At 64.9% G+C, this 115,343-nt stretch carries 97 protein-coding genes and 1 pseudogene (2 of these 98 running past the window's edge); 34 read left to right on the forward strand and 64 right to left on the reverse strand.

Going from position 1 to position 115,343, the window contains the following annotated elements:
• A protein-coding gene (gene ptrR, locus R6G97_RS06780) for a putrescine utilization regulator PtrR (protein WP_043210773.1) crosses the window boundary here: on the reverse strand, nt 1-329 show its 5' portion. 538 nt of this gene lie to the left of the window's left edge; only the first 329 of its 867 coding nucleotides appear in the window; the start codon lies at nt 327-329; its stop codon lies off the left edge, out of view.
• A gap of 106 nt (nt 330-435) precedes the next feature.
• Between ptrR and R6G97_RS06785 the strand changes: the two genes are divergently transcribed.
• Nucleotides 436-1,821 (forward strand): aldehyde dehydrogenase family protein, encoded by a 1,386-nt coding sequence (locus R6G97_RS06785; protein WP_317847926.1) that lies wholly within the window; start codon nt 436-438, stop codon nt 1,819-1,821.
• A 30-nt stretch (nt 1,822-1,851) separates the two neighbouring features.
• Here R6G97_RS06785 and R6G97_RS06790 read toward each other — a convergent pair whose 3' ends face one another.
• The 3 genes from R6G97_RS06790 to R6G97_RS06800 are packed head-to-tail and all read right to left on the reverse strand — an operon-like array spanning nt 1,852 to nt 5,285.
• Nucleotides 1,852-2,673 (reverse strand): helix-turn-helix transcriptional regulator, encoded by an 822-nt coding sequence (locus R6G97_RS06790; RefSeq protein WP_102081689.1) that lies wholly within the window; start codon nt 2,671-2,673, stop codon nt 1,852-1,854.
• Between the two features lie 53 nt (nt 2,674-2,726).
• Nucleotides 2,727-4,145, reverse strand: coding sequence for an aminotransferase (locus R6G97_RS06795; RefSeq protein WP_102081690.1), 1,419 nt, complete (start codon nt 4,143-4,145; stop codon nt 2,727-2,729).
• 36 nt (nt 4,146-4,181) lie between these two features.
• Complete coding sequence (locus R6G97_RS06800) at nt 4,182-5,285, reverse strand: polyamine ABC transporter substrate-binding protein (RefSeq protein WP_182819017.1); 1,104 nt, start codon at nt 5,283-5,285, stop codon at nt 4,182-4,184.
• Between the two features lie 201 nt (nt 5,286-5,486).
• On the opposite strand from R6G97_RS06800, the gene R6G97_RS06805 reads away from it, so the two are divergent.
• Both R6G97_RS06805 and R6G97_RS06810 read left to right on the forward strand, forming a co-directional pair.
• Nucleotides 5,487-7,133: an MFS transporter gene (locus R6G97_RS06805; RefSeq protein ID WP_070573788.1), complete on the forward strand. Its 1,647-nt coding sequence runs from the start codon at nt 5,487-5,489 to the stop codon at nt 7,131-7,133.
• Nucleotides 7,133-8,260 (forward strand): HlyD family secretion protein, encoded by a 1,128-nt coding sequence (locus R6G97_RS06810; RefSeq protein ID WP_043210758.1) that lies wholly within the window; start codon nt 7,133-7,135, stop codon nt 8,258-8,260. Before R6G97_RS06805 ends, R6G97_RS06810 begins: the two co-directional genes overlap by 1 nt.
• A gap of 9 nt (nt 8,261-8,269) precedes the next feature.
• On the opposite strand, the gene R6G97_RS06815 is transcribed toward R6G97_RS06810, so the two are convergent.
• From R6G97_RS06815 to R6G97_RS06825, 3 genes are all read right to left on the reverse strand, one after another.
• Nucleotides 8,270-10,024: a SulP family inorganic anion transporter gene (locus tag R6G97_RS06815; protein WP_102081693.1), complete on the reverse strand. Its 1,755-nt coding sequence runs from the start codon at nt 10,022-10,024 to the stop codon at nt 8,270-8,272.
• Between the two features lie 12 nt (nt 10,025-10,036).
• Nucleotides 10,037-10,855: a polyphosphate kinase 2 gene (ppk2, locus tag R6G97_RS06820; RefSeq protein WP_070573793.1), complete on the reverse strand. Its 819-nt coding sequence runs from the start codon at nt 10,853-10,855 to the stop codon at nt 10,037-10,039.
• 141 nt (nt 10,856-10,996) lie between these two features.
• Nucleotides 10,997-11,872, reverse strand: a complete 876-nt coding sequence (locus R6G97_RS06825; RefSeq protein WP_070573796.1) for an AEC family transporter — start codon at nt 11,870-11,872, stop codon at nt 10,997-10,999.
• A gap of 274 nt (nt 11,873-12,146) precedes the next feature.
• Between R6G97_RS06825 and R6G97_RS06830 the strand changes: the two genes are divergently transcribed.
• Together R6G97_RS06830 and R6G97_RS06835 are read left to right on the forward strand one after the other, a co-directional pair.
• Nucleotides 12,147-13,451, forward strand: a complete 1,305-nt coding sequence (locus R6G97_RS06830; RefSeq protein WP_043210748.1) for an MFS transporter — start codon at nt 12,147-12,149, stop codon at nt 13,449-13,451.
• Nucleotides 13,452-13,596: 145 nt separating this feature from the next.
• Complete coding sequence (locus R6G97_RS06835; protein ID WP_070573800.1) at nt 13,597-13,917, forward strand: hypothetical protein; 321 nt, start codon at nt 13,597-13,599, stop codon at nt 13,915-13,917.
• A gap of 122 nt (nt 13,918-14,039) precedes the next feature.
• Here R6G97_RS06835 and R6G97_RS06840 read toward each other — a convergent pair whose 3' ends face one another.
• Nucleotides 14,040-14,969: a LysR family transcriptional regulator gene (locus R6G97_RS06840; protein WP_043213317.1), complete on the reverse strand. Its 930-nt coding sequence runs from the start codon at nt 14,967-14,969 to the stop codon at nt 14,040-14,042.
• Between the two features lie 120 nt (nt 14,970-15,089).
• On the opposite strand from R6G97_RS06840, the gene R6G97_RS06845 reads away from it, so the two are divergent.
• Nucleotides 15,090-15,359 (forward strand): DUF2790 domain-containing protein, encoded by a 270-nt coding sequence (locus R6G97_RS06845; protein WP_043213319.1) that lies wholly within the window; start codon nt 15,090-15,092, stop codon nt 15,357-15,359.
• Between the two features lie 6 nt (nt 15,360-15,365).
• Here R6G97_RS06845 and R6G97_RS06850 read toward each other — a convergent pair whose 3' ends face one another.
• Nucleotides 15,366-16,061 carry a tRNA (adenine(22)-N(1))-methyltransferase gene (locus R6G97_RS06850; RefSeq protein WP_317847927.1) on the reverse strand — a complete coding sequence of 232 codons (696 nt, stop codon included), beginning with the start codon at nt 16,059-16,061 and terminating at the stop codon, nt 15,366-15,368.
• Nucleotides 16,062-16,231: 170 nt separating this feature from the next.
• Here R6G97_RS06850 and R6G97_RS06855 point away from each other — a divergent pair, with 170 nt between their 5' ends.
• The 3 genes from R6G97_RS06855 (at nt 16,232) to R6G97_RS06865 (ending at nt 21,116) form a co-directional block, all read left to right on the forward strand.
• A complete protein-coding gene (locus R6G97_RS06855) occupies nt 16,232-16,612 on the forward strand; it encodes a RidA family protein (protein WP_182819011.1) in 381 nt (126 codons plus the stop codon).
• Between the two features lie 228 nt (nt 16,613-16,840).
• Nucleotides 16,841-18,841, forward strand: a complete 2,001-nt coding sequence (locus tag R6G97_RS06860) for a peptidase U32 family protein (protein WP_317847928.1) — start codon at nt 16,841-16,843, stop codon at nt 18,839-18,841.
• Between the two features lie 148 nt (nt 18,842-18,989).
• On the forward strand, nt 18,990-21,116 hold the full coding sequence (locus R6G97_RS06865; protein ID WP_317847929.1) for a TonB-dependent siderophore receptor: 2,127 nt from the start codon (nt 18,990-18,992) through the stop codon (nt 21,114-21,116).
• 99 nt (nt 21,117-21,215) lie between these two features.
• Here R6G97_RS06865 and R6G97_RS06870 read toward each other — a convergent pair whose 3' ends face one another.
• The 3 genes from R6G97_RS06870 to R6G97_RS06880 all read right to left on the reverse strand — a co-directional run bounded on the left by R6G97_RS06870 (nt 21,216) and on the right by R6G97_RS06880 (nt 25,028).
• Entirely contained in the window at nt 21,216-22,598 is a 1,383-nt protein-coding gene (locus R6G97_RS06870; RefSeq protein ID WP_317847930.1) for an aspartate aminotransferase family protein, read from the reverse strand.
• A 20-nt stretch (nt 22,599-22,618) separates the two neighbouring features.
• Entirely contained in the window at nt 22,619-24,109 is a 1,491-nt protein-coding gene (locus R6G97_RS06875; RefSeq protein WP_317847931.1) for an aldehyde dehydrogenase, read from the reverse strand.
• Between the two features lie 70 nt (nt 24,110-24,179).
• Nucleotides 24,180-25,028 carry a helix-turn-helix transcriptional regulator gene (locus R6G97_RS06880; protein WP_043213333.1) on the reverse strand — a complete coding sequence of 283 codons (849 nt, stop codon included), beginning with the start codon at nt 25,026-25,028 and terminating at the stop codon, nt 24,180-24,182.
• Between the two features lie 178 nt (nt 25,029-25,206).
• On the opposite strand from R6G97_RS06880, the gene R6G97_RS06885 reads away from it, so the two are divergent.
• Complete coding sequence (locus tag R6G97_RS06885; RefSeq protein ID WP_167358054.1) at nt 25,207-25,353, forward strand: hypothetical protein; 147 nt, start codon at nt 25,207-25,209, stop codon at nt 25,351-25,353.
• A 196-nt stretch (nt 25,354-25,549) separates the two neighbouring features.
• Nucleotides 25,550-25,717 (forward strand): hypothetical protein, encoded by a 168-nt coding sequence (locus R6G97_RS06890; RefSeq protein WP_167358052.1) that lies wholly within the window; start codon nt 25,550-25,552, stop codon nt 25,715-25,717.
• A gap of 72 nt (nt 25,718-25,789) precedes the next feature.
• Here R6G97_RS06890 and R6G97_RS06895 read toward each other — a convergent pair whose 3' ends face one another.
• From R6G97_RS06895 to R6G97_RS06905, 3 genes and pseudogenes are all read right to left on the reverse strand, one after another.
• On the reverse strand, nt 25,790-26,107 hold the full coding sequence (locus tag R6G97_RS06895) for a DUF6555 family protein (RefSeq protein WP_232092022.1): 318 nt from the start codon (nt 26,105-26,107) through the stop codon (nt 25,790-25,792).
• A gap of 112 nt (nt 26,108-26,219) precedes the next feature.
• On the reverse strand, nt 26,220-27,404 hold the full coding sequence (locus R6G97_RS06900; RefSeq protein ID WP_182940848.1) for a zinc-dependent alcohol dehydrogenase: 1,185 nt from the start codon (nt 27,402-27,404) through the stop codon (nt 26,220-26,222).
• 107 nt (nt 27,405-27,511) lie between these two features.
• Nucleotides 27,512-27,667, reverse strand: a pseudogene (locus R6G97_RS06905) (general stress protein); the annotation flags it as partial.
• 290 nt (nt 27,668-27,957) lie between these two features.
• Here R6G97_RS06905 and R6G97_RS06910 point away from each other — a divergent pair.
• The 3 genes from R6G97_RS06910 (at nt 27,958) to R6G97_RS06920 (ending at nt 32,913) form a co-directional block, all read left to right on the forward strand.
• Nucleotides 27,958-28,221, forward strand: a complete 264-nt coding sequence (locus R6G97_RS06910; protein ID WP_090342670.1) for a hypothetical protein — start codon at nt 27,958-27,960, stop codon at nt 28,219-28,221.
• An 80-nt stretch (nt 28,222-28,301) separates the two neighbouring features.
• Nucleotides 28,302-32,432 (forward strand): CheR family methyltransferase, encoded by a 4,131-nt coding sequence (locus tag R6G97_RS06915; protein ID WP_197852839.1) that lies wholly within the window; start codon nt 28,302-28,304, stop codon nt 32,430-32,432.
• Between the two features lie 82 nt (nt 32,433-32,514).
• A complete protein-coding gene (locus R6G97_RS06920; protein WP_043213342.1) occupies nt 32,515-32,913 on the forward strand; it encodes an NUDIX domain-containing protein in 399 nt (132 codons plus the stop codon).
• Nucleotides 32,914-32,978: 65 nt separating this feature from the next.
• On the opposite strand, the gene R6G97_RS06925 is transcribed toward R6G97_RS06920, so the two are convergent.
• From R6G97_RS06925 to R6G97_RS06940, 4 genes are all read right to left on the reverse strand, one after another.
• Nucleotides 32,979-33,530, reverse strand: coding sequence for an ATP-dependent Clp protease proteolytic subunit (locus tag R6G97_RS06925; RefSeq protein WP_043213344.1), 552 nt, complete (start codon nt 33,528-33,530; stop codon nt 32,979-32,981).
• A 48-nt stretch (nt 33,531-33,578) separates the two neighbouring features.
• Entirely contained in the window at nt 33,579-33,965 is a 387-nt protein-coding gene (locus tag R6G97_RS06930) for a low affinity iron permease family protein (protein ID WP_043213346.1), read from the reverse strand.
• A gap of 27 nt (nt 33,966-33,992) precedes the next feature.
• Nucleotides 33,993-34,127: a hypothetical protein gene (locus tag R6G97_RS06935; protein WP_256664376.1), complete on the reverse strand. Its 135-nt coding sequence runs from the start codon at nt 34,125-34,127 to the stop codon at nt 33,993-33,995.
• Between the two features lie 101 nt (nt 34,128-34,228).
• Entirely contained in the window at nt 34,229-36,472 is a 2,244-nt protein-coding gene (locus R6G97_RS06940; RefSeq protein ID WP_043213347.1) for a putative bifunctional diguanylate cyclase/phosphodiesterase, read from the reverse strand.
• 141 nt (nt 36,473-36,613) lie between these two features.
• Here R6G97_RS06940 and R6G97_RS06945 point away from each other — a divergent pair, with 141 nt between their 5' ends.
• The 3 genes from R6G97_RS06945 to R6G97_RS06955 all read left to right on the forward strand — a co-directional run bounded on the left by R6G97_RS06945 (nt 36,614) and on the right by R6G97_RS06955 (nt 40,064).
• Nucleotides 36,614-38,233: an NADP-dependent glyceraldehyde-3-phosphate dehydrogenase gene (locus R6G97_RS06945; RefSeq protein ID WP_043213350.1), complete on the forward strand. Its 1,620-nt coding sequence runs from the start codon at nt 36,614-36,616 to the stop codon at nt 38,231-38,233.
• A 111-nt stretch (nt 38,234-38,344) separates the two neighbouring features.
• On the forward strand, nt 38,345-38,812 hold the full coding sequence (locus R6G97_RS06950) for a VOC family protein (RefSeq protein WP_043213352.1): 468 nt from the start codon (nt 38,345-38,347) through the stop codon (nt 38,810-38,812).
• Between the two features lie 61 nt (nt 38,813-38,873).
• Nucleotides 38,874-40,064: a hypothetical protein gene (locus R6G97_RS06955; RefSeq protein ID WP_090342661.1), complete on the forward strand. Its 1,191-nt coding sequence runs from the start codon at nt 38,874-38,876 to the stop codon at nt 40,062-40,064.
• Nucleotides 40,065-40,192: 128 nt separating this feature from the next.
• Here the strand turns inward: R6G97_RS06955 and yiaY are convergent, their stop codons facing one another.
• Both yiaY and ilvA read right to left on the reverse strand, forming a co-directional pair.
• On the reverse strand, nt 40,193-41,341 hold the full coding sequence (yiaY, locus tag R6G97_RS06960; protein ID WP_317847932.1) for an L-threonine dehydrogenase: 1,149 nt from the start codon (nt 41,339-41,341) through the stop codon (nt 40,193-40,195).
• A 178-nt stretch (nt 41,342-41,519) separates the two neighbouring features.
• Nucleotides 41,520-43,082, reverse strand: a complete 1,563-nt coding sequence (ilvA, locus tag R6G97_RS06965) for a threonine ammonia-lyase, biosynthetic (RefSeq protein ID WP_102081704.1) — start codon at nt 43,080-43,082, stop codon at nt 41,520-41,522.
• 411 nt (nt 43,083-43,493) lie between these two features.
• On the opposite strand from ilvA, the gene R6G97_RS06970 reads away from it, so the two are divergent.
• Nucleotides 43,494-44,585 carry a GGDEF domain-containing protein gene (locus R6G97_RS06970; RefSeq protein ID WP_043213361.1) on the forward strand — a complete coding sequence of 364 codons (1,092 nt, stop codon included), beginning with the start codon at nt 43,494-43,496 and terminating at the stop codon, nt 44,583-44,585.
• Between the two features lie 69 nt (nt 44,586-44,654).
• On the opposite strand, the gene R6G97_RS06975 is transcribed toward R6G97_RS06970, so the two are convergent.
• Both R6G97_RS06975 and R6G97_RS06980 read right to left on the reverse strand, forming a co-directional pair.
• Nucleotides 44,655-45,953: an ATP-binding protein gene (locus R6G97_RS06975; RefSeq protein ID WP_043213362.1), complete on the reverse strand. Its 1,299-nt coding sequence runs from the start codon at nt 45,951-45,953 to the stop codon at nt 44,655-44,657.
• A gap of 6 nt (nt 45,954-45,959) precedes the next feature.
• Nucleotides 45,960-46,661 carry a response regulator transcription factor gene (locus tag R6G97_RS06980; protein WP_043213365.1) on the reverse strand — a complete coding sequence of 234 codons (702 nt, stop codon included), beginning with the start codon at nt 46,659-46,661 and terminating at the stop codon, nt 45,960-45,962.
• A gap of 170 nt (nt 46,662-46,831) precedes the next feature.
• On the opposite strand from R6G97_RS06980, the gene R6G97_RS06985 reads away from it, so the two are divergent.
• The 3 genes from R6G97_RS06985 (at nt 46,832) to mobA (ending at nt 51,778) form a co-directional block, all read left to right on the forward strand.
• On the forward strand, nt 46,832-48,007 hold the full coding sequence (locus tag R6G97_RS06985) for an efflux RND transporter periplasmic adaptor subunit (protein WP_317847933.1): 1,176 nt from the start codon (nt 46,832-46,834) through the stop codon (nt 48,005-48,007).
• A gap of 11 nt (nt 48,008-48,018) precedes the next feature.
• The gene (locus R6G97_RS06990; protein ID WP_317847934.1) at nt 48,019-51,141 is read left to right on the forward strand and encodes an efflux RND transporter permease subunit; all 3,123 of its coding nucleotides are present in this window, start codon (nt 48,019-48,021) and stop codon (nt 51,139-51,141) included.
• Nucleotides 51,142-51,202: 61 nt separating this feature from the next.
• The gene (gene mobA / locus R6G97_RS06995) at nt 51,203-51,778 is read left to right on the forward strand and encodes a molybdenum cofactor guanylyltransferase MobA (RefSeq protein WP_043215940.1); all 576 of its coding nucleotides are present in this window, start codon (nt 51,203-51,205) and stop codon (nt 51,776-51,778) included.
• Between the two features lie 673 nt (nt 51,779-52,451).
• Here mobA and R6G97_RS07000 read toward each other — a convergent pair.
• The 5 genes from R6G97_RS07000 to peaA all read right to left on the reverse strand — a co-directional run bounded on the left by R6G97_RS07000 (nt 52,452) and on the right by peaA (nt 58,731).
• Nucleotides 52,452-54,122 (reverse strand): fatty acid CoA ligase family protein, encoded by a 1,671-nt coding sequence (locus tag R6G97_RS07000; RefSeq protein WP_043214477.1) that lies wholly within the window; start codon nt 54,120-54,122, stop codon nt 52,452-52,454.
• A gap of 75 nt (nt 54,123-54,197) precedes the next feature.
• The gene (gene peaD / locus R6G97_RS07005; protein WP_090342651.1) at nt 54,198-55,319 is read right to left on the reverse strand and encodes a quinohemoprotein amine dehydrogenase subunit beta; all 1,122 of its coding nucleotides are present in this window, start codon (nt 55,317-55,319) and stop codon (nt 54,198-54,200) included.
• Between the two features lie 32 nt (nt 55,320-55,351).
• Entirely contained in the window at nt 55,352-55,675 is a 324-nt protein-coding gene (qhpC, locus tag R6G97_RS07010) for a quinohemoprotein amine dehydrogenase subunit gamma (protein ID WP_043214471.1), read from the reverse strand.
• Between the two features lies 1 nt (nt 55,676).
• Entirely contained in the window at nt 55,677-57,107 is a 1,431-nt protein-coding gene (peaB, locus tag R6G97_RS07015) for a quinohemoprotein amine dehydrogenase maturation protein (RefSeq protein WP_043214468.1), read from the reverse strand.
• A gap of 58 nt (nt 57,108-57,165) precedes the next feature.
• Nucleotides 57,166-58,731 carry a quinohemoprotein amine dehydrogenase subunit alpha gene (gene peaA, locus R6G97_RS07020; RefSeq protein ID WP_317847935.1) on the reverse strand — a complete coding sequence of 522 codons (1,566 nt, stop codon included), beginning with the start codon at nt 58,729-58,731 and terminating at the stop codon, nt 57,166-57,168.
• 435 nt (nt 58,732-59,166) lie between these two features.
• Between peaA and R6G97_RS07025 the strand changes: the two genes are divergently transcribed.
• Both R6G97_RS07025 and R6G97_RS07030 read left to right on the forward strand, forming a co-directional pair.
• A complete protein-coding gene (locus R6G97_RS07025) occupies nt 59,167-60,660 on the forward strand; it encodes an aldehyde dehydrogenase family protein (protein ID WP_253131906.1) in 1,494 nt (497 codons plus the stop codon).
• Nucleotides 60,661-60,777: 117 nt separating this feature from the next.
• A complete protein-coding gene (locus R6G97_RS07030; RefSeq protein ID WP_043214463.1) occupies nt 60,778-62,091 on the forward strand; it encodes a hypothetical protein in 1,314 nt (437 codons plus the stop codon).
• 58 nt (nt 62,092-62,149) lie between these two features.
• Here the strand turns inward: R6G97_RS07030 and qhpG are convergent, their stop codons facing one another.
• From qhpG to R6G97_RS07050, 4 genes are read right to left on the reverse strand one after another with little or no spacing between them, the layout of a single operon-like run.
• On the reverse strand, nt 62,150-63,448 hold the full coding sequence (qhpG, locus tag R6G97_RS07035; protein ID WP_317847936.1) for a flavin-dependent monooxygenase QhpG: 1,299 nt from the start codon (nt 63,446-63,448) through the stop codon (nt 62,150-62,152).
• Nucleotides 63,441-64,118, reverse strand: coding sequence for a subtilisin-like serine protease QhpE (gene qhpE / locus R6G97_RS07040; protein ID WP_043214459.1), 678 nt, complete (start codon nt 64,116-64,118; stop codon nt 63,441-63,443). Before qhpE ends, qhpG begins: the two co-directional genes overlap by 8 nt.
• The gene (locus tag R6G97_RS07045) at nt 64,108-65,841 is read right to left on the reverse strand and encodes an ABC transporter ATP-binding protein (protein ID WP_043214456.1); all 1,734 of its coding nucleotides are present in this window, start codon (nt 65,839-65,841) and stop codon (nt 64,108-64,110) included. The genes qhpE and R6G97_RS07045 overlap by 11 nt, the downstream gene beginning before the upstream one ends.
• Before the next feature lies 1 nt (nt 65,842).
• On the reverse strand, nt 65,843-67,756 hold the full coding sequence (locus R6G97_RS07050; protein WP_102081713.1) for a sigma-54-dependent Fis family transcriptional regulator: 1,914 nt from the start codon (nt 67,754-67,756) through the stop codon (nt 65,843-65,845).
• Nucleotides 67,757-68,167: 411 nt separating this feature from the next.
• On the opposite strand from R6G97_RS07050, the gene R6G97_RS07055 reads away from it, so the two are divergent.
• The 5 genes from R6G97_RS07055 (at nt 68,168) to alkB (ending at nt 74,632) form a co-directional block, all read left to right on the forward strand.
• Entirely contained in the window at nt 68,168-69,514 is a 1,347-nt protein-coding gene (locus R6G97_RS07055) for a hypothetical protein (RefSeq protein WP_317847937.1), read from the forward strand.
• A 32-nt stretch (nt 69,515-69,546) separates the two neighbouring features.
• Nucleotides 69,547-71,778 (forward strand): Ig-like domain-containing protein, encoded by a 2,232-nt coding sequence (locus tag R6G97_RS07060; protein ID WP_102081715.1) that lies wholly within the window; start codon nt 69,547-69,549, stop codon nt 71,776-71,778.
• A gap of 15 nt (nt 71,779-71,793) precedes the next feature.
• Nucleotides 71,794-72,276 (forward strand): curlin, encoded by a 483-nt coding sequence (locus R6G97_RS07065; RefSeq protein ID WP_070575871.1) that lies wholly within the window; start codon nt 71,794-71,796, stop codon nt 72,274-72,276.
• Nucleotides 72,277-72,292: 16 nt separating this feature from the next.
• Complete coding sequence (locus R6G97_RS07070; protein ID WP_102081716.1) at nt 72,293-73,738, forward strand: curlin; 1,446 nt, start codon at nt 72,293-72,295, stop codon at nt 73,736-73,738.
• A gap of 249 nt (nt 73,739-73,987) precedes the next feature.
• On the forward strand, nt 73,988-74,632 hold the full coding sequence (gene alkB, locus R6G97_RS07075) for a DNA oxidative demethylase AlkB (protein WP_043214478.1): 645 nt from the start codon (nt 73,988-73,990) through the stop codon (nt 74,630-74,632).
• A 120-nt stretch (nt 74,633-74,752) separates the two neighbouring features.
• Here the strand turns inward: alkB and R6G97_RS07080 are convergent, their stop codons facing one another.
• From R6G97_RS07080 to R6G97_RS07175, 20 genes are all read right to left on the reverse strand, one after another.
• Nucleotides 74,753-75,592 carry a CsgG/HfaB family protein gene (locus R6G97_RS07080; protein ID WP_043214446.1) on the reverse strand — a complete coding sequence of 280 codons (840 nt, stop codon included), beginning with the start codon at nt 75,590-75,592 and terminating at the stop codon, nt 74,753-74,755.
• Between the two features lie 29 nt (nt 75,593-75,621).
• Nucleotides 75,622-76,041: a curli assembly protein CsgF gene (locus R6G97_RS07085; RefSeq protein ID WP_043214444.1), complete on the reverse strand. Its 420-nt coding sequence runs from the start codon at nt 76,039-76,041 to the stop codon at nt 75,622-75,624.
• Nucleotides 76,038-76,439 (reverse strand): curli production assembly/transport protein CsgE, encoded by a 402-nt coding sequence (csgE, locus tag R6G97_RS07090; RefSeq protein ID WP_043214441.1) that lies wholly within the window; start codon nt 76,437-76,439, stop codon nt 76,038-76,040. Before csgE ends, R6G97_RS07085 begins: the two co-directional genes overlap by 4 nt.
• Nucleotides 76,436-76,963, reverse strand: a complete 528-nt coding sequence (locus R6G97_RS07095) for a type II secretion system protein (RefSeq protein ID WP_043214439.1) — start codon at nt 76,961-76,963, stop codon at nt 76,436-76,438. The genes csgE and R6G97_RS07095 overlap by 4 nt, the downstream gene beginning before the upstream one ends.
• The gene (locus tag R6G97_RS07100) at nt 76,938-77,312 is read right to left on the reverse strand and encodes a type II secretion system protein (protein WP_043214435.1); all 375 of its coding nucleotides are present in this window, start codon (nt 77,310-77,312) and stop codon (nt 76,938-76,940) included. Before R6G97_RS07100 ends, R6G97_RS07095 begins: the two co-directional genes overlap by 26 nt.
• A 5-nt stretch (nt 77,313-77,317) precedes the next feature.
• Nucleotides 77,318-77,791, reverse strand: coding sequence for a type II secretion system protein (locus R6G97_RS07105; protein ID WP_070575883.1), 474 nt, complete (start codon nt 77,789-77,791; stop codon nt 77,318-77,320).
• Nucleotides 77,788-79,644 carry a secretin N-terminal domain-containing protein gene (locus R6G97_RS07110; protein WP_090342629.1) on the reverse strand — a complete coding sequence of 619 codons (1,857 nt, stop codon included), beginning with the start codon at nt 79,642-79,644 and terminating at the stop codon, nt 77,788-77,790. The genes R6G97_RS07105 and R6G97_RS07110 overlap by 4 nt, the downstream gene beginning before the upstream one ends.
• Nucleotides 79,641-80,150: a hypothetical protein gene (locus R6G97_RS07115; protein WP_043215023.1), complete on the reverse strand. Its 510-nt coding sequence runs from the start codon at nt 80,148-80,150 to the stop codon at nt 79,641-79,643. Before R6G97_RS07115 ends, R6G97_RS07110 begins: the two co-directional genes overlap by 4 nt.
• Nucleotides 80,150-80,701, reverse strand: coding sequence for a type 4a pilus biogenesis protein PilO (gene pilO / locus R6G97_RS07120; RefSeq protein WP_090342622.1), 552 nt, complete (start codon nt 80,699-80,701; stop codon nt 80,150-80,152). Before pilO ends, R6G97_RS07115 begins: the two co-directional genes overlap by 1 nt.
• On the reverse strand, nt 80,688-81,230 hold the full coding sequence (locus R6G97_RS07125; protein ID WP_253131912.1) for a PilN domain-containing protein: 543 nt from the start codon (nt 81,228-81,230) through the stop codon (nt 80,688-80,690). Before R6G97_RS07125 ends, pilO begins: the two co-directional genes overlap by 14 nt.
• A gap of 1 nt (nt 81,231) precedes the next feature.
• Complete coding sequence (locus R6G97_RS07130) at nt 81,232-82,014, reverse strand: hypothetical protein (protein WP_317847938.1); 783 nt, start codon at nt 82,012-82,014, stop codon at nt 81,232-81,234.
• Complete coding sequence (locus R6G97_RS07135; RefSeq protein ID WP_232095240.1) at nt 81,995-83,773, reverse strand: GspE/PulE family protein; 1,779 nt, start codon at nt 83,771-83,773, stop codon at nt 81,995-81,997. The genes R6G97_RS07130 and R6G97_RS07135 overlap by 20 nt, the downstream gene beginning before the upstream one ends.
• A 68-nt stretch (nt 83,774-83,841) precedes the next feature.
• The gene (locus R6G97_RS07140) at nt 83,842-84,372 is read right to left on the reverse strand and encodes a response regulator (RefSeq protein WP_043215034.1); all 531 of its coding nucleotides are present in this window, start codon (nt 84,370-84,372) and stop codon (nt 83,842-83,844) included.
• A 266-nt stretch (nt 84,373-84,638) separates the two neighbouring features.
• Nucleotides 84,639-85,280 (reverse strand): SurA N-terminal domain-containing protein, encoded by a 642-nt coding sequence (locus R6G97_RS07145; RefSeq protein WP_197852826.1) that lies wholly within the window; start codon nt 85,278-85,280, stop codon nt 84,639-84,641.
• A gap of 11 nt (nt 85,281-85,291) precedes the next feature.
• Nucleotides 85,292-86,815, reverse strand: coding sequence for an ABC transporter substrate-binding protein (locus R6G97_RS07150; RefSeq protein ID WP_317847939.1), 1,524 nt, complete (start codon nt 86,813-86,815; stop codon nt 85,292-85,294).
• 5 nt (nt 86,816-86,820) lie between these two features.
• Nucleotides 86,821-87,498 (reverse strand): SCO family protein, encoded by a 678-nt coding sequence (locus R6G97_RS07155; protein WP_317847940.1) that lies wholly within the window; start codon nt 87,496-87,498, stop codon nt 86,821-86,823.
• Nucleotides 87,495-88,160, reverse strand: a complete 666-nt coding sequence (locus R6G97_RS07160; protein ID WP_090342609.1) for an SCO family protein — start codon at nt 88,158-88,160, stop codon at nt 87,495-87,497. The genes R6G97_RS07155 and R6G97_RS07160 overlap by 4 nt, the downstream gene beginning before the upstream one ends.
• Nucleotides 88,157-90,133, reverse strand: coding sequence for a cytochrome D1 domain-containing protein (locus tag R6G97_RS07165; RefSeq protein ID WP_317847941.1), 1,977 nt, complete (start codon nt 90,131-90,133; stop codon nt 88,157-88,159). Before R6G97_RS07165 ends, R6G97_RS07160 begins: the two co-directional genes overlap by 4 nt.
• A 16-nt stretch (nt 90,134-90,149) precedes the next feature.
• Nucleotides 90,150-95,996, reverse strand: a complete 5,847-nt coding sequence (gene mnxG / locus R6G97_RS07170; protein ID WP_317847942.1) for a manganese-oxidizing multicopper oxidase MnxG — start codon at nt 95,994-95,996, stop codon at nt 90,150-90,152.
• Between the two features lie 268 nt (nt 95,997-96,264).
• Nucleotides 96,265-98,118 (reverse strand): sigma-54-dependent Fis family transcriptional regulator, encoded by a 1,854-nt coding sequence (locus tag R6G97_RS07175; RefSeq protein WP_090342603.1) that lies wholly within the window; start codon nt 98,116-98,118, stop codon nt 96,265-96,267.
• 277 nt (nt 98,119-98,395) lie between these two features.
• Here R6G97_RS07175 and R6G97_RS07180 point away from each other — a divergent pair, with 277 nt between their 5' ends.
• The 5 genes from R6G97_RS07180 to R6G97_RS07200 all read left to right on the forward strand — a co-directional run bounded on the left by R6G97_RS07180 (nt 98,396) and on the right by R6G97_RS07200 (nt 103,167).
• Nucleotides 98,396-99,451 (forward strand): ATP-NAD kinase family protein, encoded by a 1,056-nt coding sequence (locus tag R6G97_RS07180; RefSeq protein WP_317847943.1) that lies wholly within the window; start codon nt 98,396-98,398, stop codon nt 99,449-99,451.
• Nucleotides 99,452-99,473: 22 nt separating this feature from the next.
• Nucleotides 99,474-100,451 carry a thiamine pyrophosphate-dependent dehydrogenase E1 component subunit alpha gene (locus R6G97_RS07185; protein ID WP_043215900.1) on the forward strand — a complete coding sequence of 326 codons (978 nt, stop codon included), beginning with the start codon at nt 99,474-99,476 and terminating at the stop codon, nt 100,449-100,451.
• A gap of 33 nt (nt 100,452-100,484) precedes the next feature.
• A complete protein-coding gene (locus R6G97_RS07190) occupies nt 100,485-101,507 on the forward strand; it encodes an alpha-ketoacid dehydrogenase subunit beta (RefSeq protein WP_182818953.1) in 1,023 nt (340 codons plus the stop codon).
• Nucleotides 101,504-102,610: an acetoin dehydrogenase dihydrolipoyllysine-residue acetyltransferase subunit gene (locus tag R6G97_RS07195; RefSeq protein ID WP_182818951.1), complete on the forward strand. Its 1,107-nt coding sequence runs from the start codon at nt 101,504-101,506 to the stop codon at nt 102,608-102,610. Before R6G97_RS07190 ends, R6G97_RS07195 begins: the two co-directional genes overlap by 4 nt.
• A gap of 170 nt (nt 102,611-102,780) precedes the next feature.
• Nucleotides 102,781-103,167 (forward strand): VOC family protein, encoded by a 387-nt coding sequence (locus R6G97_RS07200; protein ID WP_043215929.1) that lies wholly within the window; start codon nt 102,781-102,783, stop codon nt 103,165-103,167.
• On the opposite strand, the gene R6G97_RS07205 is transcribed toward R6G97_RS07200, so the two are convergent.
• From R6G97_RS07205 to R6G97_RS07235, 7 genes are read right to left on the reverse strand one after another with little or no spacing between them, the layout of a single operon-like run.
• Nucleotides 103,161-104,534: a sensor histidine kinase gene (locus R6G97_RS07205; protein WP_253131926.1), complete on the reverse strand. Its 1,374-nt coding sequence runs from the start codon at nt 104,532-104,534 to the stop codon at nt 103,161-103,163. The genes R6G97_RS07200 and R6G97_RS07205 overlap by 7 nt on opposite strands.
• Nucleotides 104,531-105,193: a response regulator gene (locus R6G97_RS07210; protein ID WP_182818946.1), complete on the reverse strand. Its 663-nt coding sequence runs from the start codon at nt 105,191-105,193 to the stop codon at nt 104,531-104,533. The genes R6G97_RS07205 and R6G97_RS07210 overlap by 4 nt, the downstream gene beginning before the upstream one ends.
• 2 nt (nt 105,194-105,195) lie before the next feature.
• Nucleotides 105,196-105,837: a tetratricopeptide repeat protein gene (locus tag R6G97_RS07215; protein WP_102081727.1), complete on the reverse strand. Its 642-nt coding sequence runs from the start codon at nt 105,835-105,837 to the stop codon at nt 105,196-105,198.
• Complete coding sequence (locus R6G97_RS07220; protein ID WP_043214031.1) at nt 105,834-106,640, reverse strand: SDR family oxidoreductase; 807 nt, start codon at nt 106,638-106,640, stop codon at nt 105,834-105,836. The genes R6G97_RS07215 and R6G97_RS07220 overlap by 4 nt, the downstream gene beginning before the upstream one ends.
• The gene (locus tag R6G97_RS07225; protein WP_102081728.1) at nt 106,627-107,307 is read right to left on the reverse strand and encodes a TenA family transcriptional regulator; all 681 of its coding nucleotides are present in this window, start codon (nt 107,305-107,307) and stop codon (nt 106,627-106,629) included. The genes R6G97_RS07220 and R6G97_RS07225 overlap by 14 nt, the downstream gene beginning before the upstream one ends.
• 8 nt (nt 107,308-107,315) lie before the next feature.
• On the reverse strand, nt 107,316-108,782 hold the full coding sequence (locus R6G97_RS07230) for an AMP-binding protein (protein WP_090342576.1): 1,467 nt from the start codon (nt 108,780-108,782) through the stop codon (nt 107,316-107,318).
• Nucleotides 108,772-109,452, reverse strand: coding sequence for a thermostable hemolysin (locus tag R6G97_RS07235; protein ID WP_090342572.1), 681 nt, complete (start codon nt 109,450-109,452; stop codon nt 108,772-108,774). The genes R6G97_RS07230 and R6G97_RS07235 overlap by 11 nt, the downstream gene beginning before the upstream one ends.
• Before the next feature lie 132 nt (nt 109,453-109,584).
• Between R6G97_RS07235 and R6G97_RS07240 the strand changes: the two genes are divergently transcribed.
• Nucleotides 109,585-110,154 (forward strand): hypothetical protein, encoded by a 570-nt coding sequence (locus tag R6G97_RS07240; RefSeq protein WP_043214041.1) that lies wholly within the window; start codon nt 109,585-109,587, stop codon nt 110,152-110,154.
• Between the two features lie 39 nt (nt 110,155-110,193).
• On the opposite strand, the gene R6G97_RS07245 is transcribed toward R6G97_RS07240, so the two are convergent.
• From R6G97_RS07245 to R6G97_RS07265, 5 genes are all read right to left on the reverse strand, one after another.
• Nucleotides 110,194-111,870: an MFS transporter gene (locus R6G97_RS07245; RefSeq protein ID WP_317847944.1), complete on the reverse strand. Its 1,677-nt coding sequence runs from the start codon at nt 111,868-111,870 to the stop codon at nt 110,194-110,196.
• A gap of 190 nt (nt 111,871-112,060) precedes the next feature.
• Nucleotides 112,061-112,750, reverse strand: coding sequence for a phosphoribosyltransferase (locus R6G97_RS07250; RefSeq protein WP_090342568.1), 690 nt, complete (start codon nt 112,748-112,750; stop codon nt 112,061-112,063).
• A gap of 4 nt (nt 112,751-112,754) precedes the next feature.
• A complete protein-coding gene (locus R6G97_RS07255; RefSeq protein WP_317847945.1) occupies nt 112,755-114,080 on the reverse strand; it encodes an erythromycin esterase family protein in 1,326 nt (441 codons plus the stop codon).
• 63 nt (nt 114,081-114,143) lie between these two features.
• Entirely contained in the window at nt 114,144-114,809 is a 666-nt protein-coding gene (locus tag R6G97_RS07260) for a DUF2238 domain-containing protein (RefSeq protein ID WP_317847946.1), read from the reverse strand.
• Between the two features lie 125 nt (nt 114,810-114,934).
• Nucleotides 114,935-115,343 carry the 3' portion of a VOC family protein gene (locus R6G97_RS07265; RefSeq protein WP_043214049.1) on the reverse strand. Its footprint extends 2 nt past the window's final position, so the window shows 409 of its 411 coding nt (coding positions 3-411); its start codon straddles the right edge of the window (only 1 of its three bases is visible, at nt 115,343); its stop codon occupies nt 114,935-114,937.

Raw genomic sequence — 115,343 nt, forward strand, 5'->3', positions numbered from 1 at the left:
GCCGCCAGCAGCCCTGGAATGCGCACCGCCGCGGTGCTCTCCAGCGACCCGAGGGCAAAAGTGCCCTGGGGGTCCTCGCCAGCTACGGTCAGGCGCGCCTCATGTACCAGGTCGAGGATGCGCCGCGTGTATTCGAGAAAGTTCCAGCCCGCCGGCGACAGCCGCAACCGGCTTTTCTCACGGATGAACAGCTCCACGCCCAGGTCCTCCTCCAGCTGCTTGATGCGCGTGGTCAGGTTCGAGGGGACGCGATGGATCTGCTGCGCCGCAGCGCTGATGCTGCCGTGCTCGGCCACGGCCTTGAAGATTTCCAGTTGCACCAGGTCCACGGTCTTTCTCCATTCGTGAATGTTTCGCTCATTATTATTCAGTTTTCATTAAAACCACACACCACTAGTCTGGGCGCCAGTCGGATACAACAACGAGGAGCCCGCCATGAGCGAGATCAGCAGCCTGACCCATGCCATTTCCGTCGACCCGCACAGCGGTGAACGGATCGGCCATTACCCCTTCGACACCGACGCCGCACTGGAAGCGGCGCTGCAACGCGCCAAGAAAGGCTTTGGCCAGTGGCGCCAGGTGTCGCTGGGTCAGCGCAGCGAGTACCTGCTCGCCTTGGCAGATGCCCTGCAAGCCAATCATGAAGCCTTCGCTCACATGATCACCCGCGAGATCGGTAAGCCGATCACCCAAGCCCGCGGCGAAGTCACCAAGTGCATCGGCCTGTGCCAGTGGTACGCTGAACACGGTCCGGCCATGCTCGCGCCAGAACCCACCCAGATCGAAAAAGCCCGCATCGAATACCGTCCGATGGGCCCGATTCTGGCGGTGATGCCGTGGAACTTCCCGATCTGGCAGGTCCTGCGCGGCGCGGTGCCTGCGTTGCTGGCCGGCAATACCTATGTCCTCAAGCACGCGCCGAACGTGATGGGCAGTGCCTACCTGCTGCTCGACGCCTTCAAGCAGGCCGGGCTACCCGAGGGCGTGTTCGAAGTGGTCAACGTGACCCCAGAAGGCGTCACCCGAGCCATCAATGACCCGCGCATCGCCGCCGTCACCCTCACCGGCAGCGTACGTGCCGGTATGGCCATCGGTGCCCAGGCAGGTGCGGCGCTGAAAAAATGCGTGCTGGAACTGGGCGGATCGGACCCGTTCATCGTCCTGGCCGACGCCGACCTGGATGCGGCGGTCAAGGCGGCCGTGATCGGCCGTTACCAGAACACAGGGCAGGTCTGCGCTGCCGCCAAGCGTATGATCGTCGAACAAGGCGTCGTCGAGGCATTCACCCGCAAGTTCGTCGAGGCCACCCGGCAGCTGAAGATCGGCAACCCACAGGACGACGACACCTACATCGGCCCCATGGCCCGCTTCGACTTGCGCGACGAACTCGACGGCCAAGTCCAGGCGACCCTGGCCGAAGGCGCCACTTTGCTGCTCGGCGGCAACAAGATCGTAGGCGTGGGCAACTACTATGCACCCACTGTGTTCGGCGACGTTACCCCCGAGATGACCGCCTTCAAGCAGGAGCTGTTCGGCCCTGTCGCGGCGATCATCACCGCCAAGGATGCCGAGCATGCGGTAGAACTGGCCAACGACAGCGAGTTCGGCCTGGCCTCGACCATCTACACCGCCGACCTCGCCTTGGCCGAGCGCATGACGGCCGCCCTGGACACCGGCGGCGTGTTCATCAACGGCTACTGCGCCTCCGACCCCCGTGTAGCCTTTGGCGGTGTGAAGAAGAGCGGTTTCGGCCGCGAACTGTCGCACTTCGGCGTGCGCGAGTTCTGCAACGTGCAGACGGTGTGGCTGGATCGCAACTGATCCTCTGCCGTTCCCTTGGGTTGCGCCGGTTCAGCCCCGGCGCAACCAGTCGATGAAGCGGGCGAACAGCTCCGATTGGGAGTTGATCTCGAGTTTGAGGTAAAGGTTCTTGCGGTGCATGCGGACCGTTTCCGGCGAGATGCCCAACTCGATGGCCGTGGATTTCACCGAGTGCCCACGCAGGATCATGTGCGCCACCTCGCGCTCCCGGTCGGTGAGAACCTGGCAGCCAAAGCTGTCGAACGCTGCCTGCAAACCGCCCGGCTCGGCGGCATGCGGGGCTTCCAGCAGATGCGCGCGGGCATAGCGCCCCAGCAGCTCACGCACCATCGGCTCCACCGCCCGCAGCACGTCCAGCTGCGCATCGCTCAGGCGTGTGCCGCTGCAGCCTTGGAACAGGCTCAGCGAGACTTTGCGGTCCTCGGCGATATCGGCGATGAAGTAACTGTCTTCGCTGCAGCCGGTACCTAGGTAGTAGGCCTTGTAGTAGTCGCTGTCGAAGAAGTTGTCCGGCGCGATGTCTTCCAGGTGATAGAAGCCTTCAGCCAGCCCATTCTCCACCGCCAGGCAGAACGGGTCGAGCAGGTAGCCTGCGGCAAAATAGCGATTGAGCACCGCATCGCGATGGCATTCGGGAATACCCTGCTGGTACAGCAACCGCGGCGCCCGCCCCCGGCATTCCAGACTGATCATCATCGACTCCACGCAAACCAGTTGGCCGATGGCGGCGGCCAGGTGGGCCAGGGCATCGGGCGTGTCGCTGTGGGCGAAAGCGTGCTGCAAGGCTGCATGCCACTGCTGCAGGGCGCCGAAGGTCAGGGTGATGGGCGTGTCGGGGGTAGGCTGGGTCATGCCCGGCAGTCTAGCCTGCCGGACATGCTCGCGCACAGCCTGTCTCAGGTGGGTCATTGGCCGTGATACAGCCCTTCGCTGCGCAGCTCCTGGGCGGTGTCGAGTATGCATTGGCGCAGGATCTCGACGATCTCGTCGACCTGGGCATGGGTGATCACCAGCGGTGGCGACATCACGTTCAGGTGCATGATCGGCCGCACCAGCAGCCCCTTGGCCTGGGCTTTGCGGTGGATGCGCTCGCCGATGTTCACCGCGTCGTCGAACAGCGCCTTGCTGGCTTTGTCGGCCACGAACTCGACACAGGCCATCAGTTTCAGGCAGCGTACATCCCCCACCAACGGCAGGTCGCGCAGGCTAGCCAAGCGCTGCTCCAGGTAGCCACCCACGTCATTGACGTGGTCCAGCAGACGCTCGCGCTCGATGATCTCGATGTTCTTCAACGCTGCGGTACAGCACACCGGGTGGCCGCTGTAGGTGAAGCCGTGGGTGAAGCAGCGGCCTTTGCCTGGCTCGGCGATCACCTGCCAGATCCGCTCGGAGAAGATGCATGCCCCCAGCGGCAGGTAGGCCGAGGTCAGGCCCTTGGCGGTGGTGATGATGTCCGGTTGCACGCCGAACAGCTCCTCGCTGGCGAAGAAGGTGCCCAGGCGCCCGAAGGAGGTCACCACTTCGTCGGCGACGAACAGGATGTCGTAGGTCTGGCACAGTTGCCACATGCGCAGGAAGTAGCCTTCGGGCGGGATGATCACCCCGCCTGAGCCCATGATCGGCTCGGCGAAAAAGGCCGCGACGTTGTCCGGGCCCAGCGAGAGGATCTTGTCCTCGAACTCGGCCACCAGGAAGTCGAGAAACTCGGCCTGGTCCATGTCATCCGGGGCGCGGTAAGGGTTGGGGTTGGAGACATGGTGAATCAGCGGGTGTGCGTAATCGAACTCTGGCACCCGGTCGGCGGCCTTGTTGCCGATCGACATGGTCAGGGTGGTGGAGCCGTGGTAGGCGTTGTAGCGGGCGATGATGTGCTTCTTGTTCGGCTTGCCACGGCAGTTCTGGTAGTACTGGATCAGCCGGTAGGCGGTGTCCACCGCGGTCGAGCCGCCGGTGGTGAGAAACACATGGTTCAGGTCGCCGGGCGCCAGCTGGGCAAGCTTCTGGCTCAGCGCGATGGCCACATCGTTGGCCATGTCGGAGAACGGGTTGGAATAGGCCAGCTTGCGCACCTGGTCGGCGATGGCCAGGGCCATTTCCTCACGGCCCAGGCCGATGTTGGTGCACCACATGCCGCCCACGGCATCGAGGAAGCGGTTGCCCTCGGTGTCGCGGATATAGGCGCCCTCCCCGGCCACGATGTTCAACGCGCCTTGCTCACGGTGCTCGTCGAACATGTGATAGCCGTGCATGTAGTGGGCCTTGTCGGCCTCAACCAATGCGTCCTGGGCAGGTCTCGAAGCGAATGCTTTGCTGGGCATGGCCATAGGGCAGCTCCTTGGCAGAATACGAAGAAAAAGAACTCAGTAGCCGGTCTTGACCGTGCTCCACACCCGGGTGATGGCCCGCATGTCCCGAGGAGCTTGGGTCTTCTGGGCAAACAGCCGGCCACGGGTGGCGTCGTCGGGGTAGATGGCCGGGTTGTCGCGGATGTCCGCCTGCACCAAGGCCGTGGCGGCGCCATTGCTGTTGGCGTAGTGAATGTAATTGGTCACCTTGGCCATGGTCTGCGGCTGCAGCAGGAACTCGATGAAACGGTGCGCATTGGCCACGTGGGGCGCGTCCTTGGGCAGGTAGAGGTTGTCGAACCAGATCAGCGAGCCTTCCTTGGGAATGAAGAAATCCAAGGTGATGTTCTTTTTCGCCTCTTCGGCACGGGCCTGAGCGGTGGCGTAATCACCGGACCAGGTCAGGGCCATGCAGACATCCCCGTTGGGCAAACTGGTGAGGTAGTTCACCGAATCGAACTTCTTGATGTAGGGGCGGATGCCCATCAGCAGCTTCTCGGCGGCCTTCAGGTCAGCGGGTGCGGCGCTGTGCGGGTCCTTGCCCAGGTATTGCAGGGCCAGCGGTATGACTTCGCTGGGCGCGTCCATCAAGGTGACACCGCAATCGGCGAAGCGCGAGACGATCTTGGGATCGAACAGCATGGCCAGCGAGCCGATCGGCGCGTCGGGCATGCGTGCCTTGATCTTCTCGACGTTATAGGTCACCCCGGAGCTGCCCCAGGTGTAAGGCGCCGAGTACTTCAAGCCTGGGTCGTAGCCTTGCAGCTCATCGACCACCTTGGCGTCGAGGTTGTGCCAACTGGGCAATTGACGCTTGTCCAGAGGCTGGAACACCCCCGCCTGGATCAAGGGCGGCACCAGGGAGGCATTGAGCATGACCAGATCGTAGCCAGAGCGGCCGGTGAGCAACTTGGTCTGCACGGTCTCATAGCCATCGAAAGTGTCGTAGATCACTTTGATGCCTGTGGCCTTCTCGAAATCGGCCAGGGTGGTTTCGCCGATATAGTCGGTCCAGTTGTACAACCGCAGCGTCTTGCTGGTGTCCTCTTGCGCCGCTTGCGTGGCGGTAGCGGCGCACGTCAGCAACAGACTGCCAATCACCTTAAGTGCCTTGCCCATAGCAACTCCATCGTGTGACTGCTCGGGATGAGCCGGTGGACCTACTATCGGGACAATCGGCGAAGGGGAACATACCCCGAATGTGTGGGTCACCTGGATTCTGGGGGCGCTGCGCGGCCCATCGCAGGCGTGGCACCGGTATTTTCATTCCCACCGCGAGTCGCGTAGAGTTTTTCCAAGCGACCAAGGGCTGCATCACTCATGGACAAATACACGCCGCGCCAGTGGCTCCCCCACGAAAAGCCCAGCCTGCCAGGTTCACCCTCCACCCCCCTGCACGCACCCGGCAAACGCCTGGCCTATGGCGCGGTCGGTCTTTTGGTGGCGATCACCGGTGGCCTGGGCAATGCCCTGGTCACGGCCAATCTGTCCTTCCTACAAGGTGCCCTGGGCGCGACCAGCGCCGAGATGGCCTGGCTGCCCGCCGCGTTCGTGATGACCAACGTCTCGATGAACCTGCTGCTGGTGAAGTTTCGTCAGCAGTTCGGCCTGCGTGCCTTCACCGAAGTGTTCCTGGTGCTCTACGCCCTGGTCACCTTCGCCCATTTGTTCGTCAACGACCTGAACTCGGCGATCGCGGTGCGCGCCGCCCATGGCATGGTCGGTGCGGCCCTGAGCTCGTTGGGTCTTTACTACATGATCCAGGCCTTCCCCGCCCAATGGCGACTCAAGGCCATGGTGTTGGGCCTTGGCGCCTCGCAACTGGCGGTGCCCCTGGCCCGGGTGTTTTCCGAAGACCTGTTGCAAATCGCCGAGTGGCGGGGCCTCTACATGTTCGAACTCGGCCTGGCGCTGGCCGCGCTGGGTTGCGTGCTGCAGCTCAAATTGCCACCGGGCGATCGCTTCAAGACCTTCGAACCTTTGGATTTTCTGACCTTCTCGCTGATGGCCAGCGGCACCGCCCTGCTCTGCGCCGTGCTTTCGCTCGGGCGCATCGACTGGTGGCTTGAGGCGCCCTGGATCGGCGTGGCCCTGGCGTCTTCCATCGCCCTGGTGTGCTCGGGCCTTGCCATCGAGCACAACCGCACCAACCCGTTGTTGATGACGCGCTGGCTGGGCAGTGGCGCGGTGGTGCGACTGGCCTTGTGCGTGGTGCTGATCCGCATGGTTACGTCCGAGCAATCCACCGGCGCGGTGGGCTTTCTGCAGGCCCTGAACATGAGCAGCGAGCAGATGCGCAGCCTGTACTGGATCATGCTGCTGGGCGCAGCCACGGGCCTTGCCACCAGCGCCCTGACCATCAACCCAGCGCACCTGGTCACACCGCTGTTCATCTCGCTGGCGGCGATGGCCACCGGGGCCTTCATGGATTCGAGTTCCAGCAACCTGACCCGGCCCGAGCAGATGTACCTGAGCCAGTTCCTGCTGGCCTTCGGCAGCACGTTCTTCCTCGGCCCATCCATGGCCCTGGGCATCAGTCACGTACGGGCCAACCCGCGCAACCTGGTGAGCTTCTCGGTGATGTTCGGGATCTGCAACAACCTCGGCGGGCTAATCGGTGCAGCGTTGCTCGGCACCTTCCAGACCGCGCGGGAGAAGTTCCACTCCAGCAACCTGGTCGAGCGCCTGAGTGCGCTCGAACCGCTGGTCAATGCCAGGGTCCAGGGCGGCGGTGCCGGTTACGCCGGCCTGATTGCCGACCCCGCCTTGCGCACCGAAGTCGGCACGCGTCTGTTGGCCAGTGCGGCGACCCGCGAGGCCAATATCCTGGCCTACAACGATGTGTTCATGCTCATCGGCGCCATTGCCGTGGCGACGATGATCTGGATTCTGATTCGCAGCTACTGGCTGCGCCGCGCGGCGCAGCCGATAGCCTCCCCCGACACCTCCAGTGGCGCTTCGACCTGATGACCCAACCCACCCAGTCCACGACCACCACCGCCATCGCCGAAACCCCGGAGGGCACCGCCCCGCCCAGCGGGCCGGGCGATCAGACCCGCACGCGCCGTGTGCGCCTGCTTTCCTCACTCAGCTTCGCCTGCGTGGCGCTGGCCGGCATCCTACTGGTGCTCTATGCCTGGCGCTTGCCGCCGTTCAGCAGCGCCATCGAAAGCACCGAGAACGCCCTGGTCCGTGGCCAGGTGACGATCATCGGCCCACAACTGCCCGGCTATATCGTCGAGGTGCCGGTGCACGACTTCCAGTTCGTCAAACGCGGCGATTTGCTGGTGCGCCTGGATGATCGCATCTACACCCAGCGTCTGGCTCAAGCCATCGCTCAACTGCAACAGCAACAGGCGGCGCTGGCCAACAACCTGCAACAGCGCAAGAGCGCAGAGGCGGCCATCATCCAGCGCGAGGCCGCCATCCTCGATGCCACCGCCCAGGCCGACAAGGCCCAGGCGGACCTGCGCCGCAACCAGGCACTGGTCAGCGATGGCTCGGTGTCTCGCCGGGAACTGGACCTGAGCCGTGCCACCCACGCTGGCGCAGTCGCCAACCTGGAACAGGCCAAGGCGGCACTGGAAATCGCCCGGCAGGATAAAGAAACCGTGGTCGTCAACCGCGCAGCCCTGGAAGCGGCCGTGGCAAACGCCAAGGCCTCGGTGGAGCTGGCCCGCATCGACCTGGACAACACCCGCGTGACCGCGCCGCGCGACGGTCAGCTGGGGCAGATCGGTACGCGCCTGGGCGCCTATGTCAACTCAGGGGCACAGTTGATGGCGCTGGTGCCCGACACGCTGTGGGTCATCGCCAACATGAAGGAAACCCAGATGGCCCACGTGCGCATCGGTCAACCGGCCACCTTCACCGTCGATGCGCTCGACCACCTCGAGCTGCGGGGGCAAGTGCAACAGATCTCGCCGGCCACAGGCTCCGAGTTCGCCCTGTTGCAGGCCGACAACGCCACCGGCAACTTCGTGAAGATTGCCCAGCGCATTCCAGTGCGCATCACCGTCGATCCCGACCAGCCGGATGCCAAGCGGCTGCGGCCAGGGATGTCAGTGGTGGTGAGCATCGATACCCGCCAGTGATGCGCTTGCTCAAGGTGTCCAGTCCACAGCGTGGTCCTGCAAGTAGGTGTCCACCGCGGCGCCCACCGTGGGCTGGAAGATGTCGCTGCCGATGTGGCTCAGCACCTCGAGGCGCAGCAGCTTGTCCCTCACCGGGTCCTTGACCTCGGCAAAATGCAGCTCCACACCGGCCTCGCGCAGGGTCTGCTCAAGTTCCACGAGCATGTCGGCGGAGGTAACGTCCACGCTGGTCACCGGTTCCGCCGCGACCACCACCCGCCGCACCTCGCCGTCCGACCGGGCGACAGCTTCCAGCACGCAGCGCTGGAACAGCTCGGCATTGGCGAAGAACAGCGGCGCATCCCAGCGAAACAGCACCAGGCCCGGCACCCGGCGTGCATCGGGGTAGCGGGACACATCGTGGTAGCCGCGGATGCCATCGACCCGGCCCAGCACCGCATAGTGCGGCCGCCAGCCGTCCCAGAGAAACTCGATCACCGCGATGACCACCGCAAGGCCGATACCCGGCACCGCACCAAACACCGCCACCCCGACGAAGCAGGTGATGGACAGCCAGAACTCCCAACGTTGGATGCGGTAGATCCGCGCCAGGTCCTTGAACTCGAACAACCCGATAGCCGCGGCGATCACCACCGCCGCCAGGGCGCTTTGCGGCAGGTGGCGCAACAGATCAGGCGCAAACAACAGCAACGCCGCCACGCCCAGGGCGCCGAACACACCCGCCAGCTGACTGCGCGCCCCCGCTGCCTCGGCCACCGGCGTGCGGGACGAACTGCTGCTGATGGGAATGCCCTGGAAGAACCCCGACGCCAGATTGGCCAGCCCCAGCCCGACCATTTCCTGGTTCGGGTCGACCTGGGCGCGGGTCTTGGCGGCGTAGGTGCGCGACAGCACGCTGGTGTCGGCAAACGACACCAACGCCACCGCCGCGCCACCGATGGCCACGGTGGCCAGGTCGTTGAAACCGATCAATGGCAACGCGAACCCTGGAAGGCCCTGGGGTAATGACCCGACCACCTTAACCGCGTGGGCGGCTTCCAGGCCCATCAGCCCGCAGATCCCAGTCGCGGCCACTACGGCGATCAGGATGCCCGGCAAGCGCTCCCAGCGCTTGAGCAGCAGAATGATCACCAGCGTACCCGCCCCCAGGGCGAAGGCATGCCAGTTGGCCTTGCCGTCCAGCAGGGCGTTGACCAATTGCAGGCTATCGCGCAGCGGCCCGGCGCTCTGCCCAGAGATGCCGAACAACTTGGGCGCCTGGCTGACCAGCACCGCCAAGGCGATGCCGTTCATGTAGCCATAACGGATCGGTTTGGACAGCAGCTCGGTGATGAAGCCCAGGCGCAACAGGCCCGCGCCGATGCAGATCAGCCCCGATACCAGCGCCATGGCCGCTGCCAGGGTGACCGCCCGCCCCGGGTCGCCCGCCGCCAAGGGCAACACCACGGCCAGGATGATCGGCACCAGCGCCGAGTCTGGGCCCAGCACCAGGATGCGGCTGGGCCCGAACAGGGCGTAGGCCAGCAAGGGCACGATCGTCGCGTACAGGCCGTGGATGCCCGGTACGCCGGACGCCTGCGCGTAGGCGATGCCGACCGGCACCAGCATGGCGGTGAGCACCAGCCCTGCGACCAAGTCCTTGGGCAGCCATGCCATCGGGTACTGACGTACCACACGCAAGCCCGGTATCCAGCGCTGCAAGCCACGGTCGACCGGCTGCGCCGCATAGGCCAAGGGCTTTGGCGGTGGTGTCGAGGTGTCCATGCCCGCCTGGCCTCAGTATCGCTCGGAGACCATCTTGAACGGGTACGGCACCGCCTTGTACTTGCCGATCTTGCCGCGCTTGGGCAGGGCGATCTTCTGCTTGGCACTCAGGTCCTGGTAAGGGATCTGCTGCAGGAAGTGGCTGATGATGTTCAGTCGCGCCTTGCGCTTGTCTTCGGAGCGCGCCATGAACCACGGTGCCCAGGACGAATCGGAGGCTGCGAACATATCGTCGCGGGCGCGGGTGTAATCGTCCCATCGGGTGTAGGACTTGATGTCCATGGGCGAGAGCTTCCACAGCTTGCGGCCATCGTTGATGCGATCTTGCAAGCGGCGGGTCTGCTCCTCGGCGCTCACCTCCAGCCAGTATTTGATCAGGATGATCCCCGAGTCGACCATCATCCGCTCGAACAGCGGCACCACGGCGAGAAACTTGTGCGCCTGCTCTTCGGTGCAAAAGCCCATCACCCGTTCGACGCCGGCGCGGTTGTACCAACTGCGGTCGAAGATCACCACCTCGCCGGCTGCCGGCAAGTGGGTCAGGTAGCGCTGGGCATAGATCTGGGTTTTCTCGCGCTCGGTCGGCGCCGGTAGCGCCACCACACGAAAGACGCGAGGGCTGACCCGTTCAGTGAGTGCCTTGATCGTCCCGCCCTTGCCGGCGCCGTCGCGCCCCTCGAAGACCACGCACACCTTGAGCCCTTTGGCCACCACCCACTGCTGGAGTTTGACCAGTTCCACATGCAGGCGCTTGAGCTCTTGTTCGTAGGTTTTGCGTCCCAGTTTCTCCGGCAGCTCGTCCTTGTGCTTCTTGTTCACAGCCTTGGCCATCGCCTACTCCCCTCGCAAACCGTTGGTTGTCCCGGCAGCGCCGAGACGCCTGAGCCTGGCGCTTGAGTGCGGCAGGTCAGTGGAGTATGGATGAGCCATGGCACTTTGCCTGTGGGCAGGACAGGATGCCGCAGCCGGGGCTTATAGCCACCAGGCCAACACCGCTGGCAACCAGGCGAAAGACAGCACCGTCGAGCACATCACCAGGTTGGCTACCTGTTCGGGTGATCGATTGGCGCGCACCGCCAACAGATAGTTGAACACCGCCACCGGCATGGAAGACTGCACCACCAGCACCGCACGCTCCAACGATTCCAGCCCCAGCGCAGTACCCACGCCCCACCCCACTGCCGCCCCCAGCACGATGCGCAGACCACCCAGTAACAGGCCACTGCCCACGTGGTGCAGGCGGATGCTGGCCAGGGACACGCCCAAGGTGAGCAACATCAAGGGGATGGTCATGCCGCCGAGCAGGTCCGCGGTGTTGGCCAGCCAGCGCGGCAGCTCCAGGTCCAGGAAGATGATCGGCAGGGCCCCGGCCAGGCTGATCACGATCGGGTTGCGCAGCAGGGCCTTGAACGACGCGCTGGCCCCGGACATGGCGATGCCTAAGGTGAACTGGAAGATCGACAAGGTCAGAAAGAACGCCACCGCCAGCGCCAGGCCATGTTCGCCGAAGGCGTACAGGCTGATCGGCAAGCCCATGTTGCCGGTGTTGGGGAACATGAATGCCGGCATCAGCACGCGCCAATGCTGGCCCGAAGCGCGGCTGACGAGAAACCCGGCCAGCGCCATGCCCAACATGCACAGCACGCACGCGACGGCCATGCTGGTGAAGGCTGCGGGGTCCAGTTGCGTGCGGCTGAGGGTCGAGAGCACCAGTGATGGGGTGCCGACCGTCATGACGATGCGGGCGATGAATTCGGTGGGGTAGTCCAGACCACGGCGGGCCCAGCCATAGCCGATGCCGGCAACGATGAAGACAGGCGCCAGGACGGCGAACAGCGAAGCCAGCATGAAGCGGATCCCCCAGAAGTCGAAGCGACATTATGCGGTTTTCCTCCCAGAACGGTGAAAACGCGTTGGCCTATACCCGGTCCGGTGCGGCTTCTGGTCGCAGGGCCCGGCCACCGCCCAGGCTTTAGAATCGCGCCTCCTTTTCGCCCCCGGCCATGCCGTCATTGCAGACGGTTGAGCCGCACCTCGCTCGCACCGACAGCCAGGCATACCCGCGCAGCCCTTGCGCCCACCGAAAAGGCACACTTTCGGCGTTTTCCAACTAGAGGTAACTATGTCTCCGCGTTTGCTGGCCATGGCGCTGGCACCCCTGCTCGGGCTATTCATCATTGCCCTGGGCAACGGCTTCCTGTCCTCCCTCACCACGTTGCGCCTGGGCTCGGCCGGCGAATCGGCCACCATGATCGGCATCGTCTCGTCGGCCTACTTCATCGGCCTGACACTCGGGGCGATCTTCAACGACCGGTTGATCCTGCGCATTGGTCATATCCGTGCCTACACCAGCTTCGCCTCGCTGATCGCCGCGACCATCCTGCTGCAGGGCCTGTTCTACGACACCACCTGGTGGTTCGCTTTGCGCCTGATCAACGGCTGGGCTGCGGTCGGTGTGTTCCTGGTCATCGAGAGCTGGCTGCTGCTGGCCGGCGATCCAAAGATACGTGGCCGTCTGCTGGCGCTGTACATGATCGCCTTCTACGGCGCCGGGGTCCTGGCCCAGGCGACGCTAGGCGAAGTCACCGGCTGGGGCGAGACCGCACCGTTCATGGTCGCCGGCATGCTCGCCACCCTGTCGGTGCTGCCGATCGTGATTCTGCCGCGGGTCTCGCCACTGCTCGATCAGGTCGAACCGCTCAAACCGCGCCAGCTCCTGGGCATCGCCCCGACCGGCTTGGTCGGCTGCTTTGGCTCGGGCGTGGCCATCGCCGGGATCTACGCCCTGCTGCCGCTGTACCTGCAACGCATCGGCCTGGACGTAGGCGAGGTGGGCAACATGATGGCCTGGGTGATCCTCGGCGCCATGTTGCTGCAATATCCTGTTGGGCGTTGGTCGGACCGCAAGGACCGGCAAAGCGTGCTGGTCGCCCTGGCGGCGATGTGCACCGTGCTGTCGGTGGTGATCGTTCTGCTGCCGGCTGAGTCGCAGTGGTTGCCAGCGATGCTGTTCTTGCTCGGCGGCGGCGTATTCGCCTTGTACCCGGTGGCGGTCAGCAGCGCGGCCGACCGTGCCCCGGCCGATGCGCTGGTGCCCATGATCCAAGGCCTGCTGTTGATCAACTCGCTGGGCTCGTCGATGGCCCCGCTGGCGATCTCTCCGGTGATGAACGTCTACGGCGAGACGGGGCTGTTCTGGGCCTTTGCGGTGATCAACCTGGCGATGGTGGGTTTCTTCCTGTGGCGCCGCGGCAAGCGCCCGGCCCCGGAACATCCCGCGCCCTTCGCGCCGACGGCCACCTTTTCGCCCACCGGCGCCGAGCTGCGGGTGACCGAGGAGCTGATGCATGCGGCCCAGGAGCATCCGCCGATGGGCGAGACAGCGAACGGGGAGACCCCTTCGTCGCGCACAGAACCCTCCTCCTGATGGGCTGACCGGGCAAGGCCCTGTGGGAGTGTCAGGCCGACGCTCCCACTTATCTCTTCTCCCCTTACCATCCGTCGCCTGAAGGGCACCCTGCCCCGTCTCCCATGGCCGAACGCAGGACAATCATCCCGACAGGAGATTCGCCATGGTTCGTTTCCAGCCCCTGTTCCTCGCCCTGTGCCTGGGCCTGACCACCACTGCCAGCCTGGCCGCCACCGATATGAACGGCACCGACACCCACCCCAAGGCCGACCACTCCTCCGGTGAGCATTCCCAAGGCACCACCGGGAGCCAAGGCAACAGCGTCAACGACCCTGATAGCACCCGCGATAACGACAGCACCGATACCAACTCCAGCTCTGACGTGCCCGACGGCACTACCGGGGGCTCCAATAACACCGGCGAGGCCACCGGCACCGGTGCAGGCGCCTCGGGCGGTGCCGCCGAGGATCAGGACAGCCGCTGAGCAGACGTTGGATTGGCCTGGAATAGATGCGGGGCCAAACCCGAGGATGGCATGAGGTGCTGACCTGGATCGTGTGGGGGGTTCAACCGCCAAGAGGCCACCTCAGGGCCGCTCCGCAAGGGTCACCGCCAGTAGCGCGGGTCGTCCACCACCTGTTCATGGGCCTGGAACAACACCGGCAACTGCTCCTTGAGAAAATCCAGCCAGGTGCGGACCTTGGCGTCCAGGTAATGCCGCGACGGGTAGATCGCATAGATCTCCCGCTGACGCAGCCGATGGGGCGCGAGCAATCGGCACAGGCGGCCTTGCTCGATGGCCTGGGTAGCTGAGTAATACGGCAACAGGCCGATGCCCATGCCAAGCTCCGTCGCCTTGAGCATGGCGTCTGCCACATTGGTCAGGAAGGTGTCCTGGGGCACGATCACGCAAGGGTCTGCCCCTTCGAACGACCAGTCCTCCTCGAACAACGGGTCCACTGTGCGCAAGCACACATGTTGGTGCAGGTCTTCCGGGCGCTGAGGCACGCCATGACGTGCCAGGTAATCGGGCGAAGCGCAGAGAATGCTGTGGATGCTGCCCAGGGGGATGGCGATCAGTTGCGAGTCCGGCAGGCCCTGGCCGATGGCGATCACCACGTCCTGGCCGTCCGCCAGCGGGTCCGGGTTGCGCTGGGACAACGTGAGTTCCATGACCACTTCCGGGCAGGTAGCGTTGTAGCGGGCCACCAGCGGCATCATCAACAGCCCCAGACCATGAGTGCAATGCAGGCGCAATCGACCACGGGGGGTGAGGTGGGCTCCGCGTGCCTCGTCCATGGCTTCTTCGGTCAGCAGCATGATCTGCCGCGAGCGCTCGAGGAACCGCTCGCCCGCCTCGCTCATGCGCAGACGCCGGGTGGTGCGGTGCAGCAGGCGGGTCTGCAGCTGGTTTTCCAGTTCCGCGACGATCCTCGACACCTGGGCGGCAGAAATGTCCAGGGCGTTGGCGGCGGCGGCGAAACTGCCGCATTCCACAACCCGGGCGAAGGTTCGCATGGCGTGCAGCATGTCCATGATGTGTCTTTCCCTGTGACCTATTCGTGCATTCGAGGCAGGAATCTATCACGGATCAGAGTCTTTATTGGCGATACCCAAGAAACACATCATGAGTCAACGCCAAACGAGAACATCGCCATGAAACCTTCGATCGCCTTCTTCACCTTGTTCGCCGCTCTGGCTTCGTTCGGTGCCGTCGCCGATCCTGCGAACAGCCAGCCCGTAGCGGCCACCAGCGAGACCTATGAATACGGGATGCCCTTGGATGTGGCCAAGGTGATTTCCATCACCCCGGCGAGCAATGCGGCCGATTGCGCGGTGGGCACCGCCCATATGGTCTACATCGATCACCAGGGCCAGACCCACAAGGTCGACTACCGGGAAATGGGCAACTGCTCGCAGCTGTAACAGGAATTACGCCAGCAACTGCTCGATCCAGCGCACCTGTCGAGCCACTTCCTGGGCCTTTTGTGTCGGCACCGCCTGCCGGGCACGGGCGAAGTGGGCCATGACCCGCTGCTTGCGTTGCAGGTTCAGGCCCCATTTGGCCAGAAACGCAGGGCTGCGCTCCTGCATCAACAACGGCCCGAAATACAACTCCTCTGGGGAGTACGCTACCGCCTGACACGGTTCGGCCACGATGATCTCGTAGGTGAACTCGTTTTCCTCAAGCAACTCCTCGCAAACGATACGGTAGTCGTTTTCCATCAACCACTCGCGCAGGGTGCCTTCACGCACGTTCGGCTGCAGGATCAACCGCTCCTTGCCGCTCAGGCGATGCTTGCCCCGCTCGAGGATCTCGCGGATCTTCTCCCCGCCCATGCCACACAGGCTGATGGCGTCGATGCGATCCTGTGGCTCGATGGCTTCCAGACCGTCGGCCAGGCGCACGGTGATCGCCTGCTCCAGGCCGTTCTTGCGCACCTTGCGCTGGGCCGAGCGAAACGGCGTCATCGCCGCCTCGCCGGCCACGGCGGCTTCGATTCGGCCACGCAGCATCAGCGCCACCGGCAGGTAGCCGTGGTCTGAGCCGATATCGGCCAGGCGTGCCCCAGCCGGCACATGGTCGGCCACGCGCTCCAGGCGCATCGACAATGTCTGTTCGTTCAACCCTTGCCCCTTTTCGCATCAATCGACCGGCGCCAGTGGCCGGTTCGGGGCGCGATTCTGACGAGCAATGCCCGGCATTTCAAATACCGCCGACCAGAGCCACCGCTCGACCCGCTTGGGCCGCTCGCGTAGGCTTGCTGGTTTCCTTCCGTTGCAAGGCAAATACCCTCATGGCAAACGCAGACATCACCTTCATCCCGGACCCGGACCCGGAGTCCATTTCCTCCGACGTCGCGGATTTTCGCGGCCTGCTGGTCACCACCCAGATCCCGACCCGTGCCGACGGCAGCCTGGAGCTTGGCGGCATCGTCGAGCAGAGCGAATGCACACTCCGAGCGCTCAAGGACGCCCTGGAGCGCGCCGGCAGCTCCATGGACCGCGTACTGCACCTGACCATCTACCTGACCGACATGGCCGATCGCCCGGCGTTCAACGAGGTGTACCAGCGTTTCTTCGCCAAGCCTTGGCCTGTGCGCGCGGCGGTTGGCGTGGCGGCCCTGGCGGTCGAGGGGATGCGGGTGGAAGTCACGGCAATGGCAGCCAAGGCCTGAGCCGGTCCTCAAAGCTGGGCGTCATTAAAGCCCTGCCTCCCACACGGGTCGCGCCAGGCCCTGTGGGAGCGGGTTTACCCGCGAATGCGGTCGCGAAACCACCGACGCACCCGCGGATTGCCCAGCGCCCCACCACACGGGGCACGCCATCGGACAGCCGATGGATGCCCCCGGGCCATTTCACCGGTACAATGCGCGCCTTGACCGTGACAGCCCGACCCTAACGACATGTCCCTCCCAAAGAATCACCTGGAACTGCTCAGCCCCGCCCGTGACGTGGCCATCGCCCGCGAAGCGATCCTGCACGGCGCTGACGCCATCTATATCGGCGGCCCGAGCTTTGGCGCCCGCCACAACGCGTGCAACGAAGTCAGCGATATCGCCGAGCTGGTGGAGTTCGCCCACCGCTACCACGCGCGCGTCTTCACCACCATCAACACCATCCTGCATGACAACGAGCTCGAACCTGCCCGCCAGCTGATCCACCAGCTGTACGATGCAGGCGTCGATGCGCTGATCGTCCAGGATTTGGGGGTGATGGAGCTGGACATCCCACCGATCGAGCTGCACGCCAGCACCCAGACCGACATCCGCACCCTGGAGCGGGCCAAGTTCCTCGACCAGGCCGGCTTCTCCCAACTGGTCTTGGCACGCGAGCTGAACCTGCAGCAGATCCGCGCCATCGCCAGCGAAACCGACGCGGCCATCGAGTTCTTCATCCATGGCGCCCTGTGCGTGGCCTTCTCCGGCCAGTGCAACATCTCCCACGCCCAGACCGGGCGCAGCGCCAACCGTGGCGACTGCTCCCAGGCTTGCCGCCTGCCCTACACCCTCAAGGATGACCAGGGCCGCGTGGTAGCGTTCGAGAAGCACCTGCTATCGATGAAGGACAACAACCAGACCGCTAACCTGCGCGACTTGGTCGATGCCGGCGTGCGTTCGTTCAAGATCGAAGGCCGCTACAAGGACATGGGCTATGTGAAGAACATCACCGCCCACTATCGCAAGGAACTCGACGCCATCCTCGAGGACCGCCCGGACCTTGCCCGCGCCTCCAGCGGTCGCACCGAGCATTTCTTCGTGCCGGATCCGGACAAAACCTTCCACCGCGGCAGCACCGATTACTTCGTAACCGACCGCAAGATCGACATTGGCGCCTTCGACTCGCCCACCTTCACCGGCTTGCCGGTGGGCGTGGTGGAAAAAGTCGGCAAGCGCGACCTATACGTGGTCACCGAGGTGCCGCTGACCAACGGCGACGGCCTCAACGTGCTGGTCAAGCGTGAGGTGGTGGGCTTTCGTGCCAACATCGCAGAACCCAAAGGTGAATTCGAAGAGGACGGCCAGAAGCGCTATCGCTACCGCGTCGAGCCCAACGAAATGCCCGAAGGCCTGCACAAGCTGCGCCCGAACCATCCGCTCTCGCGCAACCTGGACCACAACTGGCAACAGGCGCTGCAACGCACCTCCGCCGAACGTCGTGTGGGCGTCGAGTGGCACGCCGTGCTGCGCGAACAGCGCCTGGCGCTGACCGTCACCAGCGAAGAAGGCGTCAACGTGCAGGTCGCCCTGGACGGCCCGTTCGGCGAAGCCAACAAGCCCCAGCAGGCCTTGGACCAATTGCATGATTTGCTCGGTCAACTGGGCACCACCCAGTACTACGCCCATGCCATCGAGCTGGACGCCCCGCAGGCGTACTTCATCCCCAACTCGCAGCTCAAGGCCCTGCGCCGCGAAGCCATCGAGGCGCTGACCGAGGCGCGGGTCAAGGCCCACCCCCGTGGCGGGCGCAAAGCCGAGACCACACCGCCACCGGTGTATCCGGAGGCGCATCTGTCGTTCTTGGCCAACGTCTACAACCAGAAGGCCCGCGACTTCTATCATCGTCATGGGGTCAAGCTGATCGATGCCGCCTTCGAGGCGCACGAAGAGCACGGCGAGGTGCCGGTGATGATCACCAAGCACTGCCTGCGCTTCTCCTTCAACCTGTGCCCCAAGCAGGCCAAGGGCGTCACCGGCGTACGCACCAAGGTCGCGCCGATGCAGCTGGTGCATGGCGATGAAGTGCTGACCCTGAAGTTCGACTGCAAGCCCTGCGAGATGCATGTGATCGGCAAGATGAAAGACCACATCATCGACCTGCCAAGCCCGGGCAGCGCCGTAGCCCAGGTGGTCGGACACATCAGCCCGGAAGACCTGCTCAAGACCATCCCGCGCGCACCGCACTGATGACGAAACCGGGGGCCCTGTGCCCCCTTTTTCGTGCCCGCTCACGACGCTTCGAAATTGGTACTGTGGTACACCAAATACCACTGTAAATGATAATACCTATCAGTTAAGATCCGCAGCTCCCGCCCTCCCTAGGATCGTGCTGTCGATGCGTCGTGCGTTCGTTTCTCTCTGCCTGATTCCCGCTATTTCTCCCGTTGCCCTGGCCGACTCGCAGGCCTCGCCTGCTCTTGAGTTGCAAGCGGTCAACATCGATGCCACCAGCGACCTGGAGCGCGCCGACGGTCCGGTGATCGGCTACATGGCTACGCGCTCAGCCAGTGCCACACGCACGGACACCGCGCTGCACGAGACGCCTCAATCGATCAGCGTGGTACCCAGCGATGTGCTGCAAGACACCGCCGCCACCCGCTTGCAGGATGGGCTGGACTATGCCGGTGGTGTGGGACGAGCCAACAACTTCGGCGGCCAGGGCCTGACCACCTTCACCGTGCGCGGCTTTACCACTGGCGAGTACTACCGCAATGGTTTCCCCATCAACCGCGGCTACCCCAACGCGCCGGATGCCAACACCGTCGAGCGTCTGGAGATCCTGCGCGGCCCGGCGACCAGCCTGTACGGCCGTGGCGATCCCGGTGGCACTTTCAACGTGGTCAGCAAGCAGCCGCTGGCCGACCCCAAAGTCACCTTGGGCAGCCAGTTCGATGACCAAGGGATGCACCGCGCCACCCTCGATGCCACCGGTCCGCTCGACGAGGAAGGCCGCCTGGCCTACCGCCTGAACGTACTCGGCGAAGGCGGCGAGACCTTCCGCGACGACGTGCAGACCGAGCGCTACGACGTCGCACCCGTGCTCAGCTGGCAGGTCAACGACACCACACGCATCGTCTTCGAAGGCGATTTCATGCGCAACAACCACCCTCTGGACCGCGGGCTGACACGCTTTGCCAATCAGCGCGACCGAGCTTCGCGCGATACCAACGTCTGGGAAAAAGGCTCCGACAACCTGCTGCACAACGACAACAACATGGCCCAGCTGCGCTTCGAGCATCAGCTCAACGAGGACTGGACCCTGGGCGGTGGCATGCAGTGGCTCGACGGCACGCTCAAGGGCAATGCGGTGGAAGCCAATGAACTGCAAGCCGATGGCCGTACCCTCGGGCGCAATTTCAGCTATCGGAAACTGCAATGGACCGATCGGGACTACCAGCTCAACCTGACCGGGCACTTTGAAACCGCAGGTTACGCCCATACCTTGCTGACCGGCATCGAATACGAAGACTACGACTACCAATCCATCATCCGGCGCTCGGCCAAAGGCAGCACGGCCTACCCGATCGACCTGTTCGATCCAGTCTTGGGCCAGCCACGCCCTGCCCTCACCCGCACCACTACCGACGACAAGGAAAACCTCAAGACCTGGGCAGCGTTCATCCAGGACCAGGTGGCCCTCACCGACCGCCTCAAGGCCCTGGCGGGCTTGCGTTTCGAGCGATTCGAACACCAGTACGACAACTACCTGCCGGGCGCTGCTGACTGGACCGCCGCCGATAACGCCGTCACCCCTCGTCTGGGTCTGATGTACGACCTGACCGACACGCTCGCCGTCTACGCCAACACCGCCCGCTCGTTCAAGCCCAATAGCGGTGCCAGCCGGCAAGGCCAGGGCTTCGACCCGGAAAAAGGCAAATCGTACGAGGTGGGTGTGAAGTGGGAGGCGTTGGATCGCCAGTTGAGCGTCGATGCGGCGATCTACCACATCGTCAAGGAAAACGTCCTGGCCAACGACCCGCTGGACCCCACCGGCACCTACAAGGTGGCCGCCGGCAAAGTACGCAGCCGCGGCCTGGACATCACCGTGGCCGGCAATCTCACCCCCGAGTGGCGGATGATCGGTGGCTATGCCTACGTCGATGCCGAAGTGACCAAGGACACCAGCCTGCCGACCGGCACCCGCCTGGCCAACATTCCGCGCAACAGCTTCAGCCTGCTCAACACCTATGAGTTCCAGGACGGTGGCCTCAAAGGGCTGGGCCTGGGCATGGGCGTGAAGTACGTGGACGACCGCGCCGGCCAGACCGCGCCGCAGACCTACACCATGGAGCAGTACACCGTGGTCGACCTGCTGAGCTTCTATCAGGTCAACGAGCACGTACGACTGAACCTGGACCTGAAGAACCTGTTCAACAAGGAATACGACGAAGGCGCCTTCAACAACTACGTCTACCCCGGTGCGCCACGTACCGTGCAGGCCGGCGTAAGCTACACCTTCTGATCGAGCGGTTCCCTCATCTGCAGTAGCGCACGTTATCGACAGGATCGGTTCGAGCCGCGAAGGGGCCGCGAAGCGGCCCCCCATCGCGCTGCCGACGGCTTACAGCAAGCCCAAACCCCGCGCCGTGCGGTCCACGGCACTCTTGGTCTTGGCCACCAGCTCATCGATATCGCCACGGCTGGCGACCAAGGCCGGGGCCATGATCATCCGGCCCAGGGTCGACCGGATGATGACGCCTTCCTCGAAACCATAGGTCCGGCACTGCCAGGCCAGGTCGTTCTCGTTGGCGTAGCGCTTGCGGGTGGCCTTGTCCTCGGCGAACTGCAACGCCGCGACCAGGCCGGCGCCCTGGATCTCGCCAATCAGCGGGTGATCACCGAACACCTCGCGCAAGCAACGCTGCAGGTACGGGCCGGTGTCGTCCTTGACCTGACGCACGATGCCTTCATCGCGCAGGGCCTTGAGGTTGGCGATGGCCACGGCCGCCGCCACCGGGTGACCGGAGTAGGTCAGGCCGTGGGCGAACACCCCGCCGCGCTCCACCAGCGCCTCGGCGATGCGCTTGCTCAGCACCAGGCCGCCCATGGGCACGTAGCCAGAGGTCAGGCCCTTGGCGATGGACAGGGTGTCCGGCTGGAAGCCGAAGTGCTGATGGGCGAACCACTCGCCGGTACGACCAAAGCCACCGATCACTTCGTCGGCGCACAGCAGCACGTCGTACTGGCGGCAAATGCGCTGGATTTCCGGCCAGTAGCTCTCTGGCGGGAAGATCATGCCGCCGGCGCCCTGGAACGGTTCGGCGATAAAACCTGCAACGTTCTCGGCGCCCAGTTCGAGGATCTTTTCCTCCAGTTGCAGGGCGCAGCGACGACCGAACTCGGCAGGGGTCAGATCGCCGCCTTCGGCGTACCAGTACGGCTCGTCGATGTGCGCGACATCCGGGATCAGCCCGCCCATCTCGTGCATGAACTTCATGCCGCCCAGGGCCGTGGCGCCCAGGGTCGAGCCGTGATAGCCGTTCCAGCGGCCGATCATGATCTTCTTCTCAGGCTTGCCCATCACCTGCCAGTAGCGGCGCACGGTGCGGATCAGCACTTCGTTGGATTCGGAGCCGGAGTTGGTGTAGATGGCATGGCTGTAGTGCCCCGGCAGCAGGCTGAACAGCAGTTCGGACAACTCGATCACCGCCGGATGGGTGGTGTGGAAGAACATGTTGTAGTACGGCAACTGGTCCATCTGTGCGGCGGCGGCAGCGGTCAGGTCCTTGCGGCCATAGCCCAGCTGGGTGCACCACAGGCCGGACATGCCGTCCAGGTAGCGCTTGCCGTCGTTGTCCCACAGGTGCAGACCTTCACCCCGCACGATGACCCGCGGGCCTTCGGCGTTCAGCGCCTTCTGGTCGAGGAAGGCATGGATGTGGTGGGCGGCATCGGCGTTCTGGTAGTCGCGGGTTTCGCGTTGTGGCTGGAAAGGTGCGTTCATTGTTGTTCTCCGTAGAAATATCAGCGCAGCTGGAACCAGGTGGTTTTCAGTTGGGTGTACTTGTCGAACGAATGCAGCGAGAGGTCGCGGCCGAAGCCGGACTGGCGGCCGCCACCGAACGGCACCACCACATCCAAGGCGTCGACGGTGTTGACCGACACGGTGCCTGCCTTCAGACGCCGGGCCACACGGTGGGCGCGGTTGAGGTCATCGCTCCATACCGAGGCGGCCAGGCCATAGATGCTGTCATTGGCCAGGCGCAGGGCCTGCTCTTCGTCCTCGAAGGTGCTGACCGCCAGCACCGGGCCGAAGACCTCCTCGCGGGCCAACGCCATGTCGGCGCTCACGCCGGTGAATATCGTCGGTGCGATGAAGTTGTCCGAGCCGTTGATGCTCAGGCGCTGGCCACCGCACAGTAGACGTGCGCCGTTGGCCTTGGCTTGGTCGATGGCTGCACTGATGCGTGCGCTTTGCCCGGCATCGACGATGGCCCCGGCGCGGCTGGCCGGATCCAAGGGGTCGCCCGGCATCCAGTCGCGGGCTTTGACCAGCAAGCGTTCGACGAACTCGTCGTGGATCGAGCGCTGCACGTAGAGGCGCGAGTTGGCCGAACAGACTTCGCCTTGGTTGAAGAAGATGCCGAAGGCTGCCTTGTCCGCCGCCAGGTCCAGGTCGCGGCAGTCCTCGAACACCAGGTTCGGGCTCTTGCCGCCACATTCGAGCCAGACCTGCTTGAGGTTCGATTGCGCCGAGTACTGCATGAAGTACTTGCCCACCTGCGTGGAGCCTGTGAACACCAGGCAGTCCACATCCGGGTGCAGGCCCAGGGCTTTACCGGCCTGCTCGCCAAGGCCTGTCACCACGTTGAGCACCCCTTCCGGCAGGCCGGCCTCCAAGGCCAGTTCAGCCAGGCGCAGGGCAGAGAACGGCGACTGCTCGGCGGGCTTCAACACCACGCTGTTGCCGGCCGCCAAGGCCGGCGCGACTTTCCAGGCGGCCATATCCAAGGGGAAGTTCCAGGGCACCACCGCCCCCACCACCCCAAGGGCTTCGCGGGTGACGGTCGCCAGCGCGTTGCCTGCGGTCGGCGCCACCTGGTCGTAAAGCTTGTCCAGGGCCTCGCCATACCACGCAAAGACGTGCGCCGCACCCGGTACATCGATGGTGTAGGCGTCCATGACCGGTTTGCCCATGTTCAGCGAATCGAGCAGGGCCAGTTCCTCGCGGTGGGCCAGCATCAACTCGGCCAAGCGCAGCAGGACGCGTTTGCGGGCCGTGGGCGCCATGCGGGCCCAAGGGCCTTGCTCGAAGGCCCGACGGGCAGAGCGCACCGCCTGATCGACCTCTAGCTCGCCACAGGCGGCAACCTTGGCCAATAGCTGGTTAGTGGCCGGGTTGATGGCCTCGAAGGTCGCGCCCGAGCAGGCAGCCACGCGGCGGCCGTCGATCAACGCGGTGTCGATGAAGCTTTGTTGCGCAGCGCGCTGCTGCCAATCGCTCAATGTATGCACGCAGGACTCCCTTGCGACCGCCTGGGCGGCCGCTGGTTATGGTTGTAGGTGGGGTGATGCGGTAGGCCGGTCAGCGCCTTCGCAGGTAACTTTCCAGCGGATCCTTGCTCAAGCCTTCCTGGGCCTGGGCCAACGAATCGATGAACAACGAGAACAGCTCGGACTGTTTGGCGATGTCCAGCTTGGTGTAGAGGTTCTTGCGGTGGGTCTTGACCGTGTCTTCGCTGATACCCAACCGTTCCGACAGCGAGCGGGTCGAGTGGCCGCGCAGCAAGTATTGGGCGACCCGGCATTCGCGCTCGGTCAGCAGGGAGGAACCGAAATTGTTCAGGGCGGCGTTGATCTGCCGGCCCAGGGCGCTTTCGAAGCGTCCGCCCAGGCTGTCGGCATCCAGCTGGCCCCAGTGCCGGCGCACGACCGCCACCACCCACGGGGCGATGCGTTTGAGGTCGGTGACCTGCGCCGCGCTCAGGCGCCGGGTGCTGCCCAGGGCCACGGCGATGGTCAGTTGCGCATCGAGCGGGACGATGTAGTTGAGTTCGTCCTCAAGGTGCGCGTGCTGGTAGAACGACAGGTAGTACTCGCTGCGCTTGAAGTGGTCCGGTGCCACGTCGCTCAGGCGATAGCAGCCAGGGGCCAGCCCTTCCATGCAGGCGCGGTAGAACGGGCACAGCAGGTAATAACCTTCGAGGTACTTCTGCACGTTGCCTTCAGGCAACCAAGGGCCCTCTTCGTCTTTCTCGAACAAGGCCGAAGGCAGACCTTTGCGTGGGTAGAGGAACACTGTGATGGCCTGGCATTGGGCCAGGCAGTTGAGCGCGCCGAACAGCGCTTCGACGAAGCCTGGCGTGCCGATGGCCTCGATGACACGGGCCATCTGCTCGTACCAGTCGGGCGATTTCAGCTGGTCTTTGCTCATGTCTCAGGTCCCCGCCAGGGTTGTTGTACGTGTTCGTGGCTGGCTGGGATTGTTTCACGCGCTGACCAGGGCGACCATCACCCTTCGGGGTGAGCTGCCGTTCGTACCGCCGCAGTGAACGCATCCCTCGGCCCACGAACCTAATGCCAGGCAAGCCAACCCGTCTCGGAGGCCAGTCATGGCAGATCCCAAGCAGCCCAATGATCCCGATCCCTATGTGGACAACATCCCTCACAATCCCGGAGAACCGGTGCCACCACCGGAGAAGGAGGCCCCCGACTGGCCGGAAGGCCAGGTCCCCCCAGAAGAGCAGTCCGATGGCTGAGCGCCGTATCGGCCCATTCGCGGGTAAACGGCCAAGCCCCACAGGACCGTTGGTCGCAGGTCCTGCACGAAAAACCGATCGCACTCGTCCCATCAAGGCTCTCAATCCATGAGAGGTGCGGCAACGGCTTCGCCTCCACTCCTGTGTTCGGCCCGCGTTTCTGGCGGGCCCTTTTTTCGAACCCGAGGAGGTCACCATGCACACCACATTGCAGATGGGCGGCGGCAACGTCCAGGACGACTGGCCAGAACTTAACCCTGATCAGCGCAACGACCGCGCCGATGATCCCGATACCGACCCGGACCTGGAAGACGACGGCAACCGCCCCGGCGTTCCAGCCAGCGACCCTGAATCGGGAGCCTGAACGTACACGGGGCAAGCCTGTGTCCCTGCAGGTGCAGGAATGCAGACTTGCCCCGCATGGATCAGCCGCAGGTCAGGCGGTCGCCGCGTCTTCCTGGGTTGAACCAACCTCAGGTTGTCCCTGGCCATCGCCTGGGCCCGACCGCGGTACGAAGGCCGGTCCGCTGCCCGAAAGTCGCCAGCTCACGTCACTCAGGCCATAGCGCTCGGCCATGGGCCGGCTTACCTTGCGGATCTTCTCTCGGCCGAACTTCGGAATGATCCCCACCCCAGCATCGCAGCTTGCCCAATGCCAGGCCTCGGCATTGTCCATGCGCTCCAGACGGATGATGAAACTGCGCGGCTGGCCATGCAGCCGGTAGTCGATGATGTACAGCTGTGGGGTTGGCATCGTAGGGGCCCTCCTCTTCTCCATGGATGACATCCAGATGGATCAAGGTTTTGCGCGAAGATTCAAAAGATTGTCGAACAATTCGAATGAGTGGCCCGATACCTGAATCTTGCTAGGCGCTCGGTGCGGCGCCAGGCACCAGAATGACCTTTCGGCAACGCTCCTGCTGCTCATCGAACATTTCGTAGCCGCGCACCGCCTCTTCCAACGCCAGGCGATGGGTGACGATGGCTGAAGGGTCGAGCCGCCCCGCTTCGATGTGCTCGAGCAGCTCAGGCAGATAGCGCTGCACGTGGGTCTGCCCCATGCGGAAGGTCAACCCCTTGTCGAAGGCATCGCCGAACAGAAAACCGTGGATGAAGCCGGCATAGACACCCGGTACGCTCACTACGCCCCCTCGACGCACCGCCGCCATGCTCTGGCGCAGCGCCTTGCCACTGCTGCCTTCGAGTTTCAGCGCGGTGAGCACGGTCTCGGTGGTGCTGCCCTTGGCCTCGAAGCCCACCGCGTCGATGACCCCATCCACGCCACGCATGCCCGCGGTCTGGCGGATGATAGTGTCGGCTGGGTCGTCATCGTGGGTGTAGTCGATCGGAATCACGCCATAGGCCTGGCGTGCGTACTCCAGCCGATAACCGCAGCCATCGACCATGAAGATCTGCTCGACGCCCAGCAGACGTGCGCAAGCCGCCGACAGCAGGCCCACCGGCCCCGCCCCGTAGATGGCCAGGGACGCGCCCTGCCCGACCTCGGCGTTGAGAACCGCCTGCCAGGCCGTCGGCAGGATGTCCGAAAGAAACAGCACCTTATCGTCCGCCAACTGCCCCGGCACCTTGAACGGCCCGACATTGGCCTTGGGCACCCGTACGTAGTCGGCCTGGCCACCGGCCACACCGCCATAGAGGTGGCTGTAGCCGAACAAGGCCGCCCCCGGTGGAATGCTCTTTTTGTTGAGGATGGCGCCGCGTCCGGTATTGGTGGTCTCGCAGGCCGCGAACAAATCATGCTGGCAGAAGAAGCAGCTGCCGCAGGCGATCACGAAGGGAATCACCACCCGGTCGCCGGGACGCACAGCGGTCACCTCGCTGCCGACCTCCTCGACAATGCCCATGAATTCGTGGCCCAGAATGTCACCGGACTCCATCGCCGGGACTTTGCCATGATAAAGGTGCAGGTCTGAGCCACAGATTGCCGTGGCGGTCACCCGCAGCACGATGTCGTCGCTCTGCTCGATGACCGGGTCCGGTACGGTGTCGACCCGAACGTCTCCGGCGCCGTGGTAAGTGAGTGCGCGCATGCTTCAATCTCCCATCAGAACAGGAACGACCCTGGGCAAGCGGCACGTGGCTACTTGCCCAGGGTCGGTGCCCGGCAGGTACTACACCGGGCTGGAGCGGGCGTGCATCACTGATTGCGACCGCCGCCGTGGCTGTGCTGGCCACCTTTGCGGCCGGCCTCGGAAGCGCGCTCCCGGTCGTTGGCAAAGTTGCCCCCGGAGTTCTGCCCGCCTTTGTGGCCTGCGCGGGAGGCTTTTTCGCGGTCGTTGGCGAAGTTGCCCGGGTTGGTTTCCTTGGTGCCGCCACGTTGTCCGCTGTTTTCTTGATCACGAGCCATGTCGTTTCTCCTTACAAGTGGATTAGCTGGGCACGGAATCGCACCGTGCAGTAGTTCCGAACCGGTCAGGGCAGGCTCTGCTCAATCGGTCTGTCGAGGCTCGGACGAGTGGCGCCAAACAATGCTTGAGCCAAACATTTGTACGCGAGTCTCTGAGTGGAGGATTTTTTGGCACTTTGAAAGTGGCGGCGCGGTCATACAGGGACGCCCATTATTCCTCGACCAGGAACCGTGCCATGATCCATGCCCACCCCGCCCACGCCTGCCGACAACTCGCCCTGGAACAGAACCGCCGTCTGCTCCAGCAGGCCTACCAACTCGACCACACTGCCTTCGCCTTGCTTGACCGCCCCGGGCTCGATGCCGGCCGCTTCGACCGCTACCAAACGTTGCGGCGAAAGGCGGCCGAACGCTATCAGGAGGCACTGGAACACCTGGCGCTGATCGAGCGAACGTTCGACGCGGGCAACGAGGCCCAAGAGCACTCGCCGCGCCGTTGAGAGCGGGCCTATAATCGCGCATCAACCGCCCGGCGATGCTTCGATGGGCCGAATCGTTAGGTCTGCAGAAGGCTGCACCCATGAAGTCATCCTCCAAGCCCGCCGTCGCCTCGCCTCAGAATCCGACGTTGAGCCCGAGCCACCTGGACTTTCCGGTGGTCGGCATCGGCGCTTCGGCAGGTGGGCTGGAGGCGATCTGCACTTTCTTCAAGCAAATGCCCGCCGATTGCGACATGGCCTTCGTGGTGGTGCTGCACCTGTCGGCGGACCACCAGAGCGTCGCCGACCGCATCATCCAGGAAACCACCGCCATGCCGGTGCGGCAGGTCAGCGAACCGGTGCCGATCGAGCGCAATCATGTCTACGTGATTTCACCGGCCAACCGCCTGTCCACCAACGATGGCTACCTGCGGGTCAGCCCGGCCAACCGTCGCCGGGGCGATCATGTGGCGATCGACCTGTTCTTCCGCGACCTGGCCGATGTGCACAAGGACCATGCGTTTTGCGTGGTCCTCTCCGGCACCGGCGCCGACGGAGCGGTAGGTTTGTCGCGGATCAAAGAACAGGGCGGCGTGACTCTGGTGCAGTCCCCCGATGATGCCCTCTACGACAGCATGCCGCGGGCGGCACTGGAGACGGGCATGGTCGATGCCGTGCTGCCGGTGGCCGAGATGCCGCAAAAGCTCATGGAGCTATGGCGCAACGCTCGCCAGGTGAGGCTGCCGACCATCGAGGACGACACCCTGCCCCCTGCCCTGGGCACCCGTAGCGGCGACCCCGCCCAGGCCGAGCCGCTGCTCGATGAAATCCTCCTGCTGCTGCGCACCAATACCGGCCATGACTTCCAGCACTACAAGCGTGCCACCGTACTGCGGCGCATCGAGCGGCGCCTGCACGTCACCGGGCAGCCGAACCTGGCTGCCTACCAGCGCTACCTCGAGCAGCACCCGGCCGAATCTGCCGAGCTACTGGCAGACATGCTGATCGGCGTGACCAACTTTTTCCGCGACCGCGAAGCGTTTGAATCCCTGGAGCGCCATGTCCTGCCGGAGCTGGTCAGCGATGGCGAAAGCGGTGAGGGACCAAGCGAGGTGCGTGTCTGGTCGGCCGGCTGCTCCACCGGTGAGGAGGCGTACAGCCTGGCCATGCTCGTATGCGAGCAACTGGCGCTGGAGCGGCGCGCAGCGAAGGTCCAGGTGTTCGCCACCGACCTGGATGAGCGTGCCATCGGCACCGCCCGTACCGGCCTCTATCCAGAGTCGATCGTCACCGATGTGCCGCCGGCCCGGCTGCGCCAGTTCTTCGTCAAGGAAGACCAGCATTACCGGGTGCGCAAGGAAATCCGCGAAAAAGTGCTGTTCGCCCGGCACAACCTGCTGTCCGATCCGCCGTTCTCGCAAATCGACCTGATCGTCTGCCGCAATTTACTGATCTACCTGGATCGCGAGGTGCAGCGCGACATTCTGCAGATGTTCCACTTCGCCCTGCGCCCGGGTGGGCACTTGTTCCTGGGCACGTCCGAATCGGTGGATGTGGCCAGCGAGCTGTTCATCCCGGTGGACAAGCGCAACCGTATCTTCCGCGCAAGCCCGGCCAGACCGGTCATTCGCTCTTCCGGCCGGCAGCTGCCGGGCGCCGAAGTATCCGTCGCCTTGCAGGACAGCCAGGCCAAGCTACGTCCCGGCCGGAAGATCTCCTATGCCGAGGTGCATCACCGCGCCCTGGCCAAGCGAACCCCGCCCAGCCTCATTCTCGATGGCGACGGCAATATCCTGCACATGAGCGATGGCGTCGGGCGCTTCCTGCACTTGGTCGGCGGCGAGCCCAGCCGCAACCTGATCAACCTGGTGCTGCCAGAACTGCGCCTGGCCCTGCGCAGCACTTTGTTCCAGGCTCGCCATGGCAACGAGGCGGTGACCTCGCGGCCGGTAGAACTGGGCCAGATGCAGGTGGAAATCGCCGTGCATCCGCACAAGGACGAACCCAGCGGCAGCGAATGCCTGCTGGTGGTGTTCGAGGAGCGCGTGCCCGACCCTTCCCTGCTGCCAACCAGCGCCATTCGCCAGACCGACAGCATGGTCCTGAACAACCTGGAGCGCGAGCTGCAACGCACCCGCCTTCAGTTGCAGGAAACCATCGAGCAATCGGAAATTTCCAGCGAAGAGCTGACCGCCTCCAATGAAGAAATGCAGGCGATCAACGAGGAGCTGCGTTCGGCCAGCGAGGAGCTGGAAACCAGCAAGGAAGAGCTGCAGTCGATCAACGAAGAACTGCTGACCGTCAACTATGAACTCAAGAACAAGGTCGAGGAGACCGACAAGGTCAACGACTACCTGAGCAACCTGATCGCCTCCACCGCCATCGCCACGGTGTTCGTCGACCGTAACCTGTGCATTCGCTGGTTCACCCCCCGCGCCGCCGACATCTTCAACATCCTGCCCGTGGATACCGGGCGCTCGTTGCTCGACATCACCCACCGGCTGGATTACCCCGAGTTGGCCGACGATGCCCGCGCCGTGGCCCAGGGCACCACGTCCATCGAGCGCGAAGTGTGCGGTGAAAACCAGCACTGGTACCTGGCCCGCCTGCTGCCTTATCGGGCCAACGAGCAGAAGATCGACGGTACGGTGCTCACGTTCATCGATATCAGCAAAGGCCGTGCCGCCGAGGAGCGCCTGCGCCTGGGTGAAGAACGCATGCGCCTGGTGGCTGAAAGCACCCATGACTTCGCCATCATCCTGCTCGATGAACACGGGGTGATCACCGACTGGAACACCGGCGCCACGCTGATCTTCGGCCACGCAAAAGACGAGGTGGTCGGCCGCCATTACGAGCTGATCTTCACCGAGGAGGACCGCGCCAACGGCGTGCCCAGCCGAGAGCTGCGCGGTGCCCGCCTCAACGGTCGTGGCCAGGACGAGCGCTGGCACGTGCGCAAGGACGGCAGCCGCTTCTTCTGCAGCGGCGAAGTTTCCCTGCTCAAAGGCACTAGCCTGCTTGGCTACGTCAAGATCGCCCGTGACCTGACCGGCCACAAGCGCCTGCACGAGGAGCAGAGCAAGCAACTGGCCGAATCCCAGAGCAGCAGCCACATGAAGGACGAGTTCTTCGCCATCATGTCCCATGAGCTCAAGCACCCGCTCAACCTGATCCAGCTCAATGCCGAAATCTTGCGCCGCCTGCCTTCGGTGAAGAACACCAGCGCCGCCAGCAAGGCCGTCGGCACCATCTGCGAAGCCGTCGCCAGCCAGGCGCGGATCATCGACGACCTGCTCGATGTGGCACGCATCCGCACCGGCAAGCTCAAGCTCAAGACCGAACCTGTGAACCTGTGCACCATCCTGCGTGACATCCATGCCGTGGTGCGTAGCGAGCAACACCCGTGCGACGTGGTGCTGGAGTTGCCGGCAGACGACAACGCCCTGTTCATAGAGGGGGACATCACCCGCCTGGAGCAGATCATCTGGAACCTGCTCAACAACGCGCTGAAGTTCAGCCCCGCCGGTAGCGAGATCCGCCTGGTGCTGTCCAACCACGGCGAACAGGCGCTGCTGCAGGTGATCGACCAGGGGCTGGGGCTGAGCGAGGAAAGCCTGGAGAACATCTTCGACCTGTTCACCCAGGCCACCCCGCAAGTCACCAGCCACAGCCGCGAAGGCCTGGGCATCGGCCTGTCGCTGGTACGCCAGCTGGCCCAAGCCCATGGCGGCAGCGTTCAGGCCAGCTCGCCGGGGCTGGGCAAAGGCTGCACCTTCACCGTCCGCCTGCCGCTGTGCCACTTCAGTCCGCAACCGCAGCACAACCCAGGCGAGCAGCAGATGGCCCCACGGCTGGACAATACCCGGGTGCTGTTGGTGGACGACTCACCGGATGTACTGGAAATCATGCAACAGCTGCTGGAGATGGAAGGGGCGCAGGTCCATGCCTTCACTGACCCGCGCGCGGCGCTGAAGGCCGCGGCCAACGGGCAGTACGACATCATTCTTTCGGACATCGGCATGCCAGTCATGGATGGCCATGCGCTGATCAAGGCATTGCGCGAGCACCCGCACCTGCATGACATACCCGCCATCGCCCTGACCGGCTATGGCGCCAGCGCTGACCAGTACAAATCACGCCAGTCAGGCTTCGACCGCCATTTGAACAAGCCGGTGGCCTACGACGAGCTCGTGGAAGCGATCGAGGCATTGAGCGGTTCGCAGCCTTACTGACCGCTCATCCTGGCGGGTACAACTTCCAGCTGGCACCCAAGGCCCAATTCAGTAGGAATACTGGATTTTGCCTGGAGTCTGCATGAAGCCCCTCAAGCATCGCGCTACCGTGATCTGCCGCCATGGCAGGAAAACCCGCAAGTGGTTATGGGTCAGAAAGCCCAAAGCCGCCTGGACATTGCCAGGCGGCAAGATCGAGCCAGGCGAGACCCCGGTGGAGGCGGCCGAACGCGAGCTGTTGGAGGAAACCGGGCTCAGGGCCCGGGAGCTGACCTTCCTGATGCGCTATGAGTCGCCCGCCCGGGTGCATTACGTCTTCGAAGCCGAATTCGCCGACGCCCCGCGGCCCACGGCCAGCCACGAGATCGCCGATTGCTGCTTCGCGCATCTGGATCAGGTGCCCGAACTCAAAGATGACATCAGGCTGCTGATCCAGTCGCTACTCGCCTGTGATCGTGGCCTGGCTGAATCCGTGCGTTGATACTTGACCGGTTTTCGGCGGTGCCCCTTCGCGGGTTTACCGCGAAAAGGGCACATCAGCCCGAATCACGCATGGACACTGTGCTGGCAGGCATCGGCCTCGATCGGCATTTCGTCGATGGCGTCGATCATGCCGCTGGCCAGAGCTTCCTTGGCGCCCAGGATGCGCGGATAAGCCATCAGGTAACGCGGCACATCGAGCACTTCGCTAGCCCCCTCGGTCCGTTCGGCCACGATCTGGGCATACAGGCGCAGGTCGTAGTCCAGGCTCATGGCGTATTCGGCCATCCGCGAGTGGTCCACCGAGCCGTGCAAGGTCCAGTGGAACGGATGGAACAGAAACTTGCTCAGCACGCATGCGGTGCGCCGCTCGCCCGCCAGGAACAGAATATTGCCCATGGATTCGACCGTACCCAGGTTGTGGGTATGCACCGGCACCGGCAACGAGCGCAGGAAGTTGTAGAGCGTGAAGCCGTAGCTGCACTCCCCGCCCATGGTCGCGATGTTGATTTGCAGAATATCCGCGCCCTGTTGCAGGGCGCGGGTGCAGGTGGTGATCAGGTTGCCGCAGGTGGATGAATTGATGGGGCCGGTGAAGTGAATGATGTGTCTGGCCATGCTTGCCTCCAAAGTTGGCGAAATCAGTCCAGTGAAGCGGGCAGACGGTCAGTCGGACTCGTCGGTGGCGGCCGGTGGCAAGTCGTCGCAGCCCTCGCCCATCTGCTGGTACTGCTTGCGCAGGGCGTGCAACTTGGCCGGATCCATGTGCTCCAGGTCCAGCAGCGCCTTGTGTGCCTTGTGCGTAGTACGCAGCAGTTCGTCGATCTTGATGTGCAAGACGTCGTTATCGCGGTTCTGGGTGTTCTGGATCAGGAACACCATCAGGAAGGTGATGATGGTGGTCGAGGTATTGATCACCAGTTGCCAGGTGTCGTTGAAGTCGAACAACGGCCCGCTCACGGCCCAGGCCAGGATCAACAGCAAGGCGATGGCGAAGGTCAGCGGTCGGCCGGCCCATTTGGCCAGCCATTGGGCGAAACGGTCGAATTTCATGCCGGCGGTCCTCCCTTGCTACCGGCATCAGCCCGGCAGCTTGTCCTCGCCTGGCAGGCCCTGCAAGTCAGGGTCGTCGGGCATGACCTCTGGATCGTCCTCGGGTCGCTCGCTGGCCTGAGGAAGCTGATTGAGTTCGTCGAATTCGGTATCGGTATTCATAGCGCCGCTCCTCTGACAATGCCGGGCGGACGAAATCGCCCCCGGCATCCGGTGGAATCGCCCAGCGCGGCAAAGTTCAAAAACGATGGCGCCAGAGCCGGTCAGAGGCCCAGCGAACGCCCCTTGGTTTGGTGGTCGGCCAGCCAACGCTCCAGCACTGACGCTGGCATCGGCCGCCCGAGCAAAAAGCCCTGGCCTTGGTCGCAGCCAACGTTGCGCAGGAATTCGTACTGCGCCTGGGTCTCGATCCCCTCGGCAGTGATCCGAAAGCCCAGGGCATGGCCCAGGTCGATGATGCCTCGGGCCACCGCTTCGGCGTCATCATCGCCTGGCAGGTCCTTGATGAACGCCCGATCGATCTTCAAGTGATCGATCGGCAGTGCCCGCAGATAGGCCAACGACGAATAGCCCGTGCCAAAGTCGTCCACCGCCGTGACCACGCCCATGGCCTGCAATTGCGCCAGCACCGCACAGGCCTGTTGCTGGCTTTCCATCAGCAGGCTTTCGGTGATCTCCACCTCCAGCAGGCTGGCCGGTAGTTCGTGGCGCGCCAGGGCCGTGGCCAAGCTGGCGACGTAGTCGCTGCGCTCGATCTGCAACGCCGCCACATTGATCGCCAGCGGCCCAGGCAGGCAGTCCGCCGCACGCCAGGCTGCCAGCTGGGCGCAGGCCAGTTCCAGCACCCGCTCACCGAGGGGGATGATGAGCCCGGTGCGCTCGGCCAAGGGGATGAACTCGCCCGGCGAGACCAGTCCATGGTCAGGATCGCGCCAGCGCAACAGGGCCTCGACCCCTTCAAGCCGACCGCTGAACAGGTCCACCTTGGGCTGGTACCACAGCTCGAACTCATCGCATTCCAATGCCCGGCGTAGGTTGCGCTCCAGTTCCAGGCGCTGTTGCAGGCGCTCGGTCATCTCCGCCTGGTAGGGGCGCCAGGCGTTACGCCCGCCCTCCTTGGCCGCGTACATCGCCGTGTCGGCGTGGCGCAGCAGGCTGTCGGCGTCCTCCCCATGCTGCGGGCACCGGGCCACGCCAATGCTGCCGGTGACCAACGCGGCATTGCCATTGAGGTCGAACGGCCGCTGCAGGCACCGCAACAAGGCTTGTATCTGGAGATTGACCTGGCCTTGGCTGCCCTGAAGCATGAACACAAACTCGTCACCGCCCAGACGGCAGAGCCGATCGGCGCTGTGCAGTTCCTGCAGAAAACGTGCAGTGGCTTGTTGCAACAGTAAATCGCCCATCGGATGACCGAGGCTGTCATTGACCTGCTTGAAGCCATCGATATCGAGCATCAGCACCGCCAGACCATGGCCTTGGGCAATCGCCTCGGCGAGTTGTCGTTGAAACAAGACACGGTTGGGCAAGCCAGTAATGGTGTCGTAATGGGCCAGGCGTTCGAGCTGAGCCTGGGACTGTCGCAGCTCGCGGTTACGCTGTTTCAGCAGGCGCTGGTTGCCGTTGAGCTGAGCGACGAACACGCTGAACAGCCCCGTGCAGGTCAAGGCAAACATGAACAGCGGCGACGTGAACAAGCCCAGCACTGGCCATCCGCCCTGTGGGGCGGCGACCATTTGCCAATGGCCGCCGGGCACCTCCACCACCTGGCTGAGCAGCGGCTCATCGAACAAATGCGGATCACCCCAGATCATCGCACCCTCGGCGCCTTTGCCGTCCGTACCGCGGACCGCCACCTGGAAGTCCATGTCCGGTCGCAGGCCCGCAGCCCACAGCAAGCGATCGATATCCGCGACGATCGATACATTGCCCCAGTAGAACCTCACCCCTCGCTTGCCCGTGACGAATACCGGCCGCCGATAGATCAGCGCCCGGCCGCCCTGGAACAGCTGGACCGGCCCGGCCAGCACCGCCTGGCGATGCTCACGGGCCGACTGCAGCATGGGGAACTGGTCGGGCAGGCGACGGTAATCCAACCCAATGATGGCGAGGTTACCTTCACGCGGGTAGACATCAGTGATCACATCATCCGGAGCCAGGGCGATGTGATGCATGTAGGGCACCGACTCGAGGGCATCGAAGGCCATGCCTTGAAAATGCGCCTCGCTGATGCGGCCATCGGTGGCGATCAGTTGCGCAATGCCCTCGGCCTCGCCGAAGGCTGCGCGCAACTGGGCCTCCAGGGCACCACGCACCCCAGACAAACGCGCCGAGATATTGGCGATCTGCTCGCTTTCCTCACGCTGATTGTCCAAGTGTCCAAGTACCACCGACAGGCCGATGCCGACCACGGCGAAACCGACCGGCAACAGGCGATGGAGCGTGCGCCGCAGCGCGCATTTTGCGGGCGGAGCCGGTTCATCGAGGGAGAGCTGAAGAGTGTTCATGGGCCACGGTCGAGTTCGATTGATCCTGTATCGGCGTGCGGGGAGCAAATTTGAGCCACACTGGTGTTTTTCTACGACAGGGTGCATGCTCACCAGCTGAAGCGTTTCACCAAGCCAAAAACAACGTGAGGTGCCGTACCCATGGATCCTTTGCTCGATTCGCTGTTTCCTGCTGCCGACGACATTCCCGAAGCCTGGCGCCTGGGCGCCCCGCTGGAGCAACGCGACTACCTGGTCGGCGGCCAACTGCGCCGCTGGGACGGCCCATTGGCCACGGTGCGCAGCCCGGTCTGGCTAAAGGAAGGCGACGAGGAACGCCAGGTGATCCTCGGCAGTGCGCCGCTGCTCGATGCCGACACCGCCCTCACCGCTCTGGACGCCGCCGTACAGGCCTACGATAAAGGGCGAGGCACCTGGCCGACCCTGCGCGTGGCCGAGCGTATCCAGCATGTCGAAGCCTTCCTGGCGCGCATGCGCGAGCAGCGCACGGCGGTGGTCAAGCTGCTGATGTGGGAGATCGGCAAGAACCTCAAGGATTCGGAAAAGGAATTCGACCGCACCTGTGACTACATCGTCGACACCATCAACGCCCTCAAAGACCTGGACCGGCGCTCCAGCCGCTTCGAGCTCGAGCAAGGCACCCTCGGCCAGATCCGCCGCGCACCGCTGGGCGTCGCGCTGTGCATGGGCCCCTACAACTACCCGCTCAACGAGACCTTCACCACGCTGATTCCGGCGTTGATCATGGGCAATACCGTCGTGTTCAAGCCGGCCAAGTTCGGCGTACTGCTGATCCGCCCACTGCTGGAGGCATTTCGCGACAGCTTCCCGCCGGGGGTGATCAACGTGATCTATGGCCGTGGCCGCGAGACGGTCAGCGCCCTGATGGCCAGCGGCAAGATCGACGTGTTCGCCTTCATCGGCACCCACAAAGCCGCCAGCGACCTCAAGAAGCTACACCCACGCCCGCATCGGCTGCGCGCAGCCCTGGGCCTTGACGCCAAGAACCCCGGCATCGTCCTGCCCCAGGTGGACTTGGACAACGCCGTCGAAGAGGCCGTGACCGGCGCCCTGTCGTTCAACGGCCAGCGCTGCACGGCCCTGAAGATCCTGTTCGTCCATGAAGACGTGGTCGAGCCGTTCCTGGACAAGTTCCAGCGCAAGCTCGCTGCGCTCAAGCCCGGCATGCCGTGGGAGCCAGGCGTGGCCCTCACGCCGCTGCCTGAGCCGGGCAAGATTGACTACCTGGACGGTCTAGTGGCCGATGCCACCGCCAAGGGTGCGCGGGTACTCAACGAAGGGGGTGGGCTCAGCCGCGGCTCGTTCTTCTACCCAGCCTTGCTCTACCCTGTCAGCGCCGACATGCGCGTCTACCATGAAGAACAGTTCGGCCCCCTGGTGCCCGTGGTGCCCTACCGCGACCTGCAAACGGTGATCGACTACGTGCTCGACTCCGACTACGGCCAGCAGCTGAGTCTGTTCGGCAACGACCCGCAGACCATCGGCATGCTGGTGGACACCTTCGCCAACCAGGTCGGGCGTATCAACCTCAACGCCCAATGCCAACGCGGGCCAGACACCTACCCGTTCAACGGCCGCAAGAACAGCGCCGAAGGCACCCTGTCGGTGCATGACGCACTGCGCGTGTTCTCGATCCGAACACTGGTGGCGACCAAGTTCCAGCAAGCCAACAAGGAGCTGATCAGCGAGATCATCCGCAACCGTCAGTCGAGTTTCCTGACCACCGATTACATCTTCTGACGCCGGCGCTTATAGAAAATCGATCTAACCGACCTGTCGATTTTCTCTGTGCGCAAACGACTCTAAGCAACAGGGCGCCAACCGGCGCCCTCACGCGAAGGAGAATCGAACATGGCAGTCAAACCCATTCCCGAAGGCCAGCACAGTATTACCCCATACCTGGCCATCAACGACGCCGCCAAGGCCATCGAGTTCTACAAAAAAGCCTTTGGCGCGGTCGAAATGTTCCGCCTGGACGCCCCCGGCGGACGCGTCGGCCATGCCGAGCTGAAGATCGGCGACTCCTCGCTGATGCTCGGCGATCCCTGCGATATGGAAGGCGGCCTGACCGCCAGCCAGAAGCTCGCCGGCGCCGGTGTCGGCCTGCATCTGTATGTGGAGGATTCGGACAAGGTCTTCGCCCAGGCCCTCGCTGCTGGCGCGACACAGCTGCACGCGGTGACGGACCAGTTCTACGGTGACCGCAGCGGCAGTCTGAAAGACCCGTTCGGCAACATCTGGTTCGTCTCCACCCACAAAGAAGACCTCACCCCCGACGAAATCCGCGCCCGCGCCGCGAAGATGTTCGGCGGCAACTGAGCACGGTTGAATGCGCGGCGCGTTTGCTTGAAGCTTGTCGCTCGTAGCTTGGAGCTGCTTCATGCGAATCATCGACAAAACCGCCGCGCAAGTGCGCAGCCTGACCCCGGCCGAAGAGGAACTGTTGGTCGGCTTTGCCACTGGCGCCCTCGCCGGCCCGCGCCTGCTGCAAGCCAACCAGTGGCTGATGAAAGTGCGCAGCGCCAACCAGTGGTTGGCCTGCGATTGCCGGCGCGATGCCCTGCCGGTGCTCAACATCACCCTCAACGGCAGTACCGGCACCTTGTTCCTGCGCAACAACCCTGACACCCCCGAGCACGCTCCGGGCTGCCCGTTCACGAAGGTCGAGCGCGAAGCCAGTGAGCGCACTGAGCAGGCCGCACAACCTGCCGCGTGGCTGGCGCCCGATACTCCACTGCGTCTGCTGGGCGACTTCCACGCTGCCAGCGAAGGTGGCCCAGCCAGCGCCGGAACCGCTACGGAACGTCGCGAACAGCAGCGTTTGCTCTCGGTGCTGCTGACCTGGATGGAAGCCAGCGGGCTCAACGTCTATGCCACGCATGTGAAGAAAGACCTCACCGCTCAGTTCGCCGACCTGCGCGGCGTGGCTGCCCGATACCCGCTGGTCGAGCGTGTACCGGCGAGCAACTACTTGGAAACCCGCCTGGACATGAAGCACATGATGATGCTCAAGTCCCGTCTGCGCGAAGCCAAGGCCTTCGGTAATCATCGCCGTCATGGGTTGTTGCTCGACTGTGTCGACCAGATCAAAGGACGCAAGGTCTTCAACGCCCGCACCGAGGACGGCTTCGACTTCCAGGGCCACCACCTGTATTGGGACGGCGGCAAGACGCGCGGGCCGTTGCTGGCACTGATGCTCTATTCACCGACCACCGCCGGCAGCCATTTCTACGAGCTGATCCACGTGGCGAGCGTCCCGGTGCTGTCACGTGGGCACCTGTTCCCGGTGTACCGCGACGAAGAGCGCGAGCCGCTCAAAGCCTTGGTGTCGTTGATCGACTGGATGGCGAGCAAGGGGGTCAAGGTGTTGATGCGCAGGCCGGTGATCGGCGGCCAGGTGATGGATGAGCTGGTGCTGACCTCGGATCAGGACCGGGTGCTGTCGGTGTCACTGCTCGAACAACCGATCGGACCTGAGCCAGACACCGAGAACTTCAAGCGCTACGCCGACTTCAAGAGCCTTGAGACCTTCCGCAAGTTCGTCGCCGGCTTCTTCATGCGCGAGCGCTGAAGCCTGCGCTGCCCTCTTCGCGGGTAAACCCGCTCCCACAGGTTCGCTGTTGCCCTGAAGCACAGCGCGGTGCCAGTGGGGGCGGGTTTACCCGCCAAAGCGTCAGTACAGACGCCCCAAGACTTGGCCTAGAACGCCGCCTTGAAGATCGCCTCGATCTGCGCCTGGCTCGCAGGGCGTGGGTTGGTCAGCCCGCAGGCATCCTTCAGGGCATTGGCCGCCAGCAGCGGCACATCCTCGACCTTCGCCCCCAACTCCGCCAGCCCCGCCGGGATCCCGATCGCCGCCGCCAGATGCTCGATGGCCGAAATCGCCGCGCCAGCGCCCTGCTCGGCATCCAGCGCACAGACCTTCACGCCCATGGCCTTGGCCACGTCACGCAGCCGTGCGGCGCTGACCTGGGCGTTGAAGCGCTGCACATGGGGCAGCAACACCGCATTGCACACGCCGTGAGGGAGGTCATAGAAACCGCCCAACTGGTGCGCCATGGCATGCACATACCCAAGCGAAGCGTTGTTGAACGCCATGCCGGCGAGGAACTGGGCGTAGGCCATGTTCTCCCGCGCCTTCAGGTCGCCACCATCGGCCACGGCCTGACGCAGGTTGTCGCTGATGAGGGTAATGGCCTTGAGTGCACAGGCGTCGGTAATCGGCGTTGCCGCCGTGGACACATAGGCCTCGATGGCATGGGTCAGGGCATCCATGCCGGTCGCGGCGGTGAGGCTCTGCGGCATGCCGACCATCAACGCCGGGTCGTTGACCGACAGGATCGGCGTCACGTTGCGGTCGACGATGGCCATTTTCACCTGCCGCGCCTCGTCGGTGATGATGCAGAACCGCGTCATCTCGCTGGCGGTGCCGGCGGTGGTATTGATCGCGATCAGCGGCAACTGCGGCTTGCTGGAACGGTCGACGCCCTCGTAATCACTGATGTGACCGCCATTGGTGGCGCACAGGGCGATGCCCTTGGCGCAGTCGTGGGGCGAACCACCGCCCAGGGAAACCACACAGTCGCACCGCGCCTGACGCAGCAAGGCCAGCCCCGCCTCGACGTTGGCGATGCTCGGATTGGGCTTGGCGCCATCGAACACCACCGAATCGATGTCGCGCATGGCCAGCATGCCGGCGATACGCTCGGCGACCCCGGCCTTGACCAACCCAGGGTCTGTGACGATCAGTGCCTTGCGCAGGCCGAAACCTGCGATGGCGACCATCGCCTCCTCCAGGCAGTCGATACCCATGATGTTGACGGCGGGAATGAAGAACGTGCTGCTCATGGCCGAACCCTCGCGAAAAGTCTGTTTGTCTTCGAGGATCTGCCTGATTGCAGTGAGGGGTGTTGATCCAGCGCAAGGCCACGCCTACAAACGCAGCGTGGCTGACACGCTGAAGGGCCGCAAAGCGGTCCCTGCGCGCTAGGTTCTGCACGAAATGTATCCGCGCTCGAGCGCTGCCCTAGCCCAGGAACAACCGATACGCCGGGTTGTCGGTTTCATCCCAATAGCGATAGCCCATGTCATCCAGGGCCTGGGGCAGGCCTGGCAGCTCATCGCCCGGGACCTCCAGCGCAGCGAACACCCGCGCCTCAGCCGCACCGTGGTTGCGGTAGTGGAACAGGCTGATGTTCCAGCGCTTGCCCAAGCGCTCGAGAAAGCCCAGCAATGCCCCGGGGCGCTCGGGGAACTCAAAGCGCAGCACCCGCTCATCCGCCCCTGGCGCAGCATGGCCGCCCACCGTATGGCGCACGTGCAGCTTGGCCAGTTCGTTGTCGGTCAGGTCCAGCACGTTGTAGCCCTGTTCGCGCAGGCTGGCCAGCAGGTGCTCGCGCGGGTCGTGCTGGGGGTGGGTTTGCACGCCCACGAACAGCCGCGCCTCCTTCCCAGGAAAATAGCGGTAGTTGAATTCGGTGATCTGGCGCTTGCCCAGCGCCTGGCAGAACGCCCGGAAGCTGCCGGGGCGCTCGGGGATGGTAACGGCGATGATCGCCTCGCGCTGCTCACCCAGTTCGGCGCGCTCGGCCACGTGACGCAGGCGGTCGAAATTGACGTTGGCGCCGGAATCGATCGCCACCAGGGTCTGGCCTTGGACGCCTTCGCGGGCCACGTACTTCTTGATCCCGGCCACCGCCAGGGCACCGGAGGGCTCGGTGATCGAGCGGGTGTCGTCGTAGATGTCCTTGATGGCCGCGCACAACTCGTCGCTGCTGACCGTCACCACCTCATCGACAAAATGGCGGCACAACTCGAAGCAATGGGCACCGACCTGCGCCACTGCCACGCCGTCGGCGAACGTACCGACCTGGGGCAGGATCACCCGCTCGCCCGCCGCCAGGGCAGCCTGCAGGCAATTGGAATCCTCTGGCTCCACCCCGATCACCTTGACCTGCGGGCGCAGGTACTTGACGTACGCCGCGATGCCCGCCACCAGGCCACCGCCCCCCACCGGCACAAAGATCGCGTCCAGGGCGCCGGGTTGCTGACGCAGGATTTCCATCGCCACGGTGCCTTGGCCGGCGATCACGTCCGGGTCATCGAACGGCGGCACGAAGGTCGCGCCGTCGCTGTCGGCCAGTTGCAGGGCATGGGCCAGGGCATGGGGGAAGCTTTCGCCATGCAGTACCACGTGCCCCCCACGCGAGCGCACTCCTTGCACCTTGAGTTCCGGGGTGGTGGTCGGCATGACGATGGTCGCCCGCATGCCCAGCCGCGAGGCGGCCAGCGCCACGCCTTGGGCATGGTTGCCCGCCGAAGCCGTGATCACGCCGCGCTCGCGCTGGGCCGGGGTCAGGCGCGACAAACGGGTATAGGCGCCGCGAATCTTGAAAGAAAACGTCGGTTGCAGGTCTTCGCGTTTGAGCAGCACTTGGTTGCCCAAGGTGGCCGACAGCGCGGGTGCCAGTTGCAGGGGTGTCTCGATGGCCAGGTCGTACACCGGGGCGCTAAGAATGCGGCGCACCTGCTCTGAAAGCAGCTGCGCGGGCGAGGCGGTGTTACGAGGGCTGACGCTGAGGTTGGTCATCGATGACTCCTGGTGTTTTCGAGGGCCCAGGAGTCGGAAAGAAAAAACCCGCCTCCAGGGCGGGTTCGGTGCACGTACGCGCTAGCCCGCCAATCCGATAATGGCGGTAATAATAATGGCGCGACGCTGCAGGTATGGGTTCATGGGTTGGGAAATTAGCTCGCCACCCCGTAGGAAGTCAACACCTCCTCTTTCAGGTAAATTCCCCGCCAGGCCTTTATGCGCGTCAATCTAGCGCTTGGCGAGCGGCAGTCGACGCCGCGGTAGCAGTAGCAGACGTTCGCCCGACGGGACGCCAGCACTTGGCTGGACCAGTTGAGCAGTCTGGGCTTGACTCTCTGAGGGCGGAGACATCCGCTGCAGCACAGCGCCAATCAAACACCAGAGAACTTCAAGGAGTTCCCGTCCAGCTTGTTCAAGACCATCGAAGACCAGTTGCGCAAGCAGGTGGCCCCCGCTGCGCTGCGCGCCGAATTCCGCCAGCACGAATTCGAGGCCATGCGCCGGTTCTGCCTGCTGATATTCAGCGTCAGCATCGTCATTTGGCTGATCTTCGACCTGATCGTCAGCTACCTGGGCGATCAGGAATTCACCTGGCGATCGATGGTGTTTCTCGCTGCACTGTGCGCCATCACGGTCGTGCTTGGGTTTATCCGCAAAAGCCAGCATTTCGACGTACTCAACCTGATGTTCATCGCGACCATCACCCTGGGCATGCGCCTGGTGATAGACGGCATTCCCATTGCCCTGCGCCCCGTGTGGCTGGTGTTGGGGGTGTCGACGGTGCTCTACAGCGTTTCGGTGCTGCCGGTACAGCGTTGGTCGTTCTTCTGTGCCATGGCCATCACTTGGCTGGTGCTCAATCCTTTCCAGCACACGCGTATCGAGTTTCTCGAACTCGAAGGTGCGATGTTGACGAGCTATGCGGTATTTCTTTGCGGGCTGGTGATCTACGCCTATTTGCGGATGCGCCAAGCCAAGCTGCACAACTTCTACCTATCCAAGGTCCTGATGGAGCAGGCCTACATCGATGCCCTGACTGAAATCCCAAACCGCCGGTCGTTCATGCTCAAGGCCGAACAGCAGTTGCAACAGGCCCCATCCGGGCAGTACCTGGCGATGATCGACATCGATAATTTCAAGCGGGTCAACGACCGCTTCGGCCATGACATCGGTGATGAGGTGCTCAAGCGTGTGGCCGCGCACATCAAGGCGAGCATGGCCAGCTATGCCTATGCACGCCTGGGCGGCGAAGAGTTCGCCATCTATTTCCAAGGGCTGGATCAGCAAGGTGCCGAGCGGCAAGTGGGAGCGCTGTGTCAGCGGGTGCGCGAAGACCTGAACGCGCACCCGGTGACCATCAGCATCGGCCTGACCCGCGTCGAGCAGGGTGACACCCTGAGCATGGCGCTGGTGCGGGCCGACCAGGCGCTGTACGAAGCCAAGCACAGTGGCAAGGACCGGTTCGTCTGCTGGTCGGCGCAACTGGCAAAAGGTGCCTAGTGGCTGGGTTGCGCACTCCGATTTACCCGCCAAGAACGCACCTTGGTGTCGGAACAACCTGGCCGTTCTCTAACCTGCCGGCAGACGAATCCTGAACTGCGCGCCACCAAGCGCCGACTGGGCCACGGTCAGTGTCCCGCCCTGCCCCTCGATGGCCCGCCGGCTGATGGCAAGCCCCAGCCCGAAACCACCGGTACTGCGGTCCCGGCTACGGTCCAGCCGGTAGAACGGCTGGAAGATCCGCTCGCGTTCCTCGGGAGGAATGCCGATGCCGTCGTCTTCCACGGTCACCAGGCACGCGCCGTCTTCTTCCGCGCGCAGGCGCAGCAGCAGGCTCTCGTCGCAATAGCGCATGGCATTGCGCACCAGGTTCTGCACGGCGCGCGCGGTCAGACGGGGGTCGAGCACGAAACGCGGCAACCGGGTCTCGGCCCGCACTTCCCACTGAATGCCCCGCCCGTCGAGCTCTTCGGCGAACCCGCCGAGCACGCTGTCGACCAGCTCCAGCAATGACACCTCGACCCGCTCGCGGGCCTGGTCGGCGTTCTGCAGGCGGCTGTAGGACAGCAGCTCCAGCACCAGCTCATCGAGTTCACGCACGTGCCCGACCAGTTCCAGCAGGCGCTTGCGGCATGGTGGTGGCACCTCATCGAACAACAGCACCAGGCCGAAATCCAGCCGAGTCAGCGGTGTGCGCAACTCGTGGGACACCGCATTGAGCAGCTCGCGCTGCTGATTGACATGCCGCTCCAGGTCGCTGGCCATGGTGTCGAACACCCCGGCCAGCTCGCCGATGTTCGAGCGTGGTGAAATATGTGTCCTTTCGGCCATCTGCCCCTGGCCCAGACGCCGGGCGGTTTCCTTCAGGCGTTCCAGGTCACGCCAGTGCGGCCACACCCACAGCAGCAGGCAACCGAGCATGGCGGCGCCGATCAGCACCGTGACTCCCCAGGACAACAGGTTGATGTCCAACGGGTCCGGTGGGGTGTACAGGCTCACCAGCCAGTCCTGGTCCAACGGCGCCAGGGCGGTGTCGTAGTAGCCCCAGTCGGCGATACGCACCACGTTCTGGCCTTGCGTCAGGCGCGCGCGCTCCGGCGCCGTCAGTTCGGCCTGGTCCATGCGCAGCAATTTGATTTCCAGTGGCGCGAAGCTCTGCGCCAATTGCCGCTCCACCTGCGGCCACTGCTCGCGCGGGGTTTGCTGGAACTGGCGCACCAGCAGCGATTGCACGCCCTTGGCCTGCTCCAGGTTGTAGGCCATGAAGCGGTCATGGAACAGGCCGACGATGGTGTCGGGGATGAACAGCAGGGCGCCGGCGTAGGCGGCGATGATCACCAGATACAGGCGCACCAGAATCTTCAGCATGGCGTGTCAGTACTCCCACTCGACCCGGCTGAACAGATAACCCTTGCCCCACACAGTCTTGATCTTGCGCGCCTCACCGGCGTGGTCATCGAACTTGCGCCGCAGCTTGGAGATGGCCACGTCCACCGAGCGGTCGGTGCCGTTGAACTCGATGCCGCGCAATTGCTGGAGAATGCGGTCGCGGCTGAGCACCTCGCCGGCATTGCGGGCCAGCACCACCAACAGGTTGTACTCGCTGCTGGACAGCTCCACCTCGTCGCCGCGCCAGGTGACGACACGCTCGGCCAGGTCGATGCGCAAGCCCCCGACCTGGATCAGGTCACTGTCCAGGCGAGGTTCGTTGACCGTGCTGCGACGCAGCAAAGTGCGTACCCGTGCCAGCAGCACGCGCGGCTCACACGGCTTGGTGACGTAATCGTCGGCGCCCATCTCCAGCCCCAACACCTGGTCGTGGCTGTCATCGCGGGCAGTGAGCATGAGGATCGGCAGGGATTGCGACTCCTGACGCAGCAAGCGGCATACCTGCAGGCCATCCAGACCCGGCAACATCAGGTCAAGCACCACCAGATCGGGCTTTTGCCGGCGGAACTCTTCCAGCACGTGGTCGCCTCGGGCAATCACCCGGACGTGAAAATCGTTTCGTTGCAAGTAGCTGGCGATCAGTTCGGACAAGGCACTGTCGTCTTCGACCAGGAGAATATTCGGCATAGGCGGTGAGAAGAACGGGTGAATGAAGAGGATTGACGCGCTGCAGGATATAGAATCCCATGGCCGTCAATGAGAATTCTTACACTTTTTCACATTCGCCCTACATAGCTTCACAGCCAACGCAGGAGCGGCTGCCTTAGCATAGGCTCGGTCATTTTCGGAAGATCCGCATGTCAATTTCTTTCCCTTTTCGTCTGCGCCCCCTGGCGCTTCTGGCGCTGCTGACCCTGTCGTTGGCCGGCTGCGACGACGCCGCCGAGCAGGACGCACAGACACCCCCGCCCCAGGTCCGGGTCGAAACCGTGCAGGTTCAGCCCCTGGCCATCAGCACTGAGCTCAGCGGTCGCATCCTCGCGCCACGCACCGCCGAGGTCCGCGCACGGGTCAGCGGCGTGGTGCTCAAGCGCGTGTACCGCGAAGGCAGCGACGTCAAACAGGGCGATGTCCTGTTCTTGATCGATCCTGCGCCGTTCGAGGCCGACCACGACGCCGCCCGCGCCACCCTGGCCAAAGCCGAGGCCAACCTGTACCAGGCGCGCCTGCAAGAGCAGCGTTACCGCGAGCTGGTGGACGACAAGGCAGTCAGCCGCCAGGAGTACGACAATGCCCGCGCCGCCTTCCTCCAGGCCGGCGCTGTCGTGGCCGAGGCCAAGGCAGCCCTGGAACGTGCCCGCCTGAACCTGGGCTACGCTACGGTCACCGCGCCGATTTCCGGACGCATCGGCCGGGCCCTGGTCACCGAGGGCGCATTGGTGGGCCAGAACGAAACCACACCGCTGGCGACCATCCAGCAGTTGGACCCGATCCACGCCGACGTCACCCAGTCGACCCGCGAGCTCAACACCCTTCGCCGGGCCATGCGCGCCGGCGAGTTGCAGCAGGTCGGCGAAGGCCAGGCCAGGGCGACCTTGATCCAGGACGACGGCACGGCCTATCCGCTGCCGGGCAAGCTGCTGTTCTCAGACATCAGCGTCGACCCGAGCACCAACCAGATCACCCTGCGCAGCGAGTTCCCCAACCCGGACCTCGACCTGCTGCCGGGTAGCTATGTGCGCGTGCGCCTGGACCAGGCCGTGCAACCGAAGGGCATCAGCGTGCCGCAGCGCGCGATCCTGCGCGACAGCGCCGGTGTGCCCAAGGTGCTGGTGGTCGATGAGCAGGCGCGCATCAGCGAACGCCAGGTGGTACTGGGCAACGCCCAGGGCGATCGCTGGATCGTCACCCAAGGGCTGGCCGCAGGCGAGCGCGTGGTGATCGAAGGCCTGCAACACGTCAAGGCAGGCGACCAGGTCCAGGTCGACACTGCCCCAGATGCCCTGCCCATCGTTCAGCACACTGGCCAGTGAGGGCCTGATTCATGCCGCAGTTCTTCATCGACCGCCCGGTGTTCGCCTGGGTGGTCGCGCTGTTCATCCTGCTTGCCGGCGCCCTGGCCCTGCCTCAGTTGCCGGTGGCCCAATACCCCAACGTGGCGCCGCCACAGGTGGAGATCTACGCGGTCTACCCGGGCGCCTCGGCGGCGACCATGGACGAAAGCGTGGTCAGCCTGATCGAGCAGGAGCTCAACGGCGCCGACAACCTGTTGTACTTCGAGTCCCAGAGCAGCCTGGGTAGCGCCACCATCACTGCCACCTTCGAGCCGGGCACCCACCCGGACCTGGCCCAGGTGGACGTGCAGAACCGCCTTAAGGTGGTCGAGTCACGCCTGCCACGCCCGGTGACGCAGCAGGGCCTGCAAGTGGAGAAGGTCTCCACGGGCTTTTTGCTGCTGGCCACCCTCACTTCCGAGGACGGCAGCCTCGATGAGACCGCCCTCTCCGATATCCTCGCGCGCAACGTGATGAACGAGATCCGCCGCCTCAAGGGCGTGGGCAAGGCCCAGCTGTATGGCTCGGAGCGAGCCATGCGGATCTGGATCGACCCGCAGAAGCTGATCGGTTTCAACCTCACGCCCAATGACGTGGCCGACGCCATTGCCGCGCAGAACGCCCAGGTCGCCCCCGGCAGCATCGGCGATCTGCCGGGGCGCGGCACTCAGGAAATCACCGCCAACGTGGTGGTCAAGGGCCAGTTGGGCACACCCGAGGAATTTGCCGCCATTGTCCTGCGCGCCAACCCCGACGGCTCCACGGTGACCATCGGCGATGTCGCCCGGGTGGAGATCGGCGCCCAGGAATACCAGTACGGCACACGCCTCAACGGCAAACCGTCCACCGCCTTCAGCGTCCAGCTCTCACCGGGCGCCAACGCCATGGAGACCGCGACCCTGGTGCGGGCCAAGATGGAAGAGCTGGCACGTTACTTCCCCGAGGGCGTGCGCTATGACATCCCCTACGACACCTCACCCTTCGTCAAGGTGTCGATCCAGCAAGTGATCAGCACCCTGTTCGAGGCCATGCTGCTGGTGTTCCTGGTGATGTTCCTGTTCCTGCAGAACATCCGCTACACGCTGATTCCGACCTTGGTGGTGCCCGTGGCGCTGATGGGAACCTTCGCCACGATGCTCGCAATGGGCTTTTCGGTGAACGTGCTGACGTTGTTCGGCATGGTCCTGGCCATCGGCATTCTGGTGGACGATGCCATCGTGGTGGTGGAGAACGTCGAACGGATCATGGCCGAGGAAGGCCTCTCGCCCAAGCAGGCCACGCGCAAGGCCATGGGCCAGATCAGCGGCGCCATCGTCGGCATCACCCTGGTGCTGGTGGCGGTGTTCCTGCCGATGGCCTTCATGAAGGGCTCGGTGGGGGTGATCTACCAGCAGTTCTCGGTGTCGATGGCGGTATCGATCCTGTTCTCGGCGTTCCTGGCCCTGAGCCTGACCCCGGCCCTGTGCGCGACCCTGCTCAAGCCCTTGGCCAAAGGCGAGCACCACGAGCGCAAGGGCTTCTTCGGCTGGTTCAACCGTCGCTTCGAACGCATGAGCGAAGGCTATCAACACTGGGTGATGCATGCCCTCAAGCGCAGCGGCCGCTACCTGTTGGTCTACGGCGTACTGCTGGCGGTGCTCGGCTATGGCTTCAGCCAACTGCCGAGCGCCTTCCTGCCAACCGAGGACCAGGGCTACACCATCACCGACATCCAGTTGCCGCCAGGTGCCAGTCGCATGCGCACCGAGCAGGTGGCCGCGCAGATCGAGGCGCACAACGCCGGCGAGCCTGGCGTGGGCAACACCACGCTGATCCTGGGCTTCAGCTTCTCGGGCAGCGGGCAGAACGCCGCACTGGCATTCACCACGCTCAAGGACTGGTCCGAGCGCGGTGCCAAGGACAGCGCCCAATCGATCGCCGACCGCGCAACCGAGGCCTTTGCCCAGCTCAAGGACGCGGTGGCGTATTCCGTGCTGCCACCACCCATCGACGGGCTGGGTGAGTCCACCGGCTTCGAGTTCCGCTTGCAGGACCGCGGCGGCATGGGCCACGAGGCGTTGATGGCAGCCCGAGACCAATTGCTGGACGAGGCCCGCAAGAGCAAAGTGCTGACCAACGTGCGCGAAGCCTCGCTGGCCGAGAGCCCGCAGGTCCAGCTGGAGATCGACCGACGCCAGGCCAACGTGTTGGGCGTGTCGTTCGCCGACATCGGCGCGGTGCTCGACACGGCCGTGGGCTCGAACTACGTCAACGACTTCCCCAACCAGGGCCGCATGCAGCGGGTGGTGGTGCAGGCCGAAGGCGATCAACGCAGTCAGGTGGAAGATCTGCTCAAGATTCACGTGCGCAACAGCAGCGGCAAGATGGTGCCTCTGGGGGCGTTCGTGCAGGCCAAGTGGGTCAGTGGCCCGGTGCAGTTGACCCGCTACAACGGCTACCCGGCGGTGTCCATCTCCGGTGAGCCCGCCGCTGGCTACAGCTCCGGCGAGGCCATGACCGAAATCCAGCGCCTGGTCGACCAGTTGCCGGCCGGCGCAGGCCTTGAGTGGACGGGCCTATCGCTGCAGGAGCGGTTGTCCGGCAGCCAGGCGCCGCTGCTGATGGCGTTGTCGCTGCTGGTGGTGTTCCTGTGCCTGGCGGCGCTGTACGAGAGCTGGTCGATCCCCACCGCAGTGTTGCTGGTGGTCCCGCTGGGCGTGCTCGGCGCCGTGCTGGCGGTGACCTTGCGCGGCATGCCCAACGATGTGTTCTTCAAGGTCGGCCTGATCACCCTGATCGGCCTGTCGGCGAAGAACGCCATCCTGATCATCGAGTTCGCCAAAAGCCTGGTGGACCAGGGCCAAGACCCGGTCAGCGCCGCGGTGCAGGCCGCGCGTCTGCGCTTGCGGCCAATCGTGATGACCTCGCTGGCGTTCATCCTCGGCGTGGTGCCCCTGGCCATCGCCACAGGCGCAAGTTCGGCGAGCCAACAAGCCATCGGCACCGGCGTGATCGGCGGCATGCTCAGCGCCACCCTGGCGGTGGTGTTCGTGCCGGTGTTCTTCGTGGTGGTGATGCGCCTGGCCGGGCGACGCCAGGCCAAGGACAGCCAGGCGCAGCCCCACGAAGCCTGACTGGACAACACCTGCGTGACATGGGAGGGTTCCGGGCAATGACTGCCTGGAACCCTTTTTCATGTCTGCTCCCCTGCCCCCTTGTTCCGTTCTCATTCTTGCCGGCGGCCGCGGCCAGCGCATGGGCGGCCGCGACAAAGGCCTGGTGCCCTGGCACGGCGAGCCGCTGGTGGCCCATGTGCAGCGGGTGGTACGGCCGCTGAGTGACGATGTGGTGATCTCGTGCAACCGCAACCACGAGGCATACCGGGCCTATGCCGATCAGTTGGTGTCCGACGCCGAGGCGGACTTCCCCGGCCCGCTGGCCGGCGTGATCGCCGGGCTCGCGGCAGCACGGCATGACTGGGTGGTGGTGCTGGCGTGCGATGCCCCACGCCTGGATCAAGCGTTGGTCACCGACCTGCTGCGCCTGGCAGTCGAGCACGACAGCCCGGCCATGGTGCGCCAAGGTGGGTTCTGGCAGCCGATGTTCAGTGTGTTGCCACGCAAGGTATTGCCGCTGCTGGAACAGGCCTGGAGCACTGGCGAACGGAGCTTGCAGAAGGCCCTGTTGCGCACGTCCGTGCAAGGGCTGGAATGTACCGAGACAGATAGTCGGCTGAGCAACTTCAACAGCCCCCAGTGGCTCGAACAGTGACCAAGGCCGCTGCGCGGCCCATAGCAGGCCTGGCCAGTACCCCCAGGCGCCATCCCCGACCGTACGGATACTTACTACACGCCAGCCCAGACACCACCAATCGCGACCTCAGAAGGCCAAGTGGAGGTGTCTGGAGGGGTTGGCGCGCAGCGCCCTTCGGCGCAGCCGAAGTCGCGAGATGGAGGCTTGCGCAGCAAGCCGGAGGCCGCGAAGCCCCGCAAGGCACCGGAGCGCAGGGAACCCCGGAGCGCAGCGCAGGGGCCGTATGGGGGAGCCAACGGCTTTGGTTACTTTGGCCAAGACCAAAGTAACCCGCCGTAAAGGCGGAAAGCGCCAGTGGCGCCACCACCAAAACAATGGATACAACCAAAACCCCAAAAACCCAACCTCCCCCCTCTCAACGCCTGCGAAACTTCTGCCCCCGTCTCCTCCCAAAAACAGACGCCATCCCCGACCGTACGCATACGTGCTACACGCCAGCCCAGGCACCACCAATCGCGACCTCAGAAGGCCAAGTGGAGGTGTCTGGAGGGGTTGGCGCGCAGCGCAGGGGCCGTATGGGGGAGCCAACGGCTTTGGTTACTTTGGCCAAGACCAAAGTAACCCGCAGTAAAGGCGGAAAGCGTCAGCCGTGCCACCACAAAAAAATGGACACAACCAAAAAAACCCAAACCTACCCTTTCAACGCCTCGATACTGATCTCCCGCATCCGAAACTTCTGCACCTTCCCCGTCACCGTCATCGGAAACTCCTCCACGAAGCGGAAGTAACGCGGCACCTTGAAGTGCGCGATGCGGGCCTTGGCCCACTCGCGCAGTTCCTCTTCGCTGGCGACATGCCCAGGATGCAAGCGAATCCAGGCCACGATCTCCTCGCCATACTTGCTGCACGGAATACCGATCACCTGCACATCGGCCACCGCCGGATGGGTGAAGAAGAACTCCTCCAACTCACGCGGATAAATGTTTTCGCCGCCACGAATGATCATGTCCTTGCTGCGCCCGACGATGCGCACATACCCATGCTCGTCCATTACCGCCAGGTCACCGGTGTGCATCCAGCCCTCGGCGTCGATGCTCTCGGCGGTGGCCTTGGGGTTGTTCCAGTAACCGAGCATCACGCTGTAGCCGCGGGTGCACAGCTCGCCGATCTGCCCTCGGGGCACGGTGGCACCTTCGGCGTCGATGATCTTGTTTTCCAGCCGAGGCTGGGTACGGCCCACCGTGGTCACGCGCAGTTCCAGCTCATCGTCCGGGCCGGTCTGCAGCGACACCGGGCTGGTCTCGGTCATGCCATAGGCGATCTGCACCTCGGCCATGTGCATCTCGTCGATCACCCGGCGCATCACCTCGATCGGGCAGGTGGCGCCCGCCATGATGCCGGTGCGCAGGCTGGAGAGGTCGAATTCACCGCGCTGAGGATGATCGAGCTCGGCGATGAACATCGTCGGCACCCCATAGAGCGCGGTGGCATGTTCCTCGGCCACCGCGCGCAGGGTGGCCAGCGGGTCGAAGGCGTCGTTGGGGTAGATCAGGGTGCTACCGTGGGTGAGGCAGCCCAGGTTGGCCATGACCATGCCGAAACAGTGATACAGCGGCACCGGCACCACCAGGCGGTCGTGCTCGGTCAGGCCCAGGCTTTCGCCGACCATGTAGCCGTTGTTGAGAATGTTCTGGTGGCTCAGGGTCGCCCCTTTGGGAAAACCGGTGGTGCCCGAGGTGTACTGGATGTTGATCGGATCGTTTGGCTGCAACTGCGCCTGGCGCTCGGCCAACGCCTGTGCGCTGACCTCATCGGCACGTGCCTGCAAATCATCCCAGGCGAGAAAGCCCGCCGGGGGTTCCTTGGCCAGGCTGATGACCCCGCGCAACTCAGGCAACCGTTCGCAGTGCAGCTCACCTGGGCGGCTGCCCTGCAGCCCCGGCACCAGGCTCAGCAGCATGGCGTGGTAGTCGGAGGTCTTGAAGGCACCTGCGCAGATCACCCAGCGGCAACCAGCCTGCCCCAGCGCATAGTCCAGTTCGCTGCTGCGATACGCCGGATTGATGTTGACCAGGATGGCCCCGACTTTGGCGCTGGCGAACTGGGTGATGCACCACTGGGCGCAGTTCGGTGCCCAGATGCCCAGACGATCGCCGGCCTGTACACCCAGGGCCATCAATGCACGAGCATGGCGGTCGACGGCCTCGGCCAGCTCGCGCCAGGTGTAGCGCAGCCCTTGGTGACGGACGATCAGGGCGTCGCGATCAGGGAAGCGCGCGACGGTGGCGTCGAAGGCATCGCCGATACAGTGAGTGAGCAAGGCCTTGTCCGGGCTGCCCTGGGAGTAGCTTGGCTCAGGCATGGGGGTTCTCTTGTTGTTCTGGCGTTTACCGATCGGCCTCCTCGCGGGTAAACCCGCGAAGAAGCCCACACCGACCTAGCGGACGAACACCTGGGTGGTGGTGATCGCCATGTCTCCGCCGGGCAGCTTGATGTTCTTCACCTTCTTCATCGTCTGCGGGTCGAACACCGCGATGTCGTTGAAGGTCCCGGCCAGGTACAGCTTGCTGCCAGCACGGTCGAACGCTACGCAATAGTAAGTGTGGTCCAAATTCGCAGCCTGGATCAGCTTGCGCTCCTTGATGTCATAGCGGGCCAGGCGATTGAGCACGCCGTACATCTGGTTGGGGTCCTTGGGCGAGCGCAGGCCGGTGAAGTACAGCTCGGTGAGGTCGGCGAACTCCTGGGTGTGGGTCTTGCCGGTTTTCAGGTCCACGCTCAGGTAGCCATACAGCAGCGCGGCCTCGTTCGGGTCCTGCTTGGCGTCCTTGAACTTGGCCACGGTGTAGAGCATCGAGAATTCGTGACGGCCAGTCTGGTGCGGCCAGAAGTACAGCACGTCCGGCGCGCTATAGCCTGGGCGGTTCCAGTTGCGCAGGGGCAAGGCCACTTCGTACTTGCCGGTGTTCACGTCCATCTTGTAGATGTCCGCCCCGGCCACGTACAGGCTGCCATCGTCCCCGGCGCGCATCAGGTAGACCTGGCGCGGCATGGGGAAGTGGCGAACCGGCTTGGCATTGAGCCCATCGGCAGTGCGGAACACCTCGAGGCGCGGCGGCTTGACCACGTAGTGATCGTTCAAGCGCTGGGTCGGGTTGACCGTGGCATACACTTCCTTGCCGTCGGGGCTGATGGCGAAGGAGAACATCGAACGCCCCACTTCCCCCGGCACATTGGACAGGTTGGCATGGAAGGTGGTGCCACAGGTGTCCAGGTCGATGCCGTAGATGTCGCCGAAATGGTTGTTCAGCACGTAGGCGGTGCGCTTGTCCGGCGCCATCATCGCCGTGCCGGGTCCGAAGGCGTCGGGCATGCGGCAGGTCTTGTAGAGCGTGTCGCTGGCCACGTCCACCACGTGCAGGTTGTTCGGGTAGTTGGTGGCGATCAGGTATTCGTGGCCGGCCTTGAGGGCGGGCCCGGTGTCGGCCGCCTGGGCCGTCCAGGCGCCGGCACAGACGGCGGCGGTGAGCGCGAGCTGTGCGCAGAATCCAGGTTTCATGCGGTTTCCCCTTGTTGTTCCTGTCTGGCCGGTCACTTGTCTTTCGGGAATACGGTGCCCAGGTTGCGCCAGTCTTCCATCGAGTTGGTGGCCTGGGCGTTCCAGTCCTGGTAGGTGCTCATCATGTCCGGCACCTGGGCAGGCCACCAGCACGGGTCGGAGCAGCCATACAGGTCCGCCTCCATCGGCTGGCAGAGGGAGCTGACGCCGCCAAAGGCGTCCACTTCCCAGCCCGGATCGGTGGTGGCGGTGCAGCCTGCCACCGCGCTCATGGCCACGACCTCTTCCACACGGTCTTCGGCGGCGGCCTGCTCAAGGATGCGGGCCTTGTTGTTCAGGGGCTTCAAGTGCTTCATGTCAGTGCGCCTTCCGCGGAGTGATGTAGCGATCGATGAAGGCCGGATTGGCGGCCATGATGCGGCTGTAGACCTCGATGCCGAAGTCCACCCAGTCGCGCATCAGTTCGCAGTAGTGATAGGTCGGGTGGGTGGGGTCGCCATAGCGCGCGTAGCTTTCGTGGTAGCAGCCACCGGAGCACAGGTTGCGGATACGGCAGCTGTCGCAACCGGTGCCGCTGCGGTCCAGGCGCTGGGACAGAAAATCATTGAGCTGCGCCTGCTTCACGCCTTGGTGCACATTGCCGAAGGTGGGCAGGCTGGAGCCGGTGAAGCGATGGCAGAGGTTGAGCTCGCCTTCGTGGTCCACGGCCAGCATTTTCAGCCCGGCACCGCACGGCAGGGCCTTCTTGTGGCCCTCGTGGATATCGGTGATCAGCTGATGCAGGTTGGAAAAACCGATGTTGCGATGCTCCAGTGCCGCCTCCAGGTAGCGCTGCCCAAGGGCTTTCATGTTGGCGAAGACTTGCACCAGCTCCTCGCCGGTCAGGTTGAAGCTGGCCATGTCGCCTGAGGTGACCGGGGCGAAACCGACTTCGGCGAACCCCAGCTCGTTGAACAGGTGGTTCCAGATGGTCTCCACATCGGTGATGCCACGGGTCAGGGTCACCCGCGCACCCACCGGCCGGCTGTGGTAGCGCGACAGCAGCATGTCGACCTTGCGCCGCACCACGTCATAGGTGCCCTGCCCGCCCACGGTGATGCGGTTGCGGTCGTGCACGGTCTTGGGTCCGTCGATGCTCACCGAGAGGCCAAAACGATGGGCGTTGAGCCAGTCGACGATCTCTTCGGTCAGCAGCGTGGCGTTGGTGGTCATGATGAACTCGACCTGCTTGCCCGCCTCGGCGAAACGCCGCTCGCAGTAGGCGACCATGTGCTCGATCAGCGGCCGGTTGGACAGCGGCTCGCCGCCGAAGAACACCACGCTGTAGCGCTGCTCGTCGGGCGATTCCTTGAGCAGCATCTCCACCGAGGCCTCGGCGGTGGCGGCGCTCATCTTCTTGCCGGCCGAGGGTTTGTCCAAGTCTTCCTTGTAGCAGTAGGTGCAGCTGAGGTTGCAGCCGGTATTGACGTTGAGCACCACAGTGTTGAGCGCCGTGCGCTCGACCTTGCGCAGGGCGATCTCCGGCGTCAGTGGCGAGCCGTCGCTGACCAGCTCCAAGGCGATCAGCTCGCGCAGCGTGTCTTCGACGTCCTGGCCGGCGAAGCGCTGGCCCAGGCGTTGTACCAGCTCCTCGGCCGAGCAGCCCTGTTGGCGCAGGGTGTCGATGATGTCGCCGGTCACCGCGTCGGCGGCGAACAGCGAACTGCTGGGGATATGAAAGAGCATGCGGTCGGCATCCACCCGCACCTCGTGCAGGTTGCGTTCGACCAGGTTCAATAGTGCGCCCATGGCGACCTCTCGATGATTCTTCAGCCCGTTCTTGGATGGCACGTGCGACAACCGGCCGTCATGGCAAGGGTGGGTTGTTCCAGCGCTGCACGGTGACGATCATGTGGCCTTCGCCCTTCTGGCCGCCGTCTTCGAGTTCGGCGATGACCTTCAGGTTGCCGGCGTTGTTGGTCATCATCTTGCGCTCGGGGTTGGGGCCGGCACCGGCCGGCATGAAGATGCCGTCAGGTTGCATCTGGCCTGCGAACTTCACATCCTCATCCTCCACGGCGCGCTCGTTGTACGGCTCGACCTTCCACTTGGCCGGCAGGTAGCCGATACGCAGTGGCTGGCCACTGGCGTCCTTGCCCCAGGCTTCGGCCTCGAAGCGGCCCTGGACCTTGGGCGTGGAGCCGCCGTTCTCACCGATACGGGCGATGGAGAAGGTCGGGACCACCTTGACCTCCTCGACCTTGTCGTACACCGCCAGATTCACGCCCTTGAGCGCGCCAATGGCCACCTCGCGCTGACCCGGCGCGGCATCGGCCGCAGCGCGTGCCTTGACCCGCACCTGCGTCGGCGTGGACTCCAGCACCTCGGTCACCTCGACCCCGGCGCCCAATGCCGGCTTGCCGGACAGGCCGCTGCCGACCAGGGTGATCTCGCTTTCGCTGCCAGCCTTGATGAACGCCGGCTGCACCGCCAGCAGGCGTGCCTTGCCCTCCTTCACCGCGCTGAAGTCCAGGCCACGCTCGTCGTGCTCGGCCTCGAACATGCGGCCTTTCATCTCGCCATCGAGTGCGGCGAACACCTGACGCAGGTTGCTGTCGCCGACCTTCACAGTGCCGCGCCACTCATAGCCGTTGTAGAGAATCGCCGAGCCGCTGCCGTTGAACGGCGTGCCGTCGGCGTAGGTGCCCTTGACCTCGACCTTGAAGGTGTCGTCCTTGTCGGCAGTCACGCTCATCACACCGCGCACATCGCCCTTGGCCAGCATGTGCCCGCTGAAGGCCCACTGGCCCGGCAAGGCATCGGCCTTGGGCCGGTTCTTGAGCCATTGGGTCCAGGCCGGGTTGTCGAGGGGGTAACGCTTGGCCAGGTCCGGGACCATCTGCTTGAGCGCGATGTCCAGCCAGTCGCGGTCGCGGGCCTGGGCCTGGTATTCGAGGGACGGCCACTGGCCGAGGTGGAAGTTGACCAGGTGTTCCCATTCCTGGGCCGGGCGACGCTGCAAGGCGACGCGGGCACCGGAGTGGCAACGGCCGCACATCTGGCTGGTCTGGTCGTCGAAATGCTCGACGGTATTGAGCCGGCGCTCCATAGCGTAACGCACGCCTTCGGTCTCGCTGGGTGCCAGGCCTTGCTTGTCCGCCAGGTACTTGACCAGGGTGCGACGGTCATCGTCGCTGATCTCCAGCCCATGCATCACCTGCATGCGCGCAATGCTCATCAGCCAGCCTTCGGGGGTCTTGCGCTGGTGACTGATGCGGCTGTAACTGTCGTTACCTTCGGGGATGTGGCACCCCATGCACTTCGATTGCAACAGGCTCGGGCCCTGCTCGGCCGCCATGGCCTGGGTGCTCAGCAGTGCGGCGGCGACCAGCGCCAGTTTGCCCGCATGCCGCCGGAGTCGAGTCGTCTTCAAGGTCAGACCTCCACGGTGTTGTTCTTATCGTTATCGCACGCTCTGATACCGCTGGTGCATGTGACGAGGGCTGATACAGAAAGTGTGCCAGCCTGCGCAAAAACCTTTGTTTTCAATAGATTGGGGGCTTTTCTCCGAGGATTTCATCTAGCCACCGGCAAACCGGAACGTCCCATTTCGCGACAGACTGTTTCAGTGTGAGACACAGCTCCGGCACCGGGCGCTTCGCGGCGCCAAACCCGCGAAGCACCCGGCCCGGCCCCACTGTTTCAGCACCGTCTCATCCCGTCTCAATGTGCAACAGCATAGCCCTTGGCAGTCGACCTCCACCCAGCACCAAACCCCTGTCGTTCAAGGCCATTGCCGCACCCGCCCGGCCTTGGCACGGCCATTGCGCAGGTGCCTTCACACTCCCATGACAAGAGGCACCGAACCATGCATTGCGAACTGCCCCTCCTCACTGCCACCCGTGCGTTTCTCGAGCGCAAGCTGAAAATGCGCATCGGCGCCGATTGGCAGGACGCCGCCAGCGGACGGACCATGAGTTTTCGCAACCCGGCCACTGGCGAGGTACTGGGGGAAGTGCCCTCGGCCGACCCGCAGGATGTGGACCGCGCAGTCAAAGCCGCGCGCCAGGCTTTCGACGACTCGCCCTGGAGCCGCCTGCGCCCACGGGAGCGGCAGAACCTGCTGTGGCGCCTGGCCGATTTGATGGAGCGCGACGCCCAGGTACTGGCCGAGCTCGAGTGCCTGAACAACGGCAAGAGCGCTGCCGTGGCCCAGGTGATGGACGTGCAGCTGGCCATCGATTTTCTGCGCTACATGGCCGGTTGGGCGACCAAGATCGAAGGCAGCACGGTCGAGCCGTCCCTGCCTTTGATGCCGAACGAGCAGTTCCATGGGTTTATCCGCCGCGAGGCGGTGGGCGTGGTCGGCGCCATCGTGGCCTGGAACTTCCCGCTGCTGCTGGCCTGCTGGAAGCTCGGCCCGGCCCTGGCGACCGGTTGCACCCTGGTGCTCAAGCCCGCCGACGAAACCCCGCTGACCGCGCTGAAGCTGGCCGAACTGGTGGAGGAAGCCGGCTATCCGGCCGGGGTCTTCAACGTGGTCACCGGCACCGGCCTTAACGCTGGCGCCGCCCTCAGCAGCCATCCTGGGGTGGACAAACTGACCTTTACCGGCTCCACCGAAGTCGGCAAACAGATCGGCAAGGCGGCCATGGACAACATGACCCGGGTCACCCTGGAGCTGGGCGGCAAATCGCCGACCATCGTCATGCCCGACGCCAACCTGCAGGAGGCCGCCGCCGGCGCCGCCACTGCGATCTTCTTCAACCAGGGCCAGGTGTGCTGCGCCGGCTCGCGTCTGTATGTGCACCGCAAGCATTTCGACAATGTGGTCGCCGACATCGCCGGCATTGCCAATGGCATGAAGCTGGGCAATGGCCTGGACCCGTCGGTGCAGATGGGCCCGCTGATTTCGGCCAAGCAACAGGATCGGGTTACCGGCTACATCGAGCTCGGCCGTGAGCTGGGCGCCACCATTGCCTGCGGCGGCGAGGGCTTCGGGCCAGGCTACTTCGTCAAGCCGACGGTGATCGTCGATGTCGACCAACGCCATCGCCTGGTGCAGGAGGAGATCTTCGGGCCCGTGCTGGTGGCCATGCCCTTCGACGACATCGACGAAGTGGTACGCCTGGCCAACGACAACCCCTACGGGCTGGGCGCGAGCATCTGGTCCAACGACCTGGGCGCGGTGCACCGGATGATTCCGCGTATCAAGTCCGGCTCGGTGTGGGTCAACTGCCACAGCGCTCTGGACCCATCCCTGCCCTTCGGCGGCTACAAGCTCTCTGGGGTCGGTCGCGAGATGGGGGCCAATGCCATCGAGCACTACACCGAGCTCAAATCGGTGCTGATCAAGCTCTGACGCGCACGCCGTTGCGGTCTGTTCGCGGGTAGACCCGCTCCCACGGGGTTTGTGTGAACCCCCGCGAACAGGCCGGAGCAGGCAACACACACAACAAAAACAAACATGGAGCACACCATGAGGCACACACTCGCCTGCACGTTGGCCCTGCTGGCCGCCGCCCCTCTGACCCAGGCCCACGAACTCTACAACCAGGAGGGCACCGTCCTGAACGCTGAGCTCGAGGCCCTGTTCGGCGCGTTCCACAGTGACGAGAGCTTCAACCTGGCCGGCAACCGCCGACCGGGCAGCAGTGACTGGCGCGAGGGCTACGTCAAGTATGGGCTTAGCGGTAGCCAGGCGCTGGCCGGCACCGGCACGCTGTATGGCGCCTTCAGCCTGCTCAGTTCCGCGACCTGGGGCGATGGCGATGCTGCCGGATTGTCCTTGGGCGATGAGCGCCGCACCGCCGTCGAGGACGCTTACCTGGGCTGGCGCTCGGGTACCCTGTTCCCGGCATTGGGCGAAGATGGCATCGATGTTTCCGGCGGACGCCAGGTGGTGACGTTGGGCGATGGTTTCCTGATCCAGGGCGACCCGGTCAATCTCGGCAACGTCGATCTGGGCGCCAACTTCGACCGAGGTGGCGCGTATTACCTGGCCGCACGCAAGGCCTTCGACCGTACCGCCGTGCTGCGCCTGGGTGGCAGCCAGGGCTGGCGAGGCGATCTGATGTGGCTCAAATCCGACAACCACTACCAGGCGGACACCTCCCTGGCCGTGACCAATCTGGAGCATGTCGCCGACGCAGGTACCCTTGGCGTGAGCTGGATCCGCGGGCTGGACGTCGACCGGCGCTATGCCCAGATCATGGGCCTGGAGCACCGCGACGGTATGGATACCTACAGCCTGCGCGGGCGCGGCAGCCTAGGAGTGAAAGACCTGGAACTGGCAGCGGAATACGTCACCCAGGACCGTACCGGCGGGCGCGAGGACGCCTGGTACCTGGAAGGTAACTGGACGTTCTCCGACGTGCCCTGGTCGCCGACGGCCACCTACCGCTACAGCCGCTTCTCCGAAGACTTCGACCCGCTGTTCTATGGCGCCAGCCGTGGCTATGGCACCTGGTTCCAGGGCGAGGTAGCGGCCAACTATGCCGGGCCATTCAACAGCAACACCCAGGTGCATCACGTGGGGCTCAAGGCAAAGCCAAGGGACAACCTGACCCTGGGCGCACTGTATTTCGACTTCGATACCCTCGAAACCGACCAAGGCAATCTGGGCGGGCGTGAACTGGACCTGTATGTGGAATGGATGGTCAATGACCACGTCTTGATCAGCCCTCTGGTGGGGTTCTACAAACCTGAGCGCAGCGCCAGTGACGGCGGCGTTCAGTTGGGTGGGCGGGATACCGGAACCTACCTGCAACTGCTGGTCGGGACCTTCTTCTAGCAACGCGCAGCTGCTGAGCGGCCCACCGCAGCTTCGCCTGCGATGGGCCTCAACGCTCTCACCGATACCCCTGCTCGGCTAACCACCGGCGCACCATCCCCTGCTGCTCCACAGCCATCCCGGCCAGTACCGACTGCAACGCCTCGCCCGCCTGCACGGCTCGCACCACCGGTGCCAGTTCGACCCCCTGCAGATGCCAGATCCCCAATGGCTGGTCCCGAGTCACGACCACCTCGGCCTCCTCCACCAGGCCGTCGCGCAGCACCGGTCGACGCGCCACCTGCACAGCCTGCCAGTGCGCCTCGGCGTGCATCGGCTGAGCGTCTGGCCACGCGCGGCGCCGGGCCCAGAACGTGTGCTCGGCACGGCCCTGCTCCTGGGCGTAGAAGTCCCGGCCGATGCGGGCAAAGCGCAGGAACAGTTGCTCGACCCGCGCTTGGTGGAACTGCCGCGCCAAGACCGCGCGCTCGGGCCGGCGCAACAAGGTATTGATCACCACCGGTGCCTGCAGCGCTGACGATAGCGACTGGAAGATGCCATTGCCCGACAGCGGGTCCACGGCCATGGCCGCATCGCCCACCCGGATCCAATCATTGCCCACACACTCGCCTGCCAGGATCGCTGTGCTGCTACGGGCATGCACCTGGCAAGGCAGCAACGCCTGCTCGTCGAATAGCTGTGCCACCAGCGTCGACTGCCGACGCCGCGCGGCACAGTACGCCGGCAGCGCGGCCTTGCCCGGCAGGCTTGCCGCACCGGCATCGAGCGTGATCTGCCAGTAGCACTGCCCATCAGCCAGGCGTGCCATCCAGGCCCAGCCGTCGTCCAGGCTCTGCACCGCCGATGCCGGTTCCCTGGGCGCACCCTGCCAGCGGTTGAGCAGGCTGACGGTTTCCGGACCGCGTGATCGGTCAGCCGCCAGCGGTGCCTGGCGGCCACGGGCTTCCACCAGAAAATCGGCCCGCAAAACCTGGCCATCTTCCAGCCGTACCTGGTGCCCGTCCTCGTGCAGGAGCTCGCGCACCCGGCCTTCGATCACGGTCACGCCTGCCCGCAGCAGATCGCCACGCAAGGCACGGTCGAACGCTGGGCGGTCGAGCAAGTATTCCTGATTCAGTTGCAGATGCTCGCCATTCCAGAGCACTTGGCGCTTCGCCAGGCTCACTGCCTCGCCCAGCGCCCTGCCCAGACCGGCATGGCGCAGCCCCTCCAGCACCCGCTCGGAGATCCCCTCGACCGCGGCGAAACGGCGCCAGTCCGAGACGACCGTGACGGCGTAGCCGAGGCGCCGCAGGCCCAGGGCCGTAGCCGCGCCCGCAGGGCCTGCGCCCAATACCAGGATGCGCGGGTCAGCCATTGTAGGCACCTCTGCGCTCAGGGCCGGTGAAGGCGGCCGCGTCGCGCAGGTGCGCCAGCAACTGCGGATGATCCATGTCCGGGTGTTGCGCCAGCAGACGCGCTATCTGCCCGCTCAAGGCCGCGCAGGCCAGGCTCGCACCGGCCATGCCCTGCCCGCCGACATACCCGCCGAGGTCGGCTTGGCCGCTGCCCAGCCAGGACCACTGCCCTGGCGCACAACGGGCATCGCCGGTGATACGCAGCACGCCAGGATAGCTGGCCGGATACACCGGCCCACCCCGGGCGGGGCTTGAGGCGCACAGCAGCACGCCAGCGGCCTGTGCCTCTGCGCAGGCCTGGCGCAGCACAGGTCGGTCCTGATGCAGGCCGAGGCTCAGGTTGACCAGGGTCGCGCCCTCTTCCACCAGCCAGAGCAATGCCCCGGCGACCTGCAGGGCGCTGGTGCTCCACTGTCGATCGAAGACCTGGGCCATCAGCGCCGGCAACTGGCCGGCCTCCGATTGCAGGCGGGCCAACACCGCACTGCCATGTCCCAGGTGGTCGGGCACCGGCTCCCCTTCGCACAGCACACCTTCTTCGAGCCGAAAGCGCCGAGCCGCCACCAACGTCGCGGCCTGCTCAGGCGAGCAGCCGCTGTCGATCACGCCGATGCGCAGTTCAGTGGCCATGGCCGGCAACCTCCCGGGGCCTGACCTTGAGTTGGCCATCCTGCACCTGCAGGTGCAGGTCGGCATCGGCAAGGGTCGAGGCACGGTGGCTGATGAGGATGCGAGTGCGGCCGGCGAACAGCTGGTCGATGGCCGCGATGACTTCACGTTCGGTGGCTTCGTCCACCGCCGAGGTGGCCTCGTCGAGCACCAGGATCGCAGGGTCCTGTAGCAGCGCGCGGGCAATGGCGATGCGTTGCTTCTGCCCGCCGGACAACTGTTGGCCACGCTCGCCGAGCAGGCCATCCAGGCCCAGCGGCAAGCTTTGCACCAGGCTCTGGAGCTGGGTCAGACGCACCACGCGCTCAAGATCGGCCAGGCTGGCCTCGGGCGTGCTGTAGGCCAGGTTCTGCGCCAAGGTGCCACGAAACAGCACGATGTCCTGGCTGACCACGGCGATACGTCGGCGCAGCGCCTGCAGGTCCAGCTCGCGCAGGTCCGTGCCGTCCAGCAGGATGCGCCCGGCATCGGGGTCGTAAAAGCGTTGCAGCAGGTCGATCAGGGTCGATTTGCCCACGCCCGAGGCGCCGCTGATGGCAACCTTCAGCCCGCCCGGTATGCACAGGTTCACGTCCTGCAGCACCGCGCCCTGGCGTCCTTCGTGGGCGAAAGCCACCTGCTCCAGACGCAGCTCGCCCGGACCATCGGGCATGGGCCTGGGCGTCTGGGCCTCATGCACCGCCAGCGGTTCCTGCTTGAGCTCCATCACCCTGCCCAGGCTCACCGCCATACGCTGCACCGCCACATAAAGGCCCAGCAGGCTCTGTACCGGCCCTACTGCCATCCCCAGGTAGGTGGAAAAGGCGATCAGGGCACCCAACTGCCAGGTGCCCTGGATCACCCACCAACCACCGACCAGAAACGCACAGGCGCGGCACAGGGAGGTCAGCGTCCCGGGCACCGCCTGGGTGAAGAACTCGGTGACCTGGACTTTGAGCAACTGGCCCATGTAGCCCTGACCGAGCTGCTCCAGGCGCCTGGCCTCGCGGGCCTGCTGCCCCGCCGCCTGGATGAACTTCATGGCCGGCAAGGTTTCGACCAGAAACGACGACACATCCGTCGAACGCTCGCGCAGGCTGCGCACCTCGCGCTCGACCTTGCGCCGCATCCAGCGCAGCCACAGCACTTCGATGGGAATCAACAGCGCCAGCAACAGCGACAATTGCCAGGAGAGCATCAGCATCAGTGCCAACGCGCCGAGCAAGCCGATCACGCTGGACACCGCCGAGAACAGCGAGTCCACGGCAAAGCGCTGGATCTCGGCGACATCGCCGTCGAGCCGGGAGAGGATGTCGCCGGTACGTCGACGCCCGTAGAACGTCGGCGAGAGCTGCTGCAAATGCCGATAGAGGTCATCGCGCAGGGCAAACAGGATGCGCCCCGACAAGCGCGTGTGCAGGTAGCGGTTGATGCCCGCCAGCAGCGTGCCGAACACGCCGGCCAGGATCATCACCGCAGCCATGTGCCAGAGGGTCGTGTAATCGCGTGCCAACAGGCCCTCGTCGATCAGGGTCTTGACCAGCCAAGGCTGGGCCAGGGCCAACAGCGAGGCGCATAGCGACAAGCCCAGGAGCATGGCGATGGCCCGCCGGTGCGGGCGCACGAAGCTGTACAACCAGGCCAGAGCCTGGCGCATCAGTTGCGGGTCACTGGTTTCCACCAGCCGTGCGAACAGCCCGCCCATGTCAGCTGCGCAGCTGCTTGAGCTTGCGGTACAGCGTGGCGCGGCTGATGCCCAGGGCCTCGGCGGCGGCCGAGACATTGCCTTGGTGCCGGGTCAAGGCCCCACGGATCAGTTCCAGTTCGTTTTCGCGCAGGCTGCCGGAGGGCGCCGCGCCGCTGGCCAGCTCGTCCAGCAGGCAGTCGGTGAGGTGCTCAAGGCTCAGCACCTGCTCATCGTCCTCGCGCATGGCCAGGGCGGTGCGCAGCACCATTTCCAGCTGGCGGATGTTGCCCGGCCAGTCGAAGCCCTCGAGCAGCTCGGCCAGGGGCGGGTCGAGGGTCACGCCCTTGGCGCCGAACTTGTCCAGCAGGCCTTCGATGATGCTCGCCAGATCGTCCCGCTCGCGCAGCGCCGGCAGGCGCAGGGAGACGCCATTGACCCGGTAGTACAGGTCCTCGCGAAAATGCTGTTCGGCCACCAGGCGTTTGAGGTCGCGGTGGGTGGCGCAAATCAATGCCACGTCGATCTCCTGCTCTTCGCCAGCCCCCAAGGGCGCCACGCGGCGTTCCTGCAACACACGCAGCAGACGGGCCTGCAAGGCCAGGGGCATGTCGCCGATTTCGTCGAGGAACAAGGTGCCGCCATGGGCCTGCATCAGGCGTCCGACCATGCCGCCGCGGCGCGAGCCGGTGAAGGCGCCCTCCCGGTAACCGAACAATTCGGACTCGATCAGGCCTTCGGGAATCGCCGCGCAGTTGACGGCAACGAAGGGTTTGTCCGCGCGCGGGCTGGCCTGGTGCAAGGCACGGGCGGCCACTTCCTTGCCGGTGCCTGTCTCGCCCAGCAGCAGCACGGGCAGGCCATTGACCAGGCCCTGCCGCGCCATGCGCAGGCCTCGGGACAGACGCGCATCGCCACCGGCCAGGGCTTGCAGGGCTGGGGATTGGTTCGAGGCAGACGCCCTGCCAGGCGCTACGTTGACGCTGAGGTTGCCGTGACGCGGCAGTTGCAAGGCGCGGAAGAAGAACTCGCCCTTGGCGGTCTGCACACTGCTCACACCGCCCTGCCACAAGCGGGCGATGAACGCCGGTGAGCGCTCGCCGAGCAGGTCGCTGCTGCGCCGACCGATCAGCGCCTGACGTGAGACCTGCAACAGTTGGCAGGCGTTGTCGTTGGCCGCCAGCACTTCGCCGTCCAGGCTCAGGGCCAACAGCCCCTGCCAGGCGCTGGTGAGGTATTGCGGACGGCTGTGCAATGCCAGCACCAGATGCTCGCGGTGGCACAGGCCGAACAGCCGGCTTTCGATGTTGCCGGCGGCGAGCATTAGCGTGGAGAGGTTGTCCTGGGGTTGCGTCATCACCCCTTCGCGGGTGATGTCCAGCACGCCGATCACCTCGCCATGCGGGTCACGCAGGGGGACCGAGGTGCACGAGAACGGGCTCAGGCGGTCCAGATAATGTTCGCCGCAGTTGATCAGGGTCGGTCGGCCTTCGACCACCGCCGTGCCGATGGCATTGGTGCCGCGCAGCGCCTCGCTCCAGCAACTGCCCGGGTGCAGATCACGCAGGCCCTCACGGCCGAGCACGTGGGTCTGCCCCTCGATGGCCAGGACGTTGGCCTGGGCGTCACCGAGGATGACGATGCCACTTTTGCCCTGGCGCTTGACCAGGTAATCGAGTTCCGGGGCGACCGCGTCGATCAGCAGCCGGTTGTGTTCGAGCAGCGAGCGCAGGTCGAGCCCCTGCTGGGTGCCCAGGCCCACCTGTTCGTCCTGCAGGCAGTCCAGGCCATGGCCGAGGCTGCGGCGCCAGGAAGCATCGATCTCCTCGCGCAGCATCCCGGAGGGCAGTTCGCCTTCGTTGGCCAGCTTGAGCCGGGCCTGGCGGGATTCCTGCAAAGGGTCAGAGGCGTTTGTTATTGGGTATTGTCGCGCCATCGTTTACTCCAGCTGTGCCCCCACAGGGGAAGGGCTCCGGGACTTGTTGCAGTGTGCGTCAGAATCCCCGGGCCGTCATCCGGTTGAGGTGGAGGTTGGCATAAAGCTTACGTTTACGTAAAGGCACTGACTGCCGGTGCGCGACCTTTCGCAGGTGTATCCGCGCTACCGGTCGGCGTGCCCCCTGAGGGAGCGGGCCTGACCGCCAAGACGACGCCCCACAAGTCGCGCCCCAATTCCCCAATGCTGGGGGACTCAGCCCACCACCGGCTGGCGAAAAAGCAACCTGCAGTGTGCCAGACGCCAAGTCCTGCAAGGCCTGCAGCGCAATATCAAAAAACTGGCACGGCTGTTGCCGATCCCTGTGCAGACGCCCCAACCCATGGGCCCGTTTGCAGGAGGGTTTGACTCATGCACCGACCGACACCCCACCCGCTGGCAGTGGCGATCTTCGCCAGCATGCTCCAGCTTCCGGCCCAGGCTGCGCTCAATGCAGTCGACCAGGGCACCTACACACCGGAGAACGGCGGCTTCGCCGCGTGGTATCAGGACACCCATGGCCGGGTATTGGACCTGTGCCTGACCAAAGCGGTCAGCTCACGGGTGCCAGGTGCTCCAGGCGCGCCGTCGTACATGTGCACGTTGCTGCCGACCCCGGGCGTGTTCGACGATACCCAGCCGATCGTCTTCCCCAGCAACTTCCCTGACGAGGCGTTCTGGTTCACCGCCGACGCGGCCATCAATGATGCCGCCCGCGGAGTCAACCTGGGCTATGTCTCGGCGATCGAGGCCGCGTTCGGCGGTGGCGACCCTCTCGAAGGCGACCAAGTCAGCTTCGCCCGGGTGCGCATCCGCGTCGATGTCCCCACTGCGGGGACCTACATCATCACCCACCCCTACGGCGTCGAGGTGTACGACGTGGCCACCCCGGGCCGTCGGGCCATCAACATGACCCGCGACATCGGCATCGGCTCGCCAGGCAACTTCACCGGTGCGCTCAAAGGTGACATCGGCCCGTTCCTGCGCAGTGTCAACGGCCCGTACACCGAAACCAATCCCAGCACCGGGGCCAGCGAGCAGTTCATCGGCGACCCCAACCTGAACGAAGCCGTGACCGGCAGCCCGTTCAATACCAACTTCGTACGCATCGAGGGCCCTAACGGCATCGACCTGCGTACCGAGCTGTTCGCCGTGTCCGGCAAACTGTCCACGGTCAACCTGCCGACGCCGTTGCTGCCTCAACGCAGCACCTACTCACGGCACACCGAAAATGGGGACCTGCGCGCCCAGCAGGATGTGTTCGCCTTGGCGCCGCCGCCACCGGCCACGGTCAGCCTGACCAGCCAGTCCCCCAACCTGCCGCTGACCGAAGCCAACAAGACCGGCACCTGGTACGGCCAGTCCACGCTCGACCCGACGCTGCCGGCCACCCTGACCCTCAGCGCCGACAACAGCCTGGCCATTCCCACCAGCACCGCCACCACCGCCAATCTACCGCTGACCGACCTGGTGACCATCACCCGCGCCGAATACAGCTTGTCCAGCGGTCAGCTGACCCTGGTCGCCAGCAGCAGCGACGAGACCTCCCCACCGCCCATGGTCGCGCGCACCGGCAATGGCGCGCTGATCGGCAGCCTCTCCGGCGACGGTGCGGTGAAGACGTTGAGCACAGGGCTTTCGCCGATTCCGCCCGCGAAGGTGCACGTCACCAGCGACAACGGCGGTAGCGACAGCGAAGACGTGGTGCTGGTGCCATGAACAGACAAAGGCTTCGCCTTCAAGGAGGCAGCATGAACACTTGGCCGCGCCGGGCGCTTTACGCCGCCGGGCTCTCCCTCTCTCTCAGCGGCGCGGTATCGGCTGCGCTCACCGAGGTCGATCCAGGCCCCTACACCCTGGCCACCGGCGGTTATCCGATGTGGTACAAGGACGCCAGCGAACTGTCGCTGGAGCTGTGCCAGTCGCGCGCCACCAGCTCACGGGCACCCGGCGCACCCGGAGCACCTGCGTACATGTGCACCTTGCTGCCAGAGCCGGGCGTGTATGACGACACACTGCCGCTGGTATTCCCGGATAACTGGCCGCCTGAGATGTTCTGGTTCCTGGCCGAAACGTCGATTCCTGCCGTGGGCAACAGCGGCTATGAACTGGAGGTGTACGTCGCCGGCATCGAAGCGGCGTTCGCCTCCGAGAACCCGGTGGACGGCGACCAGCAGAGTTTCGCCCGCATTCGTATCCGCGCCTCGGTGCCGACCGCTGGCACCTACCGCATCACCCACCCCTATGGCGTCGAAACCGTGGTGGTCAACACCCCCGGCCGGCGCGCGATCAACATCACCCGTGACATCGGCATCGGCGCCCCAGGTGACTTCAGCGGTGCACTCAAAGGCGACATCGGGCCGTTCCTGCGCAGCGCCACGGGCTTCTATACCGAGCTCAACCCGGACACCGGCGCCACCGATACCTTCATCGGCGACCCCAATATCACCGAGGCAGTGACCGGCAGCCCGTTCAATACTAACTTCGTGGCCATCGACGGCCCGGCCGGACACATCCAGACCGACGTGTTCACGCTCTCGGGCAAGGTCCTCGACCCGCGCGCGCAGACACCCGTGAACCTGGAGCGTGCCACCTATCAACGTAACGGCAACGGCACCCGCGTCGAGGTGTTCGCCAAGGCACCGAGCGATGCCAGCCTGTGCATGCGCTATGGCCTGGCCCTGGTCGGCACCCCGGGCTCGCCCTGCGAGTTCACCTTGTTGTCCGACAACAACGGGCTGTTCTTCAGCCAGCAGTTGAACCAAGCCGCACCGCCACCTGTGTTGGTAGTCACCGCCAGCAGCACCACAGGTGGCACTCGGCCAACAGCGTTGTCCAGCAAGCTCAGCGACGTGGTGAAGATTCGCACCGCGCATTTCGACTGGGCCAGCAAACGCCTGGTGATCGAGGCCAGCTCCAGTGACGAAGTGCTGATACCGGACCTGGTAGCCCAGGGCTATGGTCGCCTGTCCAAGTCCGGCACGTTGCAGACCTTGACCGTCACCGACCTGACCCAGCCACCTGCCACCGTCACGGTCAAGTCCGCCCGCGGCGGCAGTGACGTCGAACCGGTAACAGTGGTGGGCAACGCACCGGTCGTCGCCGAGAACCAGCCGCCGCTGGCTCAGGCCGATGTCGGTGGGACCAGTGTCGGCGTACCGCTGACCCTCAACTTGCTGACCAACGACACGGACCCCGACGGCGACATGCCGTTGACCATCACCGATCTCACCCAACCGGGTACCGGCCTGGGCTCGGTGGTTCTCAACGGCACCACCTCGGTGACCTATACCCCGCCTGTCGGTGCCACCACGGCCTTCCCGGCGATCTTCAGCTACCGCGCCCAGGACGCCAAAGGGCTGAAGTCCGAGCCTGCCACGGTGACCGTCAACGTCGTGCCCAACCGCGCACCGACCGCTGTCGCCGACAGTGTCGCGACCCTGGGTGTACCGCTGACCATCAACGTGCTGGCCAACGACACCGACCCTGAAGGCAACCTGCCGCTGGCCGTGGCCAGTGTCACTCAGCCACCGGTCGGTCGCGGCACGGTCAGCCACAACGGCACCACGGTCACCTACACGCCACCGGCCACCGTCACCGCGCCTTTCACCACCACGTTCACCTATGTGGTACGGGACTCGATCGGCGCGCTGTCCGGCAATGGCACCGTCACCGTGCAGGTCTCGCCCAAGCCGCCGACCGAGACCCTCACGGTCACCGCGGCGACGGTCACCGCACGCTCCAACAACCGTTACAACTGGGACATCAGCGGTACGTCCTCGGTGACCACCGGCAACACCGTCACGGTGCAGGTGACCACCCGTAACGGTCTGGTGACCCTGGGCAGCACTGCAGTACCACTGACCGGACGCTGGCGGGTGATCGTGAGCAACAGCACCACCCTGGTACCGACCGCCACGCCGTCAGCGACCATCCGTACCAGCCAAGGCACTGTTCGCACCGTGCCGGTCAGGCTGCAGTAAGCCCGGGAGGCTGCCATGAAACGCCTGAATCCACTGCTGCTCTGCCTGGCCCTGGCGGGCCAGGCCCTCCAGAGCGGCTGGGCCGACGACCTGATGGACAATGCCGACCTTGCGCTGGGCAACGACCTGGGAGAACCGGTGATCGTGCGCCTGATCCCCGCAGGTGCCGGCCAGATGGCGGTCATCGAGCAGCAAGGTTCGGGCAACCGCGCCGCCCTCGATCAGAACGGTCAGGCCCTGCTGGGCCGGATCGTCCAGGCCGGGGGGGCGCAGGAGGCGTACATCCTGCAGGAAGGCAGCGACCTGATGGCCTCGATCGTGCAACAGGGCCAGGGCAACAACGCTGCCATCCGCCAGAGCGGTAGCAACAACAGCGCCTCGATCGAGCAATTCGGCAACTACAACACCGCCAGCATCCAGCAAAGCGGCACGGGGCTCACCAGCGCCGTGACCCAGGCTGGCAATGGCCAACATGTTCAGATCACTCAATACCGTTAGACCTGGAGGCACCACCATGTTCAAGCTCGCTCCCTTAAGCGCCGCCGTTGTCCTGGCGATCGCCGGCCAGGTCATGGCCGATGACAGCCTTTCGACCCAGAGCCAGCAGGGCAAGGCGAACATCGCCGAAGTCCAGCAGACCGTCGCCCCCTACGCCTCGGCCACCCAGGACCAGAACGGCCAGGGCCACAACCACCTGGCCGTGCAGGACACCAGCACCAGCGATATCAGCCAGAGCGCTACCGGCTCCTTCAACGCCGGCTACGCCGACCAGATCCTGGAGAACGGCAGCAAGACCCTCCAGCGCTCCGGCGGCAGCCTGAACGACAACTTCTCCAGCCAGTCGCTGGGCCAGGACAACCAGGTGCTGCAGGTCCAGCAGGGCACCGGCAACATGTCCAGGGTGTTCCAGGAGTTCCAGACTGGAGCCCAGGCCACCACGCTGCAGCAAGGCAGTGCCAACGATGCCGTGGTCGAACAATTGATCGGCGGCACCAACAACCGCGCCCAGATCATGCAGGAGGGCACCGGCAACACCGCCGCCGCCGAGCACATCCTCCATGACAACGGCGACATCCGCATCGGGCAAAAGGGCCAGGCCAGCTGGGCCTATGGCGACCAGCGCAACGGCCTGGGCGGCACCATCGACATCCAGCAGGTCGGTAGCGGCCACTCTGTAGAGGTATGGCAGGACACCCAGATCGCCAGCCAGGCCAGTGTCTATCAGCAAGGCCAGCTCAACGAGGGCTACATCGACCAGAGCTTCGGCGAGGCCAACTCCGCCCATCTGTCCCAGAGCGGCCAGCGTAACGCCAGTTGGTCGGACCAGTTCGAGTCCACCCACTCGGTGGTCGACATCACCCAGAACGGCAAGGACAACCTGCACTTCACCTACCAGACCGGCGACAACCACAGCCTGACCATCGACACCACCGGCAACGGTAACAAGGTCCTGGCCAGCAACTGGAAGGGCGAAAAGTTCGGCGGCCAGTTCGGCAGCAGCCAGACAGCCCAGGTCAAGCAGAACGGCAACGGCAACAGCGTCAACTTCAACCAGGAAGGCATGAACCAGGTGGCCAAGCTCGAGCAGAACGGCAACCGCAACACCATGGAGACCAACCAGGTCGATGGCAACAACGAGCTGTACTTCGAGCAAAATGGCAGCGACAACCTGCTCATCGCCGCGCAACGCGACGGCGGCAACTACGCCGAGGGCTTGAGCGCCGGTAACGGCAACGTCATCAACCTCGACCAGTCCGGCCAGGGCAACCAAAGCTACACCTACCAACTGTATGGCAGTGGCAACACCGCCAACATCACCCAGACCGACGTCGCCAACGTCGCCTATGTCACCCAGGGCGGCACCGGCAACCTGGCGACCGTCACCCAGAGCAACATGAACCAGAACGCCGCCATTACCCAGTACGGCAGCACCAACACTGCCATCGTCACCCAGCAGTAGCGGGTCCCCCCTTGGACCGCGGTGTTCCCTCTCCCTGGCGCCGCGGTTCCTTTTTACTCCCCCTTCCTTGGCGGTAAACCCTCTCCCCTGTCACAGCGCTTGGCTTGAAGTCGCCGCTGCTCCTTCCCGGATACACCCGCAAAGGGGGCAGCGCTCACACCGCGCAGGCTGAGCGGTTCGTCGCTTCGACTGGCCCACGGACAGGCCGCCGGCATTACAATGCGTGCAGACTCAACCGACGCCAACCCCATGATCCAATCCGACCTCGACCTGTTCGGCCCGCAGCCGCAACGCCTGGCCAGCCACACGGTGCTGCTGCCAGGCTTCGCCCTGGCCGAAATCGAGGCTGTACTCGATGCCCTGCGCCCGGTATTGCGCGCCGCGCCCTTTCGCCATATGCGCACCCCGGGCGGCCTGCACATGGCCGTGGCACTGACCAACTGCGGCGCCCAGGGTTGGGTCAGCGACGAGCAAGGCTACCGCTACAGCCCCACCGACCCCAAGACCGGCCTGCCCTGGCCGGCCATGCCCCAGGTTCTGCTCGATCTTGCCGATCGCGCCGCCTGCGCTGCCGGTTTCGATGGCTTCGTCCCGGACGCCTGCCTGATCAACCACTACGTCCCCGGCACTCGCTTGACCTTGCACCAGGACCGTGACGAGCGCGATTTCGGCCAGCCGATCGTGTCGCTGTCCTTGGGATTACCAGCGGTGTTTCTCTTCGGTGGACTGCAGCGCTCGGACCGGACTCAACGGATACCCTTGAGCCACGGCGATGTGCTGGTATGGGGAGGCGAGGATCGACTGCGCTATCACGGGGTGATGCCGATCAAGCCTGGCGTGCACCCGAGAATGGGTGAGCGGCGGATCAACCTGACACTGCGCAAGGCGCGTTGACGATAGAAAGCGCTCTGACCTGTTCGCGGATGAACCCGCGCCCACCAGGATCGCACCGCATCGGGAGGCGACGCTGTACCTGTGGGAGCGGGTTCTCCCGCGAAGTGGCAGTTAAGCCAATCACTGCTGCTGGTTCTGGCTCAGGAATTTGTCCACCTGCCCGTTGCCCTCCCCTGCATCCGCCACCTGCCACAACCGGCGCTCGATGCCCTGGGCCAGCAGGTGTCCCACAGCCGCCTCGATCGCCGACAGCACGCACAGCTGGGCCGGTTCGTTGGTGGTATAGCCCACCTCGGCTTCGAGCAGTTTCTTGAACTCGATGAACTTGAACACCCCGGCGCTGCGACCGACCGAATAGATGGTCTTGCTGGTCATCACATTGGCCAGCACCTGGCCACTGCGCACATCCACCGCCCGCAGGTTCACGGTCACCTGATCGACGCGGTACTCACGGGATAGGTCGATGCCCAGATACCGAGCACCCTCCCCGCCACTGCGCACGTTGGTGTCGTAGGCGATGATGCCGCCTTCGAGCATCAGGTTGGCCGCCTGCAGTGGCGGCAACTCGCCCTGGATGTTCAAGGGCGCGTCGGGTTTCTTTTGCGAAGCGCGGATGATCTTGCGCTCGGTCAACAGGTTCTGCAGGCCCTCGCGCTCCAGGACCACGAACCAGCCGCTGGCGCTCAAGGCGTCCATCAACATGCTCGCCGCGCCTTGGGTGACGCTGGTGGAGAAGGAGCTTGCCGGGGTCGGCTTGTACTGCCCGGTCTGGTCACGGAAGCCGTACACCACTGCCATCAGCCTGCCCTTGGGCCGTGGCATGTTGATCAAGTCGTAGTAGGTCGAGGCGCGCGGGGTCAGGGTCGGGGTCTCCGTATCCTGTTCGGCGGGCATCGGCTCGCGCAGGCCGCAGCCTTGCAAGGTGGCGAGGATCAGCAGTGTGCTCAGCAAGCGTTTCATGGTCGTTCTCCCCTATTGGCCCGTCCCTCTCAGGGGTTCAGGCCGCTGACCTCGATGATCGAGACTTCCCCTGTCGCACGGTCGGTGACCTTGATGCTGAGGGCCCCGGAGTCGTCGATCACATCGATCAGGAACGAATCCGTAGAGAGGCTGCCGGTCTTGCCGTCGTTGATGTTGTCCAGCAACTGGGACAACAACCGCGACTCGAGCTGGTTGCTGAAGCGCTCCAAGGCCGAGGTGCCGGCGAAGGCCGAGGCGCGGTCCTTGAGGTCTGGGTCGTCATGGTCGTTCTGCGCCTGGGCGTTGTTCAAAAGCCAGGTGCCGTTGAGCGGGTTGCCGCCGAACGCCGGATTGACCGGGGTGTACACAAGCTCCGTGGCCTGGGTGTGACCGGCAAAGGCGCCGGCCAGCAGGCAGACGGCGACGCACCGGGAAATGTGGTTGCTCATAGCTCGTCCCTCTCCAGATCAGTGGTGTCCTGCAGCAGCCGTTGCAGCTTGCGCTGGATGATCTGCTGCTTGACCAGGTCCGCCGCCGCGACGGCCTCGTCTTTGAGTTGCGTGGTATTGGGCGGCAGGAAGCGCCGGTACAACACCTCGCGTTCGTACTCCACCGTCACCAGGCTGCCCCAACGGGCGTCGGGGCGTTCGCGCACCACCAGGTTGAAATCCAGGCGGCTCGTGGCGCGCAGGCGGTCGGTGAAGTCGTTGTAGAAGTCATGGCCGATATGCGAGATGGTGTTGTCGACGATGAACCCCTTCATCTCGTCCTCGGCGTCAGCACGGGCCGGGGTGCCAGGCAAGGCAAGCAGCAGGCACAGGCAGCACAGGGCAGCGAGCGGCTTCATGGCGTATCTCCTGGGCCGCTGTGGGTACGGGCTGCGCCGCTACCCTCGGCGAACGGCTGCTCGGCGACGAATTGCCAGTCGCTGTAGTGCTCGAGCCCCTCGAAACCGGACCACTGGGCATCGAACCCGCTGCGTTTGAGTGGCGTGGCATCCGAACGGCTGTGAATGCCGGTGATCCGCCCGTCCTCCGAACGCAGCAGGCCCCAATCTTCGCCGTTGGTGATCGGGTCGGGGTACAAGCGGCGGATGTGCCGCTGGGGCGATGGGAACCGGTTGTCCTCCAGCAGCTCTTCCAGCGCCTGCGGGTACTGGGCCAGGCCAGGCGATGCACGGTAGTAGCTGCGCAGCGCCTGGGCGTACTGGCCACCGATCCACAGCAGCTGGCGCTCGTGTTCGCGCTGGGCGGCCGTGGCCCACAGGGTGCCGGTGGCGGCCAGGGCCATGCTGCTGACCGCGATCAGAAACAGCACGCCCAAGTAGGTGAAGCCCGCGCAGGCCTTACCATTCGGCATAGAGGCTGCCATCACGCGCCCTCCCGGTTGCACCGCTTTTGATATCGGCCACCCCGCCCGTCACGCCCTCCGGCGGCGGCACCAGTTGCCAGGCATCGCTGCGCTCGGTGATCGGGTCCACCGGGGTGTTGCGCAGGTAGCGCTGCTCCACCAGTTGCTCCAAGGACTCGGGGTAATGGCCGGTGTCGCCGTAGTAATGGTCCAGGGCCTCGCGCAGCACGGCCAGGCTCTGGCGCAGCGTGGCCTCGCGGGAGGCCTCCAGGCTGTTGAAATAGCGCGGCAAGGCGATGGTCATCAGGGTGGCGATGATCGCCATGACCACCAGCAGTTCGATGAGGGTAAAGCCACGGTTGCGTTTCATGACCGTCACCATTGCCCGTAAGGGATGCCGTTCAGGCCAATGCCGCTGGCCTTGGAGTACACATCGAAGACGTCCTTGCCATCACGCGGATTGTCGGCGCTGCTGTCGTAGGCACGCAGCCCCCAGCCCCCTTCGTCCTCACGCTTGGCCGCCACCAACGGGTCATGGGGGATGCGCCGCAGGAAGTAGAACTTCGCCCCTTTGGCACTGCGCACGTCGCGCACCCCTTCGACCAGCACCTCCAGGCTCGGCGGGTAGCCACTGCTGTCCAGGCGCTTCTCGATGTAGCCGGCATCGAAGGCACGTTTGTAGGCGTCGATGGCGTCGCGAATCTGATACAGCGCTTCGCGCAGCTGTTGCTCCTTGCCCCGGCGCACCACGGTTTCGGTCAAGGGCGCGGCCATGCTGGCGAGCAACCCGAGCAGTGCCAGGGTCACCACTACTTCGATGAGGCTGAACCCCCGCTGCTGGCGTTTCATGGCCGTGGGCCCACTGGGGTGGTGATCGCGGCCGGGACGGTGGCGACCGTGCCCTGGGTCGGCTCGGCCTCAGGCTGCACGACAGGGGCCATCATCTGCTGACGGACCTGCAGGCTCGACTCGGTACCCGTGGCGAACTCCATGTCCGACGGACTCTGGTACGGCAGGTTGCGCACGATGCGCGGGGTGATCGCCAGCACCAGCTCGGATTTGCTCTTGTCGTCGCGGTTGCTGCCGAACAGCCGCCCCAGGCCGGGGATGTCACCCAGGCCGGGGATCTTGTTACCACTGGAGGTCAGGTCGTTGCGTACCAGGCCCGCCAGTACCTGAGTCTCGCCATCATGCAAGCGCAGGCTGGTCTGGGCGTTGCGGGTATCGACCTGGACCGGGATGGTGCCCTGGCGAGTCGGCTCCAGCGGGGTGGCGTTGCTCACTTCCAGGGCCACCTTGATCGCCACTTCGTTGTTCAGGTGCACGGTGGGCTGCACTTCGAGTTTCAGACCTACATCCAGGTAGGTGACACTTTCAGTGATCACCGGGCCTTGGGTCGACGGCACCGAAGTGGCGCTGATGATCGGCACCCGCTGGCCGATGTGGATGCGCGCTTGCTCACGGTTGCTGACGCGGATCACTGGGCTGGCCAAGGTGTTGATGTCCTTGTCGGCGGCGTTGATCTTGGCCTGGGGCGCCGGGGCGATGCTGATGCGGCTGGAGTCGATGCCGCGCAGCTGGTCGAGCACGCTGACCGGGTTGCCCTCGTCGTTGAGCACACCGAAGGTACTGGGCCACTGCAGGCCCAGGTCGAGGATGCGTGACCGGGCCACCTCCATCACTTCCACCTCCAGCACCACCTCCGGGTTGGACTGGTCCTGGGACTGCAAGAGCTTCTCGGCCATGCGGATGGCATCGGGTGTATCGCGCATGGTCAGGGTGTTCAGGCGTTCATCGACGAACACATCACGGGTCTTGAGCATGGTCTTGACCATGTTCAACGCGGTGTTGGCGTCGATGCTGGTCAGATAGAAGGTGCGCATGACCAGTTCCTGGTAGTCCTTGGTCTTCTGCGGGGAATCGGGGTAGATCAGCAAGGTGTTGTCGTTGACGATCTTCTGGTGCAGTTGGTTCTGCTCCAGCAGCAGGGCCACGGCGTCTTCGATGCGCACATCGCGCACGAAGATGGTGGCTTTCATGTCCGGGCGCAGGTCTTTGTCGAAGATGAAGTTGATCCCGGCGACCTGGGACAGCACCTCGAAGATGGTCTTGAGATTGGCGTCGCGGAACTCCAGGGTCACCGGCCGCTCCAGCTTGCTGCGCAACTGCGGGAACGGCTGCGCGGTGCGCGCCTGAACGTTTTCGATGTCGCTGCGCAGCGCAATGCCCTTCTGGTTCTGCGGATCCAGGCGCAGCACATCGCGCATGTAGCGTTCGGCACCGAATAGATCGCCCTGGCGCAGCGCGGCCTGGCCCATGGCCACACGTTCGTCGAGGTTGCGCACCAGCTCCAGTTGGCGAATGCCTTCCTGGGCGCGACGGTTGTTCGGCTCGATGGTCAGGACCCGGCCATAGCCCATGCGTGCACTGGCGAAGTCATGGCGGATGCGGTCGGCGTCGGACTGGGTCAGCAGCGCTTCGACAGCCTGCTGGCGGCCATGGGCCAGGGCGATGTTCAGCTCAGTGTCGCGCGGGTCTTCACGCAGCGCGTCTTCCAGCATGGCGATGCCCGCCTCGTACTGGCCCTCCTTCATCAGCTCGGCGCTGTCCTTGCGCGTACCGCTGGAGCCGCAGCCCGCCAGGGCCACGCACAAAGCCAGCATCATGAACGGAGCAGGCTTGCACAACTTCGAAGGCTTCATGGTGCGCTCCCGACAGACAATGTCTGTGACTGGTGCAAAGGCAGGTAGACCAGGTCCAGCTCGGTGGCCGAGATCCGGTCGAGGCGGTAGGTGTGTTCGATGACATCGCCCTGGCGCACGACATAGAGTTTCTCGCCGTTCTGCAGGAACACCTGCAGGTCGTCGCGATCCCCCAGGCGGCCTACGAACTGGAAAGGCAACACCGGGGCGGTGGGTGCGGCCTCCACCACCGGCGCCGGGGCAACGGGTTGCTCGGTGACGGTGGCCATGGTTTTTGGCGCGGTCCATTGCTGGGCCGGGAACAGGTCTGTCGAGGCCTTTGCTTTTCCTTTCGCGGGCAAATCCGCTGCCACAGGTGCTGTGCGGGCGCTGGTTGTCGTGGGCGCAGGCTTACCCGCGAAGGGCTCGACACCGTCTTGCTCGCCGAACCAGTGCCCTGGCGCCCAGGCCAGAGCGCCTGAAAGCCCGAGAAAGCCGACCCACATCACCGCGCGTTGAGTGTTCATCACGACCTCGACAGGTAAAGGGTCATGCGCAGACGACCGTTGAGCTCGCGCTCACCGATGCGTTTGCGCTGCAGCTCCAGGTCCTCGAGCACCAAGGTCGGTACCTGGCCGAGCAGCGCCTGGAGAAAACCGCGGATCTGCGGATAGCTGCCGCGCACTGGCAGCACGATCTGGTAGCGCGCCAGCTGGGTTTTCGGGTCGACGCCCAGGGCGTACTCGCCACGCGCCAGGCTGATGCGCTCGGCGCTGGCCAGGTGATACAGGCGCTCGATCAGCTCACTGGCCTGGGGTTGTCCAGGCAGTTGCTGACGCAGACTGTCCAGCGCCTGCTGCTCAGGCTGAAGCGCCACCTTGAGCTCGCCGCGCTTGACCCGTTGCACCTGCACCGCCGCGTCCGCCTCGCTGGCCCGCAGTTCCCGCACGGCCTGCCATTGCGGCAGCACCCAGGTGACCCCGACCAACAGCGCCAGGGTGCCGACGGCGACTGCGGCGCACCCGACACGGCCCAGGCGTGCAAGGCGCTCATGGAGAATCAGACTAGGGACGCGCATGGCCGGTCTCCCAGGTCGCGGTCAGGTTGAAGCGCACCGGATGCTCAGGCTGGCCGGTCACCACCTCATGGTTGAGCAGCGAGACATCGCGCAACTCCTCGCTGCGCTCCAGGCGCTGGTGGTACTGGAGCATGGCTTCCAGGTTGCGGGCTTCGGCAGCGATACGGACTTGGCCTTTGCGCGCATCGGGAGTCAGGCTCAGCAGTGCCACGTCTTCCTGGGGCATGCCCTCGAGCATGGCGAACAGTTGCTGCCAGGGCCGTTGCAGTTGCTGGGAGACGCTGCGCATCTGCGCCAGTTGTTCGGCCTGCTCGCGGCTGGCGGCGCTGTTCAGGGGGGCGGCGCTGACCGGGCGGCGCCCCAGCTGCTGCTCGAGCAGATGGACCCGGGCCTGAAGGTCCGCCTGTTCGTCCTGCAAGTGCTGCTCGATCAGCAGCATCGCTGCGAGTACGGCGCATCCCAGGGTCAACAGCGACCAGGCGATCGGGCTGCCGGGGGCTGGCTGGAATTCCAGATCGAGGCGGCGCATGTCAAGCCACCGCCCGCCACATGGCGCACAGCGGATCGCTGTCGCCTGCCGGCTGGCACAGTTGCACGGCGGCCAACCGCGGCACATCCCCTCGCCCCGGCGCATGCAGGTAGACCCTGGGCAGGTGCTCGCCGTACAGCTCACAGGTGCGCTCGATCAGCGCCTGCAGCGCCTGGTCGTTGTCGGCGCAGCCCTGGGCCAGTACCTGTTGCCAGGCCCCCCCAGCGGCCAGCAGCAGCACACTGCGCCGTGGCTCGCCGAGCACGAAAAGAAAATCGCCCTCCTCCAGTTGCGCCGAGCAGCGGTTATAGGCGGCCATCAGATAAGGCTGGACCGAGCGCAGGCTCAGGCGGCTTTCCCGGCCCAGTGCCTGCAGAGCCTGCAGCAGTGCTTCGGGCAAGGCCGTGGCGATGCGCGAAGCCCCTGCCGGCTCCGGCGAGAGCACGATGCGCCAGTCGTCCAGCGACTGACCGTAGAGGTTCTCGAAGCAGGCCCGGGCGTAGGCGTCCAGCTCACGCGGATGACCGATGGCGTCGCTCCAGGGCACCAGGCAGAAGCGGCTGTAGCGCGCCGACAGCAGCACCCGCAACTGGGCCCGCCGTGGCGCATGTTCGGCGAGCAATTCGCCCAGGGCCTCGAGTGCCGGTGCCCAGGCCGGTTGGGCGGGATCGCAGGTGAAGGCGCGGCTGCCCAGCCACTGATGTTGGTTGGCGTGCCAGCGACCCAGGCCGACACCCTCGGCGCCGAGCACGGCGCAATAGCGATCAAGCGATAAATGTGACACGGTTGATCTCCTCAAGCGTGGTACGGCCCTCGCGGACCAGGTCCAGGGCAGAGGCGCGCAGCAGACGCAGACCCCGCTGGCAAGCCAGCGACTTGATCTGCGACAGGGGCCGGCGCTCGACGATCATCTGCCGCAGGTCGTCATCCAGGTGGAGCAATTCGGCGATGGCGCTGCGTCCGCGGTAACCACTGCCACGGCACTGGCCGCAGCCCTGGGCGCGAACGAAGGTCCATCCAGCCACGCCTTCACGGGTGAGCCCCGAGGCGGCCAGGGTTTCGTCATCCGGCTCGGCGTGGACCGCGCAATGCGGGCAGGCCAGGCGAATCAGGCGCTGGGCCAGCACGGCGTTGAGCGCCGAGACGAAACTGTAGGGGTCGACCTGCATCTGGCTGAAGCGGCCGATCACATCGAAGACGTTGTTGGCGTGGATGGTGGTGAACACCAGGTGCCCGGTCAGGGCCGATTGCACGGCGATCTGGGCGGTGTCCGGGTCGCGGATCTCGCCGACCAGGATCTTGTCCGGGTCATGACGCAGGATCGAGCGCAGACCCCGGGCGAAGGTCAGCCCCTTCTTCTCGTTGACTGGAATCTGCAGCACACCCGGCAATTGATACTCGACTGGGTCTTCGATGGTGATGATCTTGTCCACGCCGTGGTTGATCTCGCTGATCATCGCGTAGAGCGTGGTGGTCTTGCCGCTGCCGGTGGGGCCGGTCACCAGGATCATGCCGTAGGGCTCGGCGGCCAGGCGGCGCAGGGCCACCAGGGTGTGGTCGGCAAAGCCCAGGGCCTGCAACTGCACCCCGCTGACCCGGTCGGACAGGTCCTGTTTGTCCAGTACCCGCAGCACGGCGTCTTCGCCGAAGATGCTCGGCATGATCGAGACGCGGAAGTCGATTTGACGCTCGCCCACCGCGACCTTGAAGCGGCCATCCTGGGGCACGCGCTTTTCGCCGATGTCCAGCTCGGCCATGACCTTGATACGCGAGATCACTTGGTCGGCGAAGGCACTGCCACTGGCTTTGCCGGCACCGTTGAGCACACCGTCGATGCGGTATTTGATGGTCAGCCCCTGGCCGGTCATGCTCAGGTGGATGTCGCTGGCATGCTGCTTGAGGGCGTCGTAGAGGGTCGAGTTGACCAGCTTGACCACCTTGCTCTGGTCCTCGCTGATGCTGGTCAGCGACAGACGCTGCAGCGGATCGGTCTCGGTGCCGGGCTCGGCATCGTGCTCCAGGGCGTCGACGGCATGGAAACTCTCCTCCTGGCGGGCCAGGAAGGCGGCGATGTCGGCGGCATGGGCCAGGTACAGCGGCGCGCCCTGCAGGCAATCGTCGATCCAGGCCAGGCGGGTATTGTCGAAGGGGTCGGCGAACACGCCGACGGCCTGGCCTTGGTGCTGGACCAGGATGAACTCGCGTTTGAGGCACTGTGCCAGGCTGACCTGCTCGAACAGCGGCGTGCTGGCGAACAGTGCCTGGCTGTCGAGTACGGGGTAATGGAGGGTGGCGCCCAGGCGTTGGGTGAAGGTGGCGGCGTCGTCGCCGGCAAGGCGCGCCAGGCAGCTGAGCAGGCGTTCGTCACCGGCTTGCAGGCGGGCCTGGGCCAGCAGTTCGCGGGGGTAGGCACCAATCCTTGGTGCATCGCCCACAGGCTCAGCGCGCGCCTGGAGGCAATGCAGATCCTGTGGGAGCGGGTCTACCCGCGAAGGACCCTGTACAGGCTGGGGTGCTTGGGCTGTATCGACGACGTCTGACATGGCCTGCGACTCCGCTCAGGGGCGCGTCGCAGGCTGGCTCGGGGTTGCCGGGGTGGCCGCGGGCGCCGCTATTCCCCGGTGAGCAGTTCGTCGTCAGGTGTGGGCGGTTTCACGCCGTTGCGTCGGCGGTCGGCCAGTACCCAGCTGCCATCGTACATCTGCAGGGGGAACGTCTGGTTCCTGTTCTGGCGTCGTTCGACGAACCCCTCGGCCTGTGTGTCCGCTGTCCGAGTCTGGTGCTGTGGGCCGGTCAGGTCGGCGACTGCGCGGGCCAGTTCCGCCAATGGGAACGGCTTGAACAGGACATGGGTGACACCGAGTGCCGCGGCCCGCTCACGGACTTCGGCGGTCGGGTGGGCGGTGATCAGCACGAAATGGCACTGCATGCTCCTGCGCACGGTCTCCAGGACCTCGAACCCCTCCATATCGGGCAAGCGGTAATCCAGTACGATCACATCCGGTGCCAGGACCTGTGCCTGGGCAATGCCACTGATACCGTCGTGGGCGACATGGACTTCCAGGCCTTGCGCTTGCAGGTAGGCCTGCAGGTTCTGCGCAAGGGTCTGTTCGTCATCGACTACCAATACTCTGTTCACCAAGGTCGACTCCCAAGAACTTCCCGGTCGCCCGGACTCTGGAGTTCGGCCTTGTACAGGCTTGAGCATCCTTCGTGCCAGGCGTGAATAGTCATGTCGCACCACTGTAAGTCGTTGATTTTGCGGTATCACCCAATCCAGGCGAGGACAGGCTCCCCCACTTGCGGGGAAGTTGATGGCACTTTGCCCGATCGCTTACCCCCAGCATTGGGGAAAACCCCCTGCCGGGCAAGCCCGTGGCAGCGCAATGTGCAAGCGGCCTCTCACATTCAGTCGGCAAGCTCGACCTTCGCACCTTCGCGCAAGCGCTTACGCACCGACTGGCGGGCCTGGGCCTGCATTTCGTCCACGAGCGCGAGCCTGGCCAAGGCCAGACCCTGCTCTCGTTCGACTAAGGTATTGGTACTTTGGTTCTGCATCCGTTGCAATCTTTCCCTGTTTGCCTGATAGAAGGCTTCGACCTGCTCTGGGGTGGGCTCATCGGTGGCGGTCATCTGGGCGTACAGTTGCTGCGCGGCCATCTCGTGACGAGTGTAGTCGGCGTACTCAGTCCTATCGAAGCCGGCCTCGGCAAGACGTTGCTCGAACACCGCAGCGCTGCCGAAGGCCCGCTCCAGCTCAGCGAGACGGGCCGATACGCTGTCCTCGCTGACGACCACGCCACGGCGCTGGGCCTCCTGCCACAGAAGCTCCTTGTCGATCAGCTCGTCCAGGGCCTGGTCGCGCAAGCGCTTGTACAGGCTCGGGCTGCGTATGCTGGCGACCGGTCGACCTTGATCCTGGAGGTATTCGGCAAAGTAGCGCTCAAGGCGCATGCTGCTGATCTCGACGCCATTGACCCTCGCCACGGCGACGTCCGCCTGACCCAACGGCGCGAACCCCAGCAGCAGACACAGCAACACGATGCGCATGACGACCTCCTTCAAGGGGTAAGCGACAGTGGCTTGTACGCAGCGACAGTCTGGAACTGCGGGCCAGGCAGCGTCACCGCCACCACGTGGGCACCGGCAAGGCCCTGACGCCGGCCGGGGCCGAATCCCAGCGCCGGCGTGAGGCCGGTGTCTAGGTCATGCAGCCCCTCCAGGGCTCGCACCAACTGCTCCCGGCTAGCGTCCCGCCCTACCTGTCTAAGGGCCTCGGCCATCAGCAGCAGCGCGCAGCGGGTGCTGACCTGCAACGCCGCCTGGCGACCATCGAGCCCTTGGCGCTGACGCAGCCCGTTGAGCGCGGCCCGCCCTTGCTCGGTCCAGTCCTGGGGCGTGAAGGGATAGGCCAGGAACAGCCGCTGCGACCAGTCGGCAGACAACCCCGCCAGGGCACCTGCGACCTGGCTCGAGGCCGCGAACAGGTAGGGTTTGCGGCCTGCGGCCTGCTGCGCCTGCGCCAACTCGCCGAACGCCTGGGCGCGCCCCAGGAAGACGACACCCTCGCCCTCCACCGCCTGCCCCGCGAAGACTTGCACCGGCCCCGGCGTCCAGCCGGCGGCGAGCAGTCGCTGGCGCAGCGCCTCGGCAGGTGCCGCCTGCTCGCTGCCGGCATAGATCACCCGCAGCCCGTCAGGCCCCAGGCCCAGGCGGTCACGGGCGAAACCGGCCAGGCTCTGCAATTGCTCGGGCAGGCTTGGCAACGGATCGAAGATCTGCGCACTGCCGACACTGCCAGGGGAGCTGCCGACCAGCGGCACGCCACGTTGTTCGAGTGCGCTGCCCAGACGCGCGTCGAGCATCGGCGCCAACGGCGCGATGAGGGCGAAGACCTGCGCGTCGTCGAGCAAACGCTCGAGGGCCTGTTCGGCGCTGGCGGGCGTATGACCCGGGTCTAGCACCACCAGCTCCAGCCGCCGACCGTGCAGCCCGCCCTGCTGGTTGAGTTGCGCCAGGCCGTCCTCCAGCACTGCGCGCACCACCCTGCCCGCCTCGGCCAGCGGCCCGCTGGCCGGCAGCAAGGTGCCCAGACGCAGGATGTGCTCTTCCACGCCTGGGTCGCGTTCCTGGCCCAGGCGCTTGAGGTAGGCGGTGAGGTTGCGCTGGTCGGACAGGGTCAGTTCGAAACGTGGCATGGCCGGGTCCAGGCGGTTGCCTGCAGGGTCGATGCCTTGCCCGACGGCACGCGCCAGCGTTGCTTCGGCATAGGCCGGGTAGCGTCGGCCATTGGCCTCACGCTCGCCCTGCCCCAACGCCAGGCGCTGCCAATCCAGGCTCGGCGGGCGTACCCCGCCTTCGGCGCGGCCACGGCCATCGTTGCCATGGCAACTGGCACACGGCAGCACACTGGCCGGCACACTGATGTCGCTGGCGCCCACCCGGGCCATCAACTGCGCGTCGCTGCTGGACACCCCTTCGCGGTACAAGCGCTTGCCCGCCTGCTCCTGCTCGGTCAGGTCCAAGGCCAGCGCCGTGTGGCTCGCGAACAGGCCGAGCCACACCACCAGGGGCAGAAGGCGCATGGCACTCACCGTCCCGCCAGGGGCTGGGCCAGCAGTTGCATGCGCTGGGCGATGGCAACGGGCGGTGCGTCGGGCCGGATCTTGCTCCAACGTTTGCCGGCCACGTCGCCGGCGATCAACTGGGTAGAGTGCTGCTCGGGGCTGGGCAGGAACTGCCCGAGACGCCCCAGCACCAGGTCGACATTGGCCTTGTCCCCAGTCAGGAACAGCCAGTTCGGTCCATCCACGCCTTGTTTCTGGGCAAAGGCCTTGAGCGCCTCGGGGGTGTCGTTGAGCGGATCGCTGCTGATGGACACGAAGGTGACCTGCCCGGCCAGCTCAGGGCCCATGGCTTCGCGTACCTCGCGCAGCTTGCGGGTGATCAGGGGGCAGGCGTCGTTGCAGTGGGTGAAGATGACGTTGAGCATCACCACCTTGTCCTTGAGCACATCGCTGTAGAAGCGCAGCTCACGCCCGTTCTGGTCCTTGAGCACGGTGTCGGTGAACCAGGTCTGCGCATCGCGGGTGCCGCCACCGCTGCTCATCGCTTGGGGCGCGGGCTGTGGCTGGGGCGCGCTCGGCGCTTGGCCGTCATGGCCGCCGTCATGGGCCACGGCCACCGAAGCGAGGATCCACAGGCAGCCGACCAGGGTCAGCCAATCCAGGCCCCGCATGCCGACGCGGCGAACCGTCGAGCTGCTCATGGCTGCACCTCCTGGCTGTCCGGCCCACCGGCGATGGCGGTGCTCTTGGCGTGCACACGGCGAGCGCTGAGGCGGTTGATTTCGCTGATCAGCACGGCCGGATCGGTAAAGCCGTAGTAGCGGGTCCAATGGCCGCTGCGCCCGTCACCGACCAGGATCAATGGTGGATGCTGGCTCAGGTCGGCACTGAAGCTGCCCAGGCCCTTGAGCGTCTCGGTGATGGCATAGGACGAGCCAGTCAACCAGCTCCACCCCGGGCCACGCTGGAATGCCTTGGCGTAGCCAAGCAAGCGCTTGGAATCATCGCGCTGGGGGTCGACGCTGATCGATACCAGCTGGATCTCCTCGCCCACACGTCCACCCAACTGCTGCTGGACCTTGGACATGATCGACGAGACCACCGGGCAGACCGTGGTGCAACGGGTGTAGATGAAACCCATGACCACCAGGCGGTCGCCCACCAGGTCCTTCTCCAGGCGCACCGGCATGCCGTTCTGGTCGAGCAACGACACGTCGGCAAAGCGCACGCTGGCCTTCTCCTGACGGGCTGCCGGCGGTTGCTCGGCATGGCCGCTGTGGTCATGCCCGGCGTGGGCCAGGACGTGCTCGCCTCCGAGCAGCAGGCTCAGGGCAAGCAGATTGCAGGCGAGCTTGGCGTTCATCTCACACTCCTGGGTTCCACGTGGGAAGCGGTAGGTACGGCGGCCGGCAGGACGCGCAGACTGGTGTAGTTCTCTTCGGCGAACTTGCGGCCCAAGGTCGGCGACTGCACGTGCAGGTACCAGGCGCCCGTCTCGGCCAGTTGCAGCGATCCTTGGTAAACACCATCCCCCATCTCTTGCAGCGGCAGGCTGCGCGGCATCGACGAAGGCGCCAGGAAGTAGCGCAGGCTCAGGTCACGCAGGCCCAGGCGTGGCTCACCGTCGTCCCCGAGGATGCGCACGCGGGCGATATAGGCAGTGTTTTGCAATGCAGGCTGCTCGTTACTCAGGAATTCGGCATGCACACCTTTGCGCTTGACCGCGTCCGGCGCTGCCGAGACCTGGGTGCTGAAGCAGTGGATGATCTGCGGCTGGTTGAGCAGGAACGCCACGTCGAAGGTGCCTGCCGCCGGCAGTTTCACCGTCGAGCCGTATACCCCCGGGGCGATTTCGCGCAGGCTGCGGTCGACCACGATCGCCGCGCGGGCCTGATGCCCACGGTTGTTGTAGCCCGACATCGGGGCGTTCATGCCCTCGGCGTAGAAGTACGTGGTGTTGTCCACCGGGTTGACCACGAATACCGAGTTGTCGTCGCGGGCCACGGTCAGCCCCTGTGCCAACGGCAAGTCGCCTGCCTGGCGTGGCGCGGCGGGGCCGGCCTCGAACCCCTGGATGATCGGCTCACGCCCGGCCCCCAGGCTGGCCAAGTTGATCATGCTGACTTTCGGCGAGGCCAGGCCGCGCACGTAGGCATAGCCCTTGGTGAAGGTCAGCTGGTACGGCTCGGCCGCGACCGGGAGGCGGTGAATCAATTGATCGTTGCTGGCGTCGATCACCAGGGCCTGGTTTTCCAGGGTGTTGAGCACGATGCCGTAGCGACCGTCCTCGCTGAAACGCATCGGCCCCAGGCCCTGCTCAGCCTTGACGGTGTTGCGCAGCTGGTGGCTGCGGGCGTCGATCACCCGCACCGTGCCTTCCTTGCCATCGGCCACGTACACCGCCTGGGACAGCGCCGAATAGGCCACCGACAGCGGATGGGGGCCCACCGGCAGGGTCTTGGCCAGGCGCATGTCGGCGATGTCGATGATGCTCAGGGTGCCGGCATCGCGGTTGCTGACGAAGGCGTAGCGTGAGTCGCTGCTAAAGGCGATCTCGTGATGCCCGGAGCCGGTGGCGAAGGTCTTGAGCATGGTGCGGCTGGGCACATCGATTACCGTCACCCCACCCTTGGCCGGATCGTCGCTGTTGTTGCCCACCCACAGCCGGCGTTGGTCCGGCTGCAAGGCCACCCGCAGCGGCTGCTCGCCCGCCTCAAGGGTGGCCACGCGGGTGAAGGTCTCGGTGTCGATCACCGCCACCTGGTTGCGCTCGGGCATGGACACGAACACCTGCCGGTCATCGCCGGTGGCCACCCAGTCCATCGGCCGGCCCGGCAGGTCGATGCGCGCCAGCGTGCTGGTGACCCCGCCCACCGAAACGGTGGGGTCGATGACCGTGAGGCTGGCATCCTTGTTCAGGACCAGCAGGAAGTAGCTGTTCAGATCCAGCAAGGGCCGCGCGCCGATGCTGCTCTTGAGAAACAGCGCCACCCGCGCCTTGCAGCCGCTCTGGCGATCGCCGGGCGGCGCCGACTGGGCCGGGTCCAGCCAGGCGCCAGGGGCCATCCCCGAGAGCGGCTGGCCGCTGGTCTGGTCGCTGACCTTGAAGCGGATGTTGGCGAAGTTGCCCTCGCGCAGTTCGCCGCCATCGAGGGGGCGCGCCTCGAACTCCACGGTCACGCCGTCCCGGCTGAGCCGGTGCAGGCCCTGGGGATCGGCTTGCTCCTGCAGCAGCTCGCGCGGGTCGCACCACAGCTTGTCGTAGGCCAGACCCAGGCCGATCAATGTCAACCCCACCATCAACCCCAGGTAGGCGGGACGAGTCTTCTTGTTCATGCGCGCTCCCCTCTTCTCATTGTGCCGGGGCGGTGGCCGGCGGGGCTTCATTGGTGACCCGCAAAATCCCCCACAGCCCGGAAAGGTTGCCGTAGGCCCCGTAGTCGCGGAACAGGTAGTCGCCCGGCACGCCGTTGGCGCCGCCTGCGCTGGGCAGCATGAAGCTGAAGTGCGCGGCCGGCAGCACGCTTTCCTGGGCGCCGATGTACATCGCCATCGGGTTGTAGCCAAAGCGCACCGAGCCGATGCCAGGCAGCCCCATGGGGTAGCCATTGACGTCGCTCTTCTCCGCCTGGTGAGCGTGCAGTGGCCACAGGTGCCCATCGAGCTGGTAGATCATGCCGCGGCTGCCACCGCTGGGCATGAGGATGTGGTTGCGCAGCGGCTGACCGGGCTTGGCCCAGAGCACCGGGGTCTGCGGGTCGCCACCGACCAGATCGTTGCTGTAGGCCATATAGGCGTTGGGCACATCGCCAAAGCCCAAGCCATCGGCACGGCCGAACGGCGAGTCAGGCGCCATGCCAAAGCGCAGCCACAAAGGCTCGGTCTTGTAGTTGACGGCCATGTTGCCGTTGTCCTGCGGGTCGCCCGCTGCGCCATTGCCCTCGGTGTTGATGCCCTCCACTGGCCGGCCATCGGCCCAGCGCATGTTCAGCGAGCGTTGCCACACCGTGACGAAGTCGCGGTAGTCCGGCTGGCCAGTGACCTTGACGGTGGCCTGGGCACGGCTGGCAGTGTCCTCGGTCCAGGTCGCGCTTTGGGGCAGGATGCTCATGGCGCCGACCAGACCTTTCTGCGGCTGCTTGATCACATCCGCCGGGGTCAGGTTGAGGCCGCCGAACTCGATGGCCGTGGTGTTGATGTTGTCCACCGTGCGGCCCAACTGCAGCACCGGTTTGCCTTCGCGCTCCAGGTGCCCGGCATAGAACTGGTACACCTTGCTGGGGTAGGCGCCACTGGTGCCCACGCGTGGCGGTACGGTCTGCACCGGGTTCAGGCCAACGTTGGCACCGTCGGACTTGGTGATGTCGTAGGCCAGCAGCTGGGCGTGCAGGCCCACGTGGCTCGATGGCCGCATCTGGTTGTTGTTGAACGCGGTGGAGCCTTCGCTGGCGTTGCGATCGCGCTTGACCACCCCATGCATGACCGCGGTGCTGGCCAGATCCGGCATGACCATCGGCAGGCGGTTCTCCAGGGTGATGCTGATGCAGTCGCCGGAATTAGCGCGCAGCACCAGCGGCTCCACCGGGACGCCAGCCTTGAGCTTGCCGGTGGTTGGATCCAGGTCGGCCTTGCGCACGTACAGGATCGCGGTCGGGTCATGCAGCGGTGCGGCATGGCCACCGATGGTGAAGGTCTCGCCATCTTCCGGATCGACCCCAGACACCAGTGGGATGCTGGTCCGACGGCTGTTGAACACCAACGTGCCGCCGTTGGCCTTGAGCGGGCCGCCGACATGCTGGCCGATACCGGCCGGGTCGGCGATGCTGACCCCGTTGCGGTTCTCCAGGATGTCGTTGGCCAAAGCCGCAACCACTTCATAGCTGCGCTTGACCGTCGGCCGGCTGCCGATGCCATTGGCGTTGGCCGTGGTTTTCGGGCAGATGCCGTCGAACGCCACGGTGTTGCGCATGGCCACCGGTTGCGGGTTGTTCGGCAGCGCGAACAGGTCCGCGCGCTGGGCCGTGTAGTTGCGCATGAGGCCCCAGATGCCGTTCCAGTAACCCTCCAGCGCCGCATCGAGGGAGTACAGGTAGTCACCGTTGGTGGCGGCGGAACTGGAGATCATCGACACCGGCGCCATGAAGCCCAGCTGCTCGGAAATTCCGATCATTTGCGACGACTTCCAGCCCGAGTTGGAGCTGTTGCCGAAGCCAGAGCCGTTCTGCAGCCATTTCACGCCGTGCAGGGTGATGTTGTGCTCCTCCTCATGACCACCGGCATGCATGCGCAGCCGCACGTTGTCACCCGAATAGGTGCGCAGCATCGGGGTGAACGGGTCGCCCGGCTCGGTGCCCTGGTTGATGTGCGGCGGAAACAGCGTGGTGCCGCCGGTCGGCCCGACCGCCGAGGTGATCGCCGAGGGTGCCAGGTTCATCGCCGGGATGGCGCGGTCGGTGCGGCTTTGCATGGCGTAGGCCAGGTCGCCGGCCATGCCGTCGGCCTGCATGCCGCGCTTGCCATCCGGGCCGACCTTGTTCGGGTCGAACACGCGCAAGGCCAGTGGTTCGTTGCGGTAGTTGACGACGAACATGCCAGGGTCATCCACCGAGATCGCCTGCGGGCACGGACGGCTTGGGCAGCCTGGGGCCAGCCCGCCGCGCGACTCGACGATCGCTTCGAGCAGGTTGGAGGCCTTCTGCCGCACAGGCGGGTTGATAGCGTAACGGAAGCTGTCAGCCGTGGCCGGATAAGCCTGGCCGTCAGGCTTGCCGTCCGGGCCTGCCCCCACATACACGCCCGCTTCATAGGCATGCTGGAAGTCGCTGTACTCCAGGAAGAACTCGCGATAGCTGTCATTCTTACCGTCACCGTCATGATCGCCGGTCTGGATCACCGCTTGCCACGAGGTCGGCCCGCCATCCTGGCGTGTGGCCGGGTTGTACAGCTTTTCCCCCGTTTCGGCGTGGTACCAGGTCGAGCCGGCAGGCTCGGCCAGCACCGTGGCGTACAGGCCCAGTTGCTGGTGGGTCGATGGGCCAAGGTGGTCGTGGGTGAAGATGGTGCCCAGGCCCCGGTCGACGTTATGCACGTTGATCAAAGGGTCGGCGAACCAACGCTGCATGGCGGTACGCGCGCCCAGCCAATCGGCCCGACCGAAGCGCCCGAAGTACGGGTGTTGCTTGGCTTTCGGGCAGGTGTCGGTGCCGTCGCGTGGATCGCCCTCGGTGCAGCCGTTGAAGCTGCGGATGGCCTGTATACGTTCGACCACACTGCCGGGCGAGAGGATGCCGTCTTCATAGTTCCAGCCGTTGGCCGAGCCGTCGGCAGCGGTCAGGTCCCACTTGGGCAGGTGGATGTGCTGACCGATCACGTCGGTCGGGGTGCGCACCTGGTAGTCGTCCATCTCGTAGAACGACGGGATCAGGTTGGTGTGCTGGTACATGGTGCAATCGAAGGTGTTCATGCGCATCACCAGCGGCTCCGGTGGGCGCTGCTTGGTGATCACCGGCCACGCGTCCTCCCACAGGGCGATGATGCGCGCCTGCGGGAAGTGGTAGCCGACCTTGTTGTACACCGCGTCGAACTGGATGTTGGCGCCCTTGTAGATGCGCGGACGGTCGGCGGTGAAGGTGGAACTGCCACGGAAGCTCATGGCGCCCAGACTTTCGCCGCTGATGAACTCGCCCACGCCTGAGGACTGGGTCAGGCGCTTGCCGCGGTCATCCATGCAAGGCTCGTAGTACGGCGCGCCGGCCGTGGGCAAGGCACCGTTGGTGCGGAAGTTGCGCGGTACCGGCGCGCTGCCGAGCATCAGCGCATAGCTGGGATGCTCGGCCTTGGCATGGAACTGCATGGCAGCCTGTTCGACGTCGGTGCCTTCTTCCGGCAGGTAGATCGGTTTGGCCTTTTGCACCGACTTGGAGAAGTCCAGCTTGGTGGTGGTGATCTCGGCTTCGCCGCCTGCGGAGACGCCGTCCAGCGCATGGCGGCCCAGGCCACCGTTCCAGCCGTCGACCTGGTTGGGGTCGAGGTTGGCCCACAGGGCCTTGCCGCTGTCCTTGAGCTGACGGGCCAGGGCCGGGTCGAGCATGTCCAGCGGCGGGGTCGGCGGACGTTGGCCGACACTGCTCTCCATGCCCCCGACCCAGAACGGATAGCCGGGGTTCTTCAGGGTGCCATCGGCGTTGCGATTGCTCTCGCTGCGATCGACCAGGGCCAGGGACCCCACGGCACGCGGCGCGTTGGTTTCCTGCGGATGATCGTCATCGCCCGCTTCAGGTTCGTCATCGTCGTCCTGCTCTGCCACGAGGGTCTCGGCCAGCTTCGGCACCACGGTGACCTTGCCAGGCATCGGCGCCATGGCCTTGCCGGGTAGCGGCACGATGGCCGGAATCGGCGTGCCGGCAATGATCTCGCCATCCGGCAACGCCCGCGCGCCTGCTGCCGGCTTGCCGCTGCGCAGGCCGAAAGGCACGGTATGGAAGCCATTTTCGCCTTCGCCGCTCACGGCCAGGCGGGTGCCCTGCTCGAATACATCGTGCACCCGCCACATAGCCCACATGCCTTGGGCGAAATGCGGATAGAAGTGGCAGTGATAGATAGCATCGCCCGCCACCCGGTTGCGGTTACCCGAGCCCCCGTTGGCGATTTCATAGGTATAGCCGCCACCGGCACCGATGCCTTGGGCATCGATGTAGTCGGAGTTGTCGTCGTTGGGGTTGAACAGCCATTGGTGGCCGTGCAGGTGGAAGATGTGCTGCTCATGGCCATTGTGGGTATTGCGGAATTTGGTGAAGTCACCGATGTAGCTGTGGTGCACGTTGGCCGGCTCCGAGGGGTACAGGGCCATGGTGGCCTTGACCCCGACCGCATTGGCCGGCGGCGTCTCGCCGGGGCGGATGTGCTCCAGGCCAACGTTGGCCGGGACATCCACCAAGGTGCCGACGTCGCCCACGGTGTGGGCACTGAGGAAGAATTCCTCGTAGGCGCAGGACAGGCAGTCATGCATCGGCCCTACGCCCAGGCGGTTGGCGATCACCTCGGCGCCCATGCCGCCGGAGCCGTAGTTGATCATGAACGAATCACGGGTCGGCTCCAGCACATGCCCCATCACCGGGTCCGCCCAGTAACCGGGGAAGGCCTGGGTACCGGCCACTTCATCGGCGAACTGCGAGGCGAAGTCGCGGAAGGCTTCCAGCCGGTTGGGCAGCGCCGGGTTGCGCTTGCCGATGGACTCCAGCGGGTAGGTCGAGGGCGGGAAACTACCGTCCTGGTTGGGGCCCATGACGATGGCGTCGGTTTCGCTGCTGAGGATCTCGTTGCCATCGACCATCGCGATGATCGGCTTGCCCGCCTTGCCTTCGGCGATCCATGGCTCGACCTGTGGATAGCGGGCGTTGTAGTCGATCACCGGCTGGCCGGTGGCGGTGCGGCCGGTGGTGGCCAGGCGCATTTCCTCTTCGGTCAGGGTGTTGCGAAAGGTTCGCCCATTCTTGGGAACCACCACCACCTGGCCGAACAGGCCGTTGGAGACATTGCCCGCCGTGCCTTCGCCGCCGAACGTGGCGCCCTTGCTGGTAGCGGCGAACGCGCCTTCACGCTCGGCATAGAGGGTGTAGCTGCGGGTGTTGCCCGGTGCCACCAGGAAGTTGCCGTTGCGACCGGTGTTGGCGGCGATGTCGCTGATGCCGTTGACCGCCTGCATACCGTTGACCTGGAAGCCCACGAAGCGGTCGGTGACCTGCTCGTCGGCCACAGGCCCTTCGAGGTTTTCGATTTCCAGTTCCGGGGCTTGCTCGCCCTCGACTACGTTGTCTTCGGGATCGAAGCCATGTTTGTTGGGATTGGCCTGGTAGGCCAGCAGGTTAGTCAGGTTGACTGTCAGGCAGTCACCGGCCGCAACCCGCAGCACGATCGGCCGCGGACGCTTGTCCGGCCGCAAGGTGACCTTGCCGGGAACCGCCGCCCCGCCGTTGCTCAGCGGCACCAGGTGTTCGTCCACCACGTCCTGGCGCAGGGCGAAGATCATTCCATTGGCATTCTGTGCCCCCAGGCGGTTGAACATCAGCGGCTGATCCAGTGCCACTACGTTGGCCACCAGCGTGCGCTGGCACTGCACCGCAGCCTCGCTCACCGCGCCCCACCCCAGCAGGGTCAGGGCCAGTGAAGTCAGGACGGAGCCTTTCGACGGGGTCATCATGCTGCACCTCCGGAAAACACAGACGTTCTGCGCAAAGCCGGAGCAAGTGGCATGCCATAAATTTTTTATCGTTTTTTCAAAGGCTTAAGCTGACATTCAAAACCGACTGGGGAGGATTCCCCAGCTGATTCCCCGATTCGGGGGTAATGCGTCGAGATCGCATTGGAGCGAGCACCACACACTGCGCCAGGGCTAATCTCCCACAGAGGCTGCGCTGACCGGGTAGGAGCAGGTTCATCCGCGAATGGCGCACAGGCCTACCGATACCTCAACAGCCTTTCATCCTCGGCATCTCGATGCCGTGCTCGTGTACACGCCGGTACAGGGTCGCCCGTGAGATGCCCAGTGCCTTGGCCGCATCTGCCGGTTTCCAGCGATGCCGAATCAACGCATCGAGCAGCAACTGGCGCGCAGGGTCGCAGGTCGTCTCGGCAGCTGTCGCACCCACGCCGCGCACCGCTTCGGGCAGATCCTCGCGCCTCACCTGCCCGCCATCGCAGACCGCACAGGCGTAGCGCAGCACCTGGCGCAACTGGCGCAGGTTGCCCGGCCAGTGATAGGTGAGCAGCGCTTCGAGCGCTGCGTCCGTCAGTGTCACATCGACGCCGCAGGCCGCGGCTTCCTCGGCCAACAGTCGATGAATCAACCCCAACCGGTCGTGCCGCTCGCGCAGCGGTGGCAACTCGAAGCGCGCATTGGCCAGGCGGAAGTACAGGTCCTCGCGAAAACGCCCCTCGGCCACCATCGCAGCCAGATCCCGATGGGTGGCGCAGATCACCTGCATGTCCACCCGCTGGCGACGTGCCGCGCCCAAAGGTGCCACTTCACCTTCGGCCAATACCCGCAACAGACGCGTCTGCAGGTTCAAGGGCATGTCGCCGATTTCGTCGAGAAACAGCGTACCGCCATCGGCCTGCTGCAAAAGGCCTTGCATGCCCTTGCTCGACGCGCCGGTAAAGGCCCCGGCCACATAACCGAACAGTTCGCTCTCGATGAGGTTTTCCGGGATCGCCGCGCAGTTGAGGGTGACGAAAGGCCCTTCACGGCGCAGGCTTTGCTGGTGCACCTGGCGGGCGAAGACTTCTTTGCCCACACCGGTCTCGCCTTGCACCAGCACGGCCAGGTTGCAGTCCTTCACCCGCGTGGCCAAGCGCAGGTGCTGCTCGATGCGCGTGTCCTGGGCCGGCTGCACCACCGCTGGCCGGGCCCGGCGCTGGGGTGCACTCACCCGGCCATAGAGCCCGCCCCAGCCAGGCAGGCGCTGGGCGCAGGCATCGCTGGCATCGCGCAGTTGGTCGAGGTCGAACAATTCACCGATATGCACCGGCAGCCGCCCAAGGCCCTCCAGCAGGCGCTGGCGAGCCAGGCTGTTGATCGCCTGCAGGCGACCATCGGCATCCCAGGCCAGCAGATAGTCCGGTTGGCTTTCCACGTAACCGGGGGTGCCGTGGGCGCGCATCACCCAGTGGCCTTGGGCGTTGTGCATGAAAAACGCGTTTTCGATCTCGCGTGCGGTCTGCTCCACCAACTGGCGGATCAGGTGCTGGCTGCGCCGGTCGTCCGGTGACTGCAACGCAGACACATCCACCACGCCCAGCAACTCCCCCTGCGGATCGAACACCGGCGCGGCCGTGCAGGTCAGGCCGATGAACGCAGCGCGAAAGTGATCGCGCTTGTGCACCGTGATCGGCGCCTTGCTGGTCAACACCGCCGCCACCCCGCAGGTACCCTCTTCGCCTTCCGACCAGCACGTGCCCAAGTACAGCCCGGCCTTGCGGCAGTCGTTGCGGATGGCCGACTCGACCCGATAGTCGATGGTGCGCCCTTGGGCGTCGGTGAGCAGTACACAGTAGTCGGCACCGCGCACCTGCGCGTGCAAGCGGGCCACAGCGTCGCTGGCAATGCGCAGGAACAGCTCGGCACGCTCACGGCACTCGTTGAGCACCGCCTGGGACAGGATGCGCGGCCCCTGCAAGGATCCAGGATCAAGGCGGTACAGGTCCATGGAGCGGCGCCACGAGTCGAGGATCAGCGTCGGCACCGGCGCCTGGGGCAGGCGCTCGGCGTTCTTCAGCACCCGGCTGACGCAATCGACATGGGCTCGGGAGTTCGCGGCAAGCATTGGGCCTCCGGTTCTCATGTTCTTGTCGTTGTGCGGCCATTAAGCGCCTGCAAGCCGTGCCCGACAAGCGCTGCGTGATCATCGGCCGACCTGAGACGCTGCGTCTCAGCGTCTCGCCTGGGTCCGGGCCTGGCTGGCACCCGGCGTCTCGCCCGGCACTGCGCCAATCGCGGCCAGAGAAACATGAAGACGCTCTGCCACAGGCCTTACAGGCGAGCCAGGCCAACCTGGCACTGCGCTTGCTCAAGCACTGGCAAACAAGAAACCGAGGTGCGCCATGCCGCAACCTGCCCCGACCATCGGCATCATCGCCAACCCAGCCTCCGGCCGCGACTTGCGCCGCCTGACCGCCAACGCGGGGCTTTATTCGAGTACCGACAAGGCCTCGGCTATCCAGCGCCTGCTCGCCGCCTTCGGCGCCACCGGCATCGCCCAGGTACTGCTGCCAACCGACATGACCGGCATCGCCGCCGCCGTACTCAAGGCCAGCGCCGGCCCGATCGCCCGCAGCCAACACTGGCCCGCCCTGGAAGTACTCGACCTGCCGCTCACCCAGACCGTGGCCGATACGCGCCTGGCCACCCGCCGCATGGTCGAGCGCGGCGTGGCGATGATCGCCGTGCTCGGCGGTGACGGCACTCACAAGGCGGTGGCCACCGAGGCCGGTGACGTACCCCTGCTGACCTTGTCCACCGGCACCAACAATGCCTTCCCCGAGCTGCGCGAGGCCACCAGCGCGGGCCTGGCCGGAGGGCTGCAAGCCAGTGGACGAGTCCCGGCCGGAATCGGCCTGCGCCGCAACAAGCGTCTGTTGGTGCACGTCCCCAAACAGGGCCTGTGCGAGTGGGCGCTGGTGGAGGTCGCCGTATCGCCCCAGCGCTTCATCGGCGCCCGCGCCCTGAGCCGCAGCGATGACCTGGCCGAGGTATTTGCCTGCTTCGCCGAACCCCACGCCATCGGTCTCTCGGCCCTGTGCGGATTATGGTGCCCGGTGTCGCGCCAGGACCGGCATGGCGCCTGGGTGCACTTGGACGCCGACAGCGAGCAGGCCCTGCTCGCGCCCCTGGCCCCTGGCCTGCTGCAAGCGTGCGGCATCAGCGCCTGCGGCCTGCTGGAGCCCGGCGTCGCCTACCCCTTGACCCTCGCCAGCGGCACCCTGGCGCTCGATGGCGAGCGCGAGATCGAATTCGCCCCCCACGACACCCCCACCGTGACCCTCGATGCCAACGGCCCCCTCACGGTCGATGTCGAGGCCGTGCTGGCCTACGCCGCCCGCCATCACCTGCTGGAGGTCCCTCGCGATCACCGGCACTTCGCTGCACACCCGTGTTGAGACAACCCTGGAGAACAACAAGATGTCCACTCACCTCAGTTCCGAACAATTGCTGCATGCCTATGAAGTGATGCGCACCATCCGTGCCTTCGAAGAACGCCTGCACGTGGAGTTCGCCACCGGCGAGATTCCTGGCTTCGTCCACCTCTATGCCGGCGAAGAAGCCTCTGCTGCCGGGGTCATGGCCCACCTGCGCGACAGCGACTGCATCGCCTCGACCCATCGCGGCCATGGCCATTGCATCGCCAAGGGCGTGGACGTGTACGGCATGATGGCCGAGATCTACGGCAAGAAGACCGGGGTCTGTGGCGGCAAGGGCGGCTCGATGCACATCGCCGACCTGGAAAAAGGCATGCTCGGCGCCAATGGGATCGTCGGTGCCGGCGCTCCACTGGTGGCTGGCGCTGCCCTGGCAGCCAAGATCAAGGGCCGCGATGACGTGTCGGTGGCCTTCTTCGGCGATGGCGCCTCCAATGAAGGGGCGGTGTTCGAGGCGATGAACCTGGCCTCGATCATGAACCTGCCCTGCATCTTCGTCGCCGAAAACAATGGCTACGCCGAGGCCACCGCGTCGACCTGGTCGGTGGCGTGCGATCACATTGCCGACCGCGCCGCCGGCTTCGGCATGCCCGGCGTGACCATCGATGGATTTGATTTCTTCGCCGTGTACGAGGCCGCCGGGGCGGCCATCGAGCGCGCCCGCGCAGGGCAAGGTCCGTCGCTGATCGAGGTCAAGCTCAGCCGCTACTACGGCCACTTCGAAGGCGACGCCCAGACCTACCGTGCCCCGGACGAGGTGAAGAACCTGCGCGAACAACGCGACTGCCTGCTGCAGTTTCGCAACAAGACCACCCACGCCGGCCTGCTCACCCACGACCAGCTCGATGCCATCGACGCCCGCGTCGAGGACTTGATCGAAGATGCCGTGCGCCGTGCCAAGTCCGATCCCAAGCCACAGCCCGCCGACCTGCTCACCGACGTCTACGTCGCCTACCCATGAGCTGCGGATTACAAGAACAACAGGAGAACCACCATGGCAAGAAAGATCAGCTACCAGCAGGCCATCAACGAAGCGCTGGCGCAGGAAATGCGCCGCGACAGCACGGTGTTCATCATCGGCGAAGACGTGGCTGGCGGCGCCGGCGCCCCCGGTGAGGACGATGCCTGGGGCGGTGTGCTCGGCGTCACCAAGGGCCTCTACCATCAGTTTCCTGGCCGCGTGCTGGACGCGCCCTTGTCGGAAATCGGTTACGTGGGCGCTGCCGTCGGCGCCGCGACCCAAGGCCTGCGGCCGGTGTGCGAACTAATGTTCGTGGATTTCGCTGGCTGCTGCCTGGACCAGATCCTCAACCAAGCGGCGAAATTCCGCTACATGTTCGGCGGCAAGGCAGTCACCCCCCTGGTGATGCGCACCATGTACGGCGCGGGCCTGCGTGCCGCCGCCCAGCATTCGCAGATGCTCACCTCCCTGTGGACCCACATCCCTGGTCTGAAGGTGGTCTGCCCATCCTCGCCCTATGACGCCAAAGGCTTGTTGATCCAGGCGATCCGCGACAACGACCCGGTGATCTTCTGCGAGCACAAGTTGCTCTATGGCTTGCAGGGCGAGGTGCCCGAGGAGGTCTACAGCATCCCGTTCGGCGAGGCCAACTTCCTGCGTGACGGCGACGACGTGACCCTGGTGACCTACGGTCGCATGGTCCATGTGGCCATGGAAGCGGCCGCCAACCTGGCGCGTCAGGGCATCGACTGCGAAGTGCTGGACCTGCGCACGACCAGCCCGCTGGACGAAGACAGCATCCTTGAAAGCGTCGAGAAGACCGGTCGGCTGGTGGTGATCGACGAAGCCAACCCGCGTTGCTCCATGGCCACCGACATCAGTGCCCTGGTGGCGCAGAAGGCCTTCGGCGCCCTCAAGGGCCCGATCGAGATGGTCACCGCGCCCCACACACCGGTGCCCTTCTCGGACGCACTCGAAGACCTGTACATACCGGACGCTACGAAAATCGAAACCGCCGTGCGCAAGGTGATCGAAGCCACAAGGAGCGCCGCATGAGCCAGATCCATACCCTGACCATGCCCAAATGGGGGCTGTCGATGACCGAAGGCCGGGTCGACACCTGGCTCAAGCAGGAAGGCGACGTAATCAATAAAGGCGATGAAGTGCTGGACGTTGAGACCGACAAGATCAGCAGCAGCGTCGAGGCGCCGTTCAGCGGCGTGCTGCGCCGCGTCGTGGCAAGGCCTGACGAAACCCTGCCAGTGGGCGCCCTGCTGGCGGTGGTGGTCGAAGGCGAAGCCGACGAGGCACAGATCGACGCGGTGGTACAGCGCTTCCAGGCCGAGTTCGTCGCCGAGGGCAGTGCCGACCAAAGCCAGGGGCCGGTCCCGCAGAAGGCCGAGGTAGGCAATCGCTTGCTGCGCTGGTTCGAACTCGGCGAAGGCGGCACGCCGCTGGTGCTGGTACATGGCTTTGGCGGTGACCTCAACAACTGGCTGTTCAATCACCCGACCTTGGCCGGCGAGCGCCGCGTCATCGCCCTCGACCTGCCCGGCCACGGCGAATCGACCAAAGCCCTGCAACGGGGGGATCTGGATGAATTGAGCGAAGCGGTGTTGGCGTTGCTCGACCACCTGGACATTCCCCGCGCCCATTTCGTCGGCCATTCCATGGGCGGCGCCGTGAGCCTGAACCTCACCCGCCTGGCTCCCCAGCGGGTGGCGAGCCTGGGGCTGATAGCCAGCGCGGGCCTTGGCGAAGCGATCAATGCAGGCTACCTGCAAGCCTTCGTCGAGGCCGGCAGCCGCAATGCCCTCAAGCCCGCGATGAGCCAGCTGTTCGCCGACCCGGGCCTGGTGACCCGGCAAATGCTCGAGGACATGCTCAAGTTCAAGCGCCTGGAAGGCGTCGACAGCGCCTTGCGCCAACTGGCCTCGGCCATTGCCGACGGTAATCGGCAACGGCACGATCTGCGCGGCGTTTTGGGACAGCATCCGGTGCTGGTGATCTGGGGCGCGGAGGACGCGATCATTCCGGCCACCCAGGCCCAAGGGCTGGACGCCGAGACGGTGGTGATTCCAGGAATGGGCCATATGGTGCAGATGGAGGCGGCCGAGCAGGTCAACCAGCGGTTGCTGGCGTTCCTGCGCCAACACTGAGTCCAGGGCCGCCCCGCGGCCCTTTCAACACCCGGGACGGCGGCGTGCTGGCGACGCCGCTGTGTCCGCAGCCCCTGGATGCAACACTGGGCTCACCCATACAGGGAGTGGTGAACGTGTCCAGAGCGTCTTTACTTGCAGGTAACTGCCCGCAGAACGGACGCACGCCTATGAAGATCGTGATCACCAGCATTCTGGTCGACGACCAAGCCAAGGCCCTTGCCTTCTACCACTATGTGCTGGGGTTCGAACCCAAGCATGACATTCCCATGGGCCAGCACCGCTGGCTGACCCTCACCTCGCCCAACGACCCCAACGGTGTGGAGTTGCTACTCGAACCCGATGCCCATCCCGCCGCCAAGACCTACAAGACCGCCCTCAAGCAGGATGGCATCCCGGCCACATCTTTCGGGGTGCGCGATATCCAGGCCGAGTACACCCGCCTGTGCGCAGCCGGGGTGCGCTTCACCCAGCCGCCGACCGCCATGGGCCCGGTGACCGTGGCCGTGTTCGACGACACCTGTGGCAACCTGATCCAGATCGCCCAGCGTCACTGAGACGTGCCGGCCTCCAGGCGCAAGGTCGCCCGCAGCCCATGGGGGGCAACGTTGCACAGCTGCACGCTGCCACCCAGGCGCTTGGCGATCATGCTGACGATCGACAACCCCAACCCCGCGCCATTGGCGGAATCCTTGCTGTAGAAGCGTTCGAACACCCGCTCGAGGTCCGCTTCGTCGATTCCGGGCCCTTCATCCTCCACGCAGAGCAGTACCTGTTCTTCGACCTGCGCCAGCGACACGCGGATCCGGCCGCCAGGCGGGGAATGGTTCACCGCATTGGTCAACAGGTTCTGCAGAGCGATGACCAAGGCGCTGGCATCGGTTGCCAGATGATAGTCACCGGGGGCGATGTCCAGCGAAGGCTCCTGGCCCTGCTCGAGAATCCATGGCGTCAGCTCGGCCAGATGCTCGGTCACCAGTTCCTCCAGATCGATCACCTCCCGGTTGTGCTGCGCCAGGCGCGGTTCCAACCGTGCCAGGGTCAGCAACTGGTTGACCACCCGGCCAAGCCTATCGACACCTGCAATCAAAAAGCCCAAGGCCTTTTGCCGTTCCTCCTCGGAGGTGGCGGTCTGGGCGTTCTGCGCATGCAGGCGCAGGATCGCCAAGGGCGTACGCATTTCGTGGGCGGCATCGGCGATGAAGCGGTGCTCGCGGCGCAGCAACTGCTCGATCTGTGCCAGCAGCCGGTTGATGGCCGCCTGCATCGGCTCAAGCTCGCGCGGCAACGGCACCAGTTGCAGCGGCGCCAGGGATTCGGCGTGCCGCCCGCGGATGACCTGGGCCATGTTCTGCAGCGGCATCAGGCCGCGACCGATGGCCAACCATACCAACAGCGCCAGTGCCAGGCTGCCCAACAGAAACGGCAGGAGGGTGTGGCGTACGATCCGCCCGACCAGGTCGGCGCGCACATCGCTACGCTCCCCCACCCAGATGATCCAGTGCTGGTCGGGCACCGGCAGGACAAAACTGCGCCATTGCCGTCCATCCACCACCACATCGGAAAACCCTGGCGTGGCCGGCGGCGTGACGAATGCTGGCGCGCTCGGTGTACGCACCAGCAACGGGCCATCGTCGCGCCAGACCTGAAACGCAAGCTTGCTCTCGTAGGGGTGCCCGACCCCGCGCCGCCCGGCCTTGCCCAAGGCAACGTCCAAGGCTTGATAGAGGTCTTCGCGGTGCTGCTCGTGCAGTGGCAGGCTCAACACGCCCTGCAGCAGCCGGGCGTTCTGTGCCAGATGGGCGTCATAGACCTCGGCAATTTCGTGGCGGCTGTCGTGATAGTTGTACAGGGCCAGCAAAGCACTGCCGAGCACCAGCACCAGCATGACCCGCCATAAGGTGCGTCGACGCAGCGAACTCATGGCTTGCCTTCCACCAGGTAGCCGATGCCACGCACGGTACGGATCAGCCCGTTGAACAGCTTTTTTCGTAGGTGATAGATGTGCACTTCCAGGGTATTGCTCTCCGGTTCTTCACTCCAGCCATACAGCAGTTGGGTCAAGCGCTCGCGGGTGAACACCTTGCCCGGCTGGGCCAGCAACTCGTGCAGCAGCCGGTACTCGTTGGGCGTGAGCACCACCGGTTGGCCGTTGTAACTGACCTGCTGAGTCGCCGGGTCCAGCGCGACCCCGGCATGTTCGATCACCAGCCGGGCCCGGCCGGCACTGCGGCGCAACAAGGCGCGCAGACGGGCCTTGAGCTCGTTGAGATCGAACGGCTTGATCAGGTAGTCGTCGGCGCCGGCGTCCAGCCCTGCGATCCTGTCTTCGGTGGCGTCACGCGCCGTGAGGATCAACACCGGCACCGCATTGCCGTCCAAGCGCACACGCCGAAGCAGTTCGACGCCATCCAGGCGCGGCAACCCCAGATCCAGCACCACCAGGTCAAAAGGCTCATGGCGCAGGGCGTGCAGCGCGTTGATGCCGTCCTGCAACCAGTCGAGCGTATAGCCCTCTTGGCGCAAGCCGTCGCAAATCCCCTCCCCCAATGCCCTGTCATCCTCCACCAGCAGCAGCCGCATGTTCAGTCCTGTTTGTCTTGGATGCTCTTGAGTAAAGCATCGATTTCCTGACGCCGGCCCTGGTCCGCCAGCTCCCGTCCGGGCCGGGCCGGTGCCTGACGTGCCTTGAGCAAGGCCGCTCTGGCCTGGGCATAGTGGCCTTCGCGCACCAGATGGTCGGCCCAGAAGTAATTGCTGTCGATCCCTTCGGGGTTGAGCGCCAGTGCCTTGCGCAGCATCGCCTCGGCCTTGTCGCTGTCACCGAACCCGATGGGCCAGCCCGGCACCTGGTCGTACAACGCCCCAAGGCTGGTATAGGCCGAGCCCTGGAGGGCGGCCGGGTCCATGGCGATGGCCTTTTCCAGACTGGCGCGGGCAGCCTTGACCTTGCCCAGCGCCCCCAGACCGCCCGTGGCGCCAGCCCAACTGCTGTTGACGATGCCGTCCCAGATCAGCGCCTCAGGCGAGCTTGGGTATTGGCGCACGAACGCACCGCTGTCAGCGGCGAGTTTTTCCAGCGCATCGGCGCGCTGGGCCTTGGGCAATGTGTACTGGATCTGCGCCCAGCGCTGCTGGACATCCGTCAGACGCTGGGTACCCGCCTGGTCCAGGGCCCAGGTGAAGGGGGCGACGGCCAGCAGGCCGGCGAGGATCAGGTATCTCATTTGTTCGACTCCTTGCTGTTGGCATCGCTGTAGCGGCGGATCAACGGCAACTGCTTGCGCAGCGCCCGGTCGACTATGCCGGGCAGCATGCCGTTGAGGCGCACGAAGAGTTTTTCCGGCCAGCCCAGGTACAACTCGCTACGCTCGGCCTGCACGGCGTCGAGTACGGCCTTGGCGACGTCGCCTGGGTCATCCATCCCGACCTTGAGCGCTTGGTTCAAAGCGGTGGCGGCGCTGCTGTTCATGCTGGTTCGGGTCGCCCGGGGTGCGGCGTACAGCACGTTCACCGAGGTGTCGGCAAGCTCCCGGCGCAGGGCTTCGGAGAACCCGCGCAAGGCGAACTTGCTGGCACTGTAGGTGGCATAGCCGGGGTAGCCGATCGAGCCGTAGATGGAGCCGACGTTCACCACTAACGCCCGGGGTTGCTCGCGCAGCAGTGGCAGCAACCCGCAGGTCAGCTGCAGGGTGGCCTTGATGTTGAGGTCGATCAGGTCATCCAGGGCTGCCTCGTCGAGTTGCTCGAACAGCGCGAAACGATTGACGCCGGCGGCATTGATCAGCAGATTGGCCCCGCCGTGGGCGCGTGCCGCAGCGATCACGGCCTGGCGCCCGGCCGGGCTGCGCAGATCGGCCGATTGCCAACGCAACTGCTGGGGGTAGCGGTTCATCAGCCCCGCCAGCGGGCCCATGTGCCGGCTGACCGCCAGCACCCTGGCTCCGGCCGCGCACAGCTGGCTCGCCAGCTCAAGGCCAATGCCACCGCTGGCCCCGGTCAGTACCGCCGAGCATTCAGATAGACGCATGGCGCACCTCTTGCCCGGTGGCACGCGGCAGGCCCTGGAACATCTCGGTGTACAGCCGGTACACCACTTGGGCGGCGTGGATCACCGCCTCCTGGTCTTCGGGTTGGTCCAGACGATCCATCAGGCCGCGGTAGGTGACCATGTGGTCCTGGTCCAGCGCGCCGTGGGAACTGAGGTAGCTGAAAGCCTTGTCCGGCAGACCAAGGCTGCTCTGGATGGTGCCTGCAGCCTGGGTGGCCAGGGCAATGCTGGTGCCTTCGAGCACGTTGACCATGCCGAACAGCCCCACCGGATTGCCCCGGGCGATGGTGTCATAGAGAAACGCTACCATCAGTTCGATCGGCAGCGCCGGGCGGCTGTTGCGCACTTGATCGGGGTCACCGCCGCAGGCCGCGATGTCATCTAGGATCCAACGCTCGTGGCCGTATTCTTCATCGATGTATTCGCACACCGCACCGCGCAGCCATTCCAGGCGCACAGGCAGTCGTGCGCCGCAAGCCATCATCAGCGGCACGGTATGGCGCACGTGGTGATAGGCCTGGGTCAGGAAAGCCACGTAACCCTCCAGACTGACGGTACCGGCGAGTGCATCGCGAATGACAGGCACGCTGAACAGGGCGCCGCGTTCCTGGGTGGTTCGTGCTTGGAGGGTTTCAAAGAAGGACATGACAGGCCTCATGAGTCAGCAATCGCGGATAACAAGCCGTGGTAGCGCTGCAGGATCTGGTCCCGGCGCGGACGGCCATTGGCGGTCAGGGTGGCACTGGCGGCGCTGAAGGGTTCGGGCAGGCGTCGCCAGGCGTGTACACGGGCGTAGTCCGGCAGGCCGGCATTGCACTGGGCCACGGCCTGCTCGATCAGCGGGTCCCCGATGTTCGGGTCCAGTGGCCAGAGCAGCGCCACGTTGCGGGCCAAGCCCTCGCCATGGACGAAGGCTTGGAGTATCACCCCACCCTGGGTCAGCTCCGCCTCGACCCATTCAGGGTTGACGTTGCGCCCAAAACTGGTGATGAACTGGTTCTTCTTGCGTCCTGCGAGGTACAGATAGCCATCGCCGTCGAAGTGGCCGATATCGCCCGTGGGCCACCACTGCCCGGTGAAGGGCGGCTCGCCCAGGTAGCCCAGCAGGGTCGAGCCGGCCACCAGCACTTCGCCGTCCTCGGCGATACGCACCTGCACATGGGGCAAGGGGCGCCCGACACTGCCAGGTCGCTGTGCCCCCGGACGGTTCAGACAGACCACCGATGCGCATTCAGACAGCCCGTAGCCCTCGAACACCGGCAGGCCCACCGCCTCGGCGCGGGCCAACAAGCTTTGCGCCACGCGTGCCCCGCCCACGGCGACGAAACGCAGCGGGCCGACCTGGGTCCAGCCATGCTCGATGGCGCTCACCAGCCCCAGCAGCAGCTGCGGTACCAGGATCAAGCTTTCGGCACCGCTCAAGGCGATGCTGCCCAGCAAGCGCTTCCAGTCGATCTGTCCTGCGCCCCGCATGCCTAGGTGTGCCTGCGGATAGACCATGACACGGGCGCCGGCCAGCAAGGCCGCGTACAGGCCGAGGTTTTCCAGCAGCACACCCAAGGGCAGCACCGCCAGGTACGTGCTCGGCGCCGACGGCCGACTGGCCGCCTCCAGTTCACGGGCCACCCGCAGCATCGCGTCGGCCCCCAGGCATACCCCCTTGGGAGCCCCTGTGCTGCCGGAGGTGTAGGTGATCTTGAGGGTGCCCGCCGGCAGGGCGTTGGCCACCTGCACCTGGCGGGACCAGACGCCCTCTCTCTCATTGAAGCCTGCCGCCTGCAGCGTCGGTGCAAGGTCAGGTTCGGCCAACATCAGGGTCACCCCGCTGTCGTCGAGGCTGTGACGGACCTGCGCCGGCGTGAAGAACGGCGGCACGATCACGCACGGGCGTTCGGCCAGTAGCGCCGCCAGGTCCCAGAACACTGCCTCGGGCCCGTTGTCCAGGGCCAGGGCGAAGGTACCTGGCGGCTGAGCGCGCAACCAGGCCTCGCGCTGCTGGACCTCGCTCAACAACTGGCCATAGTCATAACGGCCTACGGCCCCTTGCAGCGCGACCAGCGCTGCGCGCTGACGGGCATGCAGGTTCAGCACCTCGCGAAACGCCTGCAACTCATGCGGCATGACCGGACTCCTGTAACGCCGCAGGCAACCCCAGGCGCTGGAACACGCCCGCGCGCATCAGCGCGTCATGGCCCAGGCCGATGTTGCCGGCGAACACGTGGGGGTGCTGGTTGTAGTAACTGCCCCAATGGTCGCGCTCGCCATTGAGCCGGTCCGGGTCAGCGTCGGCCAGCAACGTCGGCACCAAACCCAGGCGGTGAAAGCTGTTGACCAGCGTCGAGGCGCCGGTGAAGGCGACCCACTCCAGCCCTCGCGCAGCCAGCAGCCAGGTCACGACGATGATCATGATGCGGGCACTGCCGGCGCTGAGCGCTGCAAGATTGCCCACCTCGACCACCTGTTGCCGGTTGACGTCTGCACCGGCCAGGCGCGAGGCCGCCTGCTCCACGGGCTCGTCCAGGTAGCGCTCGAGAAACAACGGCCCGTCCCCGGCCAGGCGCATGCCTGCAGCGGCGATCAGGCGGCCATGGCTGTCGCTCAGCCCGAGCAGCTCAGGCAGATAGTGATGGACATCGGCGTGGTGGATCGAAGCAAAACGCTGATGGATGAAATGTTCGATCGAGTTGCGGTCTGGCTCGCCCGCAAGGCTCAGGGTCAGGTGCGCCGTACCGCGCTCGGCATGAGTACCGATGGCCAGCGGAAACAAGGCACGCCAATGTGCGTCGCTCATGGAAATCCCCCCAGGGGACGTTTCGTTGGGGGGAGTATCGGCGGCTAATCTGAAGGCTATCTGAAGACAGCCTCAAGGCCTTGCGCTACAGTCATCGGCCCTCACCAGCGCAGCCATAACAAGGAAAACCCAATGCGCTACGAATTCAGCGAAGTCCTGAACGATCTAATCGACTACTTCATCCTGGGCGATATCCAGCTGCTTCATCGCTTCAAGGAAGAACACGCGCTGCCGGACGACCTGGCCCACGCCTTTACCCATGGCGACAGCGGCGACCAGGCAGTGCTCGAGGGCATCGTCCTGCCGTTGGCCGGGGTCGAGAACCTGCCCTACCGGATCATCTTCAGCCTGGGCGACGACACCCCCGCCCTGCTCGCCGCCGGCAGCCGCCTCAAGCACCGTCGGCCGGGCTATGTGCTTCAGGTGCAGAATCGCTCGTTGATGCTGTTTACCTGGCGCATTCTGCAGCACTTCACGCCCAAGGCCTTGGGCGATTTGCTCGCACGTTACCAGCAACCCGGTCGACCCATCATCGAGCTGGACAACGGCTGGTACCACGTGGAGGTGCTCGCAGGTGCCGTGCTGCGCGACGGCTTGTACGAGCCAGCCTTCGAATTTGTGCTGAAGAAAACCCCCGGTCGCGGCAGCGCCACCGGGGTCGATATCGGTTACCGCTTCGCCTTGCGCGGCTGTTTCGATTGACCCGCGAAGGGGCGCATAGCGCCCCTTCGACTGCGCCACTCAGGCGTGATGAATGTCCCGATCCTTGGTTTCGGGAAGGAAGAAAGTCCCCAGTATCGCGGTCATCACCGCAATGACGATCGGGTACCACAGCCCGTAGTAGATATCGCCCGTCGCGGCCACCATCGCAAATGCCACGGTCGGCAGGAAACCGCCGAACCAGCCGTTACCGATGTGGTACGGCAGCGACATGGAGGTGTAACGGATGCGCGCCGGGAACAGCTCCACCAGCCATGCGGCGATCGGCCCGTAGACCATGGTCACGTAGATCACCAGCAAGGTCAGCAGCAACAGCACCATCGGGTAGTGGGTCTTGGCGGGATCGGCTTTTTCAGGATAGCCCGCTTCTTTGAGCGCACTGCCGAGGGTGGCGGTGAAACGCTCGCTCTGGGCCTTGAAGTCCGCCGGGGGCAACGCCCTGCCGTCAAAGCTTGGGATCACCCGCTCGCCGATGCGGATCTGCGCCACGCTGCCTGGCCCGGCGCGTTCGTTCTGGTACGGTATGGCCCGCTTGGCCAGCAAGCTCTTGGCGATGTCGCACGAGCTGGTGAATTTGGCCTTACCCACCGGGTCGAACTGGAATGCACACTGGTCCGGGTCGGCGACCACAACCACCGGGTTCTGCTCCTGAGCGACGAACACGTCCGGGTTGCCGTACTCGGTCAGGGCCTTGAAGATCGGGAAGTAGGTCAGCGCGGCGATGATGCAGCCGGCCATGATGATTTTCTTGCGCCCGATGCGGTCGGACAGGCTGCCGAACAGGATGAAGAACGGCGTGCCGATCAACAGCGAGCCTGCGATCAGCAGATTGGCGGTCTGCGGGTCGATCTTGAGCATCTGCAGCAAGAAGAACAGCGCATAGAACTGCCCGGTGTACCACACCACTGCCTGGCCGGCGGTGCCGCCGAGCAGCGACATGATCACCACCTTGAGGTTGTCCCAGCGGGCGAAGGACTCGGTCAGCGGCGCCTTGGAAGCCTTGCCTTCGGCTTTCATCTTCATGAACACCGGCGACTCGTTGAGCTGCATGCGGATGTAAACAGAGATCGCCAGCAGCAGGATCGACAGCACGAACGGGATGCGCCAGCCCCAATCCTCGAAGGCCTCCGAACCCAGCAGCGTGCGGCAGGCCAGGATCACCAGCAACGAGAGGAAAAGGCCCAAGGTTGCGGTGGTCTGGATCCATGAGGTGAAGAAACCACGTTTACCCTTGGGTGCATGCTCGGCCACGTAGGTCGCCGCTCCACCGTACTCACCGCCCAACGCCAGACCTTGCAACAGCCGCAGGGTGATCAGGATGATCGGCGCCGCCACGCCGATGGCGGCATAGCCGGGCAGCACGCCGACCACCGCGGTGGACAGGCCCATGATGACGATGGTGATGAGGAAGGTGTACTTGCGCCCGATCATGTCGCCCAAACGGCCGAACACGATGGCCCCGAACGGCCGCACGGCAAACCCGGCAGCAAAGGCCAGCAAGGCGAAAATGAAGGAAGTGGTCTCGTTGACCCCGGCGAAGAAGTGCTTGGCGATGATCGCCGCCAGGGAGCCGTAGAGGTAGAAGTCGTACCACTCGAACACGGTGCCGAGGGATGAAGCGAAGATGACCTTGCGCTCCTCCCGAGTGATGCCACGCTGGGGCGCGCTGCCTGTGGATGTGCTGTCGATGACCGCCATGGGTTGCCTCCGTCTCTAGGTTGCAGGCCGCAGGTGCCTCTCATGCACTCATCCCGTACACCCAGGCCCTAGGACTTGCGCGAAACACGACAGGCGAAGCGCCAAGGGTCGCAACAAGGTCAGTTGAAGCATAATCGGCTTTGCCGATGTAGCCATGGCACACCGACCACAGGGCGTTCGCCCAGGCGATTTACCCGCGAACAGATGGCGCCGATTCAAATGCCCGGCTCTGTGCCAGCAACCGCACCACCTCTTCATCGCGGGTCTGATCAAACTGCTCGTAGTGAAGACCCACCGCGCGAAACGGCTCGGGCGCTTCCAGACAGACCAGCTCATCTACCAACGGGCTCAGCATGGCCAGCGCCTCCCGCGCCCCTACGGGCGCCGCGAACAGCAACCGCGACGGCCCGGCGGCAATCAGGGCGAGCAATGCAGCCCGGGCGGTGTTGCCGGTGGCAATACCATCGTCCACCAGCACCACTTCGTGCCCGCTGATTTCAGGCCGCCGATCGCCGCAATACACCTGCCGTCGACGTTCGATTTCCAGCAACTGTCGGTCTCGCTCGGCATCGAACCAGACCTGCGTGGCGCCAAACAGCGCCATCATCGCCTGGTCAGCCACACAGTACGGCGGATTGCCCTCGGCCACCGCGCCAAGGGCAAACTCTTCATTACCTGGCGCGCCGATCTTGCGCACCAGCACAACATCGAGCGGTGCACCCAGCGCCTTGGCCACCTCGAAGGCGACCGGCACGCCACCACGCGGCAATGCCAGCACCAGAGGCCGCCCCTGCAGACGGGGTTTAAGTGCCTGGGCCAAAGCCCGCCCGGCCTGGCGACGGTCCTTGAACAACACGTGCGCAGAAACATCAGGCTTCATGGCTTCACACTCCGAATGGGAAGGTATCGTCCTCGTGGCTGACACCGGCTGGTACCGGCAGTGGCGTCAGGGCGTTGGTCTGCTCGATCCATACCAAGGCGTCGAACTGCTCGCCCAGGACCGCCTCGAAATAATGGCTCTGGCGCTCGGTGCGCGGCCGATAGATCACCCCGATGGCGCGCTCCAGCAAGGTCCCGCTCAGCGCGTCGCGCAGGGCCTCGGCGCCGTCCCCGCGCCAGTCGGTCAACGAGGCGGGAACGCCGGCATCGAGCCAGCGCCGCTCCCAGCTGTCCGGCCGCGAAGGCAGTACCTCCTGGATGCGCACCTCGCCGTCCCAGTCATCGGCTGCCGCGACCTGGCCGCGGTCGGTGCTCATGCCAATCAGCACCGCCTCACGACCAAGAGCGGTGCGACACAGTTGGCCCAGGTTGAACTCGCCGCGCCAGCCCATCAGCGTGGCGGCAGCATTACCGATATGGGAATTGTGCGCCCAGACCACGGCCTTGGCCGAGGCACCCCGATGGGCGAGCACGGCCTGGAGCGTGTCGAACATGTGCTTGTCCCGCAGGTTCCACGACGCCGCCCCGCCACGATACATGGCGCGGTAATACTGCTCGGCGGCACGCACCACCCGGGCGTTCTGGGTAGCGCTGAAAAACGCTTCGCCGTCATCTGCCAGACGCTTGGCGAGCAAGCTGTTGAGCTGTTGCACGACCGCGTCCTCACAGGGGGCCTGGCCTGCGCGCTCGGCAAAATGTCCGTACAGGGCCGGGTCGTCCTGCCAAGGCGTGAGACAGCCATATCGCTGGCGGGCTTGGTGGGCCAACGCGGGATCGGTGCGGTCCAGGTAGCTGAGCACCTGTGCCATCGAATTTCGCAAGCTGTAGATGTCCAGGCCGCGAAACTCGGTGCGCTCGGCAAGCGGCAGGGTGTGATTGTGGCCGCGCAGCCAGGTGATGAACTCGCTCACCTCGGCGTTGCGCCACATCCAGCTGGGAAAGCGGCCGAAAGCCGGGTCTTGGACCGGCATGGGGTCGATCCCCCTGACCTTGCGATCGAGCTGGCCCGCATCGGGCCAGTCGGCTTCCACGGCCACGATGTTGAAGCCGTGCCGCTCGATCAGATGCCGAGTGATCGCCGCCCGGGTTCGGTAGAACTCCCGCGTGCCATGGCTGGACTCGCCGATGAGCACCACCTTGGCATTGGCGTATCGGTCGAACAGAGCGCCGAACATCGGGGTATCGATATGCGGCAACGGCTCGGCATGGCGACGCAACAGCTCCAGCAGTGTGCTGTCTGCGGCCTCGCGGGCATTGGCTTGAGCGGACATGATCACCTCCTGTTGGCCGCGCTCCGATATCCCGGAAGACGCCAGCAGTGCCGGCGATGTTCCTCAGCATTGCATCGGCGGTCGACGATCGCGCCAGGCGCGCCACAGGCCGACCAGCACGCTACTCGTCAATGCGCCGAGCAGCGCCAGTGCCATGTCCTTCTGTGCATCCCACGGGTCACGCTGGGTGGCGACGAAGGCCTGGGCGGTGTCCTTGCCCACGTACTGGCCCCCCACCCATTCGATCAACTCGTACAGGGCCGACGTGGCCAGCACCACAGTGAGCGTCAGCACGACCAGCCAGGCGCCCCGCAGCACAGTGAGGCGCCACAGGGTTTCGCGCAGCGGCCGATAGAACAGCAGACCATAGCTCAGGTGCACCAGGCGGTCGTACTGATTGCGCTGCCAGCCCAGGGCAGCATCCAGGGAGTGGCCCGATACTGCCTTGGCCCAACGGTCATAGGGCACCTGGGCATAGGTGTAATGTGCGCCCAGTTCATGGATGGCGAACAACAGCACGATCGCAACATAGGCCGACGGTGACAGGCGCAGCCAGCGCCAACCCGACACCAGCGCCAGCAGCAAGGCCAAGGGGACGATGTTTTCCATCAGCCAGTCGGCGCGGTGGGCAGGCGCCACGCCTGAAACCACGATCATCGCCAGGGCCAGAAGCAGCAGGGCCAGCGCTTGAGCTGGGGTAGCGGGTGAGCCAATCGACTGTCGAACCACGGCGGTGCTCTTCGTAGGGCCGTTTCCTCTTAGAGTCATTCCTTCGAAGAGGTTCTGAACCTGAGCCAGCGCCTAGCGCAGCTGAGTACTCTTCATAGGCGCTGGGAGGCACGACTGCCCCCTGTTCAAGTCAGCGGCCCCTTGAGTTCCACTTGGTTGCCGTCCGGGTCGAAGCAATACAGCGACAGGCCTTCGCCCTCGGCGCCGTAGCGCTTCTGCGCAGGTTCGACGGTCACGCCGGCCGCTTGCAGATAGGTGGTCAGGGCTTGCTCGTCGAACGGCTCGATACGCAGGCAGAAGTGATGAAGGTTGTTGCCCTGCCCGTTCGCCGCCGGCCCGCCCGGGCGTCCCAGGGGACCGTCGAGGGTCACCAGGTCGATCATCGCAGTCCCTGCCGCCAGGTGGACCATTCCTAGATCCTCACGCGTTCGGCTCACCTGGCAGCCGAGCAGGTCGCGGTAGAAGGCGATGCTGCGCTCCAGATCCTGGACCCGCAGGACGATATGATCGATGTGCCGGATGGCGAAAGGTGGC

Source organism: Pseudomonas sp. HTZ2 (genome assembly GCF_033173945.1).
In the GTDB taxonomy this organism is placed as follows: Bacteria; Pseudomonadota; Gammaproteobacteria; order Pseudomonadales; family Pseudomonadaceae; genus Aquipseudomonas; species Aquipseudomonas guariconensis.

Bases quoted from the DNA above. Each gene is read 5' to 3' on its own strand.
- R6G97_RS06785 (WP_317847926.1), top strand. From the start codon at position 436: ATGAGCGAGATCAGCAGCCTGACCCATGCCATTTCCGTCGACCCGCAC.
- R6G97_RS06825 (WP_070573796.1), bottom strand. From the start codon at position 11,872: ATGCTGGCTTCGCTGTTCGCCGTCCTGGCGCCTGTCTTCATCGTTGCC.
- pilO (WP_090342622.1), bottom strand. From the start codon at position 80,701: ATGCGCGTCCCTAGTCTGATTCTCCATGAGCGCCTTGCACGCCTGGGC.
- R6G97_RS06990 (WP_317847934.1), top strand. From the start codon at position 48,019: ATGCCGCAGTTCTTCATCGACCGCCCGGTGTTCGCCTGGGTGGTCGCG.
- R6G97_RS06950 (WP_043213352.1), top strand. From the start codon at position 38,345: ATGGCAGTCAAACCCATTCCCGAAGGCCAGCACAGTATTACCCCATAC.
- R6G97_RS06870 (WP_317847930.1), bottom strand. From the start codon at position 22,598: ATGAACGCACCTTTCCAGCCACAACGCGAAACCCGCGACTACCAGAAC.
- R6G97_RS06955 (WP_090342661.1), top strand. From the start codon at position 38,874: ATGCGAATCATCGACAAAACCGCCGCGCAAGTGCGCAGCCTGACCCCG.
- R6G97_RS06940 (WP_043213347.1), bottom strand. From the start codon at position 36,472: ATGAACACTCTTCAGCTCTCCCTCGATGAACCGGCTCCGCCCGCAAAA.
- R6G97_RS06980 (WP_043213365.1), bottom strand. From the start codon at position 46,661: ATGCCGAATATTCTCCTGGTCGAAGACGACAGTGCCTTGTCCGAACTG.
- R6G97_RS07155 (WP_317847940.1), bottom strand. From the start codon at position 87,498: ATGAGCAGCTCGACGGTTCGCCGCGTCGGCATGCGGGGCCTGGATTGG.
- R6G97_RS07235 (WP_090342572.1), bottom strand. From the start codon at position 109,452: ATGAGCGACGCACATTGGCGTGCCTTGTTTCCGCTGGCCATCGGTACT.
- qhpG (WP_317847936.1), bottom strand. From the start codon at position 63,448: ATGGCTGACCCGCGCATCCTGGTATTGGGCGCAGGCCCTGCGGGCGCG.
- R6G97_RS07250 (WP_090342568.1), bottom strand. From the start codon at position 112,750: ATGAAGCCTGATGTTTCTGCGCACGTGTTGTTCAAGGACCGTCGCCAG.
- alkB (WP_043214478.1), top strand. From the start codon at position 73,988: ATGATCCAATCCGACCTCGACCTGTTCGGCCCGCAGCCGCAACGCCTG.
- R6G97_RS07205 (WP_253131926.1), bottom strand. From the start codon at position 104,534: ATGAGTTCGCTGCGTCGACGCACCTTATGGCGGGTCATGCTGGTGCTG.
- R6G97_RS07200 (WP_043215929.1), top strand. From the start codon at position 102,781: ATGAAGATCGTGATCACCAGCATTCTGGTCGACGACCAAGCCAAGGCC.
- R6G97_RS06915 (WP_197852839.1), top strand. From the start codon at position 28,302: ATGAAGTCATCCTCCAAGCCCGCCGTCGCCTCGCCTCAGAATCCGACG.
- R6G97_RS06985 (WP_317847933.1), top strand. From the start codon at position 46,832: ATGTCAATTTCTTTCCCTTTTCGTCTGCGCCCCCTGGCGCTTCTGGCG.
- R6G97_RS06865 (WP_317847929.1), top strand. From the start codon at position 18,990: ATGCGTCGTGCGTTCGTTTCTCTCTGCCTGATTCCCGCTATTTCTCCC.
- R6G97_RS07045 (WP_043214456.1), bottom strand. From the start codon at position 65,841: ATGGGCGGGCTGTTCGCACGGCTGGTGGAAACCAGTGACCCGCAACTG.
- R6G97_RS06800 (WP_182819017.1), bottom strand. From the start codon at position 5,285: ATGGGCAAGGCACTTAAGGTGATTGGCAGTCTGTTGCTGACGTGCGCC.
- R6G97_RS07050 (WP_102081713.1), bottom strand. From the start codon at position 67,756: ATGGCGCGACAATACCCAATAACAAACGCCTCTGACCCTTTGCAGGAA.
- R6G97_RS06855 (WP_182819011.1), top strand. From the start codon at position 16,232: ATGGCAAACGCAGACATCACCTTCATCCCGGACCCGGACCCGGAGTCC.
- R6G97_RS06900 (WP_182940848.1), bottom strand. From the start codon at position 27,404: ATGCGCGCACTCACTTACCACGGCGCCGGAGACGTTCGGGTCGACACC.
- R6G97_RS07145 (WP_197852826.1), bottom strand. From the start codon at position 85,280: ATGCGCATCGTGTTGCTGTGTCTGCTGCTGGGGTTCGCGCCGTTGGGT.
- R6G97_RS07070 (WP_102081716.1), top strand. From the start codon at position 72,293: ATGTTCAAGCTCGCTCCCTTAAGCGCCGCCGTTGTCCTGGCGATCGCC.
- R6G97_RS07180 (WP_317847943.1), top strand. From the start codon at position 98,396: ATGCCGCAACCTGCCCCGACCATCGGCATCATCGCCAACCCAGCCTCC.
- R6G97_RS07135 (WP_232095240.1), bottom strand. From the start codon at position 83,773: ATGTCAGACGTCGTCGATACAGCCCAAGCACCCCAGCCTGTACAGGGT.
- peaB (WP_043214468.1), bottom strand. From the start codon at position 57,107: ATGGGCGCACTATTGAACCTGGTCGAACGCAACCTGCACGAGGTGCGG.
- R6G97_RS07025 (WP_253131906.1), top strand. From the start codon at position 59,167: ATGCATTGCGAACTGCCCCTCCTCACTGCCACCCGTGCGTTTCTCGAG.
- R6G97_RS06830 (WP_043210748.1), top strand. From the start codon at position 12,147: ATGTCTCCGCGTTTGCTGGCCATGGCGCTGGCACCCCTGCTCGGGCTA.
- ppk2 (WP_070573793.1), bottom strand. From the start codon at position 10,855: ATGGCCAAGGCTGTGAACAAGAAGCACAAGGACGAGCTGCCGGAGAAA.
- peaD (WP_090342651.1), bottom strand. From the start codon at position 55,319: ATGAAACCTGGATTCTGCGCACAGCTCGCGCTCACCGCCGCCGTCTGT.
- R6G97_RS07230 (WP_090342576.1), bottom strand. From the start codon at position 108,782: ATGCCGCATGAGTTGCAGGCGTTTCGCGAGGTGCTGAACCTGCATGCC.
- qhpC (WP_043214471.1), bottom strand. From the start codon at position 55,675: ATGAAGCACTTGAAGCCCCTGAACAACAAGGCCCGCATCCTTGAGCAG.
- R6G97_RS07210 (WP_182818946.1), bottom strand. From the start codon at position 105,193: ATGCGGCTGCTGCTGGTGGAGGATGACAGGGCATTGGGGGAGGGGATT.
- R6G97_RS07185 (WP_043215900.1), top strand. From the start codon at position 99,474: ATGTCCACTCACCTCAGTTCCGAACAATTGCTGCATGCCTATGAAGTG.
- qhpE (WP_043214459.1), bottom strand. From the start codon at position 64,118: ATGGCCACTGAACTGCGCATCGGCGTGATCGACAGCGGCTGCTCGCCT.
- R6G97_RS06805 (WP_070573788.1), top strand. From the start codon at position 5,487: ATGGACAAATACACGCCGCGCCAGTGGCTCCCCCACGAAAAGCCCAGC.
- R6G97_RS06810 (WP_043210758.1), top strand. From the start codon at position 7,133: ATGACCCAACCCACCCAGTCCACGACCACCACCGCCATCGCCGAAACC.
- R6G97_RS07215 (WP_102081727.1), bottom strand. From the start codon at position 105,837: ATGAGATACCTGATCCTCGCCGGCCTGCTGGCCGTCGCCCCCTTCACC.
- R6G97_RS07055 (WP_317847937.1), top strand. From the start codon at position 68,168: ATGCACCGACCGACACCCCACCCGCTGGCAGTGGCGATCTTCGCCAGC.
- R6G97_RS07225 (WP_102081728.1), bottom strand. From the start codon at position 107,307: ATGTCCTTCTTTGAAACCCTCCAAGCACGAACCACCCAGGAACGCGGC.
- R6G97_RS06910 (WP_090342670.1), top strand. From the start codon at position 27,958: ATGATCCATGCCCACCCCGCCCACGCCTGCCGACAACTCGCCCTGGAA.
- R6G97_RS06880 (WP_043213333.1), bottom strand. From the start codon at position 25,028: ATGAGCAAAGACCAGCTGAAATCGCCCGACTGGTACGAGCAGATGGCC.
- R6G97_RS06840 (WP_043213317.1), bottom strand. From the start codon at position 14,969: ATGGACATGCTGCACGCCATGCGAACCTTCGCCCGGGTTGTGGAATGC.
- R6G97_RS07110 (WP_090342629.1), bottom strand. From the start codon at position 79,644: ATGAAGCCTTCGAAGTTGTGCAAGCCTGCTCCGTTCATGATGCTGGCT.
- R6G97_RS07000 (WP_043214477.1), bottom strand. From the start codon at position 54,122: ATGCCTGAGCCAAGCTACTCCCAGGGCAGCCCGGACAAGGCCTTGCTC.
- mnxG (WP_317847942.1), bottom strand. From the start codon at position 95,996: ATGATGACCCCGTCGAAAGGCTCCGTCCTGACTTCACTGGCCCTGACC.
- R6G97_RS07245 (WP_317847944.1), bottom strand. From the start codon at position 111,870: ATGGCGGTCATCGACAGCACATCCACAGGCAGCGCGCCCCAGCGTGGC.
- R6G97_RS07060 (WP_102081715.1), top strand. From the start codon at position 69,547: ATGAACACTTGGCCGCGCCGGGCGCTTTACGCCGCCGGGCTCTCCCTC.
- R6G97_RS06890 (WP_167358052.1), top strand. From the start codon at position 25,550: ATGCACACCACATTGCAGATGGGCGGCGGCAACGTCCAGGACGACTGG.
- R6G97_RS06975 (WP_043213362.1), bottom strand. From the start codon at position 45,953: ATGCTGAAGATTCTGGTGCGCCTGTATCTGGTGATCATCGCCGCCTAC.
- mobA (WP_043215940.1), top strand. From the start codon at position 51,203: ATGTCTGCTCCCCTGCCCCCTTGTTCCGTTCTCATTCTTGCCGGCGGC.
- R6G97_RS06925 (WP_043213344.1), bottom strand. From the start codon at position 33,530: ATGGCCAGACACATCATTCACTTCACCGGCCCCATCAATTCATCCACC.
- R6G97_RS06845 (WP_043213319.1), top strand. From the start codon at position 15,090: ATGAAACCTTCGATCGCCTTCTTCACCTTGTTCGCCGCTCTGGCTTCG.
- R6G97_RS07150 (WP_317847939.1), bottom strand. From the start codon at position 86,815: ATGCGCCTTCTGCCCCTGGTGGTGTGGCTCGGCCTGTTCGCGAGCCAC.
- R6G97_RS06930 (WP_043213346.1), bottom strand. From the start codon at position 33,965: ATGAAATTCGACCGTTTCGCCCAATGGCTGGCCAAATGGGCCGGCCGA.
- csgE (WP_043214441.1), bottom strand. From the start codon at position 76,439: ATGAAGCCGCTCGCTGCCCTGTGCTGCCTGTGCCTGCTGCTTGCCTTG.
- R6G97_RS06790 (WP_102081689.1), bottom strand. From the start codon at position 2,673: ATGACCCAGCCTACCCCCGACACGCCCATCACCCTGACCTTCGGCGCC.
- R6G97_RS07065 (WP_070575871.1), top strand. From the start codon at position 71,794: ATGAAACGCCTGAATCCACTGCTGCTCTGCCTGGCCCTGGCGGGCCAG.
- R6G97_RS06835 (WP_070573800.1), top strand. From the start codon at position 13,597: ATGGTTCGTTTCCAGCCCCTGTTCCTCGCCCTGTGCCTGGGCCTGACC.
- R6G97_RS06945 (WP_043213350.1), top strand. From the start codon at position 36,614: ATGGATCCTTTGCTCGATTCGCTGTTTCCTGCTGCCGACGACATTCCC.
- R6G97_RS07105 (WP_070575883.1), bottom strand. From the start codon at position 77,791: ATGAAACGCCAGCAGCGGGGGTTCAGCCTCATCGAAGTAGTGGTGACC.
- R6G97_RS07255 (WP_317847945.1), bottom strand. From the start codon at position 114,080: ATGTCCGCTCAAGCCAATGCCCGCGAGGCCGCAGACAGCACACTGCTG.
- R6G97_RS07095 (WP_043214439.1), bottom strand. From the start codon at position 76,963: ATGGCAGCCTCTATGCCGAATGGTAAGGCCTGCGCGGGCTTCACCTAC.
- R6G97_RS07220 (WP_043214031.1), bottom strand. From the start codon at position 106,640: ATGCGTCTATCTGAATGCTCGGCGGTACTGACCGGGGCCAGCGGTGGC.
- R6G97_RS07080 (WP_043214446.1), bottom strand. From the start codon at position 75,592: ATGAAACGCTTGCTGAGCACACTGCTGATCCTCGCCACCTTGCAAGGC.
- R6G97_RS06895 (WP_232092022.1), bottom strand. From the start codon at position 26,107: ATGCCAACCCCACAGCTGTACATCATCGACTACCGGCTGCATGGCCAG.
- ilvA (WP_102081704.1), bottom strand. From the start codon at position 43,082: ATGACCAACCTCAGCGTCAGCCCTCGTAACACCGCCTCGCCCGCGCAG.
- R6G97_RS07160 (WP_090342609.1), bottom strand. From the start codon at position 88,160: ATGAACGCCAAGCTCGCCTGCAATCTGCTTGCCCTGAGCCTGCTGCTC.
- yiaY (WP_317847932.1), bottom strand. From the start codon at position 41,341: ATGAGCAGCACGTTCTTCATTCCCGCCGTCAACATCATGGGTATCGAC.
- R6G97_RS06885 (WP_167358054.1), top strand. From the start codon at position 25,207: ATGGCAGATCCCAAGCAGCCCAATGATCCCGATCCCTATGTGGACAAC.
- R6G97_RS07165 (WP_317847941.1), bottom strand. From the start codon at position 90,133: ATGAACAAGAAGACTCGTCCCGCCTACCTGGGGTTGATGGTGGGGTTG.
- R6G97_RS06935 (WP_256664376.1), bottom strand. From the start codon at position 34,127: ATGAATACCGATACCGAATTCGACGAACTCAATCAGCTTCCTCAGGCC.
- R6G97_RS07190 (WP_182818953.1), top strand. From the start codon at position 100,485: ATGGCAAGAAAGATCAGCTACCAGCAGGCCATCAACGAAGCGCTGGCG.
- R6G97_RS07030 (WP_043214463.1), top strand. From the start codon at position 60,778: ATGAGGCACACACTCGCCTGCACGTTGGCCCTGCTGGCCGCCGCCCCT.
- R6G97_RS07175 (WP_090342603.1), bottom strand. From the start codon at position 98,118: ATGCTTGCCGCGAACTCCCGAGCCCATGTCGATTGCGTCAGCCGGGTG.
- R6G97_RS06815 (WP_102081693.1), bottom strand. From the start codon at position 10,024: ATGGACACCTCGACACCACCGCCAAAGCCCTTGGCCTATGCGGCGCAG.
- R6G97_RS07125 (WP_253131912.1), bottom strand. From the start codon at position 81,230: ATGCGCCGCCTCGATCTGGAATTCCAGCCAGCCCCCGGCAGCCCGATC.
- R6G97_RS06860 (WP_317847928.1), top strand. From the start codon at position 16,841: ATGTCCCTCCCAAAGAATCACCTGGAACTGCTCAGCCCCGCCCGTGAC.
- R6G97_RS07100 (WP_043214435.1), bottom strand. From the start codon at position 77,312: ATGAAACGCAACCGTGGCTTTACCCTCATCGAACTGCTGGTGGTCATG.
- R6G97_RS06795 (WP_102081690.1), bottom strand. From the start codon at position 4,145: ATGGCCATGCCCAGCAAAGCATTCGCTTCGAGACCTGCCCAGGACGCA.
- R6G97_RS07115 (WP_043215023.1), bottom strand. From the start codon at position 80,150: ATGAACACTCAACGCGCGGTGATGTGGGTCGGCTTTCTCGGGCTTTCA.
- R6G97_RS07240 (WP_043214041.1), top strand. From the start codon at position 109,585: ATGCGCTACGAATTCAGCGAAGTCCTGAACGATCTAATCGACTACTTC.
- R6G97_RS07195 (WP_182818951.1), top strand. From the start codon at position 101,504: ATGAGCCAGATCCATACCCTGACCATGCCCAAATGGGGGCTGTCGATG.
- R6G97_RS07085 (WP_043214444.1), bottom strand. From the start codon at position 76,041: ATGAGCAACCACATTTCCCGGTGCGTCGCCGTCTGCCTGCTGGCCGGC.
- R6G97_RS06920 (WP_043213342.1), top strand. From the start codon at position 32,515: ATGAAGCCCCTCAAGCATCGCGCTACCGTGATCTGCCGCCATGGCAGG.